Origin of the sequence: Kitasatospora sp. NBC_01250, assembly GCF_036226465.1 — a bacterium.
Lineage (GTDB): Bacteria > Actinomycetota > Actinomycetes > Streptomycetales > Streptomycetaceae > Kitasatospora.
In genome coordinates this window covers 3,946,593-4,059,175 of the sequence record NZ_CP108476.1, presented here as the reverse complement: position 1 = coordinate 4,059,175, position 112,583 = coordinate 3,946,593, and the positions used below count along the sequence as shown (strand labels likewise).

The 112,583-nt window shown below is 71.3% G+C and carries 109 protein-coding genes and 4 tRNA genes (2 of these 113 cut by a window edge); 91 read left to right on the top strand and 22 right to left on the bottom strand.

Annotation, left to right across the window (positions count from 1 at the left end):
- Nucleotides 1–47, top strand: the 3' end of a protein-coding gene (gene mqnP / locus OG500_RS16665; protein ID WP_327067468.1) for a menaquinone biosynthesis prenyltransferase MqnP. The gene continues 862 nt to the left of window position 1, outside the view; the window shows 47 of its 909 coding nt (coding positions 863–909); its start codon lies beyond the left edge, outside the window; the stop codon is at nt 45–47.
- A 101-nt stretch (nt 48–148) separates the two neighbouring features.
- On the top strand, nt 149–517 hold the full coding sequence (locus OG500_RS16660) for a VOC family protein (protein WP_327067467.1): 369 nt from the start codon (nt 149–151) through the stop codon (nt 515–517).
- Between the two features lie 16 nt (nt 518–533).
- On the opposite strand, the gene OG500_RS16655 is transcribed toward OG500_RS16660, so the two are convergent.
- Both OG500_RS16655 and OG500_RS16650 read right to left on the bottom strand, forming a co-directional pair.
- On the bottom strand, nt 534–1,244 hold the full coding sequence (locus OG500_RS16655; protein WP_327067466.1) for an MOSC domain-containing protein: 711 nt from the start codon (nt 1,242–1,244) through the stop codon (nt 534–536).
- A gap of 64 nt (nt 1,245–1,308) precedes the next feature.
- Entirely contained in the window at nt 1,309–2,067 is a 759-nt protein-coding gene (locus OG500_RS16650; RefSeq protein WP_327067465.1) for a cyclase family protein, read from the bottom strand.
- A gap of 39 nt (nt 2,068–2,106) precedes the next feature.
- On the opposite strand from OG500_RS16650, the gene OG500_RS16645 reads away from it, so the two are divergent.
- From OG500_RS16645 to OG500_RS16620, 6 genes are all read left to right on the top strand, one after another.
- The gene (locus tag OG500_RS16645) at nt 2,107–2,805 is read left to right on the top strand and encodes a UbiX family flavin prenyltransferase (protein WP_327067464.1); all 699 of its coding nucleotides are present in this window, start codon (nt 2,107–2,109) and stop codon (nt 2,803–2,805) included.
- A gap of 149 nt (nt 2,806–2,954) precedes the next feature.
- Complete coding sequence (locus tag OG500_RS16640) at nt 2,955–3,413, top strand: Lrp/AsnC family transcriptional regulator (protein ID WP_327067463.1); 459 nt, start codon at nt 2,955–2,957, stop codon at nt 3,411–3,413.
- Nucleotides 3,414–3,431: 18 nt separating this feature from the next.
- Nucleotides 3,432–4,394, top strand: coding sequence for a threonine ammonia-lyase (locus tag OG500_RS16635; protein WP_327067462.1), 963 nt, complete (start codon nt 3,432–3,434; stop codon nt 4,392–4,394).
- A 69-nt stretch (nt 4,395–4,463) separates the two neighbouring features.
- The gene (gene mqnE / locus OG500_RS16630; protein WP_327067461.1) at nt 4,464–5,627 is read left to right on the top strand and encodes an aminofutalosine synthase MqnE; all 1,164 of its coding nucleotides are present in this window, start codon (nt 4,464–4,466) and stop codon (nt 5,625–5,627) included.
- Nucleotides 5,628–5,743: 116 nt separating this feature from the next.
- On the top strand, nt 5,744–6,733 hold the full coding sequence (locus OG500_RS16625) for a L,D-transpeptidase family protein (protein WP_442907041.1): 990 nt from the start codon (nt 5,744–5,746) through the stop codon (nt 6,731–6,733).
- A 300-nt stretch (nt 6,734–7,033) separates the two neighbouring features.
- Complete coding sequence (locus tag OG500_RS16620; protein WP_327067459.1) at nt 7,034–7,978, top strand: beta-ketoacyl-ACP synthase III; 945 nt, start codon at nt 7,034–7,036, stop codon at nt 7,976–7,978.
- Nucleotides 7,979–8,169: 191 nt separating this feature from the next.
- Here the strand turns inward: OG500_RS16620 and OG500_RS16615 are convergent, their stop codons facing one another.
- A complete protein-coding gene (locus OG500_RS16615) occupies nt 8,170–8,817 on the bottom strand; it encodes a TetR family transcriptional regulator (RefSeq protein ID WP_184937043.1) in 648 nt (215 codons plus the stop codon).
- Between the two features lie 411 nt (nt 8,818–9,228).
- Between OG500_RS16615 and OG500_RS16610 the strand changes: the two genes are divergently transcribed.
- On the top strand, nt 9,229–11,856 hold the full coding sequence (locus OG500_RS16610) for a serine/threonine-protein kinase (RefSeq protein WP_327067458.1): 2,628 nt from the start codon (nt 9,229–9,231) through the stop codon (nt 11,854–11,856).
- Nucleotides 11,857–12,058: 202 nt separating this feature from the next.
- On the top strand, nt 12,059–13,117 hold the full coding sequence (locus OG500_RS16605) for a S1C family serine protease (protein ID WP_442789339.1): 1,059 nt from the start codon (nt 12,059–12,061) through the stop codon (nt 13,115–13,117).
- A gap of 101 nt (nt 13,118–13,218) precedes the next feature.
- On the opposite strand, the gene OG500_RS16600 is transcribed toward OG500_RS16605, so the two are convergent.
- The gene (locus OG500_RS16600; RefSeq protein ID WP_329581023.1) at nt 13,219–14,427 is read right to left on the bottom strand and encodes a sensor histidine kinase; all 1,209 of its coding nucleotides are present in this window, start codon (nt 14,425–14,427) and stop codon (nt 13,219–13,221) included.
- 306 nt (nt 14,428–14,733) lie between these two features.
- On the opposite strand from OG500_RS16600, the gene OG500_RS16595 reads away from it, so the two are divergent.
- The 13 genes from OG500_RS16595 to OG500_RS16535 all read left to right on the top strand — a co-directional run bounded on the left by OG500_RS16595 (nt 14,734) and on the right by OG500_RS16535 (nt 27,714).
- Nucleotides 14,734–15,150, top strand: coding sequence for an NADH-quinone oxidoreductase subunit A (locus OG500_RS16595; protein ID WP_327067456.1), 417 nt, complete (start codon nt 14,734–14,736; stop codon nt 15,148–15,150).
- Complete coding sequence (locus OG500_RS16590) at nt 15,141–15,767, top strand: NADH-quinone oxidoreductase subunit B (RefSeq protein ID WP_327067455.1); 627 nt, start codon at nt 15,141–15,143, stop codon at nt 15,765–15,767. The genes OG500_RS16595 and OG500_RS16590 overlap by 10 nt, the downstream gene beginning before the upstream one ends.
- Complete coding sequence (locus OG500_RS16585; protein ID WP_329581019.1) at nt 15,764–16,786, top strand: NADH-quinone oxidoreductase subunit C; 1,023 nt, start codon at nt 15,764–15,766, stop codon at nt 16,784–16,786. The genes OG500_RS16590 and OG500_RS16585 overlap by 4 nt, the downstream gene beginning before the upstream one ends.
- Before the next feature lie 2 nt (nt 16,787–16,788).
- The gene (locus OG500_RS16580) at nt 16,789–17,745 is read left to right on the top strand and encodes a complex I subunit 1/NuoH family protein (protein ID WP_442789338.1); all 957 of its coding nucleotides are present in this window, start codon (nt 16,789–16,791) and stop codon (nt 17,743–17,745) included.
- 50 nt (nt 17,746–17,795) lie between these two features.
- Nucleotides 17,796–18,281, top strand: a complete 486-nt coding sequence (locus OG500_RS16575; RefSeq protein ID WP_327071580.1) for a 4Fe-4S binding protein — start codon at nt 17,796–17,798, stop codon at nt 18,279–18,281.
- On the top strand, nt 18,278–18,937 hold the full coding sequence (locus OG500_RS16570; RefSeq protein WP_329581016.1) for an NADH-quinone oxidoreductase subunit J family protein: 660 nt from the start codon (nt 18,278–18,280) through the stop codon (nt 18,935–18,937). The genes OG500_RS16575 and OG500_RS16570 overlap by 4 nt, the downstream gene beginning before the upstream one ends.
- A gap of 6 nt (nt 18,938–18,943) precedes the next feature.
- A complete protein-coding gene (gene nuoK, locus OG500_RS16565; RefSeq protein WP_329581013.1) occupies nt 18,944–19,333 on the top strand; it encodes an NADH-quinone oxidoreductase subunit NuoK in 390 nt (129 codons plus the stop codon).
- A complete protein-coding gene (locus OG500_RS16560) occupies nt 19,330–21,369 on the top strand; it encodes an NADH-quinone oxidoreductase subunit 5 family protein (protein ID WP_329581010.1) in 2,040 nt (679 codons plus the stop codon). Before nuoK ends, OG500_RS16560 begins: the two co-directional genes overlap by 4 nt.
- A 73-nt stretch (nt 21,370–21,442) precedes the next feature.
- Nucleotides 21,443–23,002 carry a complex I subunit 4 family protein gene (locus tag OG500_RS16555; RefSeq protein WP_329581007.1) on the top strand — a complete coding sequence of 520 codons (1,560 nt, stop codon included), beginning with the start codon at nt 21,443–21,445 and terminating at the stop codon, nt 23,000–23,002.
- 3 nt (nt 23,003–23,005) lie between these two features.
- Nucleotides 23,006–24,589: an NADH-quinone oxidoreductase subunit N gene (locus tag OG500_RS16550; protein WP_329581004.1), complete on the top strand. Its 1,584-nt coding sequence runs from the start codon at nt 23,006–23,008 to the stop codon at nt 24,587–24,589.
- Between the two features lie 140 nt (nt 24,590–24,729).
- Nucleotides 24,730–25,587, top strand: coding sequence for a zinc metalloprotease HtpX (gene htpX, locus OG500_RS16545; protein WP_327067448.1), 858 nt, complete (start codon nt 24,730–24,732; stop codon nt 25,585–25,587).
- A 63-nt stretch (nt 25,588–25,650) separates the two neighbouring features.
- Entirely contained in the window at nt 25,651–25,947 is a 297-nt protein-coding gene (locus tag OG500_RS16540) for a YciI family protein (protein WP_327067447.1), read from the top strand.
- 276 nt (nt 25,948–26,223) lie between these two features.
- Nucleotides 26,224–27,714 (top strand): CehA/McbA family metallohydrolase, encoded by a 1,491-nt coding sequence (locus tag OG500_RS16535; RefSeq protein ID WP_329587600.1) that lies wholly within the window; start codon nt 26,224–26,226, stop codon nt 27,712–27,714.
- A 26-nt stretch (nt 27,715–27,740) separates the two neighbouring features.
- On the opposite strand, the gene OG500_RS16530 is transcribed toward OG500_RS16535, so the two are convergent.
- The 6 genes from OG500_RS16530 to OG500_RS16505 form a co-directional block, all read right to left on the bottom strand.
- The gene (locus OG500_RS16530) at nt 27,741–28,748 is read right to left on the bottom strand and encodes an MASE1 domain-containing protein (protein WP_327067446.1); all 1,008 of its coding nucleotides are present in this window, start codon (nt 28,746–28,748) and stop codon (nt 27,741–27,743) included.
- Nucleotides 28,749–28,856: 108 nt separating this feature from the next.
- Entirely contained in the window at nt 28,857–29,681 is an 825-nt protein-coding gene (locus OG500_RS16525) for a PP2C family protein-serine/threonine phosphatase (protein ID WP_327067445.1), read from the bottom strand.
- A 149-nt stretch (nt 29,682–29,830) separates the two neighbouring features.
- Nucleotides 29,831–31,402, bottom strand: a complete 1,572-nt coding sequence (locus tag OG500_RS16520) for an LCP family protein (RefSeq protein WP_329580998.1) — start codon at nt 31,400–31,402, stop codon at nt 29,831–29,833.
- Entirely contained in the window at nt 31,395–31,967 is a 573-nt protein-coding gene (locus OG500_RS16515) for a DUF6542 domain-containing protein (protein ID WP_329580995.1), read from the bottom strand. Before OG500_RS16515 ends, OG500_RS16520 begins: the two co-directional genes overlap by 8 nt.
- 85 nt (nt 31,968–32,052) lie before the next feature.
- The gene (locus tag OG500_RS16510) at nt 32,053–33,399 is read right to left on the bottom strand and encodes an ABC transporter ATP-binding protein (RefSeq protein ID WP_327067442.1); all 1,347 of its coding nucleotides are present in this window, start codon (nt 33,397–33,399) and stop codon (nt 32,053–32,055) included.
- Between the two features lie 16 nt (nt 33,400–33,415).
- Nucleotides 33,416–35,161 carry an ABC transporter permease gene (locus OG500_RS16505; RefSeq protein WP_329580992.1) on the bottom strand — a complete coding sequence of 582 codons (1,746 nt, stop codon included), beginning with the start codon at nt 35,159–35,161 and terminating at the stop codon, nt 33,416–33,418.
- 203 nt (nt 35,162–35,364) lie between these two features.
- On the opposite strand from OG500_RS16505, the gene OG500_RS16500 reads away from it, so the two are divergent.
- Nucleotides 35,365–35,766, top strand: a complete 402-nt coding sequence (locus OG500_RS16500; RefSeq protein WP_327067440.1) for a YccF domain-containing protein — start codon at nt 35,365–35,367, stop codon at nt 35,764–35,766.
- Between the two features lie 51 nt (nt 35,767–35,817).
- On the opposite strand, the gene OG500_RS16495 is transcribed toward OG500_RS16500, so the two are convergent.
- Nucleotides 35,818–36,501 carry a TetR/AcrR family transcriptional regulator gene (locus tag OG500_RS16495; protein WP_329580989.1) on the bottom strand — a complete coding sequence of 228 codons (684 nt, stop codon included), beginning with the start codon at nt 36,499–36,501 and terminating at the stop codon, nt 35,818–35,820.
- Nucleotides 36,502–36,661: 160 nt separating this feature from the next.
- Here OG500_RS16495 and OG500_RS16490 point away from each other — a divergent pair, with 160 nt between their 5' ends.
- Nucleotides 36,662–37,693, top strand: coding sequence for a medium chain dehydrogenase/reductase family protein (locus tag OG500_RS16490; protein WP_329580986.1), 1,032 nt, complete (start codon nt 36,662–36,664; stop codon nt 37,691–37,693).
- A gap of 124 nt (nt 37,694–37,817) precedes the next feature.
- On the opposite strand, the gene OG500_RS16485 is transcribed toward OG500_RS16490, so the two are convergent.
- On the bottom strand, nt 37,818–39,071 hold the full coding sequence (locus OG500_RS16485; protein ID WP_329580983.1) for a citrate synthase/methylcitrate synthase: 1,254 nt from the start codon (nt 39,069–39,071) through the stop codon (nt 37,818–37,820).
- A 134-nt stretch (nt 39,072–39,205) separates the two neighbouring features.
- Between OG500_RS16485 and OG500_RS16480 the strand changes: the two genes are divergently transcribed.
- The gene (locus OG500_RS16480; protein WP_329580981.1) at nt 39,206–40,678 is read left to right on the top strand and encodes a citrate synthase; all 1,473 of its coding nucleotides are present in this window, start codon (nt 39,206–39,208) and stop codon (nt 40,676–40,678) included.
- Between the two features lie 3 nt (nt 40,679–40,681).
- Here the strand turns inward: OG500_RS16480 and OG500_RS16475 are convergent, their stop codons facing one another.
- The 4 genes from OG500_RS16475 to OG500_RS16460 form a co-directional block, all read right to left on the bottom strand.
- A complete protein-coding gene (locus tag OG500_RS16475; protein WP_329580978.1) occupies nt 40,682–41,689 on the bottom strand; it encodes an NADP-dependent oxidoreductase in 1,008 nt (335 codons plus the stop codon).
- A gap of 270 nt (nt 41,690–41,959) precedes the next feature.
- Nucleotides 41,960–42,526 (bottom strand): G/U mismatch-specific DNA glycosylase, encoded by a 567-nt coding sequence (gene mug, locus OG500_RS16470; protein ID WP_329580975.1) that lies wholly within the window; start codon nt 42,524–42,526, stop codon nt 41,960–41,962.
- A gap of 129 nt (nt 42,527–42,655) precedes the next feature.
- Nucleotides 42,656–43,801, bottom strand: coding sequence for a phosphatase PAP2 family protein (locus tag OG500_RS16465; protein ID WP_329580972.1), 1,146 nt, complete (start codon nt 43,799–43,801; stop codon nt 42,656–42,658).
- A gap of 808 nt (nt 43,802–44,609) precedes the next feature.
- Nucleotides 44,610–45,098: a YajQ family cyclic di-GMP-binding protein gene (locus tag OG500_RS16460; protein WP_327067432.1), complete on the bottom strand. Its 489-nt coding sequence runs from the start codon at nt 45,096–45,098 to the stop codon at nt 44,610–44,612.
- 192 nt (nt 45,099–45,290) lie between these two features.
- On the opposite strand from OG500_RS16460, the gene OG500_RS16455 reads away from it, so the two are divergent.
- The 12 genes from OG500_RS16455 to OG500_RS16400 all read left to right on the top strand — a co-directional run bounded on the left by OG500_RS16455 (nt 45,291) and on the right by OG500_RS16400 (nt 61,255).
- A tRNA-Tyr gene (locus OG500_RS16455) sits at nt 45,291–45,371 on the top strand.
- Nucleotides 45,372–45,664: 293 nt separating this feature from the next.
- Nucleotides 45,665–46,192, top strand: coding sequence for a universal stress protein (locus OG500_RS16450; protein ID WP_329580969.1), 528 nt, complete (start codon nt 45,665–45,667; stop codon nt 46,190–46,192).
- An 8-nt stretch (nt 46,193–46,200) separates the two neighbouring features.
- On the top strand, nt 46,201–46,632 hold the full coding sequence (locus tag OG500_RS16445) for a hypothetical protein (protein WP_329580966.1): 432 nt from the start codon (nt 46,201–46,203) through the stop codon (nt 46,630–46,632).
- 156 nt (nt 46,633–46,788) lie between these two features.
- Nucleotides 46,789–48,702 carry an APC family permease gene (locus OG500_RS16440; RefSeq protein ID WP_329580962.1) on the top strand — a complete coding sequence of 638 codons (1,914 nt, stop codon included), beginning with the start codon at nt 46,789–46,791 and terminating at the stop codon, nt 48,700–48,702.
- Between the two features lie 422 nt (nt 48,703–49,124).
- The gene (locus tag OG500_RS16435; RefSeq protein WP_442907139.1) at nt 49,125–51,128 is read left to right on the top strand and encodes an APC family permease; all 2,004 of its coding nucleotides are present in this window, start codon (nt 49,125–49,127) and stop codon (nt 51,126–51,128) included.
- Between the two features lie 395 nt (nt 51,129–51,523).
- On the top strand, nt 51,524–51,613 hold the full coding sequence (kdpF, locus tag OG500_RS16430; protein ID WP_184937114.1) for a K(+)-transporting ATPase subunit F: 90 nt from the start codon (nt 51,524–51,526) through the stop codon (nt 51,611–51,613).
- Nucleotide 51,614: 1 nt separating this feature from the next.
- Nucleotides 51,615–53,276, top strand: a complete 1,662-nt coding sequence (gene kdpA / locus OG500_RS16425; RefSeq protein WP_329580956.1) for a potassium-transporting ATPase subunit KdpA — start codon at nt 51,615–51,617, stop codon at nt 53,274–53,276.
- On the top strand, nt 53,276–55,390 hold the full coding sequence (gene kdpB, locus OG500_RS16420; RefSeq protein WP_327067422.1) for a potassium-transporting ATPase subunit KdpB: 2,115 nt from the start codon (nt 53,276–53,278) through the stop codon (nt 55,388–55,390). The genes kdpA and kdpB overlap by 1 nt, the downstream gene beginning before the upstream one ends.
- Before the next feature lie 20 nt (nt 55,391–55,410).
- The gene (kdpC, locus tag OG500_RS16415; RefSeq protein ID WP_327067421.1) at nt 55,411–56,049 is read left to right on the top strand and encodes a potassium-transporting ATPase subunit KdpC; all 639 of its coding nucleotides are present in this window, start codon (nt 55,411–55,413) and stop codon (nt 56,047–56,049) included.
- Nucleotides 56,050–56,158: 109 nt separating this feature from the next.
- Entirely contained in the window at nt 56,159–58,714 is a 2,556-nt protein-coding gene (locus tag OG500_RS16410; RefSeq protein WP_327067420.1) for a sensor histidine kinase KdpD, read from the top strand.
- Nucleotides 58,711–59,397 carry a response regulator gene (locus OG500_RS16405; protein ID WP_327067419.1) on the top strand — a complete coding sequence of 229 codons (687 nt, stop codon included), beginning with the start codon at nt 58,711–58,713 and terminating at the stop codon, nt 59,395–59,397. The genes OG500_RS16410 and OG500_RS16405 overlap by 4 nt, the downstream gene beginning before the upstream one ends.
- Nucleotides 59,398–59,734: 337 nt before the next feature.
- Nucleotides 59,735–61,255 (top strand): hypothetical protein, encoded by a 1,521-nt coding sequence (locus OG500_RS16400; protein WP_327067418.1) that lies wholly within the window; start codon nt 59,735–59,737, stop codon nt 61,253–61,255.
- A gap of 26 nt (nt 61,256–61,281) precedes the next feature.
- Here OG500_RS16400 and OG500_RS16395 read toward each other — a convergent pair whose 3' ends face one another.
- On the bottom strand, nt 61,282–62,754 hold the full coding sequence (locus tag OG500_RS16395; RefSeq protein ID WP_329580948.1) for a hydrolase: 1,473 nt from the start codon (nt 62,752–62,754) through the stop codon (nt 61,282–61,284).
- Between the two features lie 318 nt (nt 62,755–63,072).
- On the opposite strand from OG500_RS16395, the gene OG500_RS16390 reads away from it, so the two are divergent.
- From OG500_RS16390 to OG500_RS16365, 6 genes are all read left to right on the top strand, one after another.
- Nucleotides 63,073–63,145: transfer RNA gene (locus OG500_RS16390), tRNA-Thr, on the top strand.
- Nucleotides 63,146–63,185: 40 nt separating this feature from the next.
- Nucleotides 63,186–63,258 (top strand) — tRNA-Met (locus tag OG500_RS16385).
- 83 nt (nt 63,259–63,341) lie between these two features.
- A complete protein-coding gene (gene rpmG, locus OG500_RS16380; protein WP_006604855.1) occupies nt 63,342–63,506 on the top strand; it encodes a 50S ribosomal protein L33 in 165 nt (54 codons plus the stop codon).
- A gap of 113 nt (nt 63,507–63,619) precedes the next feature.
- Nucleotides 63,620–64,081 carry a MaoC family dehydratase N-terminal domain-containing protein gene (locus OG500_RS16375; RefSeq protein ID WP_327067416.1) on the top strand — a complete coding sequence of 154 codons (462 nt, stop codon included), beginning with the start codon at nt 63,620–63,622 and terminating at the stop codon, nt 64,079–64,081.
- 4 nt (nt 64,082–64,085) lie between these two features.
- Entirely contained in the window at nt 64,086–64,508 is a 423-nt protein-coding gene (locus tag OG500_RS16370; protein WP_329580945.1) for a MaoC family dehydratase, read from the top strand.
- 101 nt (nt 64,509–64,609) lie between these two features.
- Entirely contained in the window at nt 64,610–65,665 is a 1,056-nt protein-coding gene (locus OG500_RS16365) for a UDP-N-acetylmuramate dehydrogenase (RefSeq protein ID WP_329580942.1), read from the top strand.
- Between the two features lie 22 nt (nt 65,666–65,687).
- On the opposite strand, the gene OG500_RS16360 is transcribed toward OG500_RS16365, so the two are convergent.
- The 3 genes from OG500_RS16360 to OG500_RS16350 form a co-directional block, all read right to left on the bottom strand.
- Nucleotides 65,688–65,924, bottom strand: a complete 237-nt coding sequence (locus tag OG500_RS16360) for a hypothetical protein (RefSeq protein WP_327067413.1) — start codon at nt 65,922–65,924, stop codon at nt 65,688–65,690.
- 35 nt (nt 65,925–65,959) lie between these two features.
- A complete protein-coding gene (locus OG500_RS16355; RefSeq protein ID WP_329580938.1) occupies nt 65,960–66,985 on the bottom strand; it encodes an adenosine deaminase in 1,026 nt (341 codons plus the stop codon).
- 105 nt (nt 66,986–67,090) lie between these two features.
- Nucleotides 67,091–68,329, bottom strand: coding sequence for a pyridoxal phosphate-dependent aminotransferase (locus tag OG500_RS16350; RefSeq protein WP_327067411.1), 1,239 nt, complete (start codon nt 68,327–68,329; stop codon nt 67,091–67,093).
- A 251-nt stretch (nt 68,330–68,580) separates the two neighbouring features.
- Between OG500_RS16350 and OG500_RS16345 the strand changes: the two genes are divergently transcribed.
- The 17 genes from OG500_RS16345 (at nt 68,581) to OG500_RS16265 (ending at nt 90,808) form a co-directional block, all read left to right on the top strand.
- Nucleotides 68,581–68,653: transfer RNA gene (locus OG500_RS16345), tRNA-Trp, on the top strand.
- A 163-nt stretch (nt 68,654–68,816) separates the two neighbouring features.
- On the top strand, nt 68,817–69,188 hold the full coding sequence (gene secE, locus OG500_RS16340) for a preprotein translocase subunit SecE (RefSeq protein ID WP_327067410.1): 372 nt from the start codon (nt 68,817–68,819) through the stop codon (nt 69,186–69,188).
- 221 nt (nt 69,189–69,409) lie between these two features.
- The gene (gene nusG / locus OG500_RS16335; protein ID WP_329580934.1) at nt 69,410–70,354 is read left to right on the top strand and encodes a transcription termination/antitermination protein NusG; all 945 of its coding nucleotides are present in this window, start codon (nt 69,410–69,412) and stop codon (nt 70,352–70,354) included.
- Between the two features lie 156 nt (nt 70,355–70,510).
- Nucleotides 70,511–70,945 carry a 50S ribosomal protein L11 gene (rplK, locus tag OG500_RS16330; RefSeq protein WP_266296769.1) on the top strand — a complete coding sequence of 145 codons (435 nt, stop codon included), beginning with the start codon at nt 70,511–70,513 and terminating at the stop codon, nt 70,943–70,945.
- A gap of 70 nt (nt 70,946–71,015) precedes the next feature.
- Nucleotides 71,016–71,738 (top strand): 50S ribosomal protein L1, encoded by a 723-nt coding sequence (rplA, locus tag OG500_RS16325; RefSeq protein ID WP_327067408.1) that lies wholly within the window; start codon nt 71,016–71,018, stop codon nt 71,736–71,738.
- 188 nt (nt 71,739–71,926) lie between these two features.
- Complete coding sequence (locus OG500_RS16320) at nt 71,927–72,808, top strand: hypothetical protein (protein ID WP_329580931.1); 882 nt, start codon at nt 71,927–71,929, stop codon at nt 72,806–72,808.
- A gap of 32 nt (nt 72,809–72,840) precedes the next feature.
- The gene (locus OG500_RS16315) at nt 72,841–73,800 is read left to right on the top strand and encodes a hypothetical protein (RefSeq protein ID WP_327067406.1); all 960 of its coding nucleotides are present in this window, start codon (nt 72,841–72,843) and stop codon (nt 73,798–73,800) included.
- A gap of 53 nt (nt 73,801–73,853) precedes the next feature.
- Entirely contained in the window at nt 73,854–74,708 is an 855-nt protein-coding gene (locus OG500_RS16310) for a hypothetical protein (RefSeq protein WP_329580928.1), read from the top strand.
- A 355-nt stretch (nt 74,709–75,063) separates the two neighbouring features.
- On the top strand, nt 75,064–75,627 hold the full coding sequence (gene rplJ, locus OG500_RS16305) for a 50S ribosomal protein L10 (protein WP_327067404.1): 564 nt from the start codon (nt 75,064–75,066) through the stop codon (nt 75,625–75,627).
- Nucleotides 75,628–75,718: 91 nt separating this feature from the next.
- Complete coding sequence (rplL, locus tag OG500_RS16300; protein ID WP_327067403.1) at nt 75,719–76,099, top strand: 50S ribosomal protein L7/L12; 381 nt, start codon at nt 75,719–75,721, stop codon at nt 76,097–76,099.
- Between the two features lie 597 nt (nt 76,100–76,696).
- Nucleotides 76,697–80,170: a DNA-directed RNA polymerase subunit beta gene (gene rpoB, locus OG500_RS16295; RefSeq protein WP_327067402.1), complete on the top strand. Its 3,474-nt coding sequence runs from the start codon at nt 76,697–76,699 to the stop codon at nt 80,168–80,170.
- Nucleotides 80,171–80,271: 101 nt separating this feature from the next.
- Nucleotides 80,272–84,177 (top strand): DNA-directed RNA polymerase subunit beta', encoded by a 3,906-nt coding sequence (locus OG500_RS16290; protein ID WP_327067401.1) that lies wholly within the window; start codon nt 80,272–80,274, stop codon nt 84,175–84,177.
- Between the two features lie 200 nt (nt 84,178–84,377).
- Nucleotides 84,378–85,058 (top strand): DUF4097 family beta strand repeat-containing protein, encoded by a 681-nt coding sequence (locus OG500_RS16285; protein WP_327067400.1) that lies wholly within the window; start codon nt 84,378–84,380, stop codon nt 85,056–85,058.
- Between the two features lie 76 nt (nt 85,059–85,134).
- Nucleotides 85,135–86,349, top strand: a complete 1,215-nt coding sequence (locus OG500_RS16280) for a sensor histidine kinase (RefSeq protein ID WP_329580922.1) — start codon at nt 85,135–85,137, stop codon at nt 86,347–86,349.
- Between the two features lie 17 nt (nt 86,350–86,366).
- On the top strand, nt 86,367–87,047 hold the full coding sequence (locus OG500_RS16275) for a response regulator transcription factor (protein WP_327067398.1): 681 nt from the start codon (nt 86,367–86,369) through the stop codon (nt 87,045–87,047).
- Nucleotides 87,048–87,155: 108 nt separating this feature from the next.
- The gene (locus tag OG500_RS16270; protein WP_327067397.1) at nt 87,156–89,312 is read left to right on the top strand and encodes an MMPL family transporter; all 2,157 of its coding nucleotides are present in this window, start codon (nt 87,156–87,158) and stop codon (nt 89,310–89,312) included.
- A 59-nt stretch (nt 89,313–89,371) separates the two neighbouring features.
- Complete coding sequence (locus OG500_RS16265; protein ID WP_327067396.1) at nt 89,372–90,808, top strand: WGR domain-containing protein; 1,437 nt, start codon at nt 89,372–89,374, stop codon at nt 90,806–90,808.
- Nucleotides 90,809–90,822: 14 nt separating this feature from the next.
- On the opposite strand, the gene OG500_RS16260 is transcribed toward OG500_RS16265, so the two are convergent.
- Nucleotides 90,823–91,914, bottom strand: coding sequence for a helix-turn-helix domain-containing protein (locus OG500_RS16260; RefSeq protein WP_327067395.1), 1,092 nt, complete (start codon nt 91,912–91,914; stop codon nt 90,823–90,825).
- 92 nt (nt 91,915–92,006) lie between these two features.
- Between OG500_RS16260 and OG500_RS16255 the strand changes: the two genes are divergently transcribed.
- From OG500_RS16255 to OG500_RS16245, 3 genes are all read left to right on the top strand, one after another.
- Nucleotides 92,007–92,210 carry a hypothetical protein gene (locus OG500_RS16255; RefSeq protein WP_327067394.1) on the top strand — a complete coding sequence of 68 codons (204 nt, stop codon included), beginning with the start codon at nt 92,007–92,009 and terminating at the stop codon, nt 92,208–92,210.
- Nucleotides 92,211–92,388: 178 nt separating this feature from the next.
- Nucleotides 92,389–93,597, top strand: a complete 1,209-nt coding sequence (locus OG500_RS16250) for a cytochrome P450 (protein ID WP_327067393.1) — start codon at nt 92,389–92,391, stop codon at nt 93,595–93,597.
- Nucleotides 93,594–94,583 (top strand): ADP-ribosylglycohydrolase family protein, encoded by a 990-nt coding sequence (locus tag OG500_RS16245; RefSeq protein WP_327067392.1) that lies wholly within the window; start codon nt 93,594–93,596, stop codon nt 94,581–94,583. The genes OG500_RS16250 and OG500_RS16245 overlap by 4 nt, the downstream gene beginning before the upstream one ends.
- A 25-nt stretch (nt 94,584–94,608) precedes the next feature.
- Here OG500_RS16245 and OG500_RS16240 read toward each other — a convergent pair whose 3' ends face one another.
- A complete protein-coding gene (locus OG500_RS16240) occupies nt 94,609–95,907 on the bottom strand; it encodes a DUF2786 domain-containing protein (protein WP_327067391.1) in 1,299 nt (432 codons plus the stop codon).
- 191 nt (nt 95,908–96,098) lie between these two features.
- On the opposite strand from OG500_RS16240, the gene OG500_RS16235 reads away from it, so the two are divergent.
- The 27 genes from OG500_RS16235 to secY all read left to right on the top strand — a co-directional run.
- Entirely contained in the window at nt 96,099–96,680 is a 582-nt protein-coding gene (locus OG500_RS16235; protein WP_329580916.1) for a DUF1707 and DUF4190 domain-containing protein, read from the top strand.
- Nucleotides 96,681–97,169: 489 nt separating this feature from the next.
- Entirely contained in the window at nt 97,170–97,541 is a 372-nt protein-coding gene (rpsL, locus tag OG500_RS16230) for a 30S ribosomal protein S12 (RefSeq protein WP_014144289.1), read from the top strand.
- Nucleotides 97,542–97,543: 2 nt separating this feature from the next.
- Nucleotides 97,544–98,014, top strand: a complete 471-nt coding sequence (rpsG, locus tag OG500_RS16225) for a 30S ribosomal protein S7 (protein WP_035848142.1) — start codon at nt 97,544–97,546, stop codon at nt 98,012–98,014.
- A 39-nt stretch (nt 98,015–98,053) separates the two neighbouring features.
- On the top strand, nt 98,054–100,159 hold the full coding sequence (gene fusA / locus OG500_RS16220; protein ID WP_327067389.1) for an elongation factor G: 2,106 nt from the start codon (nt 98,054–98,056) through the stop codon (nt 100,157–100,159).
- A 195-nt stretch (nt 100,160–100,354) separates the two neighbouring features.
- A complete protein-coding gene (gene tuf / locus OG500_RS16215) occupies nt 100,355–101,548 on the top strand; it encodes an elongation factor Tu (RefSeq protein ID WP_327067388.1) in 1,194 nt (397 codons plus the stop codon).
- 573 nt (nt 101,549–102,121) lie between these two features.
- Entirely contained in the window at nt 102,122–102,430 is a 309-nt protein-coding gene (rpsJ, locus tag OG500_RS16210; protein WP_012785157.1) for a 30S ribosomal protein S10, read from the top strand.
- A gap of 14 nt (nt 102,431–102,444) precedes the next feature.
- Nucleotides 102,445–103,092: a 50S ribosomal protein L3 gene (gene rplC / locus OG500_RS16205; protein WP_327067387.1), complete on the top strand. Its 648-nt coding sequence runs from the start codon at nt 102,445–102,447 to the stop codon at nt 103,090–103,092.
- Between the two features lie 4 nt (nt 103,093–103,096).
- Complete coding sequence (gene rplD / locus OG500_RS16200; protein ID WP_327067386.1) at nt 103,097–103,774, top strand: 50S ribosomal protein L4; 678 nt, start codon at nt 103,097–103,099, stop codon at nt 103,772–103,774.
- Nucleotides 103,774–104,094, top strand: coding sequence for a 50S ribosomal protein L23 (gene rplW, locus OG500_RS16195; protein WP_035848160.1), 321 nt, complete (start codon nt 103,774–103,776; stop codon nt 104,092–104,094). The genes rplD and rplW overlap by 1 nt, the downstream gene beginning before the upstream one ends.
- A gap of 43 nt (nt 104,095–104,137) precedes the next feature.
- On the top strand, nt 104,138–104,974 hold the full coding sequence (rplB, locus tag OG500_RS16190; RefSeq protein WP_327067385.1) for a 50S ribosomal protein L2: 837 nt from the start codon (nt 104,138–104,140) through the stop codon (nt 104,972–104,974).
- Nucleotides 104,975–104,985: 11 nt separating this feature from the next.
- Nucleotides 104,986–105,267, top strand: coding sequence for a 30S ribosomal protein S19 (gene rpsS / locus OG500_RS16185; RefSeq protein WP_035848164.1), 282 nt, complete (start codon nt 104,986–104,988; stop codon nt 105,265–105,267).
- Between the two features lie 55 nt (nt 105,268–105,322).
- Nucleotides 105,323–105,670 (top strand): 50S ribosomal protein L22, encoded by a 348-nt coding sequence (gene rplV, locus OG500_RS16180; protein ID WP_280692195.1) that lies wholly within the window; start codon nt 105,323–105,325, stop codon nt 105,668–105,670.
- Nucleotides 105,670–106,503 carry a 30S ribosomal protein S3 gene (rpsC, locus tag OG500_RS16175; RefSeq protein ID WP_327067383.1) on the top strand — a complete coding sequence of 278 codons (834 nt, stop codon included), beginning with the start codon at nt 105,670–105,672 and terminating at the stop codon, nt 106,501–106,503. Before rplV ends, rpsC begins: the two co-directional genes overlap by 1 nt.
- Before the next feature lie 4 nt (nt 106,504–106,507).
- Entirely contained in the window at nt 106,508–106,927 is a 420-nt protein-coding gene (rplP, locus tag OG500_RS16170; RefSeq protein WP_327067382.1) for a 50S ribosomal protein L16, read from the top strand.
- Nucleotides 106,927–107,151 (top strand): 50S ribosomal protein L29, encoded by a 225-nt coding sequence (rpmC, locus tag OG500_RS16165; protein ID WP_101381388.1) that lies wholly within the window; start codon nt 106,927–106,929, stop codon nt 107,149–107,151. The genes rplP and rpmC overlap by 1 nt, the downstream gene beginning before the upstream one ends.
- A complete protein-coding gene (rpsQ, locus tag OG500_RS16160) occupies nt 107,151–107,423 on the top strand; it encodes a 30S ribosomal protein S17 (RefSeq protein ID WP_110670527.1) in 273 nt (90 codons plus the stop codon). The genes rpmC and rpsQ overlap by 1 nt, the downstream gene beginning before the upstream one ends.
- A gap of 102 nt (nt 107,424–107,525) precedes the next feature.
- Entirely contained in the window at nt 107,526–107,897 is a 372-nt protein-coding gene (rplN, locus tag OG500_RS16155; protein WP_035848171.1) for a 50S ribosomal protein L14, read from the top strand.
- A gap of 14 nt (nt 107,898–107,911) precedes the next feature.
- Entirely contained in the window at nt 107,912–108,223 is a 312-nt protein-coding gene (rplX, locus tag OG500_RS16150) for a 50S ribosomal protein L24 (RefSeq protein ID WP_035853973.1), read from the top strand.
- Nucleotides 108,223–108,801: a 50S ribosomal protein L5 gene (gene rplE, locus OG500_RS16145; protein ID WP_327067381.1), complete on the top strand. Its 579-nt coding sequence runs from the start codon at nt 108,223–108,225 to the stop codon at nt 108,799–108,801. Before rplX ends, rplE begins: the two co-directional genes overlap by 1 nt.
- Nucleotides 108,802–108,805: 4 nt before the next feature.
- Nucleotides 108,806–108,991: a type Z 30S ribosomal protein S14 gene (locus tag OG500_RS16140; RefSeq protein WP_030251570.1), complete on the top strand. Its 186-nt coding sequence runs from the start codon at nt 108,806–108,808 to the stop codon at nt 108,989–108,991.
- 278 nt (nt 108,992–109,269) lie between these two features.
- Nucleotides 109,270–109,677: a 30S ribosomal protein S8 gene (gene rpsH, locus OG500_RS16135; protein WP_184937226.1), complete on the top strand. Its 408-nt coding sequence runs from the start codon at nt 109,270–109,272 to the stop codon at nt 109,675–109,677.
- 22 nt (nt 109,678–109,699) lie between these two features.
- Complete coding sequence (gene rplF / locus OG500_RS16130) at nt 109,700–110,239, top strand: 50S ribosomal protein L6 (RefSeq protein ID WP_184937229.1); 540 nt, start codon at nt 109,700–109,702, stop codon at nt 110,237–110,239.
- 3 nt (nt 110,240–110,242) lie between these two features.
- Complete coding sequence (rplR, locus tag OG500_RS16125) at nt 110,243–110,626, top strand: 50S ribosomal protein L18 (protein ID WP_327067380.1); 384 nt, start codon at nt 110,243–110,245, stop codon at nt 110,624–110,626.
- Nucleotides 110,627–110,674: 48 nt separating this feature from the next.
- Nucleotides 110,675–111,322: a 30S ribosomal protein S5 gene (rpsE, locus tag OG500_RS16120; protein WP_327067379.1), complete on the top strand. Its 648-nt coding sequence runs from the start codon at nt 110,675–110,677 to the stop codon at nt 111,320–111,322.
- On the top strand, nt 111,322–111,504 hold the full coding sequence (gene rpmD / locus OG500_RS16115) for a 50S ribosomal protein L30 (protein ID WP_030300409.1): 183 nt from the start codon (nt 111,322–111,324) through the stop codon (nt 111,502–111,504). The genes rpsE and rpmD overlap by 1 nt, the downstream gene beginning before the upstream one ends.
- A 2-nt stretch (nt 111,505–111,506) precedes the next feature.
- Nucleotides 111,507–111,959, top strand: a complete 453-nt coding sequence (gene rplO, locus OG500_RS16110) for a 50S ribosomal protein L15 (protein WP_391446271.1) — start codon at nt 111,507–111,509, stop codon at nt 111,957–111,959.
- Nucleotides 111,960–112,277: 318 nt separating this feature from the next.
- Nucleotides 112,278–112,583, top strand: the beginning of a protein-coding gene (gene secY / locus OG500_RS16105) for a preprotein translocase subunit SecY (RefSeq protein WP_327067378.1). 1,002 nt of this gene lie beyond the right edge of the window; 306 of the gene's 1,308 nt are visible here — the first part of the coding sequence; the start codon lies at nt 112,278–112,280; the stop codon falls past the right edge of the window.

Sequence of the window (112,583 nt, the reverse complement as noted above, 5' to 3'; positions counted from 1 at the left end):
GCTTCGCCCTGCTGGACCTGATCCTGCGCGGCCTGCACTTCGCCTGACGCGGCGTCGGCCACCCCGGGGCACGCCCCGGGGTGGCACCTTCTCAGGGCCCGGCGGGTACGCGATGATCGGAGCCCGAACGGGCCCTGGAGGAGCGTCGATGCTCGGTACCCTGCAGTGCGTGGTGCTGGACTGCCACTACCCGGCCGCGCTGGCCCGGTTCTACGCCGCGCTGCTCGGCGGCGAGGTGGACCGGCCCGACCCCCGCTGGCGACTGGACGAGGACTGGTCGACCCTGCACACGCCGGACGGGCTGGTGCTCGCCTTCCAGCGGGCCGAGGACTTCCACCCGCCGCAGTGGCCCGACCCGGGCCACCCGCAGCAGTTCCACCTCGACGTGCAGGTCGCCGACCTGCCGGCCGCCGAGCGCGAGGTGACCGCGCACGGCGCGGCCTTCCTGCGCCGCGAGGCGGGCTGGGTCATCTACGCCGATCCGGCCGGCCACCCGTTCTGCCTGCTCTCGCACTGACCTGCGGCCCTGGCTGCTAGAGCAGTCGCAGCCGGTCCCCGACCCGCAGCGGGCCGGGCGCGCTGACGGTCGCCAGCACGTCGAGGCGCCGCTGGTGGGCCCGGTCCAGCACCCGCAGGATCCCGGGGGCGTGCGGCAGCCCCGGCTGCGCGGCGGCGGCCATCGCGCAGCGCTCGCTGGAGCGGACGAAGGCCAGCCGGGCGCCGGACCTCAGCTCGCCCTCCCGCCCGAACCAGTGGTCCTCGACGAACGGCGGGGTGCCCGGCGGGGTGCGCAGCACGATGTTGGGGCGGAACCGGCGCTCGTCCACCAGCTCGGTGGGCACGGCCTCGCGCAGCCAGTCCAGGGTCGCGGTGGTCAGCAGGCTCACCGGCAGCTGGTCGAAGTGCGAGACGGCGTCCTCGCGGGCCAGTTCGACGCCGTCCCGCTGCAGGTAGGCACGGAGGAAGGCGGTGGGATCGGCGATCGGGCGGCCCAGCGGGTCGAGCAGCTCGGGGCCCTCCAGCCGGTGTCCGAGCCGCGAGCCCAGGCGCAGCAGCCCGTCCATCCGCCGGAACCGCCGGGTGGTCTTGCCCGAGCCGAGCCGGCCGTCGGCGTCGCGGACGGCGTAGAGCCGGTCGCCGGCCAGGCCGCGGTCGTCCAGGGCGACCTGGGTCAGGCGCTCCCCGGCGGTCGACTTCACGGGGTAGCGCCAGAGCCGCTCGACCACTCCGACGATCTCTGCCATGGACGGGCAGCCTATCGGGGGCGGCGAACCTTGGTCTAGACCTATGGAGCAGGCCGGGGAGCGCTCAGCCGACCCGTGCCACCGCCCGCACGGGTGCGCCGTCGGCCGCGGCCAGCCGCAGCGGGAAGAGGCTCAGGCTGATCGGCTTCTCCCGGGCCTGGGCCTCCAGCAGCGCCGTCAGGTCGGTGAGGTTCTCCGCGATCACGCCGCCGCCCTCGGCGCCGAGCAGGATCCGGTGGGCGGCCAGCAGCGGCGCCTCGGCCACCGGGGCGGTGTCGTGCTCGTCGGCCAGGCCCGCCAGCAGCACGGCCACCGCCGGGTCCGCCGGGCCGGGGTCGGGGGTGGCGTCGACGCTCAGCGCGTCCACCCCGAGGGTGCGCACGCCGGCCGCCACGATCGCCTCGGCCGCCTCGGGCGTCAGGTAGGGGTGGGCCAGATAGCGTTCGGTGCCCCAGAACCGCGGCCAGCCGGTGGCCAGCAGCAGGATCGCGCCGGGCGTCAGCCGCTCCAGGGCGGGCGCCAGCTGATCGGGTGTCACCGGGGTGCGGGCCGGCAGCGCGCGCAGGTCGGCCACCACCGCGGGGCCGGTGAACCGGCTCAGCGGCAGCCCGTCCAGCGTGGGCCAGGTGACGTCCACGTGGTACGGGGCGTCCACATGGGTGCCGGACTGCGAGCCGAGGTGCACCGAGAGCACGTTCACCCCGGCGGTGTCGGTGGTCAGCGCGGGGCGCAGAGCCACCTCGGGGTCACCGGGGTAGACGGGCATGCCGGTGGTGACCTGGTGGGTGAGGTCGATCAGGACCGGGTCCGGCGAAGAAGTCACCCCACCATGCTCTCGCGTCCCAGGCCCTAGGGTGCGGGTATGGGCAAGGAAGACGACGACACGGTACGGCGGCCCTGGGTGGTCGCGGTCTCGGGCGCCTCGGGCACGCCGTACGCGGCCTCGGTGATCCGGGCACTGCTGGCGGCCGGCGAGGCGGTGGACCTGGTGGTCAGCCGGGCCGCCCGGCTGACCATCCTGGACGAGACCGGCATCTCCTTCCGGGACGCGCACTGGCGCACCGACCTGGCCGCCTGGCTGTGCGGCGAGCCGGGCGGTGACAGCCCGGCGGCCGCCGGCCTGTCCGGCGCCGAGCTGGACGACGTCCGCTACTGGGCCGCCGGCGACTTCGCGGCGGGCCCCTCCAGCGGCTCCTACCCGGCCAAGGGGATGCTGGTGGTGCCGGCCACCACCGGCGCGGTGGCCGGCATCGCGCTCGGCCTGAGCAAGGACCTGCTCCAGCGGGCCGCCGCCGTGACTCTCAAGGAGCGCCGCCCGCTGGTGGTCTGCGTCCGCGAGACACCGCTCGACGGAGTGACGCTGCGTCACCTGGTGGAGCTGGACGCGGCCGGCGCGGTGGTGCTGCCCGCCTCGCCCGGGTTCTACGCGGGCGGCTCCACCGCCCGGGAGCTGGTGGACTTCGTGGCCGGGCGGGTGCTGGACGCGGTCGGGGTGCCGCACACGCTCTACCGCCGCTGGGGCGGCGAGCTCGGCGCGGCCCGCACCGCCGAGGGGACGTAGGAGTGCCCGCGCCGAGAGAGTATGTTCTCTGCGATATCTGGCATCCGACATCTGACGTCTGCGAAAACCGGGTTGCACCACGTGTGAACCCTTGGAATTGCGGATAATGCTCTCGGAGTCTGGCGAGTTCGGAAGGACGCGGACGGTACATGGACACGGTGGACAGACAGCTCATCCAGGCGCTCCGGGAGAACGGTCGCGCCTCCTACGCGGAACTGGGCCGCCTGGTGGGCCTGTCGGGTCCGAGCGTCACGGACCGGATCAACCGGCTGGAACAGGCCGGCGTGATCACCGGCTACCGGGCCACCGTCAACCCGGCCTCGCTCGGCTTCGGGGTGACGGCCCTGATCGGCCTCCAGCTCACCGACGCGGCCGACCACGAGGACGTGGCGCACCGGCTGAAGGACCTCGGCGAGGTCGAGGACTGCTGGTTCATCGCGGGCGACGACTCCTACATGCTCAAGGTGCGGGTCTCCGACGTGGAGGGCCTGGAGTCGGTGGTGAAGCGGCTGTCGGGCACCAAGGGGGTGGCCCGCACCCGGACCACCGTCGTACTGTCCACCAAATGGGAGAACCGGGTCAGCGAGCTCCCGGCCCTGAGCGACTGAGTCGGGAATGAGGATCGGATGCCACTGGTCGGGCTGGAAGAGCTGCGCGCCGCTCAGCGACGGATAGCCGGGGTCGCGGTCCGCACCCCGCTGATGCCGGCGCCCTGGGCCGATGACGGCAACCGCCGCCTCTGGCTCAAGCCGGAGAGTCTCCAGCCCACCGGGGCGTTCAAGATCCGCGGTGCCTACAACCGGCTGGCCCAGCTGAGCGCCGCCGACCGGGCACGCGGCGTGGTCGCCCAGTCCAGTGGCAACCACGCCCAGGCGATCGCCTACGCGGCAAGGCTGCTGGACATCAAGGCCGTCATCGTGATGCCCGACACCTCGCCCGCGGTCAAGGTCGAGAACACCCGCTCCTACGGTGCCGAGGTCGTGCTGGTCGCGCCCGACCGGCGCGACGACCTCCCCGCCGAGCTGCGCGAGCGCCACGGCTACGTCTGGGTGCCGCCCTTCGACGACCCGGACATCATCGCCGGCCAGGGCACGGTGGGCCTGGAGATCGGCGAGGACGCCCCGGACGAGCTGGACACCGTGCTGGTGCCGGTCAGCGGCGGCGGGCTGATCAGCGGGGTCGCCGCGGCGATCAAGCTGACCACCCCCGGCGTGCGGGTGATCGGCGTCGAGCCGGAGCTCGCCGCCGACGCCCGGGCCAGCCTGCGGGCCGGTGAGCGGATCAGCTGGCCGGTCGCCGACACCTACCGGACGATCGCCGACGGCCTGCGCACCCCGGCCGTGGGCATGCTGCCGTTCGAGCACCTGCAGGCCTACGTGGACGACATCGTCACGGTCAGCGAGGCCGAGATCCGCGACACCGTCGCCGTGCTGGCCCGGCGCGGACGCCTGGTCGCCGAACCGTCCGGGGCGGTGGCAACCGCCGGCTACCTGTACCGGGCCGGTGAGCTGCGCGGGAGGGTCTTCGCGGCGGTCGTCAGCGGCGGCAACGTGGAACCCGAGCTCCTGTCGGAGCTGCTCGCCGCATAGGCGTAGTCTCGATCTGGCCAATCAGGCCGATGGCTTTTGCACCGAATGACACAGGAGGCGGGTCGCCGCATGGACGCAGGGCTGAAGCGGGAGCTGGAGGCGAAGGTCTACGCGGGCGAACGGCTGACCCGTGAGGACGGCATCGCGCTCTACGAGAGCGACGACCTGGCCTGGCTGGGCGGCCTGGCGCACCACGTGCGGACGAAGAAGAACGGCGACGTCGTCCACTTCAACGTCAACCGCCACCTGAACATGACCAACGTCTGCTCCGCCTCCTGCGCCTACTGCTCGTTCCAGCGCAAGCCGGGCGAGAAGGACGCGTACACCATGCGGATCGAGGAGGCCGTGCGGCTGGCGAAGGCGATGGAGGTGGACTCGCTCACCGAGCTGCACATCGTCAACGGCCTGCACCCCACCCTCCCGTGGCGCTACTACCCGCGCAGCCTGCGCGAGCTGAAGGCCGCGCTGCCCAGCGTCTCGCTCAAGGCGTTCACCGCCACCGAGATCCACTGGTTCGAGAAGATCAGCGGCCTGACGGCGAGTGAGATCCTGGACGAGCTGATCGACGCCGGCCTGGAGTCGCTGACCGGCGGCGGCGCGGAGATCTTCGACTGGGAGGTCCGCCAGCACATCGTCGACCACGAGACCCACTGGGAGGACTGGTCGCGGATCCACCGCCTGGCGCACGAGAAGGGCCTGAAGACCCCGTGCACCATGCTCTACGGCCACATCGAGGAGCCCCGGCACCGGGTCGACCACGTGCTGCGGCTGCGTGAGCTGCAGGACGAGACCGGCGGCTTCCAGGTCTTCATCCCGCTGCGCTACCAGCACGACTTCCACGACTCCAAGGACGGCGTGGTCCGCAACCGGCTGATGGAGCGCACCGAGATGGCCACCGGCGCCGAGGCGCTGAAGACCTTCGCGGTCTCCCGGCTGCTCTTCGACAACGTCCCGCACGTCAAGGTCTTCTGGGTGATGCACGGCGTCACCACCGCCCAGCTGGCGCTCAGCCACGGCGCGGACGACATGGACGGCTCGGTGGTGGAGTACAAGATCACCCACGACGCGGACAACTTCGGCACCCCGAACAAGCTCGGCCGCCAGGACCTGCTGGAGCTGATCCGGGACGCCGGTTTCCGGCCGATGGAGCGCAACACCCGCTACGAGGTGATCCGCGAGTACGACGGCCCGGACCTGCAGCGTCGCGAGACCCCGCAGGCGATGCGCCTCTGACGGCGACCGGCCCGATCACGGACACAGGCCCTCCGCAGGAGCCCTGACGTCCCTTCATGAGGATTTATGGCGGCCCGGGTTTACCTTCCCGGGCCGCTTTTGGCAGGATCGATCGCATGTCCGGAACACGTCGTGCTGCCGAACGCCACCGCCCCGCGGGTGCTGCCGCCGCGGGATCCACCGGCGGGCGGGCGGCGCCAGGGCCCCGGGCACAGGCCCGCGGCCGGCGGCGCAAGGCGCGCCGGCGTCGCGGAGCCACCTCGGCGGGCACCGCGGCCCTGCTCGCGGTCGCGGCCGTCGGCTGGTTCGGTTTCGGCCCCGGCGGGCTGCTCGGCGCGCACGGCAGCGCGGCGCTCGCCCGGAGCACACCGCTGGCGCTGCCGCCCCAGGCGTCGGCCGCCCCGCAGGGCACGCCCGGGGCGAGCACCGCCGCGACCCCGGCCGGGCAGCCCACCGCCGGCGATCCGCACTCCCAGGCACCCGGCGCCGACCGGTCCGACCGGGCGGACGGCAGCTACACCGCGATACCCGGCCTGGGCGCGGGATTCAGCGCGAAGATACCGGCCCAGAGCACCCAGGTGGTGCTGGCCGCCGGTGCGGGCAAGGACTCCTCCGACTCCACCGTGACCCTGTGGAACCGCACCCCCGACGGCCGCTGGCGCCCGGGCACCGCGTGGAGCGCCCACAACGGCGACGCCGGCTGGAGCACCGACCACACCGACGGCGACCTGCGCAGCCCGATCGGCGTCTACACGCTCAGTGACGCCGGCGGCCTGAAGCCGGACCCGGGCAGCAAGCTGCCCTACCACCAGGACGACGACTTCGTGGCCGGCGGCACCGGTTTCAACGGCGAGTCCCTGGCCGGCGCCTTCGACTACGTGGTGGCGATCGACTACAACCGGGTGGTCGGCACCTCCCCGCTGGACCTGCAGAAGCCGCTCGGCGCGGCCAAGGGCGGCGGCATCTGGCTGCACGTCGACCACGGCGGCCCGACCCACGCCTGCGTCTCGCTGGCCGAGGACCACATGACCGAGTTGCTGCGCACCCTCGATCCGGCAGCCCATCCGGTGATCGTGATGGGCGACGCGGCCTCGCTCGCCACCTGAGGTGGTCCGCCGGTGGGGGCCGGCGTCGCGACGCCCGGGCTGTCGCCTGGACGGCTTCTCCTCAGTCGCCGATGCTCCGCATGGACTCCTTCGTCGGCGCCGCCCAGACTCGGCCCGAACGCCGCTCCTTCACCCGGCCCCCACCGGCGGACCACCTGAGAATCCTCTTTATGCCCCCGAATGTCCCCCCGGGGCCCGTTGCGGGACAAGGGCTGTTGTTCGTCTCCTACAGCTTCCGGGGTCGGATCCTGTCACCGGCCGTGAGCAGTTGACGCACCGGTAACCGGGTTGAGTGGCACTATGACCGGTTCCCGCATTGTGGCGCTCGGCCACTACCAGCCCGCCAAGGTCCTCACCAACGACGACCTGGCGGTTCTGGTCGACACGGACGACGAGTGGATCCGCAGTCGGGTGGGCATCCGCGCGCGGCACATCGCCGAGAGCGAGACGCTCGTCGACCTCGCCACCGAGGCGGCGCAGAAGGCGCTGGCCGCGAGCGGGTTCGCCCCGGCGGACATCGACCTCGTGGTGGTGGCCACCTGTACCGCCGTGGAGCGCAGCCCCAACACCGCCTGCGCGGTGGCTGCGCGCCTCGGCATCCCCAGCCCCGCCGCCTACGACATCAACACCGTCTGTTCGGGCTTCTCCTACGCGCTGGCCACCGCGGACCACGCGATCCGGGCCGGTGCGGCGACCCGGGCGCTGGTGATCGGCGCCGAGCGGATGTCCGACACCATCGACTGGACCGACCGCAGCACCTGCGTGATCTTCGCCGACGGCGCCGGAGCAGCGGTGGTCGAGGCCCAGCCGGCGGACTGCGAGCCCGGCATCGGCCCGGTGGTCTGGGGCTCGGAGCCGGAGAAGACCGACGCGGTGACCATCACCGGGTGGAAGCCGGTGATCAGCCAGCAGGGCCAGGCGGTCTTCCGCTGGGCCACCACCCAGATCGCGCCGCTGGCCCGGCAGACCTGCGAGCGGGCCGGGATCGAGCCGAGCAAGCTCAAGGGCTTCGTGGCCCACCAGGCGAACCTGCGGATCATCGACTCGATCGCCGCCAAGCTCGGCGCCACCGACGCCGTGATCGCCCGCGACGTGGTCGACTCCGGCAACACCTCGGCCGCCTCGATCCCGCTGGCGCTCAGCAAGCTGGTCGAGCGCGGTGAGCTGAGCAGCGGCGATCCGGTGCTGCTCTTCGGCTTCGGCGGCGGGCTGGCCTACGCGGGCCAGGTGATCCGCTGCCCCTGAGCGGGCGCGAACACAGCGGTGGGCGGGATCCCGGTCAGGGATCCCGCCCACCGCCACGTGTGGGGCCGGCGCGCTGCGGTACGTCGGCGAACCTCCCCCGAGGACACGGCCGCCGCCCGACGTTCCACCGGACAGGAGGCCGGGGCCACGCGCGAGCACACGCTATGAGGTTTTTAGGGTAGTCGGACGGTCTACCTGGGAGGCTTCTTGCCGGTGACGCCCAGGTAGACCAGGGGGGCGAGGGTGGGCTTGAGGTCCTTGACCTTGACGCCCCAGGAGGTGAAGGCCTTCTGATGCTCCGCCGCCGATGCGAGCAGCGAGATCAGCGAGCCGGCCACCGCCGCGGCGTCCTGCGCCTTGTCGGCCTGGCCCTTGGCCTGGAGGTCCTTGACGGCATCCGCGAGCGGCTTGGCGACCGAGTTGAGGACCGTCATACGGATCTTGAAGAACCGCTTGTCCCCTTCTGCGGCACCAAGGGTGACCACGCGCAGAATGGCGTCGTTCTTGCGCCAGAAGGCGAGGAATCCGTCCACCAGTTCTTCGGAGGTGGTGGCACCGGACTTTCCTGCCCAGGACTTTCCGTCGATCAGCTCTTTGAGCTCGACGGAGTCCTTGGCCATTTCCTCGGCGATCTCGAGGACGGCGCCCTCGACATCCGGGAAGTACTGGTAGAAGGTCGCGGGGGAGGTACCCGCCATACGGGCGACGTCGATGACCTTGACGTCCCGGTACGGCGACGTGCTGAGCATCTCGCGGAGGCAGTCGAGCAGCTTCTGCCGCGTCTCCTGTCCGCGTCGCCCGGCGACGCGACCGTCGACGGTGCGAACTTGTCCTGTCATGCCGTCAGCTTACCGCGCACCGATCATGGCGCGATTCGGTGATGCGACTATTAGTCCGCACGGGGGCGGTAATGGGGGCGCGATAGCGATATTCGAAGCCCCCCCGTGTGCTGATGGCGGCACAGAGTGACGGACAGTGGGCTGAGGGGGACTCGGGTTGCTCTGCGTAGTGCCGCGCATGAATGCGGTGACTTCCGAGGGCTCGTCAGATCGGCTGGCCGATCGTCGAGTCGACGGGCCGTCGGTCGCCGCCCAGGACGGCCCGGGGCGGCGACTGGCCGGAAGCCGACGGTATGGCGCGACACGGCCGCAGACCTGGGGCAGGGGGAGATTGGCTCAGGGGCCGGGCGCATTGGAGAATCAACTCCGGCCCCCGAACGGGTGTCGTGCGGACGGGGAGGTGGCAGCCGAGTGGACCAGCTGACGGCGCAGGATCCGAGACGGATCGGGCCGTTCGAGGTGCTCGGGCGCCTCGGCGCCGGTGGGATGGGGCTGGTGTACCTGGCGCGGTCCGCCTCGGGGCGGCGGGTGGCCATCAAGACCGTGCGCGCCGAGCTCGCCGAGGACGAGCTGTTCCGGGTCCGCTTCGCGCGCGAGATCGCCGCGGCCAAGACGGTCGGCGGTTTCTACACCGCGGCCGTGGTGGACGCCGACGCGGACGCCCGGGTGCCGTGGCTGGCCACCGCCTACGTCCCCGCGCCCTCGCTGGAGGACCTGGTCGGCGAGTGCGGGCCGCTGCCGGTGGACGCGGTGCGCTGGCTGATCGCCGGCATCGCCGAGGCGCTGCAGTCCATCCACGCCGCGGGCCTGGTGCACCGTGACCTCAAGCCGTCCAATGTGCTGGTGGTCGAGGACGGCCCGCGGGTGATCGACTTCGGGATCGCGGCCGGTGTCTCGAACAGCCGGCTGACCATGACCAACGTGGCGGTCGGCACGCCCGCCTACATGTCGCCGGAACAGGCCAAGGACAGCCGCAGCGTCACGGGGGCCAGCGACGTCTTCTCGCTCGGTTCGCTGCTGGTCTTCTGCGCCACCGGGCACGCGCCCTACCACGGCGGCAACCCGGTGGAGACGGTCTTCAAGCTGCTGCGCGAGCAGCCGGACCTGTCCGGGCTGCCGGTGGAGCTGGTGGACCTGGTCCGGGCCTGCATGCGGCCCGCGCAGGAGCACCGGCCCACGCCCGCGCAGATCCAGGCGGAGCTGGCCCCGCACCTGTTCTCCGGGGACGACGCGGGGGAGGAGGGCGGCACCTGGCTGCCGCCGGAGGCGCTGGACTTCATCGAGCGCAAGCGCCGTCCGCGCCCCGTGCCGGCCCCGCGGGTGTCGCCCGCCCCGGCCGCGCCGATGACCGCACCGCCCGGGATCCCGCCGCTGCCGGCCGGTCCGCCGCCGGTGCCCGCACCCTACCTGGCGGCGCACGCCGGGCCGGCCGTGCCGGAGAGCCACTGGGGGCCGCCGCCGGTCCCGCCGCTGCCGCCGCGGACGAGCGCGCCGGCCAGGCCCGAGGGGGTGGACCCGCGCACGGGCGCGCTGGGGCCGCTGGGGTCCACAGCGATGGCGCAGGCGGCCGGCTCCTCGGCGGTCGGCCGCCCGGCCATGGGGCAGGCCGGGACCGGCCAGGGCACGACCGGTCAGGCCGGGCCGGGACAGGGCGCGGACGGCGAGGTGGCCACCGCCAAGCTCGGCTCGGCCCACCGGCACCGGCGCGACCCGGCGCAGGAGATCCAGCTCTCCGGTGCCTCGGTGCGGATAGGGCCGGGGCCGCAGGCGCACGGCGTGGAGCCGGCCCCGCCGGCGGCGGCGCCCGGCTGGTCGTCGCCGACGCCCGCCGAGACCGACTGGGTGCGCCGGGCCGACGGCACGGCGGGCGCGCCCGCCGCCGGTCCGACCGCCGCCGCCACGGCCTCCGCCGCCACCGTCGAGCGGACGGCGCCGGGCCGCTGGCGGCCGTGGCGGTTCCGGATGTCCAACGACGTCTGGGGCACGCCGGTGGTCGCCGACGGCACCCTGTTCATCTCCAGCTTCGAGGTGCACGCCCTGGACATCGCCTCGGGCCGGCGCCGCTACAAGACCCGGGACGTGGCCTGGGCGGTGGCGGTGGACGCCGGGCGGCTGCACGCCGCCGACGGCCCGCACCTCTACACGGTGGACGTCGCTGACGGCACCGAGCGCTGGCGCACCTCGCTGGACGGCTGGGTCTACGCGCTGGACGCGGCCGACGGGGTGCTCTGCTGCGGGCTGCGCGGCGGCGGGGTGCAGGTGCGCTCCAGCGCCAACGGCGCCGAGCTGTGGCGGGTGGAGGACGCCCAGCAGGACTACGAGAACCCGCAGTCCGGCCCGGCGCTGCTGGCGGGTTCGGTCTACTACTACGGCGGCGGGCGGCTGCGCTGCGTGGACGCCCGCGGCGGGCTGCCGCGCTGGACCTTCCCGGTCGGCGAGGACGTGCCGTCCCGTCCCGCGGTCCGCGGCGGCCTGGTCTACGTCACGGCGGGGACGGCGGTGTACGCGCTGGACGCGGCGAGCGGGGCGCAGCGCTGGCGGTTCGAGGCGCCGGTGGTGCTCTTCACCCCGCCGGTGCTGGACGATTCGGCCACCCCGGCCGTCTACGTGGCCGACTACCTCGGCACCCTCTACGCGCTGGACGGCGCCACCGGGCGGGTGCGCTGGCAGGGCCGCACCGCGAGCCGGCAGGGCGCCGAGCCGGTGGTGCTGGCCGGGCGCAGCGCGCTGATCGCCAGCGGGGACACCCTCTACGCCTTCGACACGGTGAGCGGGCGGGAGCTGTGGCGCTACGCGGCGCGCGGCGAGATCGTCGGCGCCCCGGCGGCTGCGGACGGTCTGGTCCACCTGGGCAGCCGGGACCACTCGCTGCACACCCTGGACCTCGCCACCGGGCGGCTGCGCTGGGAGCTGGGGACCAAGGGCGAGCTGACGGGCTCTCCGGTGGCCGCGCTCGGCCGGGTCTTCGTGAGCAGCAAGGACCGCTGCGTCTACGCGCTGGACGCGGTCTACGGAACGGCGGTGCCCGAGCAGCGTTAGGGCCTGCCCGCGGGCCGGGGCCGCTGCGGCGCGCCATTGACGGCAATTCGGACATATCGGTGGAATGCTGACGAGGCCCGGCGAAAGCCGGGCAGCAGTCCCCGTATGGACGGAACCGGAGGCAGTCCAGGTGCACCCCTCGAAGGATCACACCCGCCCGATCCCGCCCGGCCCGCGTCCCACCGGACCCAAGGCCGTCGCCCTGCGGCCGGCCGGGCCGGCGGCGGCGGTGGTGCTCTGCGCCGCGCTGGCGCTGGCCGGCTGCACCAGCGGTTCCTCCTCCTCGTCCTCCGCCTCCTCCTCGACCGGGGCGAGCGCCTCGCCCTCGGTGACCAACCAGCTGCAGACCGAGTACCAGCAGGTGATCGCCAATGTGCTGCCCTCGGTGGTGCAGATCACCACGGCCTCCGGGCTCGGCTCGGGGATCGTCTACGACGACAAGGGCGACATCGTCACCAACGCCCACGTGGTGGGCACCGCGACCAGCTTCCAGGTGAGCCTGGCCAACAGCAGCAGCCAGCTGGACGCCACCCTGGTCGGCAGCTACCCGGACTCCGACCTCGCGGTGGTCAAGCTGACCAATCCGCCCAGCGGCCTGCGCCCGGTCACCTTCGGCAACAGCGCGCAGGTGGAGGTCGGGCAGATCTCGTTGGCGATGGGCAGCCCGCTGGGGCTCTCCAGCAGCGTGACCGAGGGCATCGTCTCCGCCACCGGGCGGACCGTCACCGAGCCGCAGGGCGGCGGCTCGCCCGGCGCCACCATCGGCAACATGGTGCAGACCTCGGCCGCGATCAACCCCGGCAACAGCGGCGGGGCGCTGGTGAACCTGTCCAGTCAGGTGATCGGCATCAACACGCTGGCCGCCGTCGACCCGGACCTGAACGGCAGCGCCGCCACCGGGATCGGCTTCGCGATCCCGAGCGCCACCATCACCAGCATCGCCGACCAGCTGATCTCCAGCGGCAAGGTGACCAACTCGGGCCGCGCCGCGCTCGGCATCACCGCCCGCACCTACTACAACGGCAACTACCAGCCGGCCGGCGTGGTGATCGTCAGCACCACCTCCGGTGGTGCGGCGGCCTCGGCCGGACTGCAGGCGGGCGATGTGATCACCCAGGTCGGCGCCACCCCGATCACCACGCTCAACTCGCTGACCACGGCGCTCGCCTCGCTCGCGCCCGGGAGCAGGACCACCGTCAGCTACACGCGCTCGGGTGCCGGCAAGACGGCGGACGTGACCCTGGGGACGCTCGGCTCCTGACCGGGAGGTCTGCCGGCAGGGGCCCGTCAGGGACCGGTCCGGCGGCGGCGTACCGCGCAAGGGTCGCCGCCGCCGGACCACTGGCTCGCGCGGGGCCCGGTTCAGGCGGTGCGGACCGCCCGGGTGTGCCAGGGGAGCTCGATGGTGACCGTGGTCGGGCCGCCCACCGGGCTCTCCACCAGGAAGACGCCGTCCACCGCGCCGACCCGCTCGGCCAGGCCGGCCAGGCCGCCGCCGGGGCGGAAACCGCCGCCCGGGGCCGTGGCGCCGCCCCGGCCGTCGTCGCCGACCTGGATCATCAGCCGGTCGGCGGAGCGCCAGGCGTCCACCGAAGCGCTGGTGGCCCCCGCATGCTTCGAGGTGTTGGTGAGCAACTCGCTGACGGTGAAGTAGGCGATGCCCTCCACCGCGGAGTCTGGGCGCTCGACGACCCCGTCGGGGCCGGTCAGGTCGACGTTGACCTGCACCCCGCCGGGCACGGTGCAGCGCGCGGCGACCGCGGAGAGCGCCGCGTCCAGGCCGCGGTCGGTCAGCACGGCGGGGTGGATGCCGCGGGCCAGGTCGCGCAGCTCCTGCAGGGCCAGCTTCACCTCGCCGTGCGCGGCGTCGACCATCTTGGCGGCCGAGGCCTGCTCGGTCGACAGCTCGGTCTCCAGCAGCTTCTCCTTGGCCAGGCCGAGGTCCATGGCGAGGGCGACCAGCCGCGCCTGGGCGCCGTCGTGCAGGTCGCGCTCGATCCGGCGCAGGTCGGCCGCGGCGGTGTCGACCACCGCGCCGCGGTCCTCCTCCAGCTCGCGCACCCGTGCCGAGAGCTGACCCGGACCGAGCAGCTGCTCCACCAGCATCCGGTGGACCACCGCCAGGTAGCGGACCACCCAGGGCAGCAACGGCCAGCCGGCCACCAGGAAGAAGAGCGTCACGGTGAAGGTGATCGCACCCCAGGGCAGCATCAGCAGGCAGTAGAGCACCGAGCGCCAGCTCAGCCCGTCGGTGAGCGAGGCGAGCACCCAGCCGGTGATCCCGGGCTTGGCCGCGACCAGCGGCTGCGGCTCCTCGACCTGCGCGCCCAGACCGGGCCGGGCCTTCCAGCGGGCCACCACGCCGATGCCGCGGGCCCCGCGCAGCCCCAGGGCCAGCACCGGCAGCCCGACCACCGTCACGCTCAGTCCCGCGCCGACCGCGAGCACCGTGGTGGTGAAGACGAAGGCCGCGATGCCGACGGGCAGGCCGAGCAGGTGGTGGATCACTTCGCGCCACATCTGGGCGCCGTACAGCGGCCTGGCGTCGCGGCGCTCGCCGGGGAGCTTCATGGTGGGCGTCCGTTCCAGTCGTGGGGGTGTGCGAAGGACAGCTTCGCCGAACCCGGGGGTTTCGCGCACGGGGGCTAGGGAGAGTCCGTACCGGGGGATATCCCCACCCCCGGCCGGTGGGTCCCGGGGGCGGTCCCGGCGGTGTCCTGCCAGTGGACCGAGTCGTCTTAAGTGGCGGGCAGGGTTCCGGAGGGACCGAGCCATGGCCATAGACTCACCGCGTAGCAAGGTTATGGATGTGTAAATAAATGCTGCGCTGCCCGGCCCGGCCGGCCGCGCGGCACCGCTGAGCTGGAGGCGAACGCAATGCAGGGGCCCTGGGCCAGCGCCCTCGCGGCCGACCCCGCGCAGGGCGGCGGCTACTTCCACGCGTACGGGGCGGTGGGGCTGCTCGCGGTGGTCGGCGCGCTCTTCATCGCGGTGGCGTTCACGGCCAACCGGCTGTTGCGTCCGGTGGTCTGGTCCCCCGAGAAGCTGCTCAGCTACGAGTGCGGGGTCGACCCGGTGGGTGAGGGCTGGGCGCACACCCAGGTCCGCTACTACATCTACGCGTTCCTCTACGTGATCTTCGCGGTCGACGCGATCTACCTCTTCCCGTGGGCGACGGTGTTCGCCGCCGCGGGATACGGCGTGGGGACGCTGGTGGAGATGTTCATCTTCCTCGGCTTCCTCGCGGTCGGTCTGCTCTACGCCTGGAAGAAGGGGGTCCTGGAATGGACCTGACCCACAGCCACGGCTCGGGTGGACCCGTCCCGCTCGGTCTGCCCGACCCCGCCCACCCCGGTCCGGGAGCGCTGGAGCAGCGCCGCCTGGGCCCGTTGGCCCGGCTCGCTCCGGACCCGGTCAAGGTGGTGCTCAACTGGGGGCGCCGCTACAGCCTCTGGTGCTTCAACTTCGGGCTGGCCTGCTGCGCGATCGAGTTCATCGCCGCGTCGATGGCCAAGCACGACTTCATCCGGATGGGTGTGATCCCGTTCGCGCCCGGCCCGCGGCAGGCCGACCTGATGATCGTCTCGGGCACCGTGACGGACAAGATGGCTCCCGCCGTCAAGCGCCTCTACGAGCAGATGCCGGAGCCGAAGTACGTCATCTCCTTCGGCGCCTGCTCCAACTCCGGCGGGCCCTACTGGGACTCCTACTCGGTCACCAAGGGCGTGGACCAGATCATCCCGGTCGACGTCTACGTGCCCGGCTGCCCGCCGCGGCCCGAGGCGCTGCTGCAGGGCATCCTCAAGCTGCAGGAGAAGATCGCCGCCGAGTCGCTGGCGGAGCGCTACGCCGGGCCGTCCACCGGTGCGCTGCGCCGGCCGCTGGTGCCGGGCCCCGGGGGTGCGCAGTGAGCCAGGACCTGACGCCCGAGCGGGCGGCCGCTGCCATCGGACCATGGGCGAGCGCCGCCCGGGCCTATGAGCTGCTGACCGTCGACGTGCCGGCCGAGCACTGGATCGAGGCGCTGACCGCCGCCCGGGACGGGCTGGGCCTGCGCTTCTTCGACTGGCTGAGCGCGGTGGACGAGCTCGCCGAGGGCTTCGCCGTCTGCGCGCACCTGGCCGCCGCCGGGGACGGCGCCGGGGTGCGCCACCTGCTGCTGCGCACCCGGGTGCCGCGCGCGGGCGCCGCGCTGCCGACCGCGGGCGGCGTCTACGCCGGGGCCGGCTGGGCCGAGCGCGAGACGCACGAGATGTTCGGGATCGAGTTCACCGGGCACCCGGACCTGACGCCGCTGCTGCTGCCGGAGGGCTTCGAGGGGCACCCGCTGCGCAAGGAGTTCGTCCTGGCGGCCCGGGTGGCCAAGGCCTGGCCGGGCGCCAAGGAGCCGGGCGAGAGCGAGCACGACGGTCCGGCGCGGCGCAAGATGCAGCCGCCCGGTGTGCCGGACCCCAACGAGTGGGGGCCGCTCAAGGGCACCCTGCCGCCGGTCGCCGAACGGCCGGCCCGTGCCGCCCGCGGACCGCGCGCGGCCGGGGCGGGAGCTGCGGCGGAGGGCGCGCCCGCGGTGCGGGCCGACCGGCCGCGGCGCAACCGCAGCATCACGGACGGCTCCGCCAGCCAGTCGGCGCCCGCCGCTGCCCCCACGCCGGCTGCCGCCGAGCCCGCTGCCGCCACGCCACCGGCCGCCGAGCCGGGGCCCGCCACCGAGGCCCCGGCGGCCCCGGCGGCGCCAGCCGCACCGGCCCGTCCGGCGCGCACCCGCAGCGCCGACGCGCCGTGGCACTCACCGGTGCCGGCACACGATCCCGCGCCCGCGAAGTCGGCCGAGCCGACTCCCGACGCGCCGTCGGCCGAGCCGACGAAGCAGGACACCCCCGGGAGTGCCCCCGAGGAAGCCGCCGAGAACCAGGACGGAGAGGGCGCGTGACTCTGCTCGACACACTGCTGCGCTGCCTCGCCGCGCTGGTGGTCATGCTCACCTTCCCGCTGATCATCGGTCAGACCGAGCACAAGGTGATGGCCCACATGCAGGGCCGGCTCGGCCCGATGTACGCCGGTGGCTTCCACGGCTGGGCCCAGCTGGTCGCCGACGGCGTGAAGTTCGCGCAGAAGGAGGACATCGTCCCGGCCGGTGCCGACCGGCGGGTCTTCCAGCTGGCGCCGGCCGTCGCCCTGCTGCCGTACCTGCTCGTGCTGCTGGCCGTGCCGGTGGGCCCGCACGGCTTCGTCGGGCAGGCGATCGACGCGGGCATCTTCTTCGTGCTCGCGGTCATGGGCATCGGCGTGCTCGGCTCGCTGATGGCCGGCTGGGCCTCGGCGAACAAGTTCTCGCTGCTCGGCGGCCTGCGCACGGCCGCCCAGCTGATGTCCTACGAGCTGCCGATGCTGCTGGCCGGCGCCTCGGTGGCGATGGCGGCCGGCACCCTGTCGCTGCCCGGGATCATGGACGCCTTCCACTGGTGGTGGATCCCGTGGCAGGCGATCGGCGCGTTCGTCTTCTTCACGGCCGGCCTCGCCGAGCTGCAGCGCCCGCCGTTCGACATGCCGGTGGCCGACTCCGAGATCATCTTCGGCGCGTACACCGAGTACACCGGGCTGCGCTTCGCGCTCTTCCTGCTCTCCGAGTACGCGGGCATCCTGGTGCTCTGCGCGCTGACCGCGGTGCTCTTCCTCGGCGGCTGGCACGGACCGCTGCCGGACAGCCTCGGCTGGCTGTGGACGCTGCTGAAGACCTTCGCGCTCGCCTTCGTGGTGATCTGGGCCCGGGTGACCTTCCCGCGGCTGCGCGAGGACCAGCTGATGCGCTTCGCCTGGACCGTGCTGATCCCGCTCGCGCTCCTCCAGCTCGCCCTGACCGGCATCATCAAGGTGGCGATCTCCCAGTGAACCTGCCCGGATCCGGCCTGGCCAAGGGCCTGGCCGTCACCCTGCGGACGATGACGCGCAAGACCGTCACCGCGCAGTACCCCGAGGTGCAGCCGCAGCTGCCCCCGCGCAGCCGCGGCGTGATCGGGCTGCTGGAGGAGAACTGCACGGTCTGCATGCTCTGCGCCCGGGAGTGCCCGGACTGGTGCATCTACATCGACTCGCACAAGGAGACCCTCCCGGCGGCCGACCCGAACGCGCGCGCCCGCACCCGCAACGTGCTGGACCGCTTCGCCATCGACTTCTCGCTCTGCATGTACTGCGGGATCTGCATCGAGGTCTGCCCCTTCGACGCGCTCTTCTGGTCGCCCGAGTTCGAGTACGCGGAGACCGACATCCTGGAGCTGACCCACGAGCGCGAGAAGCTGCGCGAGTGGATGTGGACGGTGCCGGCCCCGCCGGCGCTGGACCCGGCGGCCGAGGAGCCCAAGGAGATCGCCGCCGCCCGCAAGGCCGCCGACAAGATGGCCGCGGCCCTGGGCGGTGACGGCGCATGAGTTCGCTGCTCGCCGCCGCCGCCGGCTCGCTCGCGCCCGCGAGCCGGGGCTTCCTGTCGCCGACCGGCGTGGAGATCGTCTTCGTGCTGGTCGGTCTCGCGGTGCTCGGCTCGGCACTGATCTCGGTGACCACCAGGCAACTGGTGCACGCCGCGCTCTGGCTGGTCGTGGCGCTCGGCGGCCTGGCCGTGGAGTTCCTGCTGCTCACCGCCGAGTTCGTGGCCTGGGTGCAGGTGCTGATCTACCTCGGTTCGGTGGTCGTGCTGGTGCTCTTCGGCCTGATGCTCACCAAGGCGCCGATCGGCCGCTCGCCGGACGCCGACTCGGGCAACCGCTGGGTGGCCCTGGGCGTCGCGCTGGCCACGGCCGGCACCCTGGTGACCCTGGTGGTGGACGCCTTCCGGACCTCCTGGATCGACCTGGGCGCGGGCGGCGGCAGCACCGCCGTCACCGGCGCCAGCCTGTTCCGGTACTGGGTGCTGCCCTTCGAGGCCCTCTCGGTGCTGCTGCTGGCCGCGCTGGTGGGGGCGATCGTGATCTCCCGGACGGGCAAGGGCGGCGCCAAGCCGCGCGCGGGCCGGCTGCGCACCGCGCGTCCGCCCGCCGCCCAGCGCCCCGGCCGCGCCACCGCCGCCCCCGAGCAGCAGGAGCGCTGACCGCCGATGCACCTCGCCTACCCCGCCGTCCTGGCCGCGCTGCTCTTCAGCATCGGCGTCTACGGTCTGCTCGCCCGGCGCAACGCCATCCTGGTGCTGATGTCGGTGGAGCTGATGCTCAACGCCGTCAACCTCAACCTGGTCGCCTTCGACGCCTGGCTGCGCGACGCGCTGCACGCCGGACAGGCGCTCACCCTCTTCACCATCACCGTGGCCGCCGCGGAGATCGGCCTGGGGCTGGCCATCGTGCTGCTGGTCTTCCGGACCAGGGGCACGGCCGACGTCGACCGGCTGACGGCGCTGGGGGACCGGGCCGCCGAGGTCCCGGCGCCTGCTGTGCCCGTTGACCTTGACCCCGAAGTTGACGAAGCGTCGAAGGGCCAGGCCGTCTCGTGAACATCGCCCTCCCCGCGCTGGTGCCGGCGCTGCCCGCGCTCGGTGCTGCCGCCACCTTCGCCACCGGGCGCAAGGCCCCCGGCTACAGCCGCCCGCTGGCGATCCTGCCGGTGGCCGCCGCCGCGGTGCTCGCCCTGGTCGTCGCCGTGCAGCTGGGCACCGGCCACACCCTGGACGCGGCCACCCGGCTCACCCCGACCGGCGGACCGGACATCTCGCTCGCGATCCACCTGGACGGCTACACCTCGCTGATCTCCGTCCTGGTCGGCGTGGTCGCCACCTGCGTGCAGGTCTACTCGACGGCCTACCTGCGCACGGACCCGCGCTACCCGTCCTACGCGGCGCTGGTCTCGCTCTTCACCGCCGCGATGTTCCTGGTGGTCTACTCGGGCGACCTGCTCGTGCTGCTGGTCGGCTGGGAGGTCATGGGCATCTGCTCGTACTTCCTGATCGGCCACCACTGGGAGACCGCGGACGCCCGGGGGGCCTCGCTCAAGGCCTTCCTGGTCACCAAGCTCGGTGACGTGCCGTTCCTGTTCGGCATCTTCGCGCTGGCGGCCGACGCGCACACCTTCAGCATCGGCGGGGTGCTCGACGACGCCGCGCACGGCCGGCTGCACCACCCCACGCTGATCGCGCTGCTGCTGCTGGCCGGCGTGGCCGGCAAGAGCGCGCAGTTCCCGCTGCACACCTGGCTGCCGGACGCGATGGCCGGCCCGACCCCGGTCTCCGCGCTGATCCACGCCGCCACCATGGTGGCCGCCGGGATCTACCTGGTGGCCCGGCTGCTGCCGGTCTTCCTGCTCTCCGGCGCCGCGCTGGTGGTGCTGGCGGTGCTGGCGGCCGTCACGATGGTCGGCTCGGCGCTGTGCGCGCTGGCCCAGGACGACATCAAACGGGTGCTGGCCTACTCCACCGTGGGCCAGCTGGGCTACATGGCCGGGGCGCTGGCCAGCGGTGACCGCGAGGCGGCGGTCTTCCACCTGGTGGGCCACGGCGCGTTCAAGGCGCTTCTCTTCCTCTCCGCCGGGGTGCTGATCCACGCCGCGCACACGAACTCGCTCTCGGCGATGTCGCGGCTGCCCGGGCTGCGCGACCGGGTGCCGGACGCCCGCTGGACGCTGGGCATCGGCCTGGTCGCGCTGGCCGGCCTGCCGCCGTTCACCGGCTTCTTCACCAAGGAGGCGGTGCTCACCGCCGCCGAGCACGCGGCCACCGGCGAGGCGCTGACCAACGGCGTCGGCCCGGCCGGCGCGGTGCCGCACGCGGCGGGCTGGATCGTGCTGGTCGCCGGGATGCTGACCGCGCTGCTCACCGCGGCCTACGCGACCAGGCTGTGGCTGCTCGCCTTCCCCCGGCTGTCCGCCCAGGCCAAGGCCGCGGCCCCGGCCGCCGCCACCGCCGCCGAGCCCGGGGCGCCCTACTCGCCGGAGGCCGACGAGGTCGCCCCCGGCGAGGCCGAGCCGGCCGCGATGCGCTGGCCGCTGTGGGTGCTGGCGCTGCCGACGATGGCCTTCGGCATCACCGGACTGCGCAGCGACTGGCTGCCCAGCCTGCTGGACGGCGGCTCGCTGCGGCCGAGCCTGGTCACCGGCGTGCTCGGCACCGGGCTCGCGGTGGCCGGTGTGCTGATCAGCTACGCGACCTGGCGGGTCGTCGGTGCGCGGGTGGCCGAGCGGGTGCCGGAGCAGGGCGGTGCGCCCGAGGCCGAGCAGCTCACCCCGGCCGCGCCCGCGCCCGCGCCGGCCGACCCCGGCCGGGCGCTGCTCGGTCCGCTCTACGGCCCGGCGCAGCACGGTTTCCGGCTGGACCGGCTCTACACCCTGCTCTTCGTGCGCCCCACCGTGGCCGCCGCCGAGCTGGTCAAGTTCCTGGACCGCGAGGTGGTCGAGGGCTACGTGCAGGCCTCCGGCGGTACCGCCAAGCTGCTCGGCTGGGTGGTGCGGCGCAGCCAGACCGGCAACGCGCAGACCTACCTGAGCGCGCTGCTGGCCGGTGTGGTGCTGATCGCGGTCTTCGTGGCGGTCGGCACATGAGGCGCGCCCGGCTGATCCCCCTTCACCCGTCCACCGATCACCCCTTCGGCGCAGCCCGCGCAGGGAGTCCCCGATGAACGTGCTCCTCATCGCCCTGCTGGCGCTGCCCCTGCTCGGCGCCGTCGCCACGCTGGCCCCGGCCGGCGTGTTCGGCGCCGACCGCGAGGCCCAGGACCGGCTCGCGCTGCGCTTCAACGCGGTGGTGACCGGCTTGGTGCTCGCCCTGGCGGTGGCCCTGGCGGCCGGCTTCGACCGGTCCCGGCCGAGCCGGATGCAGGGCGTCACCGACGTCGCCTGGATCCCCGCGCTCAAGGTCCGCTTCCACCTCGGGGTGGACGGCATCTCGCTGCCGCTGGTGGTGCTGACCGCGCTGCTCACCTTCCTGTGCGCGCTCTACTCCACCAGAAAGCTGCCGAACGGCGAGGGCACCCCCTCGGCCCGGGCCTTCACCGGCCTGTTCCTGCTGCTCGAGGTGGGCATGCTGGCCACCTTCCTGGTGCTCGACCTGCTGCTCTTCTTCCTGGCCTTCGAGATCGTGCTGATCCCGATGTACTTCCTGATCGCGCGCTGGGGCAGCGGGGCCCGCACGGCCTCGGCCAACCGGTTCATCCTCTACACCCTGCTCGGCTCCGCGGTGATGCTGCTCGGCTTCCTGCTGATCGGCCTGAAGGCGGGCACCTTCGACATGACCGCGCTGGCCGCCGCGCACGGCCACGGCCTCTCGCACACCACCCAGGTGCTGGCCGCACTCGCGATCGGCCTGGGGCTGATGGTCAAGGCGCCCGCGTGGCCGCTGCACAGCTGGCTGCCGGACGCCCACACCTCGGCGCCCACCGTCGGCTCGGTGCTGCTGGCCGGCGTCCTGCTCAAGATGGGGACGTACGGCCTGGTCCGGGTGCTGCTGCCGGTGGTGCCGGACGGGGCCCACACGCTGGCCCCCTACCTCGGCGCGCTGGCGGCCGTCGGCATCGTCTACGGCTCGCTCGCCTGTCTCGCGCTCGCCCGCCCGGGGCGCCGGGGCGACCTCAAGCGCCTGATCGCCTTCTCCTCGGTGGGCCACATGGGCTTCGTGCTGCTGGGCATCGCCTCGCTCACCCCGGTGGGCGTCAACGGCGCGCTCTTCGCCAACATCGCCCACGGCCTGGTCACCGGCCTGCTCTTCTTCGTCGTCGGTGCCCTGAAGGACCGCTACGGGACGGCGGAGCTGGACACCCTCGCAGGGGAGACGGGCGCCGCGCTCTACGGGCGCGCGCCCCGGCTCGGGGCGCTGCTCGCCTTCGCCGCGGTGGCGAGCCTGGGCCTGCCGGGGCTGGCGGGCTTCTGGGGCGAGGTGCTGGCGATGTTCGGTGCCTTCGATCCGGCCGCCGGCCTGTCCCGCCCGGCCTTCGTCACCTACATGGCGCTGGCCGGCCTCGGGACCCTGCTGACCGCCGCCTACCTGCTGGTGGTGGTCCGGCGGGTCTGCATGGGCGACCCGGCCCAGCCGGCAGTGGCCGAGGTGGCCGAGCTGCGTCCGTACGAGGCCGTCAGCTGGACCCCGCTGGCCGCGCTGACCCTGCTGGCCGGGCTCTGGCCGGCGCTGCTGCTCGGGCTCTCCGACCCGGCCGTCAAGCACCTGCTGGCGGGGGGCTGACCGATGACCAGCTCCCTCGCCGCTCTTCACCCCCTGGGGCAGTCAGCCGTGAACCCGACCCTCCTCGCCGTCGCGAACCCCGGCGCGCTCATCCAGTCGGTGGACTGGGTGGCGATCGCGCCGCCGCTGATCGCCGCGCTGGCCGCGCTGGTGGTGCTGCTGGCCGACCTGCTGCTGCCCGCGGCCCGCAAGCGGCTGCTCGGCCCGCTGACCGCGGCCGGTCTGCTGCTGGCGCTGCTCGCCCTGCTGCCGCTGACCGGCGGGCGGCCGCGGGCCACCTTCTGCCTGCCCGGCGGGCAGGGCGCCACCGGTGGCTGCTCCTACGTCGCCGACCACTTCGCGCTGGTCTTCCAGCTGCTGGTGCTCGGCGGCGCGCTGATCGCCGCGCTGCTCTCGCTGCACACCGTGGACGAGCAGCGGCTGCCCGCCGGTGAGTACTGGTTCCTGCTGCTCAGCAGTGCCGCCGGGGCCGCGCTGCTGCCCGCCGCCCGCGACCTGGCGAGCCTGGTGATCGCGCTGGAGGTGGTCTCGCTGCCCTCCTTCGCGCTGGTCGCCCTCAAGCGGGACGGGCGCGGCGGCGAGGCGGCGCTGAAGTTCTTCCTCTCCTCGGTCACCGCGACGGCCGTGATGCTGCTCGGCGTCAGCTTCGTCTACGCCGCCACCGGCAGCCTGCACCTGTCCGCGATCTCCGAGGGCCTGGGGCACCTCCCCGGGCAGCTGCGGCCGCTGGCCGAGGCGGGGGCCATGCTGACCCTGGTCGGCTTCGCCTTCAAGGTGGCCGCCGTCCCGTTCCACTTCTGGGTGCCCGACACCTACACCGGCGCCCCGCTGCCGGTGGCCGGCTACCTGTCGGTGGTCGGCAAGGCGGCCGGTTTCGCCGGTCTCGCGCTCATCACCAACCTGGGCTTTCGCCCCTACGCCCACACCTGGGGCCTGCTGCTCGCGGTGCTGGCCGCCGTCACCATGACGGCCGGCAACGTGGCTGCGCTGCGCCAGCGCGCCGACTCCGCGCAGGGCGCGGTGCGCCTGCTGGCCTGGTCCTCGGTGGCCCAGGCCGGTTACCTGCTGGTCCCGCTGGCCGCCGCCGGCTACGCGGGCAGCACGCACCCGCTGGGCGCCACGGTGGCGTACGCGCTGATCTACGGCCTGGTCAACCTGGGCGCCTTCGGGGTGGCCGCGGTGGTGGCCCGGACCAGCCCGGCCAACCGGCTCGACGACTACCGGGGCCTGTTCGCCCGCAACCGCTGGGCGGCGCTCGCGCTGGGCTTCTTCCTGCTCTGCCTGGCCGGACTGCCGCCGGGCGTGATCGGCCTGTTCGGCAAGGTGGTGGTCTTCCAGGCGGCGGTGAACGCCGGTCTCGGCTGGCTGGCCGTCCTGATGGCGGTCAATGTGGTGATCGCTCTGTACTACTACCTGCTCTGGCTGGCGAAGCTGTTCGCGCCCGCTCCGGCCGAGGCCGCAGCACCGGCGGACACCCGGCTGCCGAGGCCGCTGGCCGCGACCCTGGGGCTGACCGCGGTGGGTGCCGTGGTGCTCTCGGTGGCCCCGCAGCTGGTCCTCCAGGTGGTGTCGGGGAGCCTGTTCTAGCGCCTGATCCGGGGGTGGTTCGCACCCGTCCCGAAGCACCGGCGGCGAGCGCGGGGAACCAGCACCCCGCGCTTGGCCGTTGACCAGGCACGAGGGATGTGAACAGAGGGCTTCCCACCGCACCACTTGGAGGGGCTGCCGTGCACCGCCAGCACAACGGACTGAGGACGGCCGTCCTCCTCGGTGGACTGTCGGCGATCATCCTGGTGATCGGCAGCTTCTTCGGACGGACCGGCCTGCTGGTCGCCCTGCTGGTCGCCCTGGCCACCAACGGCTACGCGTACTGGAACAGCGACAAGCTCGCCCTGCGCGCCATGCGGGCCCGCCCGGTCAGCGAGATCGAGGCCCCCGGCCTCTACCGGATCGTCCGCGAGCTCTCCACCTCGGCGCGCCAGCCGATGCCGCGCCTGTACATCTCGCCGACCGAGGCGCCCAACGCCTTCGCCACCGGGCGCAACCCGCGCAACGCGGCGGTCTGCTGCACCGACGGCATCCTGCGCCTGCTGGACGAGCGCGAGCTGCGCGGGGTGCTCGGCCACGAGCTGAGCCACGTCTACAACCGCGACATCCTGATCTCCTCGGTGGCCGGAGCGCTGGCCTCGGTGATCATGTTCCTGGTGAATTTCGCCTGGCTGATCCCGTTCGGCCGCAGCGAGGACGACGACGGACCCGGGCTCTTCGGCATCCTCGCCATCATGATCCTGGGCCCGCTCGCCGCGAGCCTGATCCAGCTGGCCGTCAGCCGCTCCCGCGAGTACCAGGCCGACGCGGACGGTGCCCGGATCACCGGGGACCCGCTGGCGCTGGCCAGCGCGCTGCGCAAGCTGGAGACGGGCACTCAGCGGCTGCCGCTGCCGCCCGAGCCGCAGCTGCAGACCGCCAGCCACATGATGATCGCCAGCCCGTTCCGCCGCGGCGACTCCGGCACCCGGCTCTTCGCCACCCACCCGCCGATGGCCGAGCGGATCGCCCGCTTGGAGCGGATGGCCGGGCGTTAATCTGATCATGGGGTCGAAGGGAGTGGCCCCGATCACCGCACCCCCGGCCGCAGGAGCCCGCCCGTGTTCATCGTGACCATGACCTACACCGTCCCGCTGGAGCAGGTCGACGCCCTGCTGCCGGACCACGTGGCGTGGCTGGAGCGGAACTACGCGGCCGGCCGTTTCCTGGCCTCCGGGCGGCAGGTGCCCCGGGTGGGCGGGGTGATCCTGGCGCAGGCCGGGAGCCGGGAGGAACTGCTCGCGGTGCTCGCCGAGGACCCGTTTCAGCAGGCGGGCCTGGCCGAGCTCCAGGTCACCGAGTTCCTGCCGACCATGACCGCGCCCGCGCTGGAGCCGCTGCGGGTCACCCTGGGCTGACCCCCGTTCGGTGGAGCGGCAACTGATTGCCCGTTGGTCCCGCCTCGTCCGCACGCCGATCGCCCGGGCGTAACCGGCGGGGGAAGGGGGCGGGGGAACGGGTCGGCACGGACGCGTCGAGACCGGCCCGACCTGACCCCGGGAGGATCCACCGTGTGTGAGCACGACGCATGCCGACACCCCGACCCCCTCGACCCGTCCGCCGCCGATGACGGGGCGGGCCCGGACCGCCGTGCGCTGCTGCGCACCGGTCTGCTCGCCGGGGCGGCCACCGCGCTGACCCTGGCCCCGGTCTCCTTCGCCGCCGCCGACAGCCCGGGCGGCCCCCGCAGCGGCACCGACAGCCGGACCATCACCGGCCATCTCGACACCGGCGCCGCCGACTTCGTCCAGCTGCCGGTCGAAGTCCCCGACGGGGTCCAGCAGATCGCCGTCTCGTACAGCTACGACAAGCCCGCCGTCCCGGCCGGCGTGCCGGGCAACTCCTGCGACATCGGCATCTTCGACGAGCGCGGCACCGAGCTGGGCGGCGCTGGCTTCCGCGGCTGGTCCGGCGGGTTCCGCACGTCGTTCGCGATCAGCAACGGCGAGGCCACCCCGGGCTATCTGCCCGGGCCGGTCCGGGCGGGCACCTGGCACGTGGTGCTGGGCCCCTACCAAGTGGCGCCGCAGGGGCTCGACTACCAGGTCCAGGTCACCCTGACCTACGGCGAGCCGGGACCGGGCTTCACCCCCGACTACCCGCCCGAGCGGGCGAGGGGCCGCGGCCGGGACTGGTACCGCGGCGACTGCCACCTGCACACCGTCTACTCGGACGGCCGCCGGCTGCCCGCCGAGGTGGCCGCCGGAGCCCGCGCCGCCGGGCTGGACTTCATGGTCACCACCGACCACAACACCTCCGCCTCGCACGGCGTCTGGGGCTCGCTGGCCGGCCCCGACCTGCTGATCATCACCGGCGAGGAGGTCACCACCCGCAACGGCCACTGGCTCGCGCTCGGGCTGCCGCCCGGCGAGTGGATCGACTGGCGCTACCGGGCCCGGGACAACGCCTACCCGCGGTTCGTCCGCCAGGTGCACGGCCTGGGCGGCCTGGTGGTGCCCGCGCACCCGTACTGCCCGTACATCGCCTGCCAGTGGAAGTTCGGCTACCAGGGCGCGGACGCGGTCGAGGTGTGGAACGGCCCGTGGACCTACGACGACGAGTCGGCGGTGGACAGCTGGGACGCCCAGCTCGCCGAGGCCGTGCGGGCCGGCCGGCCCTGGCTGCCGGCGATGGGCAACAGCGACGCGCACAGCGTGCCGCAGGTGATCGGCTCCCCGCACAACGTCGTGCTGGCCGACGGCCTGAGCCGGGACCAGATCCTCGCCGGGCTCCGGGCCGGGCACAGCTGGCTGGCCGAGTCCGCCGCCGTGCGGCTCGACTTCACGGCCACCGGCCACGGGCGGCAGGCGGGCATCGGGGAGCGGCTGACCGTCCCGGTGGACGCGCCGGTGGACGTGCGGGTCACCGTGGCCGGGGTGCCGAACGGCACCGTCCGCATCGTCACCGACGAGGGGCAGCTGCACCAGGAGTCGCTGCCCGCCGACGGTGCGGGCAGCGTGGTCTGGCGCACCACCGCCTCGCTGGCCGGCTACGTCCGGGCCGAGGTCCGCCACCCGCTGGCGGACGGCACCCCGGGCCAGGGCAACACCATGGGTGCCGCGCTGCCCTGGGGGCCGATGGCGGCGCTGACCAACCCGATCCTGCTCACGGCGGACGACGGCTGAGCCGGGCGGCAGCTGGGACGGGCAGCTCAGAGCGGCGGCTGGTCGCCGTCCCCGGGCGGGGGCCAGCCGGACCCGGCCTCGCCCGGGGCGAGCCTTGCCACCACCTCGGCCAGGCCCCGGCAGGCCGACTCGATCCGGCGGTACATCGACTGCTGCTCGGCGATGATGGCCGACAGCAGCAGGCCGGTCAGCGCCGCCGCGCCGTTGAGCGCCTGCAGGATCACCATGGTCTGCAGCACCCCGTGGTGGGCGAACGGCCCGCGGTGGTCGGTGGCCGCGGTGATGGCGAGCACCGAGACCACCAGCACGCACGGGGCCGCGCCGATCAGCTGGAACCGCAGCGCGGCCCAGATGAGCAGCGGGAAGACGAGGAAGAGCAGGCTCAGCTGGCTGTTGGTGACGGCCAGCGTGACCAGCACGGTGCCGGCCAGCAGGACCACCGGCTCGATCAGGTCGAGGGGCCTGCGGTCCTCGGGCAGGCGGAACAGGTACAGCGCCAGCAGCAGCGGCGCCACCACCAGCACGCCCATCGCGTCGCCCGTCCACCAGGCCGACCAGGCCGACCAGAAGTCGTGACCGGGCACCGAGCCGGTGAGCCAGAGCAGGCCCACGCCCACCGTGGCGCTGACCAGCATGCCGACCAGCGCGCCGAGGAAGACCAGCGCCAGGCCGTCGCGCAGCCGGTCCAGCTCGATGCGGAAGCCGGTGGCCCGCAGCAGCAGGTAGGCGACGATCGGGGCCGCGGTGTTGCCCGCGACGATCCCGAAGGAGGCCGGGTGCAGCGGCCCGATGCTGGCGATCACCGCGAAGGTGCCCAGCGCGATGCCCGGCCAGATCCGCAGGCCGAGCAGGAGCAGGCAGGTCAGGGCGATGCCGGTGGGCGGCCAGAGCGGGGTGACCTTGGCGCCGGCGACCACCACCTGCTGGATCAGCCCGAGCCGCCCGGCCACGAAGTAGGCGAGCGCGACGGCCAGCACCCGCAGGACCGCCGCGAGGGGGCGCCGGAAGTCCAGATGTCGGGTCACAGCAGTCATCAGACAACGCCGGGCGGTCACGGGCGGCCGTGACACGCGCGAGCCGTGGCGGTGGTTCGCCGGTCGGTGGGCGCCGCGCGGCGACCGCGCCGGTCACCGGCGGGGGCGTCAGGCCGGCGGCGCCTCGTGGCGCAGCACCAGGACGGCGGCGTCGTCGGTGTGCCCGGTCAGGTCCGCCACCTTGATCACCTCGGCGGCCAGCTCGGCCGGCTCGGCGTGCACCCCGGCCCGGGTCACCCGGGCCACCTCGGCCAGGCCGGCCGCGATCGGGAACGCGGGACCCTCGATCACCCCGTCGGTGACCAGCACGAACGCGCAGGAGGCCGGCAGCAGCCGGCGGGTGACGGGGTAGCTCTCGTCCGGCAGCACGCCCAGCGGCAGGCCGCCCTCGTCCTCGCCCAGGCCCCAGCGGCCGTCCGGTTCGGCCCAGACCCAGGGCACGTGGCCGGCCCGGGCGTGGGCCAGCTCCCGGGTGACCGGGTCGAAGCGCAGGAAGCTGCAGGTGGCGAAGAGCCGGGTGTCCATCGACAGCAGCAGGTCGTTGGCCCGGCTGAGCACCTGGCCCGGGTCGGCGGCGGTGGCCGCCACCGCGCGCAGGCCGATCCGCACCTGCCCCATGAAGGCGGCGGCCTCGACGTCGTGGCCCTGGACGTCGCCGATCGAGAAGGCGAGCGAGCCGTCCGGCAGCGGGAAGCCGTCGTACCAGTCGCCGCCGATGCTCAGGCCGTGCCGGGCGGGCGCGTACCGGGCGGCGGCCCGCAGGCCGGGCAGCTCGGGGAGCTCGGCGGGCAGCAGCTCGCGCTGCAGGGCCTCGGCCAGTTCGACCCGGGCCTGCTGCAGCTCCGCGCGTTCCAGCGCCTGCTCGGTGAGCCGGCCGAGCTCGGTCAGCAACTCGTCGGCGCTCGCGTGGCGAGGGGGGCGGCGTCGGGTCATCGACCCTCCGGGGACTGCGTCGGTGCGGTGCTGCGTTTCGTCCGGGCCGGTCGGCGATGGGCGGGCATGGTGCACGCTCATCCTATTTCCGTGCCGCAACCCGTGCGTGGTGGGCGCCGCTGGCCCCGGCGCCCACCACGGTCACGACCTCAGTTCACACAGGGAATCCCGCCCATCTTGACCGGCGGGCCCTGCATCGGCAGGTTGGCCGCCGGATCGGCCGTCGAACTCGCGGCGGCCGCCGGGGGCGCGGCGGCGGGGGCACCGGGCGGGGTGTAGCCGGTGCCCAGCACCACCTCGACGTGGCCGGCGGGCACCGAGGCGGCGGCGGTGGCCGTCACGCCGTACCGGGCCGCGGCGGCGTCCGCGCCGTCCTTGGCCCCGGCGCCGTAGGTCACCGTGACGTCCTTCGGGTGGCTGCTCGCCTCCGCGACCCGTCCGGCCTTGAAGCCCATGGCCACCAGCGCCTTGGACTCGCTGCCGGCCGCCCCGGTGACGGCGGAGGCGTTGAAGACGTCCACCGTGCCGCTCGGCCGGGCACTGGGCGCGGCCGGGGCGCTGCTCGGGGCGGCCGGTCCCGCCGCGGGCGCGGCGGGCGCCGAGGAGGAGGCGTCGGTGGGCGGCGTGGGCGCCGGGTCGTGGCCGAACAGGGTCTGGACGATCTGCTTGATCTGCACCGGGTCGACCTTGTTGACGTCCTCCCCGCCGATGGTCGCGAAGCCGGCGATCGGCAGCGTGTTGAACTCGACGTTGCCACCGGTCAGGTTGGGCGCCTGCTGGGCGAAGTCCAGGATGTTCCACTGGTCGTCGATCACCACGTCCTTCTTCACCACGTTGAACAGGCCCTGCATCTTGCCCAGGTCGCCGAAGACGCCCTCCTGCTTGAGCTTGTACTCGGCCGAGGAGATGAAGGCCTGCTGGCGGTGGGTGCGGTCCAGGTCGCCGCCGGGCAGGTTGTGGCGCTGGCGCACGAAGGCGAGCGCCTGGGAGGCGTTGAGGGTGTTGAGGCCGGCCTGGCCGGAGAAGCCGGAGCCCTGGCCGGTCTCGGCCGGGTCGCTGGTGGCGTGGTTCAGGCAGACCTGGACCGGGCCGATCGCCTGCGCGATGTCGTAGAAGCCGAGCAGGTTGACCTCGGCGAAGTGGTCGATCGGTATGCCGAGGAAGTTCTGCACGGTGGCCAGGGTGGCGGCGCGGCCGGCCTCGCGGCTCTGCTGCTCCTCCTGCGCCTTGGAGAGCCCCTTGTTCGCCAGCTTGGCGTCCGCGGCTGCCTTGGCGATGCCGTAGGCCTCCTTGATCTTGTGCATCTTCCCGTCCGCGCCCTCGGTCTGCACGTAGTCGTCCCGGGGGATGGACAGCGCGGTGACCTTGCCCCCGTTGGCCGGGATGTGCAGCACGATCAGGGTGTTGGTGTTGTAGCCGCCGATCTCGCTGGAGCCGGCGTTCAGCTCGTCCTGGACGAACTGCTTGGGCAGGTCGTTGCCGTTCATGTCCTTACGGCTGTCCAGGCCGATCAGCAGGATGTTGACCGAGCTGTCCAGGTGCGGGGGCGCCGACTTCCTGACGGCGCTCAGCGCGGTGGAGGTGGTCAGCCCGGTGGTCAGCGAGGTGTACGCGTACCAGGCGAAGCCGCTGCTGCCGAGCACCGCGAGGGAGAGCGTGCAGGCGATCGTGCGGCCGGCCACCACCAGGGGGGACCTGCGGCGCGGGGCGTGGTCAGCCACGGCGGTTCCTCTTCTGCAGAACGAGGCGGATCAGGATGACGGCCAGCGCCGCGCCGATGGACTCGGCCATCACCGGGAAGCCGTGCACCAGCCAGCGCACGGATCCGGTGGCCAGCGCCTTGGAGCCCTGGTACTTCGAGGAGTCGCCGAGCAGCTCGGCGCCGGCCCAGGCGGCCAGTACGACCGGTGGCGGCGCCGGCAGCACCCACCACCAGCCCGCCCGGCTCGCCAGCGCCGCCGCACCGGCCGTGCCGAGGACCGCGCAGCAGGCGAAGACCAGGCCCAGGCCCGGGCCGGTCAGCTCGTCGGCCAGGGCGCCGGCCAGCGGCAGGGCGACCGCGAGCAGGAGGGCCGGGCCGCGGTGACGGGCGGGTGGCGCGGCCCGCGCGTTGCGGCGGCGGCTCGCGGGGGCTCCTTCGGTGCGGCGCCGGGAGCCGGTGGGGGCCGGGGCCGGCGGCTGGGCGGCGGCGTGCGCGGCCGGCTGCCGGCGCGGCCCGGGCCGTTCGGGCCGGTCCGGCCACGGGGCTATGTCACCGTCGGGCCGCTCGGCCCACTCTTCTGCCACCTGTTCCGCTCCCTCGCTGTTTGCTCGGTTGCGCAATGTAGCAAGTGTTCCTGTCGGCTTCCTCAGGGGCCACCCGGCAGAGGTCCTACAGCGCCGCCTCCGCGCCGGGCTCCAGGGTGAACTCGCCGTCGTCGGCGTCGTAGTCGTAGAGCTCGCCGTAGCGCCCCCAGTCGATGGCGATCTCCAGTTGGCGCCGGGCGTCCTCGGCGTCGTAGCCGCGGCGCAGCAGGTCCAGGAAGAGGTCCTCGCGCAGCTTGTGCTCGTCGGTGGCGGCCAGGGTCTGCACGATGGCGCGCACCAGCGGGGCGCGGCGGGCGGCGTTGCGGGCGAAGAGCTGCTTGCTGGTGAGGATGTCGGCCGCGGTGAACTCGCGCCCGGCGTCGGTGATCGCCATCCGGGGTCCCTCGGTGCGGGCCAGGCCGAGCAGGACGCCGGCGTCGACCAGCGGGAGCAGGTCGTCGACCTCGAAGTTCAGCTCGTCGGCGATCTCCGCCAGGCCCTCCTCGCCGCCGAAGGAGAGCAGGATCTCCAGCAGTCCGGCCAGGCCGCCGACGCTGGCCACCGGCAGCGGCGTGGTGATCGGCGTGGCGTTGGTGGGCGCCGCCACGGCCTCGGGCGCGGCCGACGGCTCGTGCTCCTCGCGCCCGGTGAGGATGCCGTAGACGGTGTCGACCAGCGCCTCGAACTGCGGGGTGCGCCGGTCGCGCGGGCGGGCCAGGTCGACGGGCAGTTCGGCCCTGATCCGGCCGGGATTGGAGGAGAGCACCAGGATCCGGTCCGCCAGCAGCACCGCCTCCTCGATGTTGTGGGTGACGATCAGGATCGACTTCACCGGCGCCTCGTGGCCCTCCCACAGGCCCACCAGCTCGGTGCGCAGGTTCTCCGCCGTCAGCACGTCGAGTGCGGAGAACGGCTCGTCCATGAAGAGCGCGTCCGGCTCCACCACCAGCGCCCGGGCGACGCCGACCCGCTGGCGCATGCCGCCGGACAGCTCCTTCGGGTAGGCGCCCTCGAAGCCGTCCAGGCCGATCAGGTCGATCGCCTTGAGCGCCCGCTCGCGCCGCTGCTCGGCGTTCACACCGCGGGCCTGGAGGCTCAGCTCCACGTTCTGCTGGACGGTGAGCCAGGGCAGCAGGGCGAAGGACTGGAAGACCATCGCCACCCCGGGGTTGGCGGCGGTCAGCGGGGTGCCGCGGTAGGAGACGGTGCCGGAGGAGGGCGCGATCAGGCCGGCCAGGCAGCGCAGCAGGGTCGACTTGCCGGAGCCCGACTTGCCGAGCAGCGCGACGATCTCCCCCTCGGCCAGGTGCAGCACGATGTCGTCCAGCACCGGCAGTGCGCGGCCGTCGGGGGTGCTGAAGGTCTTGGTGACGCCGTCGGCCTCGACGATCGTGCGGCGGGCGGCAGGTGCGGGGCGGGCGGCAGCGGTCATGCTCGGGCAGCTCCAGTCACAGCGCGTAGCGGGTCTCGGCCAGCCGGTACAGGCGCCGCCACAGCAGGCGGTTGAGCGCGACCACGTACACGCTCATCACCGTCACCCCGACCAGGATCCTCGGGAAGTCCCCGGTGCCGGTGGCTTCCGCGATGTAGGCGCCCAGGCCGGTGGCCTTCAGGTGGTGCGGGCCGTAGACGACGATCTCCGCGACGATGGAGGCGTTCCAGGCCCCGCCGGCCGCGGTGATGCCGCCGGTCACGTAGTAGGGGAAGACGGCCGGCAGGACGAACGCGCGCCAGCGCAGCCAGCCGCGCACCTGGAAGCCCCGCATCGCCTCGCGCAGGTCGGAGGGGACGGCCGAGGCCCCGGCGATGACGTTGAAGAGGATGTACCACTGCGCGCCCAGGGCCATCAGCAGCACCGCGCCGAGGTTCAGCGACAGGCCGATCGCCAGGAAGACGACGGTGGCGAACGGGAAGAGGAAGTTCGCCGGGAAGCTGGCCAGCACTTGGACGACCGGCTGGGCGAACCGGGTGACCTTCGGGTTCATCCCGATCCACACCCCGACCGGCACCCAGACGACGGTGGCCGCGATCAGCAGCACCACCACCCGGGCGAAGGTGGCCGCCCCCAGGCCCAGCGCGTGCCCGAACTCGCCGAGCCCGACCGTGCCGTGCACGTAGTCGAGGGCCCGCCAGGCGCCGAAGACCACCACCGCGGCGACCGCGCCGGCGAAGAACACGTCGCCGGTCCGCTCGCGGGTCGCCGGCCGGGCGAGCGGGTGCTCGGCCAGCCCGAAGATCCGGGTGCCGCGGTCCAGCGCGACGCCGAGGGGGCGCAGCGGGCGGCCGAGCCTGGCCGGCACGCTGGAGCGGCGCAGCAGGTCGAGCACCACGCTGCGCGGTCGGTCGGCCGACTGCGAGTCCTCCACCCGGAACCGCTCCGACCAGGCCGTCAGGGGTCGCCAGAAGAACACGTTGACGCCGATCACCATCACCACCATGACGGCGATCGCGATGCCGACCTGGCGCAGGTTGCCGTCCGCGATCGCGGTGGCGGCGTAGGAGCCCATGCCGGGCAGCGCGTAGTGGTGGTTGAGCACGCTGATCGACTCCGAGGCGGCCAGGAAGAACCAGGCGCCGCCGAAGCTCATCATCCCGTTCCAGACCAGCGGGATCATCCCGCTGGGCACGTCCAGCCGCCAGAACCGCTGCCACTTGGTCAGCCGCATCACCCGGGCCGCCTCGTCCAGCTCCCGGGGCTGGCTGGTCAGCGAGGCGTAGAAGGCGAAGGTCATGTTCCAGGCCATCGCGGTGAAGATGGCGAAGATCGAGGCGCACTCCAGGCCCAGGGCGGAGCCGGGGAAGAGCGCGATGAACGCCGTCACGGTGACCGAGAGGAAGCCCAGCACCGGCACCGACTGCAGGATGTCGAGCACCGGCAGCAGCACCTTCTCGGTCCGCCGCATCCGCGCCGCCGCGATGGCGTAGACGAAGCTGAACAGCACCGAGGCGATCAGCGCCACGAACATGCGCAGCAGCGAACGCACCGCGTAGTACGGCAGGTCGGCCGGATCGGTGGAGACGGTGGGGGGCGCCTGGTCCGGCAGGAACGGCGCGTTCAGGCCCGGCGCCAGCTCCAGCAGGCCGTACAGCAGCGCCACCAGCGCGGCGCCGACCAGGACGTCCACCCAGCGCAGCGCGGGGCGCCGCCACACACCCCGGGACGGGAATCCGCCGTTGCCCGCCACCCGTGCCACCACCCGACTCCGCCTCGCGCCGCCGCCGCCTCGGGCGGCCTCACGCCGCCACTCAACCACCCGCCGCCCGCCACGCCCGGGCGCCCGGAGGGCGGGGCGCGACACTCACCGGCACGGCCCAACGGGCGGGGGTGCGGGGGGCGAGTGCTACGCGGAGGTGCCGCAGGTGCATGGACGGCCCCAGGAGTGGAAGGCTTGGTCACATGAAGGCGATCGAGTTCGTGCTCAACATCCTGTGGCTGATCTTCTGCGGCATCTGGATGGCCATCGGCTATGTGATCGCCGGTGTCATCTGCTGCGTGCTGGTGATCACCATTCCGTTCGGCATTGCCTCGTTCCGGATCGCCGGCTACGTGCTGTGGCCGTTCGGTCGCACCACGGTGGAGCGGCCGGACGCCGGGGCGGCGTCGTGCGTGGGTAACGTGATCTGGCTGGTGTTCGCCGGGTGGTGGCTGGCGCTGGCGCACATCGCGACCAGCATTCCGCTCTTCGTCTCGATCATCGGCATCCCGTTCGGCTGGGCCAACCTGAAGATGGTGCCGATCTCGCTGATGCCGCTGGGGCGCGAGGTCGTCCCCACCGACCAGCGGTTCGCCGGCTGGTGAGGTCCGGCAGGTGGCGAGGTCCGGCAGGTGGTGAGGTCCGCTGGTGAGGCGCTAGGGGGCCAGCAGGCTGGTCAGTTCCGACTCGAAGAGCAGGGCGGGGTCGAAGCCCATGCCCGTGTAGTGGCCGGCCAGTTCGAGGGAGAGGACGCCGTGCAGGCGGGACCAGAAGGCCAGCGCCCGGCGCAGCGTCGGAGTGGCGGCCGGGTTGCCGCCGTCCCACTGGCGGTGGTCGGCCAGGTGCTCGTCGAGCGCGGTGGTGGGGGCCGCGGCTGACAGCGGCTCGCAGGCCCGGAGCAGCACCGCCATGATCTCCGCGGCGATCGTGGTGACCTCCGCGGGCGCGTGGTAGCCGGGCACCGGCGTGCCGTAGATGAGGAAGTAGCGCTGCGGGTCGTCCAGCGCCCAGCGGCGCAGCGCATGGGCCAGGCCGCCGAGATCGGCTCCCGCGGCGGCGGCGCCCTGGACGGCGGCGGCCTCGCTGCGGTAGGCGTCCTTGATCAGCTCGGTGATCAGCTCGTCGCGGCTGGCGTAGTAGCGGTAGAGCGCCGGGCCGCTCATGCCCAGCTGCTTGGCGATCGCGTTGAGCGAGAGCGCGGTGGCGCCTGCGGTCGCGATCTGTTCCCAGGCGCGTTCCTTGATCTCCGCGCGCAGTTGGCTCCGGTAGCGCTCGCGGGGGGTGGCCGGGTCGCCGCCCGCGGTGGGAGTGGTGGCGGCCTTGCGGGTGCTGGGAGCCATGGATGCACTGCCTCTCTCGCGCTCTCGATGAGTTAGAGGCTATCACTCTCGACAGTACGGCTAACGAAAATTTCCGCCAACCTGTTGACAGGCATTCGCGTCAGTTAGAAGTTGTAACCAACACAAGGGTTTCTAAGGGCTTCTAGAGGAGTGGGTGGCGATGGGTGCCGCGACGTTCGTCGAGATCGTGCTGCCGGGCAAGGTCGAGCCGGAGGGCCTGAAGGTCCGGCGCGGGGTGGTCCCGGTGGCGGGGCCGGGGCAGGTGGTGGTCGAGGTCGAGGCGACCGGCGTCTCCTTCGCCGAGCAGCAGATGCGCCGCGGCCGGTACTACGACCAGCCGCCGTTCCCGTTCGTGCCCGGCTACGACCTGGTCGGCACCGTGCTGGAGACCGTCCCGGGCGTCCCGCCGGAGCTGGCCGGCCGCCGGGTGGCCGCGCTGGTCAAGGTCGGCGGCTGGGCCAGCCACGTGGTGCTGGACGCGCTCGACCTGGTGGAGGTGCCCGACGGACTGGGCGCCGCGGAGGCGGAGGCGCTGCTGCTCAACGGGGTCACCGCCTGGCAGATGCTGCACCGCAAGGCCCGGGTGCGCGCCGGGCAGACCGTCCTGGTGCACGGCGCCAACGGCGGGGTGGGCTCGGTCCTGGTGCAGCTGGCGCAGGCGGCCGGGGCCCGGGTGATCGGCACCGCGACCGCCCGTCACCACGAGGCGCTGCGCGCGGCCGGCGTGCTGCCGGTCGACTACCGCACGGAGGATGTGCCCGCCCGGGTACGGGAGTTGGCGCCCGATGGGGTGGACGCGGTGTTCGACCACGTCGGCGGCCGCGGCGTGATCGACTCCTGGCGGCTGCTCGCGCCCGGCGGTGCGCTCGTCTGCTACGGCAGTGCCGCGACCCGCGACGACACCGGGTCCAAGCAGTGGCCGGTGCTGAAGCTGCTCGGCCGGGTCTGGCTGTGGAACAGCCTGCCCAACGGCCGCAGCGCCTCCTTCTACAACGTCTGGGCCGGCCGGGCCGTCAGCAAGTCCCGCTTCCGGGCCCGGCTGCGGGCCGACCTGGCCCAGGTCTTCGCCACCGCGGGGCGCGGTGAACTCGTCGCCCGGATCGCGGCCGAGCTGCCGCTGGACAGTGCGGCGAAGGCGCTGCGACTGGCGGAGTCGGGGACGGTGGCCGGGAAGGTGGTGCTGAAGCCGTAGCGGGTGGTGGGGAGTCGGCCCGATCGCGGGCGACGGTTGCCGGCCTTGGGTCTCGGGCGTCGGGTCGCGGGCGTCGGGTGTCGGGTCGCAGGCCTCTCAGGTGTCGGGCGCCGGGTCTCCGGCCTCAGACCGACGGCGGAGCCGGCGCGGGCAGCGGCACCGGCTGCGGGGCGGCCGGGCCGGTGTAGCGGGCGGCGGGGCGGATGATCTTGCTGTCGGCGGCCTGCTCCAGGATGTTCGCGCTCCAGCCGATCACCCGGGCGGCGGCGAAGGTCGGGGTGAACATGGCACGCGGCAGGCCGCACAGGTGCATCACCACGCCGGCGTAGAACTCGACATTGGTGTGCAGGTCGCGGCCCGGCTTGAGCTCGTCGAGGATCGCCAGCACCTGGCGCTCCACCTCGACGGCGAAGTCCACCAGCTCGCCGCCGAAGCCCTCGGCCACCGTGCGCAGCATCCGCGAACGCGGGTCGTCGGTGCGGTAGACGGGGTGGCCGAAGCCCATGATCCGGTCGCCTGCCAGGACGCGCTCGCGGATCCAGCCGTCGATCCGGTCGGGGGTGCCGATCGCGTCCAGGGTGTCCAGCGCCCGGCTCGGTGCTCCGCCGTGCAGCGGTCCGGAGAGCGCGCCGAGCCCACCCACCAGGCAGGCCGCCAGGTCGGCGCCGGTGGAGGCGATCACCCGGGCGGTGAAGGTGGAGGCGTTGAAGCCGTGGTCCACGGTGGAGATCAGGTAGCGCTCGATCGCGCGGGCCTCGGCCGGGCCCGGCTCGTCGCCGGTCAGCATGTACAGGTAGTTGGCGGCGTACGACAGCTCCTCGCGCGGCTCGATCGGGGCCTGGCCCTGCTGCAGCCGGTGGAGCGCGGTGAGGACGGTGGGCACCAGCGCGGTCGCGAAGAGCGCGTCCTCGATCCGCTGCTCGGGTGTGGTGTCGTAGAGCGGCCGGCTGCCGCGGGCGGCCGACGCGATGGAGAGCGCGGCGCCGAGGCCGGCCAGCGGGCCGGCGTCCTTGGTGGAGGCGGCCAGCGCGGGCAGCAGCGGGCGCAGGGCCTCGGGCAGGTGGCGCAGCGGCGCGGTGCGGGCGTGGAAGGCGGCGCGGGCGGCGGCGTCCGGCAGCTCGCCCAGCAGCATCAGGTGCCAGACGTCCTCCAGGCTGCGCTGCTCGGCGAGCTCGATGGCCGAGTACTGGCGGTAGTGGTAGAAGCCCTCGATCCCGCGGACGTCGCTCAGCGCGGTCTCGGTGACGACGACGCCCTTGAGGCCGCGCGGCACCTCGATGCCCGGGGGTTCGGTGGTGGTGGGCTTGGTCGTGGTGGCGGTGGCGGTGGTGGCGGGCTCGTCGGTGGGGGCCTGGGCCGGATCTATCGCGGTCGGCATGACTACCTCCTTCAGGGGCTGACGGTTGGTACTCTCCAAGTGTTGATCCATGTTGTCAATGTTGATTGAAATCAATGTGACATACTGCAGATGAGCGTGCTGGGCAGGGCGGCAGGGCAGGGAGAGGGTCAGGGATGGAGCAGCGCAGCGCCACGGGCGGGGCGGCGGATGCGGGCGAACCGGCGGGCGCGACAGGCCGGTTGAGCACGCAGCAGGTCGCCGAGCTGCTCGGCGTCAAGGTGGCGACCGTCTACGCGTACGCCAGCCGAGGCCTGCTGAGCAGCGAACGGGTGCCGGGCGGCAAGGGCAGCACCTTCGATGCGCGCGAGGTGGACGCCCTGGCGGCCGGCCAGCGCCGCCGGCTGCCACGGTCGCCGGGCTCCGAGCCGGCGGTGTCGCCGGGTTCCGTGCCCGGGCTGCCGCCGATCGAGCCGGTCACGGTGCGGACCGCGCTGACGCTGATCGAGGACGGTCGGCTGTACTACCGGGGGGTGGACGCCGTGCGGCTCGCCGAGCGCTGCGGGTTCGAGGCGGTGGTCGGCTGGCTCTGGGGTGTGGGGGCGGATGCCGCCCCGGGGGCGCCGGCGGGTGCGGGGGCTGCGGGGGGCTGTGGCGAGGACGCCGTGGTGCTGCGGGCGCCCGGGGAGCTGGTGGCCACGCTGCGCCGGGCCGGGGAGGTGCTGCCGGCCGCCGCTCGGCTGCCCGACCGGTTGCGGGTCTCGGCGGCGGTGGCGGCGACCGTCGACCCGCTCCGCTTCGACCTCCGGGAGGAGAACGTCCGGGCCGTGGGGGCGGGCCTGATCGCCGCCCTGGTGGAGGCGCTGCCATCGGCTGCGGCTGCGGTTGCGGCTGCGGGTGCGGCTGCGGGTGCGGGCGTGGGCGCGGGCGTGGGCGCGGGTCTGGCCTCGCGGGCGGGCGCGGTGCCTGAAGCCGACGAGTTCCCGGCCGGCGCCTCGCTGGCCGCCCGGCTGTGGACACGGCTCTCGCCCACCGCGCCGACGCCTGGCGCGGTGGAGTGCCTGGACCGCGCGCTGGTGCTGCTGGCCGACCACGAGTTGGCGGTGTCCACGGTTGCGGCGCGGGTCGCGGCCTCGGCCCGCGCGCACCCGTACGCGGTCGTCTCGGCGGGCCTCGGCGCCAGTGACGGGCCGTTGCACGGTGCGGCCAGCGCGCTCGCGTACCGGATGCTCGGCGAGGTGCTGGCGGCCGGGGACGCGGTGCCGGTGGTCTCCGAGTACCTGCGCACCGGTGTGGCGATCCCGGGCGCGGGGCACCGGCTGTATCCGGCGGGCGATCCCCGGGCCCGCGCGCTGTTGGAGGCGATGCGTCAACTGCCGGACGCCGAAGGTGTGCTGGCGGCCATCGAGGCAGTGGTCCGGGCGGTCGGCGGGCCGCGGGCGCGGGCGGGCGACGCCGCCAACGTGGACCTGGCGCTGGCGGCGTTCGCGCACCTGGGCGGGATGGCGGCGGAGGCCGGCGAGGTGATCTTCTCGGTGGCCCGGACGGCGGGTTGGCTGGCCCATGCGATGGAGGAGTACCGCGAGGCGCCGCTGCGGATGCGGGCGCGCGGCGTCTACGTGGGGCCGGCGGTGGGCGGGAGCGGCTGAGCCTCAGGAGTCGGCGTCGCCGACCTGGACGATCATCTTGCCGATGTTCGCGCCGTCGAGCATGCCGAGGAACGCGGTCACGACGTTCTCGAAGCCCGTGACCACCGTCTCGTCCGCCCGGATCCGCCCGGAGCGGATGTGCGGAACCAGGAAGCCCGTCAACTCCTGCTGGAGGTGCCGGTATTCGCGGACCAGGAAGCCGTCCAGCCGCAGGCTCTTGCCGACGACGGCGTAGAGGTTGCGCGGCGCGGCGGGCGGCTCGACGCTGCTGTACTGGGCCACCGCGCCGCACCAGGCGATCCGCCCGTGGTCGCGCAGCACGTCGATGGCGCCTTCGAGGTGGTCGCCGCCGACGTTGTCGAGGAAGGTGTCGATGCCCTCGGGTGCTGCCGCGCGCAGCAGTTCGCCCACCGGGCCGTCGTGGTAGTTGAAGGCGGCGGAGAAGCCGGCCCGCTCGGTGAGGTGCTCGACCTTGGCGTCGGATCCGGCGCTCCCGATGATCCGGCTCGCGCCGAGCAACTGGGCGATCTGGCCGGCCGCGGTACCGACGCCGCCGGCCGCGCCCGAGATGAAGATCGACTCGCCGGGTTGCAGGCGCAGGACCTGGGTCAGCCCGACGTAGGCGCTCAGTCCGGTGCCGCCGAGCAGGCTGAGGTGGGTGCTCAGCGGCACACCCGCGAGCGGCGGCAGCACGCGCACCTCCGTGGCGGTGACCACGGCGTGGGTGCGCCAGGCATTCCGGTGGAAGACCAGGTCGCCGATGGAGAGTTCGGGTGTCCGGGACTCGATGACTCGGCCGATCGAGCGACCCTCCAGGGGAGTGTTCAGCTCCCACCCGCCCTCGTCCATCGCCTCGCGCATGTAGGGGTCGACGGAGAGGTAGATGTTCTCGACCAGCGCGCTGCCGGGGGTGAGCGGAGCGAGCTGATCCGCCACGAAGGTGAAGTTGTCGGCGCTGGGGCGGCCGACGGGGCGGGAAACCAGGTGGACGGCCATGGGTTGACGGGACATCGCGAGCTCCGGAGGGGATCGGCGGGTGGGAATGCGATCACCGTAGGAGCGCGGGAGAAGGGGTTGCAGAGGGGCGCGTTGATGGAGCGGGGGGCTTCCATGAGCGCGATTCATGGAATAGGCCTGCTGGGCGGGGGTGGCGGGGGTGGTTTATGAATGAGCGGTCATTCATTGTGCGCGGGAGTTCTTGCATGACCGTTCATGCATGACCGTTCTTGCATGACTGTTCATGCAAGAACGCCTACCCGCTCTGGGAGCAGCCGCCGCAGCTCACTCCACGGCCTCGCGCAGCTTGCGGAACTCTGCCGCCAGCGCGTCCAGCGAGTAGTGGGCGTTGAGGCCGCTGGGGTTGGGCAGCACCCAGACCTCGGTCTCGCCCACCCCTTCCGCCTGCGGTCCGATTGACGCGCGCGGGTGCCCGAAGGCCGTGCGGTACGCCCCGATGCCCAACACCGCCAGTACCCGGGGCCGCAACCGGGTCACCCGTTCGACCAGTGCCGCGCCGCCCTCCTTCAGCTCGGCCCGGGTCAGCTCATCGGCCTTCGCGCTGGCCCGGGCGACCACGTTGGTGATGCCCAGGCCCAGCTCCAGCAGTTCGCCCTGCTCGTCCGGCCGCAACTGCCGGGAGGTGAAACCGGAGCGGTACAGCGACGGCCAGAACCGGTTGCCGGGCCGCGCGAAGTGATGCCCGGTGGCCCCGGACCAGAGCCCGGGGTTGATCCCGCAGAACAGCACCCGCAGTCCTGGCGCCGAGACATCGGGGATGGTCACGTCCTGGGCCGCTGCCAGCTGGTCGGCATTGGGGCGGAACGGGGTCACGGGGGAGGGATTCTGCACCGGAACAGTCTGCCCCGCCCGCCGCTCCGCCCGGAAGGCGCACGGGGCAGCCGGGCCGACCCGGCTGCCCCGCTCCGTCCCTACCGACCCGGTCGCCCGTGCTGTGGGCCCGGGCTCGCTGTGTGCTTGCTAGCTCGTCGTGGTCGTCGCTGCTGCGGCCTTCGTTGCCTTCGCTGCCTTCGCCGCTGTGGGCGTCAGCGGTGAGGCCGCCGGTGCCGCAGTCGGTGGCGTCGTCGTCGATGCCGGCGCGGTCACCGCTGCCGTCCTCACCCGCGCGGTCGCCGTTGCCGTCGCGCCGGTCGGCTCGTCACTGGTGGCCGAGGCCCGGGTGGCGAGCAGCTCGCGGGCCTGACGCGCCTGCCGCTTCGCCGCACGGCGGTCCAGCAGCCGGCCCAGACCGAAGACCACCACCGCGGCGTAGAGCCAGCCCATCAGCACGTCGATCACGAAGTGCTCGGCGCCGTAGACCAGGGTGAACGCCATCGCCAGCGGATAGGCGGCCAGCAGCACCCGCAGCTTGCGCCCGGCCGTCGGCCAGAAGAAGAGCGCCAGCAGCATCGGGTACGCGGCGTGCAGCGAGGGCATCGCCGCCACGTCGTTGTCGAACTGGCTGCCGTTCTCGAAGATCGACCCGGCCCGGGGCAGCCCGCTCTGGGTCAGCACGTCCGAGACCACCCGGGTCAGCTGCGGCAGGTGCGCGTTCTGCGCGGCCAGCCACGGCGGGTCGGCGGGGTACAGGATGTACGTCGCGAAGCCGGCGAAGGTCAGCGCCAGGTAGAACGCGAGCAGCCGGGTGAACCGGTCGTGCCGCCGCCGCCAGAGCGCGGCCAGGACCACGAAGATCGCGAAGAAGTGCGACATGTAGACGGTGGTGCACAGGTAGTCGTACCAGTGCGGGTGGCCCGGCGTGTACAGCCAGTGCTGCAGCCGCACGGTCCACACCTGACCGAAGCCGAAGACCTTGTCGATGGCGATCTGCGGCGCGTAGTGCACCGCCCACGGGGTGTGGGCGCCGTAGCCGCGCAGCAGCGAGTAGACGTAGACGGCCCCCATCACGGGGATCCAGTCCCGCAGCACCCGCAGCCAGCCGCCCCGGTAGCCGCTGTGCACGGCGCCGGCGACCAGTGCGCCGATCAGCCAGCAGAAGACCACGTCGTTCTGGTACGGCAGCCCGTTGTCCGCGACGTACCGCCAGAGCAGGAAGCCGTAGAGCGGCCAGGCCAGGAACCGCAGATGCCGGGTCCGGTACCGGACGACGGCCAGCCGTTCGCTCACCGGCGCGAGCCTCTCCCGGACCACGGCCAGCCGGCCGTGCCACCCCGTCGGTGGTGGCCCCGAGCGCTTGCCGCTGACACCTGAGGAACCGTTGGCAACGCCTGAGGAACCGTTGGCCGCGCCCTGCGCTGGGGCCTCGGCGGTCGATGGGGAGCCGACCGGCGCCGGACGGGTCGCGTCGGCGGAGGAGCGGACGAGGTGGAGCGGGCTGGTCACCGGTGGCGTCCCCTTCGAGAGATCTGGTGGGGCAAGCCGGGTCAACGTAATGCTCGTTTTTTAAGAATTACTGAGCCCGGGCGTCGGCCCCGTGCCGTCGCGCCCCGATCCTGCCTCCGTGCCTGGCGTGCTGCCCACCCTTCGGGAGCCACCTGGCCTGGACTTGACCGGTTCGAACCCATTTGCGGGGCACCCCGGCGTCCAGCGGACTTACACCAAATTCTCAGGAAACTTCCGCAACCGCGACTTCAGGTCCGCGTGCGGTCCGGATGCAGTAGGCATCGCCGGTCCGTCACCGCCGGGGACCGACCGCTCTGCGGGGTCGCGCCCGGCCCTCTCGGCGAGGCGGATACGCCGGGCGGCGCATGCTCAGTGGGAGCATCAAACCATCCAGGACGACGGTCAGTTGGGCGGGCCCGTCGTGCATCCCCAGGTCCTCGCCCGCTTGCCGGGGCGCCCGCCCCATCGTGACCGTGCCTCAGTCGCCGGGCCGCGAGCCGATCCTGCCGGTGCGATGCCCGCCCCGGCCGCTACGGCCGATGGCCGCGCCCGGAAGCCCGGACACGGCCATCACGCGGTTGGGCCTGGCCCGTCAGCGGTAGTTCACGAACTGGATCGCGAAGTCCAGGTCCTTGCCCTTGAGCAGCGCCTGCACCTCCTGCAGGTCGTCGCGGCTCTTCGAGGAGATGCGCAGCTCCTCGCCCTGGATCTGGGCCTTCACGCCCTTCGGGCCCTCGTCGCGGATGATCTTGGAGACCTTCTTGGCATCCTCCTGAGTGATGCCCTCCTTGATCGTCGCGAAGATCTTGTACTCCTTGCCGGACAGCTGCGGCTCGCCCGCGTCCAGCGCCTTCAGCGAGATCTTGCGCGCGATCAGCTTGCTCTGGAACACGTCGAGGATGGCCTTGACCCGCTCCTCGCCGTCAGCCTTGAGCTCGATCCGCTCGCCCGTCCAGCCGATGGTCGCGCCGACGTTCTTGAAGTCGTAGCGGGTGGCGATCTCGCGGGAGGTCTGGTTGATCGCGTTGTCGACCTCCTGCTTCTCGACCTTCGAGACGATGTCGAAACTGGAGTCGGCCATCTGTGGTGGTCTCCTTGCGATGTCGGCAGCACATGCCCCACCGATGCGGGGCTCTCACGCCCCCAGCCTATCCAGCACCACCCCGCCCCGACCCTCTGATCACCCGTGCCCAATCGAGTGGCGGAGCACCCCCTGTCATCAGGTAAGGTTTACCCAGTCGAACGGGGCAAGGCCCCGAGAGACACCAATCCTGGCTGGTTGCCCGAGCGGCCAAAGGGAGCAGACTGTAAATCTGTCGCGCAAGCTACGCAGGTTCGAACCCTGCACCAGCCACAGGATAGAGAAACAGCCCCTGATCTGCGGAAACGCGGATCAGGGGCTGTTTTGTTGTGTCCAGGTGCGGAGGCTGGGGTGCGCCGGTGGCTTGGCACGGGGCGTGTTGCCGGAGGCCGGCGTTGAGCGGGGATCCGGGGGGTGTGCGGGGGTGCCCTGTGGGTGGGGGCAGGTGTCAGGGGGGCGTTGGGATGGGGGGTGGGGGCGTCAGGGTTGTGTCAAAGGGGTGATGGGGAGTGGGGGCGGCTCGGTTGGCTGGGGGGTGACGGGTCGGCGGAGGAGGGCGGGCAGTGATGGGTGAGCGGCGGCGGGTCGTCGTGGGTGTCAGTGGGTCGCTGGGGAGTCTGGCGGCGCTGCACCGGGCGGCCGAGGAGGCGCGGCGCGGTGGGGCCGAGCTGTTGACCGTGCTGGCGTGGACGCCGCCGGGGGGTGAGCACAGTGTGCGGCGAGCGCCGTGTCCGCCGCTGGCGTCGGTGTGCCGGGAGGCGGCGGTCGAGCGGCTCGGGACGGCGCTGGGGGAGGCGTTCCCGAGTGGGCTGGCGGGGGTGCCGCTGAAGTGTGTCGCGGTGCGCGGGGAGGCGGGGCCGGCGCTGGTGGCGGCGGCCAACGGGCCGGACGACGTGCTGATCGTGGGTGCGGGCGGTGGCCCGTGGTGGCGGCGGTTGCGGCCGTCGGTGACCAACTACTGCGTGCGGCACGCGGGTTGTCCGGTGCTGACGGTGCCCCAGCCGCAACTGCTGCGCGAGCTGGCGTCGTTCGAGCGGCGCAATGCGTGTCATTTGCCGATGGAGACGATGGAGATGACCGGTTCGAGTCACTGACCACGTCGATGTTCTTCTACACAGCGCGTCCGGGTGGGCGCCGCTACCGCCCGGTGGTGGGCCGGCTGCCGGTGCCGCTGTCCGGCGCGTTCGCGTTCCTCGGCAGTGCCGGGCTGGTGCTCGGGCTCGCCGGGGTGGGGGAGTTGCGGGCCGGCTGGGTCGCGCTGGGTGCCTTCGCGGTGCTCGGCGCGCTGCTCGGGCGGCGCTCGCGACCGGTGGCGGCGCCGCTGATCGGTGGTGTGCAGTGGCTGTTCTACAACGGGTACGTGGTGCACCGGTACGCGGTGCTGGGGTGGGCCGGGGGCGGCGTCGAGTGCGCGAGGGCGGGGCTGCTGACCGCTGTCGCGCTGCTGGCCGCGTGCTCGGCGACGTGGCCGCGGCGGCGGGTGCGTGCGGAGCGGTGGGTGCTGCACGGCCTGCCGAACGGCGAGCACCGGTGAGCAGCGGCCGAGCGCCGCGGGGGACGGGCGGCCCGGCGCCGTCAACGGCGCGTCAGGGACGCCGGGGCGAGCGCTAGGAACGCGTATGGGAGACGCGGGCGAGCACGTCCGCCCGGAGACGATGCGTAGCGCACCCGAGCACGGAGGATCCGTCCGATGTCCATCACCCCGGCGCCCGCGCAGGCGCCCGACGAAACGCCCGACGAAACGCCTGACGGCGCGCAGCAGAACGCACCTGCCAAGGCGCACGACCGCGACAAGCTGACGGCGCTCGGCGGACTGGCCGCGCTGTCGCTGGACGCGATGGCCTCGGTGGCCTACGGGCCGGAGTCGATCGTCCTGGTGCTCGCCGCCGCCGGCAGCTACGGGCTGGGCTTCACCCTCCCGGTGACGGCGGCCATCGCCCTGCTGCTCGCGGTGCTCACCGCCTCCTACCGCCAGGTGATCGCGGCCTTCCCGGACGGCGGGGGCTCGTACGCGGTGGCCAAGACCCACCTGGGCCGGCGCACCGCGCTCACCGCCGCGGCCTCGCTGGTGATCGACTACATCCTCAACGTCGCCGTCTCGGTGACGGCCGGCGTGGCCGCGCTGACCTCGGCCTTCCCCTCCCTCTACCCGGACCGGGTCTGGCTCTGCCTGGGCGTGCTGGTCCTGGTGACGGGGGTGAACCTGCGCGGGATCGCGGAGTCGGCCCGCTGGTTCATGGTCCCCACCGCGGTCTTCGTGCTCTCGATCATGGCGATCATCGTGGTCGGCCTGTTCCGCTCGGCGCCCGCCAGCACGGCCGCCGCCGCGGGGCACGCCTCGGCCCTGGCCGCCAACGCGGGTTCGGTCGGCGCGCTGCTGCTGCTCAAGGCGTTCGCGTCCGGCTGCTCGGCGCTGACCGGGGTGGAGGCGGTGGCCAACGCCGTCCCGTCGTTCCGCGCGCCGCGGGTCAGGCGGGCCCAGCACACCGAACTCGCCCTCGGCGCGGTGCTCGGCGTGATGCTGATCGGGCTCGCGGTGCTGATCGGCCGCTTCCACCTGCAGCCGGTCGAGGGCGTCACGGTGCTGGCCCAGCTGGCGGACGCCTCGCTCGGACACGGCTTCGGCTTCTACCTGGTCCAGTTCGCCACCGTGATCCTGCTGGCCCTGGCGGCCAACACCTCCTTCGGCGGCCTGCCGGTGCTGATGCGCCTGCTGGCCCGGGACAACCACCTGCCGCACGTCTTCGCGCTGCGCGCCGACCACCAGGTGCACCGACACGGCGTGCTCTTCCTGGCGCTGGTCTCGGCGGGGCTGCTGGTGGCCTCCGGCGGGGACGTGAACAGCCTGGTGCCGCTCTTCTCGATCGGCGTCTTCGTCGGCTTCACGATCTGTCAGGTCGGCATGGTCCGGCACTGGTCCCGGGAGCGCGGCGCGGGCTGGCGCGGCCGGGCGGCGCTGAACGGCTTCGGCGCGGTGCTCACCGGTGTCGCCACCGTGGTGGTGACCGGCACCAAGTTCACCGAGGGCGCCTGGGGCATCGTGGTGGCGCTGCCGCTGCTGGTGCTGCTCTTCGAGCTGGTGCACCGGGCGTACGGACGGATCGGTGCGCGCCTGGAGCTGGGCAAAGTGCCCGGCCCGGTGGTCCGGCAGCGCTCGCTGGTGGTGGTCCCGGTGACGATGATCTCGCGGCTGACCCGGGAGGCGCTGTCCACCGCGGTCTCGCTCGGCGACGAGGTGCTCGCGGTGACCGTGGTGCCGACCGAGCCCGACGCGGAGGACCGGCAGAGCCTGGAGGCGCTGCGCCGGGACTGGGAGCTGTGGCAGCCGGGCGTGCCGCTGGTCGAGGTCACGGACGCGCACCGGCGGCTGGGCCGGCCGCTGGTCGGGTTCGTCAACGGGCTGGCCGGCCAGGCGCACGGCCACGGCGGTGAGGACGGCTACCAGGGCTTCGACGGCTACGACCGGATCACCGTGCTGATCGCGGAGGTCGAGCCGGTGCACTTCTGGCAGCGGGCGCTGCAGAACCAGCGCGGCGTGCTGATCGACCGCGCGCTGCGCCGGGGCACCGACGCGGTGGTCTGCCGCCTGCGGCTGCGGATGTAGCGGCCGGCCCCCGGACACGACCGGGGCAGCCCCGGACACGATCGGGGCAGGAGGTGCAGGCGCCCGACGGGACCCCCGTCGGGCGCTTCGCGTCGGCCGGGAATACTCCGCCCCCGCCTTCGGTTGTAAGGCGCAACGGCGCCGTCGGCCCCATGAACAGAGTCGAAACATCACGATTAGCCTATAGAAGTGGTAACGGCTCGATATGTTGACGCGCCCTTGTCGCTCGTCCTAACGCCGCCCTTCCCCTCGTCCGCCTCCGGGCCCACCCCTCCTGGCCTGCGGAAACGCTGCCCGGCCCGCCCGTCGAAGGCCGTCCGCCTCCCCGCGAGTCGCCCGTTGTCCATACGCCCGGGGCGCATACGCTCGCGCTTGTGTTCAACGTGCCCTCGGCGCTCAAGCGCCTCGTGATCGGTAAGGCCATGCGCAGCGAGGAGCTGGGCGAGACCCTGCTCCCCAAGCGGCTGGCCCTGCCGATCTTCGCGTCCGACCCGCTGTCCTCGGTGGCCTACGCCACCGAGGAGATCCTGCTGGTGCTCACCGTCGGTGGCACCGCCTTCCTCTACCTGACGCCGTGGATCGCGGCCGGCGTGGTGGCGCTGATGGCGGTCGTGGTGCTCTCCTACCGGCAGGTCGTGCACGCCTACCCGGGCGGCGGCGGCTCGTACGAGGTGGTGACGCAGAACCTGGGCGCCAAGTCCGGTCTGGTGGTGGCCGCCTCGCTGATGGTCGACTACGTGATGACCGTCGCGGTCTCGGTCGCCTCCGGCGTGGACAACATCATCTCGGCGTTCCCCGGCATCGGCGCCGCCCGGGTGCCGATGGCCTGCGCCTTCGTCGCGCTGCTGGCCGCGATGAACCTGCGCGGTGTACGGGAGTCGGGCAAGGCCTTCGCGGCGCCGACCTACATGTTCATCTTCGGCATCCTGCTGATGGTGGTCACCGGGTTCATCAAGATGGCCTTCGGGCACACGCCGGTGGCCTCCAGCGCGCACTACGCGATCATGCCCACCGACCACAACGGGACGCTGGCCGGGATCGCGCTGCTGATGCTGGGCCTGAAGGCCTTCGCCTCCGGCTGTACCGCGCTGACCGGTGTCGAGGCGATCTCCAACGGCGTGCCGGCCTTCCGGGCGCCCAAGTCGAAGAACGCCGCCACCACGATGGCCGTCATGGGCATCACGGCCGTGGTGATGTTCATCGGCATCACCGCGCTGGCGCTGGTCGCCAAGGTGCACAAGACCAGCGACACCTGCCAGCTGGTGGGCTACCCGGGCGACTGTCACACCGCCTCGCAGCCGACCGTGATCGCGCAGCTGGCGTCCTCGATCTTCGGCGGGGACCACAGCTTCCTCTTCTACTTCATCCAGGCCGCCACCGCCCTGGTCCTGATCCTGGCCGCCAACACCGCCTTCAACGGGTTCCCGCTGCTCGGCTCGATCCTGGCCCAGCACCGCTACCTGCCCCGGCAGTTCCACACCCGTGGCGACCGCCTCGCCTTCTCCAACGGCATCATCGCGCTGGCCGTGGTGAACATCCTGCTGCTGTGGGGCTACAAGGCGAACGTCTCCAACCTGATCCACCTGTACATCCTGGGTGTGTTCACCTCCTTCACGCTCTCCCAGATCGGCATGGTCCGGCACTGGAACGAGGTGCTCGCCAACGAGAGCGACTCCTCGGTGCGGGCCCAGGCCCAGCGCTCGCGGGTGATCAACGCCTTCGGCGCCTGCACCACCGGCCTGGTCCTGGTGATCGTGATGGCCACCAAGTTCCTGGAGGGCGCCTGGCTCGCGGTGCTCGCCGCGATCGTGCTCTTCACGATGATGCGCGGCATCCGCCGGCACTACGACGCGGTGGCCGAGGAGCTGACGGTGGACGACCCGCACGCCGAGGCGGTGCGCCCCTCCAAGGTGCACGGCATCGTGCTGGTCTCCAAGGTGCACAAGCCCACCCTGCGGGCGCTGGGCTACGCCGAGGCGTTCCGGCCCGACACGCTGGAGGCGGTCAGCGTCGCGGTGGAGAAGGAGGGCATCGACGAGCTCAAGGAGCAGTGGAACGAGTTCGACATCCGGGTGCCGCTCAAGGTGCTGGACTCGCCCTACCGGGAGATCACCAAGCCGGTGGTGGCCTACGTCCGTTCGGTGCGCCGCACCAGCCCGAGGGACGCCGTCGCGGTCTTCATCCCGGAGTACGTGGTGGGCCACTGGTGGGAGCACTTCCTGCACAACCAGTCCGCGCTCTGGCTCAAGAGCCGGCTGCTCTTCACGCCCGGCGTGATGGTGATCAGCGTGCCCTGGCAGCTCTCCTCGGCGCCGCGCGCCGACCACCCCGCGCGCCGGGGCCCCGGCGCGGTGCGCCGCGGTGAGCCGGAGGCCAAGAACCGAGGCAAGGAGCGCGAGCAGATCGAGGCGCCGGAGAACGTCTGAGCGACGGGCTCGGCCCAGCGGCCCCGGGTGGACCTGATGGTCCCCCGGGGCCGCGCGTTTTCCGAACGCCTGGTCGGCGCGGCTGGAACCGCCCGGCGCCCGGCTGCCCGTTGCCGCCGTGTTATCGCCTCGTGACCGCCCCTCGACGCGCCGTATGGAGGCCGTCAACAACACCTCCGCACCCGTAAGGAGGACGTCAAGGAACGCGGGGGCGGCTCGAACGCACGGTTTGCTACTGGGGCCGGTCTGCCACCGGTGTCGTGTGGAGCCGCCCGGCCGCCCACGGCCAGGTTCCTGAAGCAACTGGTGGAGCTCATGCTCGATCTCGTCTTCGTCGGCCTCACGATCGTCGTGTTCGCCGTGCTCGCCCTGATCGCGAAGGGGGTGGAGAAGCTGTGAGCGTCGAGAATCTCGCAGGTCTCATCGTCGCTGTCGTCCTCGTCGGCTACCTCGTCGTGGCGTTGATCTACCCGGAGAAGTTCTGACATGAGCTCCACTCTCGCGGGCTGGCTGCAGGCCCTCGCCCTGGTGGGCGCGCTGGCCCTGTGCTACCGGCCGTTGGGCGACTACATCGCCAAGCTCCTCACCACCGCCAAGCACCTTCGGGTCGAGCGCGGCATCTACAAGGTCATCGGGGTCGACGGCGATGCCGACCAGCGCTGGCCGTCCTACCTCCGCTCGGTGCTGGCCTTCTCCGCCTGCAGCGTGCTCTTCCTGTACCTGCTCCAGCGGATCCAGAACCACCTGATGCTCAGCCTCGGGTTCAAGGCGGTGAACCCGCACGGCGCCTGGAACACGGCGATCTCCTTCGTGACCAACACGAACTGGCAGGACTACGGCGGCGAGGCCACCCTGGGCCACGTCGTCCAGATGAGCGGCCTGGCGGTGCAGAACTTCGTCTCCGCCGCCGTCGGCATCGCCGTGGTGGCCACCCTGATCCGCGGCTTCAGCCGCAGCAAGACCGACCGGGTCGGCAACTTCTGGGTGGACCTCACCCGGATCAACCTGCGCCTGCTGCTGCCGCTGTCGATCGTCTTCGCGCTGGTCCTGGTCAGCCAGGGTGTGATCCAGAACTTCCACGGCTTCCACGACATCACCACGATCACCGGCGACACCCAGTCGATCCCGGGCGGCCCGGTGGCCTCGCAGGAGGTCATCAAGGAGCTGGGCACCAACGGTGGCGGTTTCTTCAACGCCAACTCGGCCCACCCGTTCGAGAACGCGACGGGCTTCACCAACTGGCTGGAGATCTTCCTGCTGCTGGTGATCTCCTTCTCGCTGCCGCGCACCTTCGGCAAGATGGTCGGCGACAACCGGCAGGGCTACGCGATCGTCTCCGTGATGGCCATCTTCTGGACGGCCTCGGCCGCGCTGATGACCTTCTTCGAGACGCACGCCGCAGGCGTGGCGCTGAAGGCGGCCGGCGCCGCGATGGAGGGCAAGGAGGTCCGCTTCGGGCTCTGGGGCACCAGCCTCTTCGCCTCCTCCACCACGCTGACCTCCACCGGTGCGGTGGACGGCATGCACGACTCGCTCACCCCGGGCGGTGGCGGTGTCGCGCTCTTCGACATGATGCTCGGTGAGATCGCGCCCGGCGGTACCGGTTCCGGCCTCTACGGCATGCTGGTGCTGGCCATCGTGGCGGTCTTCGTCGCCGGTCTGATGGTCGGCCGCACGCCCGAGTACCTGGGCAAGAAGCTCGGCGGCCGCGAGATGAAGTTCGCCTCGCTCTACATCCTCACCACCCCGGCGATCGTGCTGGTGGGCACCGGTGTCGCGATGGCCCTGGGCGGCGAGCGGGCCAACATGCTCAACAGCGGGGCACACGGCTTCTCCGAGGTGCTCTACGCCTTCACCTCCGCGGCGAACAACAACGGCTCCGCCTTCGGCGGTCTGACGGTGACCTCGCCCTGGTGGGACACCGCGCTCGGCCTCGCGATGGTGTTCGGCCGCTTCCTGCCGATCATCTTCGTGCTGGCGCTGTCGGGTTCGCTCGCACAGCAGCAGCCGGTCCCCGCCACCAAGGGCACCCTGCCCACTCACAAGCCTCTCTTCGTGGGCCTGCTGTCGGGCGTCGTCCTGATCGTGGTTGGCCTCACCTACTTCCCGGCCCTGGCTCTCGGGCCGATCGCGGAAGGTCTGCACTGATGTCGTCCACCCTTACTCCCGCTCCCGCCGACCAGGCGCCGGCTGTCGAGCAGCCGCACCGCGTCTCGTCCGGCCTGCTCGACCCCAAGCTGATCGTCGCCTCGCTGCCCGACGCGGTGAAGAAGCTCGACCCGCGCGTCATGATCAAGAACCCGGTCATGTTCGTGGTCGAGGTCGGCTCGGTGGTCACCACCGTCTCCGCGATCGCGCACCCCTCGGTGTTCGCCTGGGCGATCACCATCTGGCTCTGGCTCACGACGATCTTCGCCAACCTCGCGGAGGCCGTGGCCGAGGGTCGTGGCAAGGCGCAGGCCGACACACTGCGCAAGACCAAGACCGACACCATGGCCCGCCGGCTGGTCGACTGGCCCGCCTCGCAGGCCGAGGAGGAGGTCTCGGGCACCGAGCTGCGGCTCGGCGACCACGTGGTGGTCGAGGCCGGCCAGATCATCCCCGGCGACGGTGACGTCGTCGAGGGGGTCGCCTCGATCGACGAGTCGGCGATCACCGGTGAGTCCGCGCCGGTGATCCGCGAGTCCGGTGGCGACCGCTCGGCGGTCACCGGCGGCACCAAGGTGCTCTCCGACCGGATCGTGGTGAAGATCGCCACCGAGCCGGGCAAGTCCTTCATCGACCGGATGATCGCCCTGGTCGAGGGCGCCGCTCGGCAGAAGACGCCGAACGAGATCGCGCTCAACATCCTGCTGGCCTCGTTGACCATCGTCTTCCTGGTCACCGTCGCCGCCCTGCAGCCGATGGCGAGCTTCGCCGGCGCTCCGCAGACCCTGATCGTCCTGGTCGCCCTGGTCGTCGCGCTGATCCCGACCACGATCGGCGCGCTGCTGTCCGCGATCGGTATCGCCGGTATGGACCGCCTGGTGCAGCGCAACGTGCTGGCCATGTCGGGCCGCGCGGTCGAGGCCGCCGGTGACGTCAACACGCTGCTGCTGGACAAGACCGGCACCATCACCCTGGGCAACCGCCAGGCGGCCGACTTCCAGCCCGCCGCCGGGGTCACCGTCGACGAACTGGCCGACGCCGCACAGCTCTCCAGCCTCGCGGACGAGACCCCCGAGGGCCGTTCGATCGTCGTGCTGGCCAAGACCGAGTACGGTCTGCGGGCCCGCGCCCAGGGCGAGCTGACGCACGCCACCTGGGTTCCGTTCACCGCCCAGACCCGGATGTCCGGCGTCGACCTCGACGAGGCCGACGGCCTGCACCAGGTGCGCAAGGGCGCGGCCGGCTCGGTCACCCGCTGGGTCGGTGAGAACGGCGGCGAGGTCGGTGCCGATGTCGCGCAGCTGGTCGACGGCATCTCCGCTGCCGGTGGCACCCCACTGGTGGTGGCCACCAAGACCGGTGCCAGGCCCGCCCGCGTCCTCGGGGTGATCTACCTCAAGGACGTCGTCAAGGAGGGCATGAAGGAGCGCTTCGACGAGCTGCGCCGGATGGGCATCAAGACCGTCATGATCACGGGCGACAACCCGCTGACCGCCAAGGCGATCGCGGAGGAGGCCGGCGTGGACGACTTCCTCGCCGAGGCCACGCCCGAGGACAAGATGGCGCTGATCAAGAAGGAGCAGGAAGGCGGCAAGCTGGTCGCGATGACCGGCGACGGCACCAACGACGCTCCGGCCCTGGCCCAGGCCGACGTGGGTGTGGCGATGAACACCGGCACCATGGCGGCCAAGGAGGCCGGCAACATGGTGGACCTGGACTCCAACCCCACCAAGCTGATCGAGATCGTCGAGATCGGCAAGCAGCTGCTCATCACCCGCGGCGCGCTCACCACCTTCTCGATCGCCAACGACGTCGCGAAGTACTTCGCGATCATCCCGGCGATGTTCGCCTCGGTCTACCCGGGTCTGAAGCACCTCAACATCATGGGGCTGCACAGCCCGACCTCGGCGATCACCTCGGCGATCGTCTTCAACGCCCTGGTCATCATCGGCCTCATCCCGCTCGCCCTGCGCGGCGTGAAGTACCGTCCTGCCGACGCTAGTTCACTGCTGGCCCGGAACATCGGGGTATACGGCATCGGCGGTCTGATCGTGCCGTTCATCGGCATCAAGCTGATCGACATGATCGTCCAGTTCATCCCCGGCCTGCGCTGAGAAACGGAGGAAAAGCTCTCATGTCCAAGCCACTGCCCACCTCCGTCCGCACCCACTTCACCGCCCTGCGGATGCTGCTGGTCCTGACGGTGATCCTCGGGATCGCCTACCCGCTCCTGGTCACCGGGATCAGCCAGGTCGCCTTCTCCCAGAAGGCCAACGGCTCGATCGTCAAGGACGCCGGCGGCAAGGAGATCGGCTCCAGCCTGATCGGCCAGAACTTCAACCTGCCCAAGAAGGACCCGAACGACCCGAAGGAGGTGGCGCAGCCGGACCCGAAGTTCTTCCAGCCGCGGCCCTCCGCGGCGGGCACGGGCTACGACCCGACCTCCTCCTCCGGTACCAACCTCGGCCCGAACAGCGACGTCCTGCTGAAGTCCGTCAACGACGCCCGCGCCTCGATCGCCGCCTTCGACGGCGTCGACCCGGCCAGCGTGCCGGCCGACGCGGTCACCTCCTCCGGCTCCGGCCTGGACCCGCACATCTCGGTGGCCTACGCCGATGAGCAGGTCGCCCGGGTGGCCAAGGCCCGCGGCGTCTCGGCGGACGCGGTCAAGGCACTGGTCGGCAAGTACACCGAGGGCCGCTCGCTGGGCTTCCTCGGTGACCCCGGTGTCAATGTGGTACTGCTCAACAACGCGGTCAACGAGCTGAAGTGACACACCATCTGACCGAGTGACCGGACCGGCCCGTGCGGGGATTCTGCCCCGCACGGGCCGGTCCGGCCTGTCTCTGCCCATCTTTTCGTGAAGAGAGAAGAAGCCCCCCATGGCTCGCGATCTCGCCTCCGCCGCCCCGCCCCGGCGCGGCCGGCTGCGGGTGTACCTCGGCTCGGCCCCCGGTGTCGGCAAGACCTACCGGATGCTGGACGAGGCCCGACGCAGACAGGAGCGGGGCGCGGACGTCGTGGTGGGCTACATCGAGTGCCACGGCCGCAGGCACACCGAGGGCATGCTGCAGGGCCTGGACGTGATGCCCCGGCTGCACCGCAGCTACCGGGGCACCGAGTTCACCGAGATGAACGTCGAGGCGGTGCTGGAGCGGCGCCCCGCCGTCGTCCTGGTGGACGAGCTCGCGCACACCAACATCCCCGGCGGCAAGAACGCCAAGCGCTGGCAGGACGTCGAGGACCTGCTGGTCGCCGGCATCGACGTGATCACCACGGTCAACATCCAGCACCTGGAGAGCCTCAACGACGTCGTCCAGAAGATCACCGGCACCCCGCAGCGGGAGACGGTGCCGGACGAGGTCGTGCGGCGGGCCGACCAGATCGAACTCGTCGACATGGCCCCACAGGCGCTGCGCCGCCGGATGGCCCATGGCAACGTCTACAAGGCCGAGAAGGTGGACGCCGCGCTCTCCAACTACTTCCGGGTCGGGAACCTGACGGCGCTCCGTGAACTCGCCCTGCTCTGGGTGGCCGGACGGGTCGACGAGGGGCTGCGCGACTACCGGGCCGAGCACAACATCGACCGGGTCTGGGAGACGCGCGAGCGGGTGGTGGTCGCGCTCACCGGCGGCCCCGAGGGCGAGACGCTGATCCGTCGCGCCGCCCGGATCGCCGATCGCACCGACGCGGGCCAGATGCTGGCCGTGCACGTCACCCGCAGCGACGGCCTGGCCGGCGCCTCGCCCGGCGCGCTGGCCAACCAGCGCCGCCTGGTGGAGACCCTCGGCGGCACCTACCACGTGGTGGTCGGCGACGACATCCCGAGCGCGCTGCTCGGCTTCGCCCGCGCCAACGACGCCACCCAGCTGGTGCTCGGCACCAGCCGGCGCGGCCGGATCACCCGCTTCCTGACCGGCCCCGGCATCGGCGAGACCACGGTCGACGAGTCCGAGGACATCGACGTCCACATGGTCACCCACGAGTTCACCGGGCGCGGCCGGCTGCCCAAGCTGGGGCGGCGGCACTCCAAGCGGCGCACGGTGGCCGGCTTCACCTCGGGCCTGCTGCTGCCCTTCATGCTGACCGGCCTGCTCTCCCCGCTGCACCACACGCTCAACCTGACCACCGACGCGCTGCTCTTCCAGCTCGGCGTGGTGGCGGTGGCGCTGCTCGGCGGTGCGGCCTCGGCGCTGGTGGCCTCGCTGATCGCCTCGCTGCTGCTCAACTACTACTTCATCCCGCCGGTGCACACCTTCACCATCGGCGAGCCCAACAACGTGATCGCGCTGCTGGTCTTCGCCATGGTGGCGCTCACCGTCTCCACCGTGGTGGACCGGGCGGCCAGGCTCACCGGGCGGGCGGCCAGGGCGACCGCCGAGGCCGAGACGCTCTCCGCGCTGGCCGGCACCGTGCTGCGCAGCCAGGACTCGGGCCAAGGCGGTGGCTCGGCGATACCGACACTGCTGGAGCACTCCCGCAACACCTTCGGCCTGGACTCGGTGGCCCTGCTCTCCCGGGAGACCGGCGAGGTGATCGCCCGCAGCGACTCCTCGGGGGACGGCGCGGACGAGACCGAGAGCACCGAGGTGCCGGTGGGCGCGGACGCGCTGCTGATCCTGACCGGGCGCCGGCTGACCGCCGACCAGCACCGGCTGCTGACCGCCTTCTCGGCCCACGTGGCCGCCGCCCTGGAGCGCGACCGGCTGGCGGCGGTGGCTGCCGAGGTGGAGCCGATCAAGGCGGCCGACAAGATGCGCACCGCGTTGCTGGCCGCCGTCAGCCACGACCTGCGCACCCCGCTGGCCGCCGCGCTGGCCTCGGTCGGCTCGCTGCGCAGCCCGGACGTGGAGTTCTCGCCGGAGGACCAGGCCGAGCTGCTGGCCACCGCCGACGAGTCGCTGGTCCGGCTCAACCGCCTGGTCGACAACCTGCTCGACATGAGCCGGCTGCAGGCGGGCGCGCTCACCCTGCACCTGGGCCCGGTCCACGTGGACGAGGTGCTGCCGCGCGCGCTCGACTCGCTGGCGGACCCCGACGCCCCCGTGCAGCCGCTCGACCTGGAGCTGGTGCCCGCCGTGCTGGCGGACGCCCCGCTGCTGGAGCGGGTGCTGGCCAACGTGATCACCAACGCGCTGCGCTACAACGCCCCGGGCGCCCCGGTGCTGGTCAGTGCGAGCACGCACCTGGACCAGGTGCAGATCCGGATCGCCGACCGCGGCCCGGGCATCCCGGCCGCCGACCGGGACCGGGTCTTCCTGCCCTTCCAGCGGCTCGGCGACACCGACAACACCACCGGGGTGGGCCTGGGCCTGGCGCTCTCCCGGGGCCTGGCCGAGGCGATGGGCGGAACCCTGGAGGTCGAGGACACCCCCGGCGGCGGTACCACCATGCTGCTCACCCTGCCCACCGCGACGGAGGAGGACGAGGCACCGTGACCAACATCCTGATCGTCGACGACGAGCCCCAGCTGCTGCGCGCGCTGCGGATCAACCTGCGGGCCCGCGAGTACAAGGTGGCCACCGCCGCCACCGCCGCCGCCGCACTGGAGGCCGCCGAGCAGAGCCGGCCGGACGCCGTGCTGCTCGACCTCGGGCTGCCCGACCTGGACGGGGTGGAGGTGATCCACCGGCTGCGCGGACGCGGCCAGGTGCCGATCATCGTGCTCTCCGGGCGCAGCGGCGCGGACGACAAGATCCAGGCGCTGGACGCCGGCGCCGACGACTACGTCACCAAGCCCTTCCTGATGGACGAGCTGTTCGCCCGGCTGCGCGCGGTGCTGCGCCGCCCGGGAGCCACCCCGGCGGTGACCAAGGCGCTGCTGGGGGAGTGGGTGATCGACCTGACGGCCGGCACGGTGCTGCGTGCCGCCGACGGGCCGCCGGCCCAGCTGCGGCTGACCCCGACCGAGTGGAAGATCCTCACCATGCTGCTGGCCAATCCGGGCCGGCTGCTGCCCGGCCGTCAGATACTGCGCGCGGTCTGGGGGCCGGGCCACGAGGACCGCGGCAACTACCTGCGGGTCTACTTCGCAGGCCTGCGCCGCAAGCTGGAGCGCGACCCGTCCAGGCCCCGCCACCTGATCACCGAGCCGGGCATCGGCTACCGCTACGAGCCTTAGAGGGTCCGCAGAGTGACCGGCAAAACCCCAGGTGAACCCGGGGCGCTAATGATCCGTCAAGACCGGGTCGCGCGGTGCCAAGGGAGCGTCAGGACGGAGCACAATCGTCACGCCCAGGAGCTAGCGTCACTCGTGAGGAAACGGTTCCGCTCCGCTCCGTGGGGGAGCCCGGCCACTCGCCGGGTCAGGGGCTGGACCGTGCCGGACACCGGTGGATCCCGATCGGGATCCACCAGGAGCCGGCGGCCAGGTGATGGGGAGGGGACGCGCGGCCATGGCCACGGGAGTCACGCCACAGGTTGCACCGGGGGAGATCCGCTCCGAAAGGACGGGTTCGGTGACAGCCGGCGGTGCTTCCGCGCCGCGCGCCCCCCGCACCGGCCGATCCTCGAACGCCGGGGCGCCCGCCCCGCGGACCGCGGCCGCGGGACCGGCGCCGGCCGGGTTGGCCCGGCTGTTCCACCGGGCCTTCTGGACCACTCCGCGCCGGGTCCGCGCGCTCACCGCGGCCGCGCTCGCCGCCCTGCTGCTCTTCGCGGGGGTCGGCTACACGGTGCTCAGCGGTGCCCGGGACAGCGTGGACGCCATCGGCCACCACGCCGCCCCGCAGGCCGAACGGGCCTCCGACCTCTACTTCGCACTCGGGGACCTGGACGCGCAGGCGGCCAACCTGCTGCTGGTCGGCGCCGACGAGGCCGACTTCGCCAAGCGCAAGGCCGTCGAGGACACCTACGACCAGCGCCGGTCCCAGGCGGACACGGACCTGGAGCAGGCCACCGAGGCGCTGTCCGGCGACGCTGCGGGCCGCAAGGCCGTTCAGGACGAGCTGGACGCGCTCGGCCAGTACGAGGCCCTGGTGGCCCGTTCCGACCTGCAGGAGACCACCGCCAAGGCGCTGCCCGGCAAGCCGTCCGCCGACGCACTGAGCTCCTACCAGCAGGCCACCGACCTGCTGCGCAGTCAGCTGCTGCCCGACGCCGACCAGGTGGCGAACGCCAACGCGGCGGTGGTCACGTCGAGTTACACCTCCCAGCGGAGCGCTCTGGGCTCCGGGTGGTGGTGGCTGCTGGGCACCGGGCTGCTCGCGCTCGGCCTGCTGGGCGCCCTGCAGCGCACCCTGGCCGTCCGCTACCGGCGGCTGATCAGCCCGCCCCTGGTCGCCGCCCTGCTGCTGGGGGCGGTCGGCCTCGGCTACGTCCTGTCGCTCGTCTCCGACACCGGCGACCGGCTGCACACCGCCAAGGCGGACGCCTACGACTCGGTGATCGCGCTCAGCCGGGCCAAGGCGGTGGCCTACGACAGCAACGCCGACGAGAGCCGCTGGCTGAGCGACCCGAGCCGGGCGGGCAGCTACGCGCAGGCGTTCTTCGACAAGAGCCAGCAGGTCGTGCAGCTGGACCACACCGACCCGGCCGGCTACCTGACCGCGCTGACCCGGGCGGTCGGTGCGCACCAGGCCTCGGCGGCAACCGTCGGCTTCGGCGGCTTCCTGGGGGACGAGGAGCGCAACATCACCTTCCCCGGCGAGCAGCAGGCCGCCGACCAGGTGCTGAGCGAGTTCCGGACCTACCAGCAGGACGACCACCAGATCCGCGTGCTGCAGGGCCAGGGCCGGCTGGCGGACGCCATCGCCTTCGACACCGGCACCGCGGTGGGGCAGTCGGACGGGGACTTCAGCAAGCTGAGCGACGCCTTCGACCAGGTGATCGCGATCAACCAGAACGCCTTCGACCGGGCCGTCCGGCAGAGTGACGACGCGCTGGGCGCCGGGGCGGCGACCGTCTGCGCGCTGCTGCTGGCGGGCGCGCTGGCGCTCACCGTGCTGGCGGTGCGGCCCCGGCTGCGCGAGTACCGCTGAGGCCGCCCGGCTGCGCGAGACACGGCCTAGTGGTGGCCGCTCTGCCGCGGCAGCGCCAGTGCCACGGTGTCCGCGAACTCCCGTACCGCGCTGGTGCGGGAGACCACCCGGCCGCTGTGCACCACCAGGCGGCTGTGCCCGCCGGAGAGCGCGCCGGCCAGGCTGTCCCCGCGCACCGCGAGCAGCTCGGCCGGGAACCCGGCGTCCACCCGCACCGCCGGCAGTCCCATCAGCTGCCTGGCCCCGGTGCTGATCGCCTCGTAGGCGGCGCCGACACTCAGCGCGCCGGAGGCGGCCAGCAGGTAGGCGGCCTCCAGCGGATCGGCCCGGCCGACCGGGTTGGCCATGTCCCGCAGGGCTCCGCTGCCCGCCGCCAGCAGGATCTGATGCTGCGTCAACTCCATGGTCACCGAAGGGTTCAGGCCGCCCGGTGGGCCGTCGGTGGCGCAGCAGGCGCCGTTCTGCGGCAGGCAGACCACCCGAAGTCCGGCCGCCCGCAGGCATGTTCCGGCACCCGCGGTGATCAGATCGCAGGGGCCCACCGCCACCCGCGGCCGTAGTGGCGCCAACAGGGCGGCGATCCGAGCCAGTTGGGCCGGATCCCGGCCGCGCAGATGCAGGTCGACGGGGCAGTCGAAGTCGGTGGCCGCGGCCACCACGGTCTGCACGTAGCCGGCCGGGTCGGGGTCCAGCTCCGGGCAGCCGCCCACCACGTCCGCGCCCAGGCGCAGCGCCTCGCGCAGCTGGGCCCGGCCCTCGGCGCCGGCCAGGCCGGTGAGCAGCCGGGGCACCGCGACCACCTGCAGCTGGGCCAGCCCGCGCAGCGCCCCGCGTGCGGTGAGCACCGCCTCCAGCCGGCGCAGCCCGTGCACATCGCCGATCCGCACATGGGTGCGCTGGGCGGTGGCGCCGTAGCCGAGCGAGGTGAGCGCGGCCTCGGTGATCCGGCGCACCATCCCCCGGCCCTCGTCCTGGGATGCCGCCGGGTCCGGGTTCTCGGTGGCCGCGGCGGCCGGTGGCTCGGCGCTGCCGGGGGTCGCGCCGGTGAAGGCGGTGTCGTGGTGGGCGTGCGGCTCGGCGGGGGCGGGCAGCAGCAGGTAGCCGGTCAGGTCGATCCGGGCGCCGGCCGCGACCGCCGGCTCACTGCTGCAGGCCGCACCGGCCGGCAGTGCGGACTGCGGCAGCGGTCCGAGGCTCCCGGCGGTGCCGACGGCCTGGATCCGGTCGCCGCTGATCCGCACGTCGACCACCCGCCCGTCGGCCAGCCGGGCGCCGCTGAGCAGCAGGACCGGGCCGTGGCCGAGCGGGTTGCCCGCACCCGTGCCCGAGCCGCCCGCACCCGACCCCGGCGTGCCGGGGCCCGGCCCGCCCTCGTCCCGGCCGCCCGAGCCGGAGGGACCCGGGTGGCAGGGCCCTGCGTCGGACGACCCCGGGTCGGACGGTCCTGAGCCGGGCGGGCCGGGGTGCGGTCCGTCGGGGGAAGCGCTGTCCGGGCTCATCGGCCGGCTCCTTCCAGTCGTAGGCGCGGCCGGCCGAGGCCGCCCGCGCCGCGCGGAAGATCACTGGCGGTCGAGCCTATGGTCAGCGCGGGCGTGCGGGGCGGAGGCTCGCGGCGGACGGCCGGCTCCGGGCGGCGGCGCTCCGCAGCCGCCGCGGACCCCGGGCCCACCGGGCGGCCCACGGCCGTCCGGGCGGCCTCGAACACCCGCCCTGGAGTCGTCGGCCCGTGCGAGCCGCCGACCTGCGATCTTGTGCCCGGGATACGGATTTCACCTCCGGCCCCGAAACGTGTAATCTCTTCCTCGTTCGGCCGGTTCGCCCCTATAGCTCAGTCGGTAGAGCGTCTCCATGGTAAGGAGAAGGTCTGCGGTTCGATTCCGCATGGGGGCTCTGGTAGTCGGGATTCCGATCATCGGATCCTGAGTACCAAAGCGGTGTAGCTCAGTTGGTAGAGCAAGCGGCTCATAATCGCTGTGTCACCGGTTCAAGTCCGGTCACCGCTACCCCGCGTAGTCGGTCGGGAGATCGAACTCCCGATCGGCTACTCTTGTTGTGTCATCACCCATTGTCCAAGGAAGGCACTCCCGTGGCTGCCACCGATGTCCGCCCGAAGATCACGCTGGCCTGCGTGGAGTGCAAGGAGCGGAACTACATCACCAAGAAGAACCGGCGTAACGACCCGGACCGTCTTGAGATGAAGAAGCACTGCCCCCGCTGCAACTCGCACACCGCGCACCGCGAGACCCGCTGACACCGTAAGGCGTTTGCGGGCCTGGCAAGCGAACAGGTCCTAGGCTTCAGGCCGCACCCCGTCCGGGGTGCGGCCTGAAGTCGTTTTGGCACAACCCATTTGAGGAGTAGTCCATGGCGCTCGACGCTTCCTTCATCGGGCGGACCTACCCGCCCACCGAGGTGTACGAGGTGGGCCGGGAGAAGATCCGCGAGTTCGCCCTCGCGATCGGTGACGCGAATCCGGTCTACACCGATCAGGAGGCGGCCAAGGCCCTGGGGCACCCGGACGTGCTCGCCCCGCCGACCTTCTCCTTCTCCCTGAGCTACGCGGCCACCGCCCAGGTCGTGCAGGACCCGGAGCTGGGGCTGGACTTCGACCGGGTGGTGCACGGCGACCAGAAGTTCATCTACAGCCGCCCGCTGCGCGCCGGTGACCGGGTGCGGGTGCTGACCAGCATCGACAACATCAAGTCGCTGGCCGGCAATGACATCCTCACCGTGCGTGGTGAGATCGTGGACGAGAGCGGCGAGCACGTGGTGACGTCCGTCATGACCCTGGTCGCCCGGGCGGCCGCCGAAGCAGCGGGGGAGTAGCGCGATGGCTGTCAGCTTCGACGACGTCGAGGTCGGGACCGAACTTCCCGCCCAGTCCTTCCCCGTGACCCGCGCCACACTGGTGCGCTACGCCGGCGCCTCGCTGGACTTCAACCCGATCCACTGGAACGAGAAGTTCGCCCGCGAGGTCGGCCTGCCCGACGTGATCGCGCACGGCATGTTCACCATGGCCGAGGCCGTGCGGGTGGTCACCGACTGGACCGGCGACCCGGCGTCGCTGGTGGAGTACGGCGTGCGGTTCACCCGGCCCGTGGTGGTGCCGAACGAAGCGACCGGCGCCGTGGTCGAGGTCACCGGCAAGGTGGCCCAGCTGCTGGAGGACCGCCGGGTGCGGGTGGACCTGGTGGTCACCAGCGGCGGCCAGAAGGTGCTCGGGATGTCCCGCGCCGTGGTCCAGCTGGGCTGAGACCGGCCCCGGACCCCGACGCGCCGCCCACGGACCCGTTCCGTGGGCGGCGCGTTCGCGTCCTGCGGCGGCGCGGAGCAGCGCCCGGCCCATCCATTACCGTGGAGCGCGTGCACGTGACCGAGAACGCCCCACTCGCCCCGTTGACCACCCTGCGGCTCGGCGGCCCCGCCCGCCGGCTGGTGACCGCCCGCACCGACGCCGAGGTGATCGCCGCCGTCCAGGCCGCCGACGCGGCCGGCGAGCCGCTGCTGCTGATCGGCGGCGGCAGCAACCTGGTGATCGGCGACGGGGGCTTCGACGGCACCGTGCTGCGGATCGCCACCACCGGTTTCCAACTGACGGGCACCGCGCTGGAGCTGGCGGCCGGCAAGGTCTGGTCCGAGGCGGTGGCCCGCACGGTCGAGGCGGGCCTGGCGGGCATCGAGTTCCTGGCGGGCATCCCCGGCTCGGCCGGCGCCACTCCGGTGCAGAACGTCGGCGCCTACGGCCAGGAGGTCTCGCAGTCCATCACCGAGGTGGTCGCCTACGACCGCCACGAGCGGGCGACGGTCACCCTGCCCGCCGCCGACTGCGCCTTCGGCTACCGCCACAGCCGCTTCAAGGCCGACCCCGAGCGGTACGTGGTGCTGCGGGTGCGGTTCGCCCTGGAGGCGGCCGACGGGGCCTCCAGCCCGATCCGGTACCCCGAGGTGGCCAAGACCCTCGGTGTGGCGGCGGGCGAGCGGGTGCCGCTGCGCACCGCCTTCGAGACGGTGCTCGCGCTGCGCGCGGGCAAGGGCATGGTGCTCGACCCGGCCGACCACGACACCTGGTCCGCCGGCTCCTTCTTCACCAACCCGCTGCTGACGCCGGATCAGTACCAGGACTTCCAGCGCCGCCTGGCCGAGCGCGAGCTCACCGCCCCCGCCTGGCCCGCGGCGGACGGCCGGACCAAGACCTCGGCGGCCTGGCTGATCGACAGGGCCGGCTTCGGCAAGGGCTACGGCAGCGGCCCCGCGACCCTGTCCACCAAGCACACCCTGGCCCTGACCAACCGTGGCCGCGCCAGCACCGAGGACCTGCTCACGCTGGCCCGGGAGATCCGCGACGGTGTGCACGCCGCCTTCGGCGTGCAGCTGGTCAACGAGCCGGTGATGGTCGGCGTCGAGCTCTGAGGGCCCACCGGGGGCGGGCGGCTCAGGCGCGCGCCCTGCGCAGCAGCGCCCACACCACCAGGGCTATCAGGGCCAGCAGCACCACGAGCGTCAGGCCGAGTCCGCTGCCGTGCGTGCTCCGGTAGTAGTAGCTGTGGTGCACGACGGTGACGTGGTGCACCACGTGGTGGGTCGTGGTGGTGTGGACGCTGTGGCTCGTGGTGCTGGTGTGCGTGGTGGTGTGCGTCGTGCCATGACCACTGCCGTGATGCGAACTCATGGGGCGTCAGCCTTCCATGGTCGCCACCGGGCCGGTCAAGCAGGTTCTGATGTCAGCCAGGTGTCGATTTCGCCGAGCAGTTCCTTGCGGACGCCCTCCGGTGCCCGGGAGCCGCGGATCGACTGCCGGGCCAGTTCGGCCAGCTCCTGGTCGGAGAAGCCGTGCACGTTGCGCGCCAGCTCGTACTGGGCCGCCAGCCGGGAGCCGAAGAGCAGCGGGTCGTCGGCGCCCAGCGCGAGCGGGACCCCCGCCTCGAACAGCGCCCGCAGCGGCACCGCCGCCGCCTTCTCGTAGACGCCGAGCGCCACGTTGGAGGCCGGGCAGACCTCGCAGGTGATCTGCCGGTCGGCCAGCCGCTGGAGCAGCCGCCGGTCCTCGGCCGCCCGCACCCCGTGGCCGATCCGGCCCGCGCCCAGGTCGTCCAGGCAGTCGCGCACCGAGTCGGGCCCGGCCAGTTCGCCGCCGTGCGGGGCGGCCAGCAGGCCGCCCTTGTGGGCGATCTCGAAGGCCCGGTCGAAGTCCCTGGCCATCCCGCGCCGCTCGTCGTTCGAGAGCCCGAAGCCCACCACGCCCTGGTCGGTGTAGCGCACCGCGAGCCTGGCCAGCGTCCGGGCGTCCATCTCCGACTTCATCCGGTTCGCCGCGACCAGGACCCGGATCCCCACGCCGGTGGCGGCCGAGGCCTCACGCACCGCGTCCAGGATCAGCTCCAGGGCCGGGATCAGTCCGCCCAGGCGCGGGGCGTAGGAGGTCGGGTCGACCTGGATCTCCAGCCAGCGCGAGCCGTCCGTCACCTCGTCCTCGGCGGTCTCCCGGACGAGCCGGCGGATGTCCGACTCGTCGCGCAGCACCGAGCGGGCGGTGTCGTAGAGGCGCTGGAAGCGGAACCAGCCGCGCTCGTCGGTGGCCCGCAACTTCGGAGGTGCGGCGGAACTGAGTGCCTCGGGCAGTCGGACCCGGTGCTTGTCGGCGAGCTCCAGCAGGGTTGCCGGACGCATCGAACCGGTGAAGTGCAGGTGGAGATGGGCCTTCGGCAGCGCCCTGATGTCTCGCTCTTCCATTCACGAATCCTGCCGCATCCACCCCTTCCACGGGAACCGCCCCCGTCGGATCCCTCGCAAGGGTGACGGGGGCGGTGCTCGCCGCGGTGACGGACGCGTCTGCGGTCAGGCCCGCGCCTCGCCCAGCAGCTTCTGCATCCGGCTGACGCCCTCGGCGAGGTCCGCGTCGCCCAGCGCGTAGGACAGCCGCAGGTAGCCGGGGGTGCCGAAGGCCTCGCCCGGGACCACGGCGACCTCGGCCTCGTCCAGGATCAGCGCGGCCAGCTCGGCGGAGGTCTGCGGGCGCTTGCCGCGGATCTCCTTGCCCAGCAGGCCCTTGACCGACGGGTAGACGTAGAAGGCGCCCAGCGGCTCGGGGCACAGGACGCCCTCGATCTCGTTGAGCATCCGCACGATGGTCTGCCGGCGCCGGTCGAAGGCGACCTTCATCTCGTCGACGGCCGACAGGTCGCCGCTCACCGCGGCCAGCGCGGCCCGCTGGGCCACGTTGCTCACGTTGGAGGTGGCGTGCGACTGCAGGTTGGCCGCGGCGGCCACCACGTCCTTGGGGCCGATCATCCAGCCCACCCGCCAGCCGGTCATGGCGTAGGTCTTGGCCACCCCGTTGACCACGATGCACTTGTCGGCCAGCGCGGGCAGCAGCGCGGGCAGCGAGGTGAAGGTCGCGTCGCCGTAGACCAGGTGCTGGTAGATCTCGTCGGTGAGCACCCACAGGCCGTGCTCGAGCGCCCAGCGGCCGATCGCCTCCGCCTCGGCCTCGGTGTAGACCGAGCCGGTCGGGTTGGACGGCGAGACGAAGAGCACCACCTTGGTGTTCTCGGTCCTGGCCGCCTCCAACTGGGCCACCGAGACCTTGTAGTCGGTGGTCTCGTCGGCCACCACCTCGACCGGGACGCCGCCGGCCAGCTGGATCGACTCGGGGTAGGTGGTCCAGTACGGGGCCGGGACGATGACCTCGTCGCCCGGGTCCAGGATGGCCGCGAAGGCCTCGTAGATGGCCTGCTTGCCGCCGTTGGTCACCAGCACCTGGGAGGCGTCGACCTGGTAGCCGCTGTCGCGCAGCGTCTTCGCCGCGATGGCCGCCTTGAGCTCGGGCAGGCCGCCGGCGGGGGTGTACCGGTGGTTCTTCGGGTCCCGGCACGCCTCGACGGCGGCGGCGACGATGTAGTCCGGGGTCGGGAAGTCGGGCTCACCGGCCCCGAAGCCGATCACCGGGCGGCCGGCCGCCTTGAGGGCCTTGGCCTTGGCATCGACGGCGAGGGTGGCGGACTCGGCGATGGCGCCGACCCGGGCGGAGACCCGGCGGTCGGCGGGGCGGACGTTGGCGGGGGAGGAAGCGCTCATATCTGCATCGTCGCAGAAGCCGGCGGGCCGCCGGGGGGCGGTTTCAGCATCCGTACGCGTCCCGTCCACCTGGTGACCCTGCCCGGTGGCCGGGTCGGCTGCCGTCCGACGCAAGAGGTTCGACCAAACGCCGTTGAACCCGTACACTCACTGATCGACGGCACCACCGCACCGCGAAGATCAGAAGCGTTCAGCACGCCGACGGTCGGATGCGGTAGGTTGGGCGTCGACTCGGAGCCGCGAGGCACCGAAGGGTACTAGCTCAATTGGTAGAGCACCGGTCTCCAAAACCGGCGGTTGGGGGTTCAAGTCCCTCGTGCCCTGCTGCTTGATCCTCGTCCAGCCCGTTCGCTCCACAAGAGCGAGCGGGCTTGACGCGGAAAGGGCGAAAGTTGTTCAGCACTTCCATTCAGCACTGCGCCGGATCGCCCGTGCTTCCATGGCACGTCGGTGACCTTCGGCTGGACCCGGATTCAGGTGAGGACGAGTGACGGAGACCACGGGCTCCACCGCAACGCCTGAGAGCGGCAACCCCGAGGGTGCCGAGGACGCGGTCGACACCGCCGAGGGCACTGCGAGCGAGGGTGGCAAGGCTCTCTCCCGCCGTGAGCGCAAGCGCGCCAACCGGGATGCCGACGGCGGCAAGACGCCCGGCAAGCGCGCCAAGGCGGGGCTGTTCGCCCGGATGGGGCTGTACTACCGCCAGATCATCGCCGAGCTCCGCAAGGTCGTCTGGCCGACCAAGAGCGAGCTGATGAACTACACCAGCGTCGTGGTGGTCTTCGTGGCCGTCATGATCGGCCTGGTCGCGACCCTGGACTGGGGCTTCGCCAAGGCCAGCTTCTGGATCTTCGGCTGATCCAGCCCCCACAGCATCACCACTCGACCCGGTCGGACCTCCGAGCACCAACGGGGGACCGCCCGGGTCGAGCTGTCGCCGCCGTGCGGACGAGCCCGCTACCGTTGACTGGGTACTGTTGAGACTTCGAGTCGTGCCACCCGCGCCCGCGCCCACGGGCCCGGGGCGGGCGCGCCCCGGAGCCGTACCATCTCCACACCTCCAGGAAAGAAGCAGCCACCGTGTCTGAGTCCCCTCTGTACGACGCCGACGAGACCGTCAGCGAGGCGGATGTCGCCGCCGAGCTGGACGCGGCTGAGGCTGCCGACGCCGAGGCCGACTTCGCCGAGCAGCCCACCGACGGGGAGCAGATCGTCGACGCGGTGGACGAGGACGAGGTCGAGGCGGCGGACGAGGCCGAGGCCGGCGAGCCCGCCGAGGAGGCCGCGCTGCACGAGGTGAGCGACGTCGAGGACGCTGAGGCCGCCGAGGACGCCGAGACCGCTGAGGACGAGGCTGCCGAGGACGGGACCGTCGAGGACGAGGCCGCTGCCGAGGACGTCGAGCTGGTCGAGGAGCAGGTCGACCCGGTCGCCAAGTTCCGCGAGGAGCTGCGCACCCTGCCCGGCGAGTGGTACGTGATCCACACCTACGCGGGCTACGAGAACCGGGTCAAGCAGAACCTGGAGCAGCGCGCCGTCTCGCTCAACGTCGAGGACTACATCTTCCAGGCCGAGGTGCCGCAGGAGGAGGTCGTCCAGATCAAGAACGGCGACCGCAAGACGATCCGGCAGAACAAGCTCCCCGGCTACGTGCTGGTCCGCATCGACCTGACCGCCGAGTCCTGGGGCGTCGTGCGCAACACCCCCGGTGTCACCGGCTTCGTGGGCAACGCCTACGACCCGTACCCGCTGACCCTGGACGAGGTCGTCAAGATGCTCGCCCCCGACGTCGAGCGCGCCGCCGCGAAGGAGGCCGGCAAGCCCTCGCCGGTCCGCCCGGCCGAGATCCAGGTGCTCGACTTCGAGGTCGGCGACTCGGTCACCGTCACCGACGGCCCGTTCGCCACCCTGCAGGCGACCATCAACGAGATCAACCCGGACTCGAAGAAGGTCAAGGGCCTGGTCGAGATCTTCGGCCGGGAGACCCCGGTCGAGCTGTCGTTCGACCAGATCCAGAAGAACTGACACAGGTCTTCGGATTCGGGGTGGGGCGCGTCCCCACCCCGAATCCGTTTTGGCCAGGCGGCGCATCCGCGTTAGCCTGGTCCGCTGTGTGTACGCATACCCGGGTGTCGCCCCGGAGCCGTGCACACGTCCATCGAAGGAAGGACCCGGAGAGACATGCCTCCCAAGAAGAAGAAGGTCACGGGGCTTATCAAGCTCCAGATCAACGCCGGTGCGGCCAACCCGGCCCCGCCGGTCGGCCCCGCGCTGGGTCAGCACGGCGTCAACATCATGGAGTTCTGCAAGGCCTACAACGCCGCGACCGAGTCGCAGCGTGGCATGGTCGTGCCGGTGGAGATCACGGTCTACGACGACCGCAGCTTCACCTTCATCACCAAGACCCCGCCGGCCGCGCGCCTCATCCTGAAGGCCGCGGGCGTCGAGAAGGGCTCCGGCGAGCCGCACAAGACCAAGGTCGCCAAGCTGACCTCGGCCCAGGTGCGCGAGATCGCCACCACCAAGCTCCCCGACCTGAACGCCAACGACCTGGACGCCGCGGAGAAGATCATCGCGGGTACCGCCCGGTCCATGGGCATCACCGTCGAGGGCTGAAAACCCCCTTCCGTTCAGTGGTAGGGCCAGCGCGGCCCGTACACCACAACTCCACCCTTCAGGAGCAGCAGTGAAGCGCAGCAAGGCCCTCAAGGCCGCGGACCTCAAGGTCGACCGCGACCGCCTGTACGCCCCGCTCGAGGCCATCCGCCTCGCCCGGGAGACCTCCACCTCCAAGTTCGACGCGACCGTCGAGGTTGCCATGCGCCTGGGTGTCGACCCGCGCAAGGCCGACCAGATGGTCCGCAGCACCGTCAACCTGCCGCACGGCACCGGTAAGACCGCCCGGGTCCTGGTCTTCGCGACCGGCGAGCGTGCAGCGGCTGCGGAGGCTGCGGGCGCCGACATCGTCGGCTCCGACGAGCTCATCGACGAGGTTGCCAAGGGTCGCCTGGACTTCGACGCCGTCGTCGCCACCCCGGACCTCATGGGCAAGGTCGGCCGCCTGGGCCGCGTGCTCGGTCCCCGTGGTCTGATGCCGAACCCGAAGACCGGCACCGTCACCCCGGACGTGGCGAAGGCTGTCACGGACATCAAGGGCGGCAAGATCGAGTTCCGCGTGGACAAGCACTCGAACCTGCACTTCATCATCGGTAAGGCCTCCTTCACCGACGAGCAGCTGGTCGAGAACTACGCCGCCGCGCTCGACGAGGTCCTGCGGGCCAAGCCGTCCGCTGCCAAGGGCCGCTACATCAAGAAGACCGCGGTCTCCACCACCATGGGCCCCGGCATCCAGGTGGACCCGAACCGCACCCGCAACCTCCTCGTCGAGGAGGACCCGGCGTCGATCTGACCTTCATCGGTCCGATCCGTGCCGGGCTGACCTGACTCAGGTCTGACGCACTTTCAGGGCCCGCATCCCGCAAGGGGTGCGGGCCCTGACGCGTTCCCCCGAGGAACCGAAACCCCTTTCCCCGGTGTCTTCACGGTCGGCTAGAGTCCGCAGGTCATCGGTTGGACGTACAAAAGGGGGAAACCGTCGTGCGCAGTGCGCGCATCGCAGTGGCGCTGGCCGTGCCGGCGCTGCTGGTCGGTTCACTGACCGCTTGCAGCAGCAGTAGCAAGAGCTCCAGCGGCTCAGGCAGTGCGGGCGCCGTCGCCTCGGCCGGTGCCGCGGCCGGTGCGGCCGGCGCGCCGGATCTCGGCTCGAAGGCGGCGCTGCTGGAGTCGGCCGCCGTGATGCAGAAGGCCGGCAGCGCCAACGTGACCGTCAGTTCGAGTGACAGCTCCTCGGGCAACGGCACCGGCGTGTACGCCTGGGGCACCAAGCCGGCCCTCGACCTGGCCGAGCAGGAGTCCGGGAAGACCGTCAAGTTCCGTCTGGTGGACGGTGGTTCGTACCTCGGCGTGGCCGACGACCAGGCCGCGCTGCTCGGCGGCAAGCACTGGGTCAACCTGGCCGCCGGCGGCGGCAGCGGCCTCGGCGATCCGTTCACCGCGCTCGCCGTGCTGATGGACCCGACCGCCGAGCTCACCGTCGCGGCGCAGAACGGCACCCTCAGCAAGGTGGGCTCCGAGCAGGTGGCCGGCGCCGCCACCACGCACTACCGCAGCACGATGCAGGCCGCCGACCTGGTCGGCAAGATGCCGAGCCTCAGCGACGCGCAGCGCAAGGCCGCCCTGCAGGTGGTCACCGACGGCGGTTCGACCGTCATCACCGACTTCTGGGTGGACGCCAAGCACCAGCTGCTCCAGATGGGCGAGCAGAACGTCGACGGCTCCTCTCCGAGCACCGGCGCCAACCCGACCGCCAGCACCGTCAAGTACGCGGACCTGGGCGTGAAGGTCAGCGTCAGCGCGCCCGCCGCGAGCGACCAGGCCGACCCGACCGTCGCAGCGAAGCTGCTCAGCAGCCTCGGCTGACCAACCGCAGGGACCCCAGGGAGGGGATTCGCATGACCAGGACCCGTACTCGCACCCTCGCCGCCGCGGCCGTGGTGGCCGCCCTGACCGCAGGCCTGGCGGCCTGTGGCCCGGACTCGTCCACCGGCAAGAAGACCCAGGCCGCCGGCAGCGCCGCACCCTCGGCGGCGAGCAGCAGCCCCGGTGCCGCCCAGTCGCCGGCCGCCGTCACCCCGGCCGCCTTCCTCCAGCAGGTCAGCGCCAAGAGCAGCGCCCAGAAGTCGGCCAAGATCAACGAGGCCATCACGACCCCGTCCGGCTCCATCACCTACCAGGGTGCGGTGTCCTGGGCGAACGGCCTGGTCGGCTCGATGACGATGCAGCTGCCGTCCGCCGTGACGAGCAAGCTCGGCACCAACGGGGCGGCGGATGCCGTCTTCCAGACCGACGCGCTCTACGTCAACATGCACATGCCGCAGGCGACGGTCGACCAGATGGGCGGCAAGCACTGGTTCAAGTACTCCTACGACGACCTCGCCAAGATCATGGGCCCGGCCGGTGCCACCATCAAGAACGGCCTGAAGAGCGCCGACCCGGTGGCGGCGGTCCAGGCGGCGATCGCCTCCGGCAAGGTGACCGAGGTCGGCAAGGAGACCCTCAACGGGGCTCAGGTGACCCACTACACGGCCGACCTGACGCTCGCCCAGATGGCCGGGCAGGGCGCGCTCACCCAGGACCAGGTCGACGCGCTGCGCCAGCAGCTGCAGAGCCAGGGCGTCACCAGCGCGCACTACGACGTCTGGGTCGACGGCCAGGGCCTGCTGGTCAAGCAGGAGACCAAGTCCCAGACCGGCAACGGTCCGATCGACGCCTCGGTCAGCTACTCCGACTACGGCACCCAGGTCACGGCCACCCCGCCGGCGGCCGACGACACCCTGGACGCGGCCCAGCTGCTCGCCCAGGCGGGCAAGCAGCTGGGGCAGCCGGGGCAGACCCAGCCCGCCGCAGACTGATCAGGGGACGCGTGGCACCCTGAGGAAGACGGACCGGACGGGAGGTGATGAGCGTGGCGCGACGGCGCACGGCGGCAGGTGCCACGGCGGTGGCCGCCGCGCTCATCGCCACCCTGGCCGCCTGCGGCGGCTCGGCCGGCGGCGCGGTGACGCTGCCCACCTCGGCCGTCCCGTCCACCGGATCCGCCTCGCCCACGGACAAGCCGACCGACCGCTCCCCGCAGGGCGTGCTGCTCTCGGCCGAGCAGGTGCTGCAGACCGCCCGCCGGGCCAAGCTCAGCTACCGCTTCGTCACCCCGGACGGCAAGAGCGACAGCGCCGACGGCTCGCTCTACTGGGCGCCGCGCACGATCATGCAGCTGACGAAGACCAACCCGGGCGCCACCGACCAGCTGATCATCATGGACACCGTCAGCTACCAGGGCGGCGACGCGGCCACCGCGGCCCGGCTCGGCGGCAAGCACTGGCAGAAGTCGCCGGAGGTGATGGGTCCCGACGGCCGCCCGGTGACCCCGTTCGCCGCCCTGGTCGACCAGCTCAACCCGCTGGAGGCGGTCACCGCCGCGGCCAACGCCCCCGACCTGCGCAAGCTGGGGGAGGAGAAGCTGGGCGACAGCACGGTGGAGCACTACACGGCCAGCCTCTCGGTGGCCGACTACGCCGCGGCCCAGCAGAACCTGCTCACCGCCGACCGCCGGGACTCGCTGGCCGCCACGCTGGGCCAGGGCGGGGTGACCACGCTCAACCTGGACCTGTGGCTCAACGACAAGGACCAGCTGGTCCAGCTCCAGCGCGGCGGCACCGGCACCAAGGGCGACCTGGACCAGGTGATCCAGTACAGCGAGTTCGGCGGCAACCTCGCCGTCCAGGCCCCGGCCGAGAGCGACACCCAGGGCGGCGGCTCCTGAGGACCGCACGGCCTTGCGCATGCTCGATTTGGTGCACAAGTTCTCGTCTTGTACGCTGAAACCTGCCAAAGACCGCTGGTTGTCGTGGTGTGTCCGCAAGGGGACGCCCGACCGAAGGATCTGCGCTTCGTCGCAGGCAGCCCGCGCAGGAGTGTTTGGAGCTTGGACTTCCGGTTCGTACGGTTTCGTGCGTCCGTCGAGGTCCGTACTGAGCCCCGTGCGCCTGCGCACCGGGGCTTTTCCCGTTCTCCGCAGAGGCTTTCTCCGCGTAGGCGCCCTTCTGGTGGTCCGAGGCAGTGTAGGTCGACTTGTCCAGGTCGGCCGACCTCGACATCACGGAAGGAGGCGTAAGCCTATGGCAAGGCCCGACAAGGCTGCTGCCGTCGCGGAGATCGCGGACAAGTTCCGTTCCTCCAACGCGGCCGTGCTGACCGAGTACCGCGGTCTGACGGTGAAGCAGGTCAAGACCCTGCGTCGCTCGCTGGGTGACAACGCCCAGTACGCCGTGGTGAAGAACACGCTGACCAAGATTGCGGCCAACGAGGCCGGGATCACTGAGCTCGACGACCAGTTCACCGGTCCGACGGCTGTCGCCTTCGTCACCGGTGACCCGGTGGAGTCGGCGAAGGCTCTGCGTGACTTCGCCAAGGAGAACCCCGCTCTCGTCATCAAGGGCGGTGTCCTTGATGGCAAGGCGCTGTCCGCCGATGAGATCAAGAAGCTCGCGGACCTCGAGTCCCGCGAGGTTCTGCTCGCCAAGCTGGCGGGTGCCATGAAGGCCAAGCCCTCCCAGGCTGCTGCGCTCTTCCAGGCCCTGCCCTCGAAGCTCGTCCGTACCGTGGACGCGCTGCGCGAGAAGAAGGCCGAGCAGGGCGGTGCCGGTACGCCGGCTCCCGCCGAGGACGCCGCCGCCGAGTGATCGGCGACGGGCTGACGCCCTCGCTGCGGGCCCGCGCCCGCCAATCCCGTACATCCGGCACCACCTGCCGATTTAGTGGAAGGACGCCATCATGGCGAAGCTGTCCCAGGACGACCTGCTCGAGCAGTTCGAGGGCATGACCCTGATCGAGCTCTCCGAGTTCGTGAAGGCCTTCGAGGAGAAGTTCGACGTCACCGCCGCCGCTCCGGTTGCCGTTGCCGCCGCTGCCGCCCCGGGTGCCGTTGAGGCCGTCGAGGAGCAGGACGAGTTCGACGTCATCCTCGACGGTGCCGGCGACAAGAAGATCCAGGTCATCAAGGAGGTGCGCACCCTGACCTCCCTCGGCCTGAAGGAGGCCAAGGACCTCGTTGACACCGCCGGCGCCAAGGTGCTGGAGAAGGTCGCGAAGGACGTTGCCGAGAAGGCCAAGGCTGCCCTCGAGGCCGCTGGCGCCAAGGTCACCGTCAAGTGACTTCTCGCTCCTGAGTGAGCACTCCGGCCGGGCCGGCCACCCCTCGCGGGGTGGCCGGCCCGGCCTTTTGTGTCGGTGCGGGCCGGTAAGGTGATCACGTTCGATGCCGTTGATCATCGACCGGGCAGCCACGGCCGCCGACAGGTCCGGTGTAACGCGGTGGGGGCGCAGAGCGATGAAGAGTGCGAGGTCCGCGCTTCGGCCGGGCCTTGACGAACGGCACGCGGCGCGCGATTCTCAAGTCGCGCGCCGACACCGTGAGGGCGGTTGGCCGTTAGTTTGAGTGTCCCCGGATGCATAACCCGGGGTCGCGGCGGGAAATGACTCACGTGAGTCGCGGTGCCGGCCTCAGGCGAGGTTGGGCACCGCTGCAGTGCGCAGTGGCAGGACGAGCAGTAGGGAGTGTCCGATTCGGTCTCCGAATCAGGGCTGGACAGCAGTGTGCCGTTTGGCTACACTGTCCCTTTGCGCTGCCTGTTAGCTGCTCCGTGACTCGTCGCCCGGAGTGTGCGCTGCCCTGACCTGGGGTTTCCCCCCTCGGCAAGGCCCGGCCGGTACGCGCGCAGTGAGCTCCGAGCCCTCGGAAGGACCCCCCTCTTGGCCGCGCCGCGCAACGCCTCGAACAACGCCAATTCCACCGCCCCGCTCCGCGTCTCCTTCGCGAAGATCAAGGAGCCCCTCGAGGTCCCGAACCTCCTGGCCCTGCAGACCGAGAGCTTTGACTGGCTGCTCGGCAATGCGGCCTGGAAGTCCCGGGTCGAGGCGGCCCTGGAGAGTGGTCAGGACGTCCCCACCAAGTCCGGTCTGGAGGAGATCTTCGAAGAGATCTCCCCGATCGAGGACTTCAGCGGGTCGATGTCCCTGACCTTCCGCGACCACCGTTTCGAGCCGCCGAAGAACTCGATTGACGAGTGCAAGGACCGCGACTTCACGTTCGCCGCCCCGCTCTTCGTCACGGCCGAGTTCACCAACAACGAGACCGGTGAGATCAAGTCTCAGACGGTCTTCATGGGCGACTTCCCGCTCATGACCCACAAGGGCACGTTCGTGATCAACGGCACCGAGCGTGTCGTCGTCTCGCAGCTGGTCCGCTCCCCGGGCGTCTACTTCGACTCCACCCTGGACAAGGTGTCCGACAAGGACATCTTCTCCTGCAAGGTCATCCCCTCGCGTGGTGCCTGGCTCGAGATGGAGATCGACAAGCGCGACATGGTCGGTGTCCGCATCGACCGCAAGCGCAAGCAGTCGGTCACCGTCCTGCTCAAGGCCCTCGGCTGGACCAACGAGATGATTCTCGAGGAGTTCGGCGAGTACGAGTCGATGCGCGCCACCCTGGAGAAGGACCACACCCAGGGCCAGGACGACGCGCTGCTCGACATCTACCGCAAGCTGCGCCCGGGCGAGCCGCCCACGCGTGAGGCCGCGCAGACGCTGCTCGAGAACCTCTACTTCAACCCGAAGCGCTACGACCTCGCGAAGGTCGGCCGCTACAAGGTCAACCGCAAGCTGGGCAACGCCGAGTCGCTGGACTCCGGCGTGCTCACCGAGCCCGACATCATCGGTGCGATCAAGTACCTGGTGAAGCTGCACGCGGGCGAGACCGAGTGGCGTGACGACGAGGGCCGCGACATCGTGGTCGAGGTCGACGACATCGACCACTTCGGCAACCGCCGCCTGCGCAACGTCGGCGAGCTCATCCAGAACCAGGTCCGCACCGGCCTGGCCCGGATGGAGCGCGTCGTGCGCGAGCGCATGACCACCCAGGACGTCGAGGCGATCACGCCGCAGACCCTGATCAACATCCGGCCGGTCGTCGCCTCCATCAAGGAGTTCTTCGGCACCAGCCAGCTGTCCCAGTTCATGGACCAGACGAACCCGCTGTCGGGCCTGACCCACAAGCGTCGTCTGTCCGCGCTGGGTCCCGGTGGTCTGTCCCGTGAGCGGGCCGGCTTCGAGGTCCGTGACGTGCACCCCTCGCACTACGGCCGCATGTGTCCGATCGAGACCCCGGAAGGCCCGAACATCGGTCTGATCGGGTCGCTGGCCTCGTACGGACGGGTGAACGCCTTCGGCTTCATCGAGACCCCGTACCGCAAGGTCGTCGACGGTGTCGTCACCGAGCAGGTGGACTACCTGACCGCTGACGAGGAGGACCGCTACGTCATCGCGCAGGCCAACGCGCCGCTGACCGAGGACCTCCACTTCGCCGAGCCCCGCGTGCTGGTGCGCCGCCGTGGCGGCGAGATCGACTACATCCCCGGCACCGAGATCGACTACATGGACGTCTCGCCGCGCCAGATGGTGTCGGTCGCGACCGCCATGATCCCCTTCCTCGAGCACGACGACGCCAACCGCGCGCTCATGGGCTCGAACATGATGCGCCAGGCCGTCCCGCTGCTGCGCAGCGAGGCGCCCGTGGTCGGTACCGGCATGGAGTACCGCTGCGCCGTCGACGCCGCGGACGTCATCACCGCCGAGAAGGCCGGTGTCGTCCAGGAGGTCTCCGCCGACTACGTCACCGTGGCCAACGACGACGGCACGTACAACACGTACCGCGCCGCCAAGTTCACCCGCTCCAACCAGGGCACCGCCTTCAACCAGAAGGTGCTCGTGGACGAGGGCGTGCGGGTCGAGGCCGGCCAGGTGCTGGCCGACGGCCCGTGCACCGACGAGGGCGAGATGGCGCTGGGCAAGAACCTGCTCGTCGCCTTCATGTCCTGGGAGGGTCACAACTACGAGGACGCGATCATCCTGTCGCAGCGCCTCGTGCAGGACGACGTCCTCTCCTCGATCCACATCGAGGAGCACGAGGTCGACGCCCGTGACACCAAGCTGGGCCCCGAGGAGATCACCCGGGACATCCCGAACGTCTCCGAGGAGGTCCTCGCCGACCTCGACGAGCGCGGCATCATCCGGATCGGCGCGGACGTCGTCACCGGCGACATCCTGGTCGGCAAGGTCACCCCGAAGGGTGAGACCGAGCTGACCCCGGAGGAGCGCCTGCTGCGCGCGATCTTCGGCGAGAAGGCCCGTGAGGTCCGCGACACCTCGCTGAAGGTGCCGCACGGTGAGTCCGGCAAGGTCATCGGCGTGCGCGTCTTCGACCGTGAAGAGGGCGACGAGCTGCCCCCGGGCGTCAACCAGCTGGTGCGGGTCTACGTGGCCCAGAAGCGCAAGATCACCAACGGTGACAAGCTGGCCGGCCGGCACGGCAACAAGGGTGTCATCTCCAAGATCCTCCCGGTCGAGGACATGCCGTTCCTCGAGGACGGCACCCCGGTCGACATCATCCTCAACCCGCTGGGTGTCCCGTCCCGAATGAACCCGGGACAGGTCCTGGAGATCCACCTCGGCTGGCTCGCCAAGCAGGGCTGGGACGTCTCCGGCCTCAGCGAGGAGTGGGCCCGCCGCCTGCAGGCGATCGGCGCGGACAAGGTCGAGGGCGGCACCAACCTCGCCACCCCGGTCTTCGACGGCGCCCGCGAGGACGAGATCACCGGTCTGCTGGACAACACCACCCTCACCCGTGACGGTGAGCGCCTGGTGAACTCCACCGGTAAGGCCCGGCTGTTCGACGGCCGCTCCGGCGAGCCGTTCCCGATGCCGGTCTCGGTCGGCTACATGTACATCCTCAAGCTGCACCACCTGGTCGACGACAAGCTGCACGCCCGTTCGACCGGTCCGTACTCGATGATCACCCAGCAGCCGCTCGGTGGTAAGGCGCAGTTCGGTGGTCAGCGCTTCGGTGAGATGGAGGTGTGGGCCCTTGAGGCGTACGGCGCGGCCTACGCGCTGCAGGAGCTCCTCACCATCAAGTCCGACGACGTGCTCGGCCGTGTGAAGGTCTACGAGGCCATCGTCAAGGGCGAGAACATCCCCGAGCCCGGCATTCCCGAGTCCTTCAAGGTCCTCATCAAGGAAATGCAGTCGCTCTGCCTCAACGTGGAGGTGCTGTCCTCGGACGGCTCCAACATCGAGCTGCGGGACTCCGACGAGGATGTCTTCCGCGCAGCCGAGGAGCTCGGTATTGACCTGTCCCGGCGCGAGCCGAGCAGCGTCGAAGAGGTCTGACGGAGGCCGGGCCGGCCGCTGATCCAGCGGCCGGCCCGCCCCCAGGCCCCCCTCAGACCAGATGAACGACTTTCGACTTACGAAAGAGGGCTTGACGACCAGTGCTTGACGTCAACTTCTTCGACGAGCTCCGCATCGGCCTCGCGACCGCCGACGACATCCGCCAGTGGTCGCACGGCGAGGTCAAGAAGCCGGAGACCATCAACTACCGCACGTTGAAGCCGGAAAAGGACGGCCTTTTCTGCGAGAAGATCTTCGGTCCCACCCGGGACTGGGAGTGCTACTGCGGTAAGTACAAGCGTGTCCGCTTCAAGGGCATCATCTGCGAGCGCTGCGGCGTCGAGGTGACCCGCGCCAAGGTGCGCCGTGAGCGGATGGGCCACATCGAGCTGGCCGCGCCGGTCACGCACATCTGGTACTTCAAGGGTGTGCCGTCCCGCCTGGGCTACCTGCTCGACCTGGCGCCGAAGGACCTCGAGAAGGTCATCTACTTCGCCGCCTACATGATCACCTGGGTCGACGACGAGCGTCGTCAGCGCGACCTGCCGTCGCTGGAGGCGCACGTCTCCGTCGAGCGCCAGCAGATCGAGAACCGCCGTGACGCGGACCTCGAGGCGCGTGCCAAGAAGGCCGAGACCGACCTGGCCGAGCTGGAGGCCGAGGGCGCCAAGGCCGACGTGCGCCGCAAGGTGCGCGAGGGTGCCGAGCGCGAGATGAAGCAGCTGCGTGACCGCGCGCAGCGCGAGATCGACCGCCTCGACGAGGTGTGGGCCCGCTTCAAGAACCTCAAGGTCCAGGACCTCGAGGGCGACGAGCTGCTCTACCGCGAGCTGCGCGACCGCTTCGGCACCTACTTCTCCGGCTCGATGGGTGCCGCGGCCCTCAAGGACCGCCTGGAGACCTTCGACCTGGCGGAGGAGTCCGAGCGCCTGCGCGAGATCATCCGCACCGGCAAGGGCCAGAAGAAGACCCGTGCGCTCAAGCGCCTCAAGGTCGTCTCCGCGTTCCTGCAGACCACCAACAAGCCCAACGGCATGGTGCTGGACTGCGTCCCGGTCATCCCGCCGGACCTGCGTCCGATGGTGCAGCTGGACGGTGGCCGCTTCGCGACCTCCGACCTGAACGACCTGTACCGCCGCGTGATCAACCGCAACAACCGCCTGAAGCGGCTTCTCGACCTCGGCGCGCCCGAGATCATCGTCAACAACGAGAAGCGCATGCTGCAGGAGGCGGTCGACGCCCTCTTCGACAACGGCCGTCGCGGCCGCCCGGTCACGGGCCCCGGCAACCGTCCGCTGAAGTCCCTCAGCGACATGCTGAAGGGCAAGCAGGGTCGTTTCCGTCAGAACCTGCTCGGCAAGCGCGTCGACTACTCGGCCCGCTCCGTCATCGTCGTCGGCCCGCAGCTCAAGCTGCACCAGTGCGGTCTGCCCAAGGCCATGGCGCTGGAGCTCTTCAAGCCGTTCGTGATGAAGCGCCTGGTGGACCTGAACCACGCGCAGAACATCAAGTCGGCCAAGCGCATGGTCGAGCGCGCGCGCCCGGTGGTGTGGGACGTCCTCGAAGAGGTCATCGCCGAGCACCCGGTGCTGCTGAACCGTGCGCCCACCCTGCACCGCCTGGGCATCCAGGCCTTCGAGCCGCAGCTGGTCGAGGGCAAGGCCATCCAGATCCACCCGCTCGTCTGCACCGCGTTCAACGCGGACTTCGACGGTGACCAGATGGCCGTCCACCTGCCGCTCTCCGCGGAGGCGCAGGCCGAGGCCCGCATCCTGATGCTGTCCTCGAACAACATCCTGAAGCCGGCCGACGGTCGCCCCGTCACCATGCCGACCCAGGACATGGTGCTCGGTCTGTTCTTCCTCACCTCGGACCGCGAGGAGGTGAAGGGCGGTGGCCGTTCCTTCTCCTCGACCGCCGAGGCGATCATGGCCTTCGACGCCCGCGAGCTGGACGTCCAGGCCCCGATCGACCTGCGCCTGCCGATCGGCACCGTCCCGCCCCGTGGCTGGACCCCGCCGGTCGACCCCGAGTGGACCGAGGGCCAGCCGGCCGCGTGGATGGAGGGCGAGTCCTTCCGCCTGCGCACCACCCTGGGCCGCGCGCTCTTCAACGAGCTGCTGCCCGAGGACTACCCGTTCGTCGACTACGAGGTGGGCAAGAAGCAGCTCTCCGCGATCGTCAACGACCTGGCGGAGCGCTACCCCAAGGTGATCGTCGCGGCGACCCTGGACAACCTGAAGGCGGCCGGCTTCCACTGGTCGACCCGCTCGGGTGTCACGGTGTCGATCTCGGACGTCGTCGTGCCGCCGAGCAAGCCGCAGATTCTCGAGGGCTACGAGGCTCAGGCCGAGAAGGTCCAGAAGAACTACGAGCGCGGTCTGATGACCAACGACGAGCGCAAGCAGGAAATGGTCAACATCTGGACCAAGGCGACCAACGAGGTTGCCGAGGCCATGAACGCGAACTTCCCGAAGACCAACCCCATCTTCATGATGGTCGACTCGGGTGCTCGCGGAAACATGATGCAGATGCGTCAGATCGCCGGTATGCGTGGTCTGGTGTCGAACGCCAAGAACGAGACCATCCCGCGTCCCATCAAGGCCTCGTTCCGTGAGGGCCTGTCCGTGCTGGAGTACTTCATCTCCACCCACGGTGCCCGTAAGGGTCTGGCCGACACCGCGCTGCGTACCGCCGACTCGGGTTACCTGACCCGTCGTCTGGTGGACGTCTCGCAGGACGTGATCATCCGCGAGGAGGACTGCGGCACCGAGCGCGGCCTCAAGCTGGCGATCGGCACGGTCGGCGAGGACGGCGTCCTGCGCAAGACGGACGACGTCGAGACCAGCGTCTACGCCCGCATGCTGGCCGAGGACATCACCGTCGACGGCAAGCTCGTCGCGACCGCCAACACCGACCTCGGTGACGTGCTGATCGACGAGCTGATCCGCCACGGCATCGCCGAGGTCAAGACCCGCTCGATCCTCACCTGCGAGTCGGCCGTCGGCACCTGTGCCTTCTGCTACGGCCGTTCGCTGGCCACCGGCAAGCTGGTCGACATCGGTGAGGCGGTCGGCATCATCGCCGCCCAGTCCATCGGTGAGCCCGGCACCCAGCTGACGATGCGTACCTTCCACACCGGTGGTGTGGCCGGTGACGACATCACCCAGGGTCTGCCGCGTGTCGTCGAGCTCTTCGAGGCCCGTACCCCCAAGGGTGTGGCCCCGATCTCGGAGGCGCAGGGCCGGGCCCGCATCGAGGACACCGAGAAGACCCGCAAGATCGTCGTCACCCCGGACGACGGCACGGACGAGATCGCCTACCCGGTCTCCAAGCGTGTGAAGCTGCTGGTCAGCGAGGGTCAGGCGGTCGAGGTCGGCCAGAAGCTGACCGTCGGTGCCACCAACCCGCACGACGTGCTGCGGATCATGGGCCAGCGTGCGGTCCAGATCCACCTGGTCGCCGAGGTCCAGAAGGTCTACAACAACCAGGGCGTGTCGATCCACGACAAGCACATCGAGATCATCATCCGGCAGATGCTCCGCCGCGTGACGATCATCGAGTCGGGCGACGCCGAGCTGCTCCCGGGCGAGCTCGTCGAGCGCGGCCGGTTCGAGACCGAGAACCGTCGCGTGGTCTCCGAGGGCGGTCACCCCGCCTCCGGCCGTCCGCAGCTGATGGGTATCACCAAGGCCTCGCTTGCCACCGAGTCCTGGCTGTCGGCCGCCTCCTTCCAGGAGACGACCCGGGTGCTCACCGACGCGGCGATCCACGCCAAGTCGGACCCGCTGCTGGGCCTCAAGGAGAACGTCATCCTCGGTAAGCTCATCCCGGCCGGTACGGGTCTGCCCCGCTACCGCAACATCCGGGTCGAGCCGACCGAGGAGGCCAAGGCCGCGATGTACTCGGCCGTCGGCTACGACGACTACGACCTGTCGCCGTTCGGCGCCGGCTCCGGCCAGGCGGTCCCGCTGGACGACTACGACTACGGCCCGTACACGGGCTGAGTGGTCCGAACACCGCTGGGCGGTCACCCCTTTCCGGGGTGGCCGCCCAGCGGCGTTCCCGGGCGCTCGCGGGCGGCCTCCCCCGCGCGGGGGAGGCGGGCAAACCGCTCGGGGGAGCGATCCCGCGGCGGGGGTCGGGCGGGCAGGCTGAGGGGGTCGGTCCGGATGGTCCGGGCCCACGGCACAGGGGGACACCTCAGATGAACCAGCGCCTGACCCGGCTGCTCGGCTGCACCGCGATCACCGGCTTCGTCGTCTTCGGGATGTCCGGCTGCTTCTTCGACGGGCAGCAGCACAGCGTCGTCGGCTACGGGATCGACCAGCCGGTGCACGCCCTGGTGGTCAACGGGAAGACCGGCAACATCCGGGTGGTCGGGGCCGGCACCGGGGTGCACGTGGTGGAGCACCAGAACTACGACAGCAAGGCGCCCACCAGCACGCACACGGTGGCCGACGGCACCCTCACGCTCACCTACACCTGCCACGACGACTGCGGGATCGACTACGAGGTCGACGTCCCGGCGGGCACGGACGTCAAGGTCAGCGCGGGCACCGGCGACGTGCACCTGTCCGGGCTGAGCGCGGGGGTGCGGGCCGACACCGGTACCGGCTCGGTCGAGGGCGTGAACCTCAGCAGCGCCAGCGCCAGCCTCGGCTCGTCCACCGGGGACGTCTCCGCGACCTTCACCGGTGTGCCGGGCTCGGTGACCGCGAAGACCTCGACCGGCAACGTCAAGGTGGTCGTGCCGGCCGGCGGTTACGCCGTCAAGGCCACGGCCGACACGGGCAGCGTCAAGGTGACGGTCGCACAGGACGCCGCCTCGGGCCATGCGATCGACGCCGAGTCCGACACCGGCAACGTCACCGTCGCGCATGCCTGAGGTGGACCGGCTGCAGCCCGTCCACGACCTGTTGACCTGTGCCGATAGGCTCCCCCCGAACGGGGGAGGGGCGCGGATGGAAGCGATGACGCGCAGCCAGGAGTGGCTGGCCGAACGGGAGCGGTGGCTGCGCGGGCGGCTGGCCGGGATCAACCCGTACGTGGTGGACGGCCTGATCGCGCTGGTCTCGGTGGCGGTCTCGCTCTGGGCGGTCCACAACGACGGGACGCACTGGCCGCTGTGGACCTACCTGCTGGCCGCCGGCTGCTCGCTGCCGCTGCCCTGGCGGCGCAAGGCGCCGGCCGCGGCCTTCCTGGCCACCGTGCTGCTCTCGGGGGCGCTCGGGGTGTTCGCGCACTCCGCCCAGCCGCAGCTCCCGGTCTACGGAGTCGTCGCCATCTACACCCTGGCCGACCTGGGGGAGAACTGGCAGCGCTGGCTGATGCTGGCGGTCCTGGTGCCGGCCAACGTGCTGGGCACCCGCTCGCTGGACGGGATGATCTTCAGCGAACTCACCGTGCTCGGCTCCTTCGCGCTCGGCACCGCGGTGCGCGAGCTGCGCCGGCTGGCCCGGGTGGAGGCCGACCGGGCGCGCGAGACCGGGCTGCGCGCGGCCAGCGACGCGGCGCGCGCGGTCGCGGAGGAGCGCGGGCGGATCGCCCGGGAGATGCACGACATCCTGGCGCACGCCGTCGCGCTGATGGTGATCCAGGCCGAGGCGGGCCCGCTGGTGGTGCGCGCCGACCCGGAGAAGGCGATCAAGGCCTTCGACACCATCGCCGACTCGGGGCGCGACGCCATGGTGCAACTGCGCCGAGTGCTGGGCGTGCTCAAGGAGGACGGCGCGGGCCCGCAGCTCGCCCCGCAGCCCAGGCTGCCCGAGCTCGCCGCCGTGGCCGAGCGGATGACGCTGGCGGGCGTGGCGGTGCGGCTGGTGCTGCCCGAGCGGGCCTCGGTACTGCCGGCCGACGTGGAGACGGCGGCCTACCGGATCGTCCAGGAGGCGCTGACCAACATCGTCAAGCACTCCGGCGCGGACGCGGCCGAGGTGCGGATCGCCGAGGTGGGCCAGGCGCTCGAACTGGCGGTCAGCGACAACGGGCACGGGCTCGACGAGCGCGGCCGGCAGCCGCGCCGGCCGGACGGCGGGGCGGGCTGGTCCGGCGGCCGGGGGCTGGTCGGGATCCGGGAGCGCGCGGCGGCCTGCGGTGGCCGGGCCGCGGCCGGCCCGGCGCCGGACGGGCGGGGTTTCGTGGTGACGGCGCGGCTGCCGCTCGGGGCGGCGAGCTGAGTGACGAGGGAGCGGGGATGTCCGTGATACGCGTGGTGGTGGCCGACGACCAGGAGCTGGTGCGGGCCGGGTTCGGGATGATCCTGGACGCCCAGCCCGACATCGAGGTGGTGGCGGAGGCGGCCAACGGTCAGGAGGCGGTCGAGGTGGTGGCCGAGCACCGCCCGGACGTGCTGCTGTTGGACGTCCGGATGCCCGTGATGGACGGCCTGGAGGCGGCCCGCCGGGTCTGCGCCGAGTACCCGGCGACCAAGGTGATCATGCTGACCACCTTCGACATCGACGACTACGTCTACGACGCGCTGTACGCCGGGGCCAGCGGCTTCCTGCTCAAGGACGTGCGGCGCGACGACCTCGCGCACGGCGTGCGGCTGGTCGCCTCGGGGGAGGCGCTGCTGGCGCCCTCCGTCACCAAGCGCCTGATCAGCGAGTTCTCGGCGCGCCGCCCGACGGGCCCGGGCGCGGCGGTGCGCGCGCCGTCCAGGCTGCTGGAGCAGCTGACCATCCGGGAGCAGGAGACGCTGCGGCTGATCGCCCGCGGCTGCTCCAACGCGGAGATCGCCGCCGAGCTGGTGGTCAGCGAACACACCGTCAAGACCCATGTCAGCAACGTGCTGAGCAAGCTCCAGCTGCGCGACCGGGTGCACGCGGTGGTCTTCGCCTACGAGGCGGGCGCGGTGGTGGCGGGCGAGGGCTGAGCCCCGTCCGCCGAAGGACCGCCGCCCGTCTCCCCCCTGCGGGGGAGGCTGGCGGACCGCTCGGCCGGGTGATCCGCGATGACCGCCCCCACCGGCAGGGTTACGGCCATGACCTCGCTCCTCGCCAGGGTGACCACGCGTCACCCGATCGCCGTCCTGCTCGCCTGGCTCGCCGTGATCCTGCTCGGCTTCGGCCTCAGCGGCATCAGCGCCACCCGGATGACCGGGTCGGTCGGCTCCGTCCCCGGCAGTGAGTCGCACCGGGTGGCCGACCGGCTCGACCGGCTCCAGGGGGCCACCGACGGCGGCACGATCAGCGCCGTGCTCTCCGGGCAGGACGTCACCGACCCGGCCTTCCGGGCCCAGATCGCCGCCGCGGTGCGCGACCTCGGCGCGATGCCCGGCGTCGCGGCGGTCGCCGATCCGTACCGCCAGGGCAGCGGGGTGTCGGCCGACCACCAGGCCCTGATCCTCCCGGTCACCCTCGCCGGTGGCCTCTCGGACGACGACCAGCAGGCCGCCCAGGACGGGGCCGAGGCGCGGCTGCGCCAGCTGCACGCCACGCACCTGCAGGTCAGCGGCGGACCGCTGCTGAGCCAGCAGATGAACGAGGCCGGCAAGGAGGGCGTCGGCCGCGCCGAGCTGGTCTCGCTGCCGCTGGTGCTGCTGCTCTGCCTGCTGGTCTTCGGCGGTCTGCTGGCAGCGGGGCTGCCAGTCCTGGTCGCCTTCTGCGGGATCGGCGGGACCTTCCTGAGCCTGCTGGCGGTCTCCGAGTTCACCGAGATCAGCGCCTCCTCGTTGCAGGTCACCACGATGCTGGGGCTGGGCCTGGCGATCGACTACGCGCTGCTGGTGATCAACCGCTTCCGCGAGGAGCGCCGCCACACCCCGGACCCGGCGCTCGCCGTCACCCGGACCGTGCACGCCGCCGGCCGCACCGTCTTCTTCTCCGGCCTGACCGTCGCGGTCTGCCTCGGCGGCCTGCTCGCCTTCGACAGCCCGTTCCTGCGCAGCATGGGCCTGGCCGCCGCCTCCGTGGTGCTGATCGACATGGCCGCCGCCGTCACCCTGGTCCCGGCCGTGCTGGCGCGGTTCGGCCACCGGCTGCGGCTGCGCGAGCCGAAGCCCACCGCGGGCCGCGGCTTCGCCCGGATCGCCCGCCTGGCCACCTCGCGCCCGCTGCTGGTCGCCGTCACCATCACCGCCGCGCTGGCCGCGCTCGCCCTGCCGCTGGCGGGCCTGCGCACCACCTCCGGCGACGCCCGCTACCTGCCGGCCGGCTCGGACGGCCGGCTCGCCCACCAGGCACTCCAGGCGCACTTCCCGCAGCTCTCGGGCGCCGACCCGGTCGTCGTCCTGCTGGACGGTCACGGACCGGCCTACGACGCCTTCGCCGACCGGGCCCGCGCGCTGCCCCAGGTCTCGGCCGCCCACCTCGCCACCCTGCCCGACGGGACCACCGAGCTCCAGCTCGTCCCCACCGGCGGCAGCGACGACGCCACCGCGCTCGCCCTGGTGCACACCCTGCGCACCACGCACCCCGGCCTGGCCGTGGCGGTCGGCGGCACCGCCGCCCGGGTGGCCGACTTCCAGCAGATGCTCGTCGACGGGCTGCCCGGCGCGCTGGCCGTGGTGGTCGGCGGGATCCTGCTGCTGCTCTTCGCCTTCACCGGCTCGCTCCTGATCCCGGTCAAGACGGTGCTCTCCACCGCACTGTCGCTGGGCGCCGCGGCGGGCATCACCACGCTGGTCTTCCAGGACGGCCACGGCGCCGGCCTGCTCGGCGGCGAGGGCATGGGCGCGCTCGACCTGGTGGCGCTGCCGCTGATCGCCGCGATCGCCTTCGGGCTCGCGATGGACTACGAGGTCTTCATCCTGGCCCGGGTCCGCGAGGAGTGGCTGCGCACCGGTGACCCGAAGACCGCGGTGGTCACCGGTCTGGCGCGGACCGGACGGATCGTCACCAGCGCCGCCGCGCTGATCCTGATCGTCTTCGCCGCCTTCATGACCAGCGGCTTCGGCCAGATCCTGCAGATCGGCCTGGGGCTGAGCCTTGCCGTGCTGATCGACGCGACCGTGGTGCGGATGCTGCTGGTGCCCGCCACCATGGCGCTGCTCGGCCGCGCGGCCTGGTGGGCGCCGGCGCCGCTGCGGCGCCTGCACGCCCGCTACGGGCTGCGCGAGGAGCGGCGCGCGGAGCAGGGCGGGGAGCAGGGCGCGGAGCAGAGCGGGGAGCCGGTGGCGCTGGTGCCCGCCGCGGCCTGAGGAGTTGTCAGTCCCGTTCGCTACTTTGTTCCCAACACCGAACGCCCCGGGAGGGCTTGATGTCCACTGCCGTCGCCGAGCAGGTCACCTACCTCGAACTCTCCGAGGAGCAGGGCAGCGCGCACAAGTTCTACGAGGTCCGCCAGGCCGGGACCGAGCTGACCGTCAGCTACGGGCGGATCGGCGAGGCGGGGCAGGTGCGCAGCACCTCGTACCCGACGGTGGAGAAGGCCGCCGCCGCGGCCGCCAAGAAGGTGGGGGAGAAGGTCCGCAAGGGCTACGCCCCGGCCCGGCGCGGGGAGCGCCAGCGCCGCGCGGTGACCCGCCGGGAGATGGTCAGCACCCGCTCCACGGCCCGCCAGGCCCCGGTGCTGTGGCGGTTCCGCTCGGGCGCCCCGGCCTTCGGGATCTTCGTCGACGAGGAGCAGGCATGGGTCGGCAACGAGTCCGGTGACGTCTACACCCTGACCCACGACGGCGTGGTGACCGGCCGCTTCGGGCTGCCGGACGGCGTCAAGTGCATCGTCGGGGACGACTCCTGGATCTACGCCGGCTGCGACGACGGCCGGGTCTACGACCTGGGCGGCAAGGTCCCGCGGGTGGCCTACGAGATCGCCTCCGACGTGGACATCTACTGGCTGGACATCCACGACGGCGTGCTCGGCGTCTCCGACGCCCAGGGCGGCATCACCACCGTCGACCACGAGGACGAGTTCCAGTGGCGACGGGCCACCCGCGGCAGCTCGGCCTGGATGGTGCGCTGCGACCCGGACGGCGTCTACCAGGGCTACTCGACCGGCGTCACCCGCTACGAGTCGCGCAGCGGCGACCAGCGCTGGCACACCCGGACCGAGGGCGAGGTGCTGTTCGGCTGGCAGGAGCGCGAGGAGGTCTTCGCCGGCACCAGCCGCGGCTGGGTGCACCGCCTGGCCAAGACCGACGGCGCGGAGCTCGCCCGCTACCGCTGCGACGCGGCCGTCTACTCCTGCGCCGCCTCGCCGGACGGCCGCCTCGTTTTCGCCGGGGACAGCTCCTCGTCGGTCTACTGCTTCGCCGCCGACGGCCGCCGGCTGTGGAAGCTGGCCACCGGCTGCGGCTCGGCGTACAGCATGCAGTACCGCGCCGGGCGGCTCTACCTGGTCACCACCGACGGCTCGCTGGCCTGCCTGGACGTGAGCGACACCGCCGTCCAGGACGCCGAGGGCGGCCGGCTGCCGCAGACCGCCGACGTCAAGGCGGGCAGCCTGACGCGGGTCGCCCCCAGCACCGAGATCGAGTGGGTGACCGGCGCGCAGGGCGGCGTCGAGGTGGAGTGCGTCCAGGACGGCGCGCGCACCCGGATCCGGGTGGTCACGGCCGGGTACGACCCGAGCTGGCGGGTCCAGTTCCCCAAGGACATCCGGGTGCCCGGCGCCCGCTACCTGGTCACCGAGGTGCGCGCCTCCGAGCGCGGCGGCTTCTACCGGGCGCGCGGCGAGATCAAGCGGCTGAGCTGACCGGATCAGCCGGGTCAGGTGGCCCGGGCGGCGGCTTTGACCTCCGCGACGAAGCCACCGAGCACCTTGCTCCGCTGCTCGGCCGGCAGCTCGGCCACGGTTCTCCGGGCCAGCTCAAGGCCGACACCGACGTCTCCGGACTTCACGAACGACAGTGCTCGGTGAACGCTCGTGTGAGCCGCGAACCGGCCGAGGCCGCCGGGCCTCAGCCGGTCGGCGGTGTCCTGCTCCCGCTGCGACTGCTCGACATCGCCGAGTCGGGCGTGAACGAGCGTCTTGGTGAGGCTGTATCCCCACTGCGGCATGGAGAAGACCGTGGCGAACGGCGGTGAGGCCACTGACGGGAACATCTCGTCGGCAGCACAGAGGTCACGTCGGGCCGGTCCAGGCTCGCCGAGCCTTGCGTAGCAGTGCGCTTGAGCCAGTAGGGCACAGAGCCGTCCCATGGAAGGGCGTTGGGACAGGGCAAGGGCCTTGGTCGTCACGGCGATCAGCGAGGACGGCTCGGCGCCCTCGTAGACGAGAGCGAGTGCGCCCTGCCCGCGTGTCCACTCGCGGAGCGCCAAGCCGCCGGAGCGGTCGGCGGCCTTGACCGCGGTTCGATACCAGCGGGCGGAGGCCGCAGGGCCGTTGAGCGAAGCCACAGCCATCCCCATGACGACCGAGAGCCTGGCCACGGACTCCCAAAGGCATTGGGAGTCCGCCAGGGCCCGGCGCAGCAGGAGCAGGTCGCCAGCGAGCTGTGGCTCGATCTCACGCGCTGGGAGCGTCATGAAGGCGCGTCCGTAGTCGTCCGTCACCTCCTGCCAGTCATCGACGCTGGCACGCCCGTCCAACGCGGCTACGAGCCCTTGCCGGGCGACCTCGCCGATCGGCGATGGCCGGCCGACTCCCGCGGCCTCGAAGACCTCGACCGGCAGAGCGAAGGTCCTCGCCAGGTGGGCCAGCCAGAAGGGCCCGACGGACCGTTTTCCGTTCTCCCACCGGCTGATCTCCTCCCGGGTCAGCGTTGGGCGAGTGGATGCCTCGCACAATGCGGAGGCAAGGCGGCCCTGTGACCAGCCGCGGGCCTCGCGGAGGGCTCTGATGAGTGCACCGACGCTCATACCGCACAGTCTGGCCACTACGGTGGCCACTGGCAGGGTGTTCACGGAGAACTACACCTGATGTGGCAACAGGTCACGATCAGGGAGCAGCCATGCCAACAGCCGAAGAGCCCGGGGCCGGGACGTACCGTCGCGTCGTCACCGACGACAACGGAGCGCGTCATGCCATCCGCGCGATGGCCCCCAGCTACGACCCGCACTTCGCTATCGGCCGGTTCCGGAGCAGCGACTGGCCGCTCTGCCGCTGCGGTGGCGAGCGATGCCCGGACCGGGCGTTCGCTGAGGCGGAGTCGTGAGCGCGGGGGCGGAGTGTGCGGAGTGCGTTCGACTGGATGACCAGGAACGCGCAGCATTCCTGGTCCGCGACCACAGTCGGCGGACCGATGTCCGCGTCCTGCGGAAGCGCCACCTCGATGCCTGGCACCTGGCGATGACCGAGGCGACTCCACTTGAGCAGGTCGATACGCTGCTCGAATGACGCAGCACTTCGATCCGTGGTCGGCGGAGTTCATCGCGCACCCGTACGACGCCTATGCCGAACTGCGGGAGCAGGCGCCGGTCTCGTGCTACGAACCGACCGGGCAGTGGCTGATCTCCCGCTACCAGGACGTGAGTTCGCTGCTGCGGGACCGGCGGCTCGGGCGCACCTACACGCACCGGTTCAGCCACGAGGAGTTCGGGCGCACGCCGCCGGACCCGGCGCACGAGCCGTTCCACACGCTCAACGACAACGGGCTGCTCGACCTGGAGGCGCCGGACCACACCCGGATCCGGCGCCTGGTGTCGAAGGCCTTCACGCCGCGGATGGTCGAGGCGCTGCGGCCCACGGTGGCGCGGCTGGCAGAGGAGCTGGTCGTCGGCCTGGTCAGGGAGGGCGGCGGCGACCTGATCAGCGCGGTGGCCGAGCCGCTGCCGGTGGCGGTCATCGCCGAGATGCTCGGGGTGCCCGCGGCCGACCGTGGGCTGCTGCGGCCCTGGTCGGCGGCGATCACCGGGATGTACGAGCTCAACCCGACCCCGGCGGCGGCCGAGCGCGCGGTGGCAGCCAGCATCGAGTTCTCCGACTACCTGCGCGAACTGATCCGCGAGCGGCGCGCCGCCCCCGGCGTGGACCTGGTCTCCGCGCTGATCGCCGCGCAGGAGGACGGCGACCGGCTGAGCGAGCAGGAGATGATCTCCACCTGCGTCCTGCTGCTCAACGCCGGGCACGAGGCGACGGTGAACACCACCGGCAACGGATGGTGGGCGCTGCTGCGCAACCCCGACCAGCTGTCCCTGCTGCGCTCCGGTGTCGAGCATCATCTCCCCACCGCCATCGAGGAGTTGATGCGCTACGACACCCCGCTGCAGCTGTTCGAGCGCTGGGTGCTGGAGGACATCGAGGTGGCCGGGGTGCGCATCCCGCGCGGCGCCGAGGTCGCACTGCTCTTCGGCTCCGCCAACCGCGACCCGGAGCGCTTCGCCGACCCCGACCGGCTGGACGTCACCCGGTCCGACAACCCGCACATCTCCTTCGGCGCCGGCCTGCACTTCTGCCTCGGCGCCCCGCTGGCCCGGCTCGAACTCGCCGAGTCCTTCGGCGCCCTGCTGCGCCACGCGCCCGAACTGGCGCTGGTGAGCGAACCCTCCTGGCAGCCCGGATTCGTGATCCGCGGCCTGAACGAACTGTTGGTGACCACATGATGCGCGCGACCGGAACCCTGCTCGGCCTCGCGATCGGGGACGCGATGGGGTACCCGACGGAGTTCAAGTGGATGGAGTACCTGGAGAACACCTGGCCGAACTGGCGTGAGCTCCCGCTGCCCACCCCGGCGCTGATCACCGACGACACCCAGATGACGCTCGCGCTGGCCCGCGCGGTCCGTCGTGCCGGTGCACTCACGCCGCAGAGCTTCACGGAGCCGCTGCGCGACGAGTTCGTCTCCTGGTCGGTCTCTCCCGAGAACAACCGCGCCCCGGGCATGACCTGCCTGCGCGCCTGCGGGTTGCTGGCCAGCCCCGACCGCCCCTGGCAGGAGGCCAGTCAGCTCGGCTCCAAGGGCTGCGGCGCCAACATGCGGGTCGCCCCGCTCGGACTCGTCCCCGGCCTCACCGAGCGCCAGCTCTCGGGCGCCGCGCAGCTGCAGTCCGCGCTGACCCACGGTCACCCGACCGCCCTCGCGGCCAGCGACCTGACCGCGCTCACCGTCCGGCTGCTGGTGGAGGGCACCGCGCCGGCCGAGCTGCCGGGGCTGCTCCGTGCGCACGCGGTCGCCAACCGCACCCGGTACGACGACCACTGGCTCGGCGACCTGGTCGCGCACAGCCAGGACCACTCGGCCGAGCAGTTCATCGCGCGCGGCTGGGACGAGTGCCTGGGCGTGCTGGACCGCCTGGACGCCGCGCTCGCCGACCCGGAGCCGCAGGCTGACCCGTGCCTGGCCACCGGGGAGGGCTGGATCGCCGAGGAGGCGCTGGCGACCGGGCTGCTCTGCTTCCTGCTCTTCCCCGACGACCCGGTCACCGCCGTGCGCCGGGCCGCCTACTCCTCCGGCGACTCCGACTCCATCGCCTGCCTGACCGGCGCGTTCGCGGGTGCGCACGCCGGTCCGGACGTCTGGCCGGCCGACTGGGTGCGGCGGATCGAGCACCGCGACGAGCTGCTCGCCCTGGGTGCGCTCTGGGACTGAGCCGCCCCGGGGCCGCCGCGACGCCTCAGCCCCGGCCGCGCTCCACCCGGCCGCGCCCGTGCAGCGCGGCCCGGTCCGCCGCCGCGCGCCCGGCCGCCCAGCCCTCGCCGTCGCTCACCCGCACCCGCTGCGAGGTGAGCTTGGGGAACATCCGCTCGGTGGCCGAGTCCACCGCCTCCTCGCGCGCGGCCAGGGCCGGCAGCAGCCGCTCGTCCGGCACCAACTGCTCGGCGGTGCCGTCCTCGCGCAGATGGCGGCCGGCCGCGGCCTCCCGGGTGGTGCGCTCGGTGGCCTCGGTCAGCCGCTCGCGGATCCGGGTCGCGTAGGAGACCAGGAAGGACTGCCGGAACGCCCGGGTGCGCGAGGCCCCGTCCAGGTGCTGCTTGCTGCCCGAGTGCTGCATCGCGGCGGTGGCCTGCACCAGCAGGGAGGTGTAGAGCAGCTCGACGGCGTCGAGGTCGGAGTCGAAGCCGATCACCGTGCAGAAGCCGAACTCCTTCGCCCAGACCACCCGGCACCGGTTGGCCGCCGACACCGCGTCCAGCAGCATCGCCTTGGGGCCCTCGTACGGGTTCTCCACCCCGATCCGCAGCGCGCCCGGCAGCCCGCCGTCGGGCTGTCCGGCGGCCAGCAGGGCCTCGTCGATGCTGTGCTGCGCCATCAGCTGCTGGGCCTTCTCGGTCAGCGCCTCGGCCTCCTGCGGGTACTCGGTGGACTCCGCCTTGGCCAGCAGCGCCCGGATCCGGGCGAGCATCCGCGGCTCACCGGGCACCCGCACCGCGGCCCGGTGCTCGACCGGGCGCCGGGCGGCGCCGGGCGCGGGCCCCACCGGCGCGATGGCCGGCAGCCGGCCGAGCAGCCGCAACAGCTCCAGGGCGGCGGTGGCCAGCGCGAACCGGTCCAGCCGGTGGCGGGTCGCGAAGCCGGGCAGGAAGCCCTCGTCCCGCGGCCACCAGACTTCGCAGGCCAGCTCGCGCAACTGCTCCTGCCAGCGCCGGTCCAGCGCGGCGGGGGCGTAACGGCGGGCCTCGGCGGCGACCAGGTCCACCAGCAGCGCCTGGTGGGTGGCCGCCAGATCGCGCCGGACCAGCCGGGCGAGGTCGGCGGGGCGCCAGCCGCGGGCCCAGAGCGCGCCGAGCGAGGTGTCCGTCAGGGTGAGCAGCCCCCGGCTCACCGCGGGCCAGCGCTCCTGGGACGCGGCCAGCAGCGAGGCCCCGCTGTCCACCGCGTCCTCGACCCGGCGGTCGGGCGCCTCCAGCACCGCCGACAGCGCTCGTCCCAGCAGCTCACCGATGCTCTTCTGGTCTACGTCCACCGAGCCCATGATGCCGCAGTGGGCCTGCCGACCGGCGGGGCCGGGCGCGGCCGTTGCCCAAGGGTGCGCCAACCCCGGCGGCAAGCGGCGCGGTTCGGGGCATGATGGTGCCCAGGCAGTGGAACCCAGCGGCGGGTGCGGTTCGTCCACTGGGGGACAGGCGCGGCGCGCGGGGCGGGCCGCTTTCGGGAGGAGACCGGATGGGCGACGTGCAGCCCTGGCCGCCGGCGGGCCGGCCCGGCCCAGCGCAGGGCGGCGGCTGGCCCAGCCCCCAGCCGAACGCGCAGGGCGCGGGCTACGCCGCGATGCGCGCCGCGCACACCGATCGGGACCGCACGGTGGACGTGCTGAAGGCGGCCTACGCGGAGGGCCGGCTGTCGGCCGCCGAGTACTCCGAGCGCTTCGACGCCGCCAACCAGGCCCAGACCTACGGTCAGCTGGCGCAGATCGTGGCCGACCTGCCCGCCGGCCCGCTCTCGGGCCCTGCCGCCGCCCCGCTCGGTGCCGCGGTCCCGCCGACCTTCCTGGCGCCGGCCCGCCCGGCGCCCAACAACGGCATGGCCATCGCCTCCCTGGTGCTCGGCCTGCTCTGCGTGCCCTCGGCCGGGGTGCTCGGCGTGCCGGCCGTGATCACCGGGCACGTCGCCCGCCGGCAGATCCGCGAGACCCGGGAGGGCGGCGACGGCATGGCCACCGCGGGTCTGGTGCTGGGCTACCTCTCGGTGGCCGGCTGGGCGGCGATGCTGCTGCTCGCCGTGCTGCTGGTGGGAACGCACGGCTGACGCCCCGGCACCGGGCGTGCCGGTCGTCACACACGGCTGACGCCCGGCACCGGCCGGGGCCCGGCGCTCTCCGGTCGCCGGGCCGCCGCCGGTGTGGTAGGACGGTCGAGGCGGCGGGCGACACCCACCAGCTGGTCGCGTCGGGCCACGTGTCCGGCCGCGGGCCCGACCCCCGGCGGCACCGCAATCCCGCCACGACCAGCCAGGTCGCATTTGTTTTGACCGCGCCCGATGCGCTAGGTACGCTCTGACCTTGTGCCTGGGGTGTCCCCGGGTCCTTGTGCGTGCAAGCACACCGGCCGCCGCGCCACTCGCGCGTGAGCGCCGCCGCTGCGCATCAGCACATCAGGATTCCGCGATTTCCTCCGCTGTCCCCGCCTCTGGCAGGACCGGAAGGAGCCCAACACACCCGACCTCGTGGGTCGGCGTGAGCTGGGAACACCGCAGGTTAGTTTCACCCAGCCTTGGCACACAGAAAACGGAGAAACGGTGCCTACGATCCAGCAGCTGGTCCGAAAGGGCCGGCAGGACAAGGTCGAGAAGAACAAGACGCCCGCGCTGAAGGGCTCGCCCCAGCGCCGCGGCGTCTGCACGCGTGTGTACACGACCACCCCGAAGAAGCCGAACTCGGCGCTTCGTAAGGTCGCCCGTGTGCGCCTCACCAGCGGGATCGAGGTCACCGCTTACATCCCCGGCGAGGGCCACAACCTGCAGGAGCACTCCATCGTGCTCGTGCGCGGCGGTCGTGTGAAGGACCTTCCTGGTGTCCGCTACAAGATCATCCGCGGTTCGCTCGACACCCAGGGTGTCAAGAACCGCAAGCAGGCTCGCAGCCGCTACGGCGCCAAGAAGGAGAAGTAAGAATGCCTCGTAAGGGCCCCGCCCCGAAGCGCCCGGTCATCATCGACCCGGTTTACGGCTCCCCGCTGGTGACCTCGCTGGTCAACAAGATCCTGCTGCACGGCAAGCGCTCCACCGCCGAGCGGATCGTGTACGGCGCCCTCGAGGGCGTTCGCGAGAAGACCGGCTCGGACCCCGTCGTGACGCTGAAGCGCGCGCTGGAGAACGTCAAGCCGGCCCTCGAGGTCAAGTCCCGCCGTGTCGGTGGCGCCACCTACCAGGTGCCGGTCGAGGTCCGTCCGGGCCGCGCCAGCACCCTGGCGCTGCGCTGGATGGTCGGCTACTCCCGCGCCCGTCGCGAGAAGACCATGACCGAGCGCCTGATGAACGAGATCCTCGACGCCAGCAACGGCCTGGGCGCTTCCGTGAAGCGTCGCGAGGACACCCACAAGATGGCCGAGTCCAACAAGGCCTTCGCGCACTACCGCTGGTAGTCCGAACCCCGTCACTAGACAGAGAGAGAACGAGCCACCATGGCTGCAACCTCCCTTGACCTCGCCAAGGTCCGCAACATCGGGATCATGGCGCACATCGACGCGGGCAAGACCACCACCACCGAGCGGATCCTGTTCTACACCGGTGTCTCGTACAAGATCGGTGAGGTCCACGATGGCGCTGCCACCATGGACTGGATGGAGCAGGAGCAGGAGCGCGGCATCACCATCACGTCGGCCGCGACGACCTGTCACTGGACGCTCGACGACTCCGACCACACCATCAACATCATCGACACCCCGGGCCACGTCGACTTCACCGTCGAGGTGGAGCGTTCGCTGCGCGTGCTCGACGGTGGCGTGACGGTGTTCGACGGTGTCGCCGGTGTCGAGCCCCAGTCCGAGACCGTGTGGCGGCAGGCTGACCGCTACGGCGTCCCGCGCATCTGCTTCATCAACAAGCTGGACCGCACGGGCGCCGACTTCTACTTCTGCGTGCAGACCATCGTGGACCGCCTCGGCGCCACCCCGCTGGTCATGCAGCTGCCGATCGGCGCCGAGGGCGACTTCGCCGGTGTCGTCGACCTGGTGAAGATGAAGGCCCTGGTCTGGTCCGCGGACGCCCCCAAGGGCGAGATGTACGACACCGTCGAGATCCCGGCCGACCTGGCCGAGAAGGCTGCGGAGTACCGCGAGCAGCTGATCGACACCGTGTCGAACACCAGCGACGAGGTGATGGAGCTCGCCCTCGAGGGCGAGGACATCCCCGAGGAGCTGCTGGTCGCCGCGATCCGCAAGGGCACGCTGAACTCGGACTTCACGCCGATCTTCTGCGGCTCCGCGTTCAAGAACAAGGGCGTCCAGCCCCTGCTCGACGCGGTCGTCAAGTACCTGCCGTCGCCGCTCGACATCACGGGCATCGAGGGCACGAAGCCGAACGACCCCGAGACCAAGATCATCCGCAAGGCCTCGGACGACGAGCCGCTCGCCGCGCTCGCGTTCAAGATCATGTCGGACCCGCACCTCGGCAAGCTCACCTTCGTCCGGGTCTACTCGGGCCGCCTGGAGTCCGGCACCTCGGTGCTGAACTCCGTCAAGGGCAAGAAGGAGCGCATCGGCAAGATCTACCGCATGCACGCGAACAAGCGTGAGGAGATCGAGTCGGTGGGCGCCGGCGACATCATCGCCGTGATGGGTCTCAAGCAGACCACCACCGGTGAGACGCTGAGCGACGAGAAGAACCCGGTCATCCTGGAGTCCATGGACTTCCCGGCCCCGGTCATCCGCGTCGCGATCGAGCCCAAGTCCAAGGGCGACCAGGAGAAGCTGGGTGTCGCCATCCAGCGTCTCGCGGAGGAGGACCCCTCCTTCCAGGTCAACACGGACGAGGAGACCGGCCAGACCATCATCGCGGGTATGGGCGAGCTGCACCTCGAGGTGCTCGTCGACCGTATGCGCCGTGAGTTCAAGGTCGAGGCCAACGTCGGCAAGCCGCAGGTGGCGTACCGCGAGACGATCCGCAAGGCCGTCGAGCGCATCGACTACACGCACAAGAAGCAGACCGGTGGCTCCGGCCAGTTCGCCAAGATCCAGATCGCCATTGAGCCTCTGGAGTCGGGCGAGGGCTACGAGTTCGTCAACAAGGTCACCGGTGGCCGCGTGCCGCGGGAGTACATCCCGTCGGTCGACGCCGGTTGCCAGGAGGCCATGGAGTTCGGTGTCCTCGCCGGCTACCCGCTCCAGGGTGTCCGCGTGACGCTGCTCGACGGTGCGGCGCACGACGTCGACTCCTCCGAGCTCGCGTTCAAGATCGCCGGCTCGATGGCCTTCAAGGAAGGCGCCCGCAAGGCCGGTCCGGCCCTGCTGGAGCCGATGATGGCCGTCGAGGTCACCACGCCCGAGGACTACATGGGCGAGGTCATCGGCGACATCAACTCTCGTCGTGGCCAGATCCGGTCCATGGACGAGCGTCACGGTGCCCGCGTGGTCAACGCGCTGGTGCCGCTCTCCGAGATGTTCGGCTACGTCGGTGACCTGCGCAGCAAGACCTCTGGTCGCGCGAGCTACTCGATGCAGTTCGACTCGTACGCCGAGGTTCCGCGGAACGTGGCGGACGACATCATCGCCAAGGCCAAGGGCGAGTAAGGTCCCGCAATCGGGACTTTTCACACCCCTTAGGCTTTAAGGAGACATACCCGGCGGGGTCGTACCCCGACCCCGCCGGCGTCTCCGCCCCACCCGCGGGACGGCATGGGGTGCCACCAGCACCCCGTTCCAAAAACCCGATCAAAGACCAACTGACGTCGTACGGCGTACAGAACTGTCCTCAGGAGGACTGCAGTGGCGAAGGCGAAGTTCGAGCGGACGAAGCCCCACGTCAACATCGGCACCATCGGTCACATCGACCACGGTAAGACGACCCTTACCGCGGCGATCACCAAGGTGCTGCACGACGCGTACCCGGAGATCAACCCCTTCACGCCGTTCGACCAGATCGACAAGGCGCCGGAGGAGCGGCAGCGCGGTATCACCATCTCCATCGCGCACGTCGAGTACCAGACCGAGGCGCGTCACTACGCCCACGTCGACTGCCCGGGTCACGCGGACTACATCAAGAACATGATCACCGGTGCGGCCCAGATGGACGGTGCGATCCTCGTCGTCGCCGCCACCGACGGCCCGATGCCGCAGACCAAGGAGCACGTCCTCCTGGCCCGCCAGGTCGGCGTCCCCTACATCGTTGTCGCCCTGAACAAGGCCGACATGGTGGACGACGAGGAGATCCTGGAGCTCGTCGAGCTCGAGGTCCGCGAGCTGCTCTCCGAGTACGAGTTCCCGGGCGACGACCTGCCGGTCGTGCGCGTCTCGGCGCTCAAGGCGCTCGAGGGCGACAAGGAGTGGGGCGAGAAGCTCCTCGGCCTGATGCACGCGGTCGACGAGGCCATCCCGACCCCGGCCCGCGCCGTCGAGCAGCCCTTCCTGATGCCGATCGAGGACGTCTTCACGATCACCGGTCGTGGCACCGTCGTCACCGGTCGTATCGAGCGTGGCATCCTCAAGGTCAACGAGACTGTCGACATCATCGGCATCAAGGAGACCAAGACCACCACCACGGTCACCGGCATCGAGATGTTCCGCAAGCTGCTCGACGAGGGCCAGGCCGGTGAGAACGTCGGTCTGCTGCTCCGTGGCATCAAGCGCGAGGACGTCGAGCGCGGCCAGGTCATCATCAAGCCGGGTTCGGTCACGCCGCACACCGACTTCGAGGCCCAGGCCTACATCCTGTCGAAGGACGAGGGTGGCCGTCACACCCCGTTCTTCAACAACTACCGCCCGCAGTTCTACTTCCGTACCACGGACGTGACCGGCGTCGTGACCCTCCCCGAGGGCACCGAGATGGTCATGCCGGGCGACAACACCGGCATGACGGTCGCGCTGATCCAGCCGATCGCCATGGAGGAGGGCCTGAAGTTCGCCATCCGTGAGGGTGGCCGCACCGTCGGCGCCGGCCAGGTCACCAAGATCATCAAGTAATTGATGCTCTGACCTGCCTGCTCCAACAGGCTTTCGAGGGGCCCCGCCCGCCGTCCGCAAGGACGGTGGTCGGGGCCCCTCGTGCTGTTCCGGCTGTTCCGGCGGGCGGTTTGACGACGGATCAGAAAGTGCTCGCGCTGACTACCCTCGCCCAATTGGCGTCAAACCCTGCTGGTATGGCAAGATAGTCAAGTTGCTCGGTTGAGTGCCGATGCTGCGCGCCTCCCGCCGGGAGGACCGGAAGCGAGTCCCATGTACTCGTCGTTCCCGTGATGGCCGTTCATGTGTTCACGTGCTTTGTGTGAATGCAGTGGTGTGTAAGCGACACCGCGGCAGCTGCGGGGCGGACGTACGGGAATCTTCTGGGAAGCGTGGGCGGGGCCTCGACCCGGTGCCTGTGGGTGCAAGACCGACCCGGATCCCGAAGAGGGTTTTTCCCTTTTCTTGAGCGCGAGTGCGACACGCCCGAGCGCGGGGACCGGCGGGAAACCATCCAGGGCACCACCGGAGCAGTCCACCCGGACGAAACCGGCCGTAGAAGCAGCATGACGACTCAAAGGACTACGAGTAGCCATGGCGGGACAGAAGATCCGCATCCGGCTCAAGGCCTACGACCACGAGGTGATTGACTCCTCGGCGAAGAAGATCGTCGAGACCGTCATTCGCACTGGTGCGCAGGTCGCGGGCCCGGTGCCGCTGCCCACTGAGAAGAACGTTTACTGCGTCATCCGCTCGCCGCACAAGTACAAGGACTCGCGCGAGCACTTCGAGATGCGCACTCACAAGCGTCTGATCGACATCCTCGACCCGACCCCGAAGACCGTGGACTCGCTGATGCGCCTCGACCTTCCGGCCGGCGTCGACATCGAGATCAAGCTCTGAGAGGCGCGACGAAGATGGCAAAGCAGATTAAGGGCATCCTGGGCGAGAAGCTCGGCATGACCCAGGTCTGGGACGAGAACAACCGGATCGTTCCGGTGACCGTCGTCAAGGCCGGGCCCAATGTCGTGACCCAGGTCCACACCGCTGATTCCTCGGCCGGCTACGACGCCGTCCAGATCGGCTTCGGCGAGATCGACCCCCGCAAGGTGAACAAGCCCCTCGCGGGTCACTTCGCCAAGGCCGGTGTCACCCCGCGCCGCCACCTGGTCGAGCTGCGTACCTCGGACGCGTCCGAGTACACGCTGGGCCAGGAGATCACCGCCGAGCTGTTCGAGGCGGGTGTCAAGGTCGACGTGACCGGCACCTCCAAGGGCAAGGGCTTCGCCGGTGTCATGAAGCGTCACAACTTCCGCGGCCTCGGCGCCGGTCACGGCGTGCAGCGCAAGCACCGTTCGCCCGGCTCGATCGGTGGCTGCGCCACCCCGGGTCGCGTGTTCAAGGGCATGAGGATGGCCGGCCGGATGGGCCACGAGCGCGTGACCACCCAGAACCTGACCATCCACGCCGTTGACGCGGAGAAGGGGCTGCTCCTGATCAAGGGCGCAATCCCGGGCCCGAACGGCGGCCTCGTCCTCGTCCGCACCGCGGCGAAGGGGCTGTGAGGATATGAGCACCATTGACATCCTGTCGCCCTCGGGCGACAAGAGCGGCAGCCTCGAGCTGCCCGCCGAGATCTTCGACGCCAAGGTCAGCGTTCCGCTGATGCACCAGGTCGTCGTGGCGCAGCTCGCTGCGGCCCGTCAGGGTACCCACAAGGTCAAGTCTCGTGGCGAGGTCCGAGGCGGCGGCCGCAAGCCGTACCGCCAGAAGGGCACCGGCCGCGCCCGTCAGGGCTCGACCCGCGCTCCGCAGTTCGTCGGCGGTGGCGTCGTGCACGGTCCCGTGCCGCGTGACTACTCGCAGCGGACCCCGAAGAAGATGATCGCCGCCGCTCTGCGTGGCGCGCTCACCGACCGGGCCCGCCACAACCGCATCCACGTCGTCACCGACGTGGTCGCGGCCGAGGCGCCGTCGACCAAGGCCGCCAAGGGCCTGTTCGGCAAGATCACCGAGCGCAAGAACATCCTCCTCGTCGTCGAGCGTGCCGACGAGCTGGGTCTGAAGAGCGCCCGCAACCTGCCGAACGTCCACATCCTGGACGCCGGTCAGCTGAACACCTACGACGTGCTCGTCTCCGACGATGTGGTCTTCACCCAGGCCGCCTTCGAGCGTTTCGTGGCCGGTCCGGTCGCGTCCGCCAAGGCTGTTGCCGCTGAGGGCGAGCTCGAAGGGAGCGCCGCCTGATGGCTGCGGACATTACGAGCAAGACGTTCACGGACCCCCGTGACGTCCTGGTGAAGCCGGTTATCTCCGAGAAGAGCTACGCGCTCCTCGACGAGAACAAGTACACGTTCGTCGTGTCGCCGGGCGCCAACAAGACCCAGATCAAGCAGGCCGTCGAGGCGGTCTTCTCGGTCAAGGTCGAGTCGGTCAACACGCTCAACCGTCAGGGCAAGCGCAAGCGCTCCAAGACGGGCTTTGGCAAGCGCAAGGACACCAAGCGCGCCATCGTGACGCTGGCCGAGGGCAACCGCATCGACATCTTCGGTGGTCCGGTCTCCTAACGGGGATCGGATGCGTCGATAAGGACGAGGACGAGAGAGCCAAATGGGCATCCGCAAGTACAAGCCGACTACGCCGGGCCGTCGTGGCTCCAGCGTGGCCGACTTCGTAGAGATCACGCGGTCCACGCCGGAGAAGTCGCTGGTTCGCCCCCTGCACAGCAAGGGCGGCCGTAACAACGCCGGTCGTATCACCGCTCGCCACCAGGGTGGCGGACACAAGCGCGCCTACCGCGTGATCGACTTCCGTCGTCACGACAAGGACGGCGTGCCGGCCAAGGTCGCGCACATCGAGTACGACCCCAACCGCACCGCGCGCATCGCGCTGCTGCACTACGCGGACGGCGAGAAGCGCTACATCATCGCCCCGCGTGGCATCACCCAGGGTGACCGGATTGAGAACGGCCCGTCGGCCGACATCAAGCCGGGCAACAACCTGCCGCTGCGCAACATCCCGGTCGGTACCACCATCCACGCGGTGGAGCTGCGTCCCGGCGGCGGTGCCAAGATGGCCCGCTCCGCGGGTTCCGGCATCCAGCTGCTCGCCCGTGAGGGTCGCATGGCGCACCTGCGCATGCCCTCCGGCGAGATCCGCCTGGTGGACGTGCGCTGCCGCGCGACCGTCGGCGAGGTCGGCAACGCCGAGCAGTCGAACATCAACTGGGGCAAGGCCGGCCGTATGCGCTGGAAGGGCGTTCGCCCGACCGTGCGTGGTGTGGCCATGAACCCGATCGACCACCCGCACGGTGGTGGTGAGGGTAAGACCTCCGGTGGTCGCCACCCGGTTTCGCCGTGGGGCCAGAAGGAGGGTCGTACCCGTAAGCCCGGCAAGGCTTCGGACGCCCTCATCGTGCGCCGCCGCAAGACCAACAAGAAGCGCTAGGAGCAGGTCAGATGCCGCGCAGTCTCAAGAAGGGCCCCTTCATCGACGGCCACCTCATCAAGAAGGTGGACGCTCAGAACGAGGCGGGTACCCAGAACGTCATCAAGACCTGGTCCCGTCGCTCCGTGATCAGCCCGAGCATGCTCGGTCACACGATCGCGGTTCACGATGGTCGCAAGCACGTCCCGGTGTTCGTCACCGAGTCGATGGTCGGCCACAAGCTCGGCGAGTTCGCTCCGACCCGCACCTTCCGCGGCCACGTCAAGGACGACCGCAAGTCGAAGCGTCGCTAGTCGCCGGCAGAACTGCCAAACGACTCAAATGACTTACACCAGCAAGGGGACAACCATGGAAGCCAGGGCCCAGGCGCGGTACATCCGCGTCACGCCCATGAAGGCCCGCCGCGTGGTGGACCTCATCCGTGGCCTGAACGCCACGGAGGCCCAGGCGATCCTGCGGTTCGCTCCGCAGGCCGCCACCGTGCCGGTCGGCAAGGTGCTCAACAGCGCCATTGCCAACGCCGCGCACAACTACAACCACAACAACGTGGACGACCTCGTCATCAGCGAGGCGTACGTTGACGAGGGCCCGACCCTGAAGCGGTTCCGTCCGCGCGCCCAGGGCCGTGCCTACCGGATCCGCAAGCGGACCAGCCACATCACCGTGGTCGTCAGCAGCAAGGAAGGGACCCGGTAATGGGCCAGAAGGTTAACCCGCACGGGTTCCGTCTCGGCATCAGCACGGACTTCAAGTCCCGCTGGTACGCCGACAAGCTGTACTCGGACTACGTCAAGGAAGACGTTGCCATTCGTCGCATGATGACGAAGGGCATGGAGCGCGCCGGTATCTCGAAGGTTGAGATCGAGCGCACCCGCGACCGCGTCCGGGTCGACATCCACACCGCTCGCCCCGGCATCGTGATCGGTCGCCGTGGCACCGAGGCCGACCGCATCCGCGGCGACCTCGAGAAGCTGACCGGCAAGCAGGTCCAGCTGAACATCCTCGAGGTCAAGAACCCCGAGCTGGACGCCCAGCTCGTGGCTCAGGGCGTCGCGGAGCAGCTGTCCTCCCGCGTGTCGTTCCGCCGTGCCATGCGCAAGTCGATGCAGGGCACCATGAAGTCCGGCGCCAAGGGCATCAAGGTCCAGTGCTCCGGTCGTCTCGGCGGCGCCGAGATGAGCCGTTCGGAGTTCTACCGCGAGGGTCGTGTGCCGCTGCACACCCTTCGCGCGAACGTCGACTACGGCTTCTTCGAGGCCAAGACGACCTTCGGCCGCATCGGCGTGAAGGTCTGGATCTACAAGGGCGACGTCAAGAACATCGCCGAGGTCCGCGCTGAGAACGCTGCTGCCCGCTCGGGCAACCGTCCGGCCCGCAACGACGCCCGCCCCGCGCGTGGCGGCGAGCGCGGTGGCCGTGGCGGCGAGCGCGGTGGCGCCCGTGGCGGTCGTCGTCCCGCGAACACCGAGGCCCCCGCGGCCCCGGTGAGCGAGGCGCCGGCTGCTGAGAGCACCGGAACGGAGGCCTGACCTCATGCTGATCCCCCGTCGGGTCAAGCACCGCAAGCAGCACCACCCGAAGCGCCGCGGCGCTTCGAAGGGTGGCACCGAACTCGCGTTCGGCGAGTACGGCATCCAGGCCGTCACCCCGGCCTACGTGACGAACCGGCAGATCGAGTCCGCTCGTATCGCCATCACCCGTCACATCAAGCGTGGCGGCAAGGTCTGGATCAACATCTACCCGGACCGCCCCCTCACCAAGAAGCCTGCCGAGACCCGCATGGGTTCCGGTAAGGGTTCGCCGGAGTGGTGGATCGCCAACGTTCACCCGGGACGGGTCATGTTCGAGCTGTCCTACCCCAACGAGAAGGTGGCTCGTGAGGCGCTCACTCGCGCTGCTCACAAGCTCCCGATGAAGTGCCGGATTGTCCGGCGCGAGGCAGGTGAGAGCTGATGTCGGCCGGCACCAAGGCTGCTGAGCTGCGCGAGCTGGACAACGAGGCCCTCGTTGCCAAGCTCCGCGAGGCCAAGGAGGAGCTGTTCAACCTCCGCTTCCAGGCGGCGACCGGACAGCTCGACAACCACGGACGGCTCCGGCTGGTCCGTAAGGACATCGCGCGGATCTACACCCTGATGCGCGAGCGCGAGCTGGGCATCGAGACGGTGGAGAACGCCTGATGACTGAGAACACCAACGAGACGCGCGGTTTCCGCAAGACCCGTGAGGGTCTCGTCGTCAGCGACAAGATGGACAAGACCGTCGTCGTCGCCGTCGAGGACCGCGTCAAGCACGCTCTGTACGGCAAGGTCATCCGCCGTACGAACAAGCTGAAGGCGCACGACGAGCAGAACGCGTGCGGCATCGGTGACCGGGTCCTGCTTGCGGAGACCCGCCCGCTGTCCGCGACGAAGCGCTGGCGCGTCGTCGAGATCCTCGAGAAGGCCAAGTAACGAAGTTGTCCGGGTACGGCCGTATGTGCACCAGGTCCCTCGCGGGCGCTGGTGTGAGCAGCGGCCGGCCCGCCAGCTCTCGTTGACGATCAGGAGAAAGTTGTGATCCAGCAGGAGTCGCGACTGCGTGTCGCCGACAACACGGGCGCGAAGGAAATCCTTTGCATCCGCGTTCTCGGTGGCTCCGGTCGCCGCTACGCCGGCATCGGGGACGTCATCGTCGCCACCGTCAAGGACGCGATCCCCGGTGGCACCGTCAAGAAGGGCGACGTCGTCAAGTGCGTCATCGTCCGTACCGTGAAGTCGCGCCGTCGTCCCGACGGCTCGTACATCCGGTTCGACGAGAACGCCGCTGTCGTGCTCAAGAACACCGACGGTGATCCTCGTGGCACCCGCATCTTCGGCCCGGTGGGCCGCGAGCTGCGTGACAAGAAGTTCATGAAGATCATCTCGCTGGCGCCGGAGGTGCTCTAACCATGGCGAACAGCATGAAGATCAAGAAGGGTGACCTGGTTCAGGTCATCACCGGCAAGGACCGCGGCAAGCAGGGCAAGGTCATCCAGGCCATGCCCGCTGAGAACAAGGTCCTCGTCGAGGGTGTGAACCGGGTCAAGAAGCACACCAAGCCCGGCCAGGGCACCGCCGGTGGCATCATCACCGTCGAGGCCCCGGTGCACGTTTCCAACGTGCAGCTGGTCGTGGAGAAGGACGGCAAGAAGGTCGTCACTCGCGTTGGTTACCGCTTCGATGACGAGGGCAACAAGATCCGCGTTGCCAAGCGAACCGGTGAGGACATCTGATGTCTGAGACGACCATCGAGAACGTTGAGAAGGTGGCCCCCCGCCTCAAGGCGCGTTACAACGCCGAGATCAAGGGCCAGCTGCAGGAGGAGTTCTCCTACGAGAACGTCATGCTGATCCCCGGCCTGGTCAAGGTCGTGGTCAACATGGGTGTGGGCGAGGCCGCCCGCGACTCCAAGCTGATCGAGGGCGCCATCCGCGACCTCACCGCCATCACCGGCCAGAAGCCGGCGGTGACGAAGGCTCGCAAGTCCATCGCGCAGTTCAAGCTGCGTGAGGGCCAGCCGATCGGCACCCACGTCACCCTCCGTGGTGACCGCATGTGGGAGTTCCTGGACCGTCTGGTGACGCTGGCGCTGCCGCGTATCCGTGACTTCCGTGGCCTCTCCCCGAAGCAGTTCGACGGCCGTGGCAACTACACCTTCGGTCTGACCGAGCAGGTCATGTTCCACGAGATCGACCAGGACAAGGTCGACCGTCAGCGCGGTATGGACATCACCGTCGTGACCACCGCTCAGACCGACGACGAGGGCCGGGCGCTGCTGCGCGCTCTGGGCTTCCCGTTCAAGGAGGCGTAGTCCCATGGCGAAGAAGTCCCTCATCGCGAAGGCCGAGCGTAAGCCGAAGTTCGGCGTCCGGGGTTACACCCGCTGCCAGCGCTGCGGCCGTCCGCACTCGGTGTACCGCAAGTTCGGCCTGTGCCGTGTGTGCCTCCGTGAGATGGCCCACCGTGGCGAGCTGCCGGGCGTGACCAAGAGCTCCTGGTAGTCCAGGACCTCTCGGTAGCGGTAACAACACTGCGAAGCAGCGGTGCCCGATCCCACATCGCCCAGATTTGGGCAGCCTTACGGTTTCCCGTAAGGTAGTGGGGTCGGGCCCCCTGCCGCGGCATTCCCTATGGATGTCTGCGGCCCTTCTTCGGAGGGCTCGCACCCAGTCTTACTAACGCCGCAGGTCCCCTGCGTCTGTGCCCCTGCCGCACTCCTCGGAGTGCGGCGGGGGGACCTGGCGCGGAGAAACCACGGCGAGAGAGGCCTGAGGCCATCATGACCATGACCGACCCCATCGCAGACATGCTCACGCGTCTGCGTAACGCGAACTCGGCGTACCACGACACCGTGGCGATGCCGGCTAGCAAGATCAAGTCGCACGTCGCGCAGATCCTGCAGCAGGAGGGTTACATCTCCAGCTGGAAGGTCGAGGAGCCGCAGGAGGGCGAGGTCGGCAAGAAGCTGACCATCGAGCTCAAGTTCGGCCCCAACCGTGAGCGCTCGATCGCTGGTATCAAGCGCATCAGCAAGCCGGGCCTGCGGGTCTACGCAAAGTCCACCAACCTGCCGAAGGTCCTCGGCGGCCTGGGCGTGGCGATCATCTCCACGTCCTCGGGTCTCCTCACGGACAAGCAGGCCGCCAAGAAGGGCGTAGGCGGAGAAGTTCTCGCCTACGTCTGGTAATTCGGGAAACGGAGGTACAGCAATGTCGCGCATTGGACGGCTGCCCATCCCGGTTCCCGCCGGCGTGGACGTCACCATCGATGGCCAGGCGGTCTCGGTGAAGGGCCCCAAGGGCTCCCTCACCCACGTTGTCGCCGAGCCGATCGAGATCGGCAAGGACGAGAACGGCACTCTGGTTGTCACTCGCCCGAACGACGAGCGTCAGTCGAAGGCCCTGCACGGCCTTTCCCGCACGCTGGTGGCGAACATGATCACCGGCGTGACCGCGGGCTACCGCAAGTCGCTGGAGATCAGCGGTGTTGGTTACCGAGTCGCAGCGAAGGGCTCCAGCATGGAGTTCCAGCTCGGCTACAGCCACCCGATCCTGATCGAGGCCCCGGAGGGCATCTCCTTCGTGGTCGAGTCGCCCACCAAGTTCCACGTGGACGGGATCGACAAGCAGCTGGTCGGCGAGGTTTCGGCCAAGATCCGCAAGCTGCGCAAGCCCGACCCGTACAAGGCCAAGGGCGTCAAGTACGCGGGCGAGGTCATCCGCCGCAAGGTCGGAAAGAGCGGTAAGTAAGCCATGAGTCTTTCTGTCAAGATCGGCAAGGGCAACGGCTACAAGAACGCCGCCCGCAAGCGCCGCGCGATCCGCGTTCGCAAGCGCGTCACCGGTACCGAGGCGCGTCCGCGTCTCGTGGTGACCCGCTCGAACCGCCACATCTTCGCCCAGGTCATCGACGACGCCAAGGGTCACACCCTCGCGTCGGCGTCCACCCTCGACGTGTCCGTCAAGGGCAACGAGGGCGACAAGACCGAGCTGGCCAAGAAGGTCGGAGCCCTGGTCGCCGAGCGCACCAAGGCCGCCGGCATCGAGACGGTCGTCTTCGACCGCGCGGGCAACCGTTACGCGGGGCGCATCGCCGCCCTGGCGGACGCCGCCCGTGAGGCCGGGCTCGACTTCTAAGCCGCTCGTCGGCTCAGTCGACGGACGTAATCGAGAGAGGTAATTCCAATGGCTGGACCCCAGCGCCGCGGTAGCGGCGCCGGCGGCGGCACCGGCGGTGGCGAGCGGCGTGACCGTAAGCGTGACGACCGGGGCAACGCCCCCGCCGTCGAGAAGACCGCTTACGTTGAGCGCGTCGTAGCGATCAACCGTGTCGCCAAGGTTGTCAAGGGTGGTCGTCGTTTCAGCTTCACCGCGCTGGTCGTGGTGGGCGACGCCGACGGCACCGTGGGTGTTGGTTACGGGAAGGCGAAGGAGGTTCCGGCCGCCATCGCCAAGGGTGTTGAGGAGGCCAAGAAGAACTTCTTCAAGGTCCCCCGTATCCAGGGCACCATCCCGCACCCGATCCAGGGCGAGAAGGCCGCTGGCGTCGTGCTCCTGAAGCCGGCTTCCCCCGGTACCGGTGTTATCGCCGGTGGCCCGGTGCGTGCCGTCCTGGAGTGCGCCGGCGTTCACGACATCCTGTCGAAGTCGCTCGGCTCGGACAACGCGATCAACATCGTGCACGCCACCGTGGCTGCTCTGAAGGGCCTCGTGCGCCCCGAGGAGATCGCCGCGCGTCGTGGTCTGCCGCTCGAGGACGTGGCCCCGGCCGCCCTGCTGCGCGCTCGCGCCGCCGGCACCGCCGCCGCTGCGACCGCTGGGGCGGGTGTCTGATGGCTCGCCTGAAGATCACGCAGACCAAGAGCTACATCGGCAGCAAGCAGAACCACCGCGAGACGCTGCGCTCGCTGGGTCTGAAGCGCATGCACGATGTGGTCGTCAAGGAGGACCGTCCCGAGATCCGCGGGATGGCCCAGACCGTGCGTCACCTCGTCACGGTCGAGGAGGTGGACTGATCATGTCTGACAACCCGATCAAGATCCACAACCTGCGTCCCGCCCCGGGTGCCAAGACCGCCAAGACCCGTGTCGGTCGTGGTGAGGCGTCCAAGGGTAAGACCGCCGGTCGTGGTACCAAGGGTACGAAGGCCCGCTACCAGGTTCCGCAGCGCTTCGAGGGTGGCCAGATGCCCCTCCACATGCGCCTGCCGAAGCTGAAGGGCTTCAAGAACCCCTTCAAGATCACCTTCCAGGTGGTCAACCTCGACAAGCTGGCCGAGCTCTACCCGCAGGGTGGCGAGGTCACGGTCGAGGGTCTCGTCGAGAAGGGCGCGGTTCGCAAGAACTCGCTCGTCAAGGTGCTCGGCACCGGCGAGATCTCCGTCGCGCTGCAGGTCTCGGTGGACGCCGTCTCCGGCTCCGCCGCCGAGAAGATCCAGGCCGCCGGCGGGACCGTCACCGAGCTGATCTGACCGCCTGAGGCAGTCGATCGCTCGCGCTGACACCGCGTCAGAACCAAAGCCCCGTCCCTCATTCGAGGGGCGGGGCTTTGGTCGTTCCAACTGATCCACGACACGAATTTGCCGATCAAGCCGGGCCAAATCCGGGCATCTGGGCGCGGCTTCGGCAACCCCGCGGCGCACGAGCTTCTTCTTCGTTGCCACACACTGTTAGAGTCCGTGGAGTTCCCTTGTAGCCTGCCCCAGGCTGCCGCGGAGCTGGACAACCTCAACTCCCATCATCAGGACCGACCCTCCCGCCGACGACGCGCGGGAGGCGCAGGAGGCACCGTGCTCAGTGCGTTCGCGCGGGCGTTCAAGACGCCCGACCTGCGCAAGAAGCTGCTGTTCACGCTGGGCATCATGGTGCTGTTCCGGATGGGTGCGCACATTCCCGTCCCCGGCGTCAATTTCAAAGCCGTGAACGAGTGCGTCAAGCAGAGCAACAGCGGCCTCTTCGGCCTCGTCAACCTGTTCAGCGGCGGCGCGCTGCTGCAGCTGACGATTTTTGCGCTCGGCATCATGCCGTACATCACCGCCAGCATCATCCTGCAGCTGCTGACCGTCGTGATCCCGCGACTCGAGGCGCTGAAGAAG

Excerpts from the sequence above, each read along its gene's own strand:
- OG500_RS16275 (WP_327067398.1), top strand. The coding sequence starts at position 86,367 with ATGTCCGTGATACGCGTGGTGGTGGCCGACGACCAGGAGCTGGTGCGG.
- OG500_RS16435 (WP_442907139.1), top strand. The coding sequence starts at position 49,125 with ATGCGCAGCGAGGAGCTGGGCGAGACCCTGCTCCCCAAGCGGCTGGCC.
- OG500_RS16280 (WP_329580922.1), top strand. The coding sequence starts at position 85,135 with ATGGAAGCGATGACGCGCAGCCAGGAGTGGCTGGCCGAACGGGAGCGG.
- rplD (WP_327067386.1), top strand. The coding sequence starts at position 103,097 with ATGAGCACCATTGACATCCTGTCGCCCTCGGGCGACAAGAGCGGCAGC.
- rplV (WP_280692195.1), top strand. The coding sequence starts at position 105,323 with ATGGAAGCCAGGGCCCAGGCGCGGTACATCCGCGTCACGCCCATGAAG.
- rpmC (WP_101381388.1), top strand. The coding sequence starts at position 106,927 with ATGTCGGCCGGCACCAAGGCTGCTGAGCTGCGCGAGCTGGACAACGAG.
- rplP (WP_327067382.1), top strand. The coding sequence starts at position 106,508 with ATGCTGATCCCCCGTCGGGTCAAGCACCGCAAGCAGCACCACCCGAAG.
- OG500_RS16370 (WP_329580945.1), top strand. The coding sequence starts at position 64,086 with ATGGCTGTCAGCTTCGACGACGTCGAGGTCGGGACCGAACTTCCCGCC.
- OG500_RS16645 (WP_327067464.1), top strand. The coding sequence starts at position 2,107 with ATGGGCAAGGAAGACGACGACACGGTACGGCGGCCCTGGGTGGTCGCG.
- OG500_RS16525 (WP_327067445.1), bottom strand. The coding sequence starts at position 29,681 with ATGACCCGACGCCGCCCCCCTCGCCACGCGAGCGCCGACGAGTTGCTG.
- OG500_RS16620 (WP_327067459.1), top strand. The coding sequence starts at position 7,034 with ATGACCGGTTCCCGCATTGTGGCGCTCGGCCACTACCAGCCCGCCAAG.
- OG500_RS16255 (WP_327067394.1), top strand. The coding sequence starts at position 92,007 with ATGCCAACAGCCGAAGAGCCCGGGGCCGGGACGTACCGTCGCGTCGTC.
- kdpB (WP_327067422.1), top strand. The coding sequence starts at position 53,276 with ATGTCGTCCACCCTTACTCCCGCTCCCGCCGACCAGGCGCCGGCTGTC.
- rplJ (WP_327067404.1), top strand. The coding sequence starts at position 75,064 with ATGGCAAGGCCCGACAAGGCTGCTGCCGTCGCGGAGATCGCGGACAAG.
- OG500_RS16555 (WP_329581007.1), top strand. The coding sequence starts at position 21,443 with ATGAACGTGCTCCTCATCGCCCTGCTGGCGCTGCCCCTGCTCGGCGCC.
- rplL (WP_327067403.1), top strand. The coding sequence starts at position 75,719 with ATGGCGAAGCTGTCCCAGGACGACCTGCTCGAGCAGTTCGAGGGCATG.
- OG500_RS16355 (WP_329580938.1), bottom strand. The coding sequence starts at position 66,985 with ATGGAAGAGCGAGACATCAGGGCGCTGCCGAAGGCCCATCTCCACCTG.
- OG500_RS16530 (WP_327067446.1), bottom strand. The coding sequence starts at position 28,748 with ATGACTGCTGTGACCCGACATCTGGACTTCCGGCGCCCCCTCGCGGCG.
- kdpA (WP_329580956.1), top strand. The coding sequence starts at position 51,615 with ATGAGCTCCACTCTCGCGGGCTGGCTGCAGGCCCTCGCCCTGGTGGGC.
- rplC (WP_327067387.1), top strand. The coding sequence starts at position 102,445 with ATGGCAAAGCAGATTAAGGGCATCCTGGGCGAGAAGCTCGGCATGACC.
- OG500_RS16375 (WP_327067416.1), top strand. The coding sequence starts at position 63,620 with ATGGCGCTCGACGCTTCCTTCATCGGGCGGACCTACCCGCCCACCGAG.
- rpsG (WP_035848142.1), top strand. The coding sequence starts at position 97,544 with ATGCCTCGTAAGGGCCCCGCCCCGAAGCGCCCGGTCATCATCGACCCG.
- rplR (WP_327067380.1), top strand. The coding sequence starts at position 110,243 with ATGAGTCTTTCTGTCAAGATCGGCAAGGGCAACGGCTACAAGAACGCC.
- rpsE (WP_327067379.1), top strand. The coding sequence starts at position 110,675 with ATGGCTGGACCCCAGCGCCGCGGTAGCGGCGCCGGCGGCGGCACCGGC.
- OG500_RS16570 (WP_329581016.1), top strand. The coding sequence starts at position 18,278 with ATGAGTTCGCTGCTCGCCGCCGCCGCCGGCTCGCTCGCGCCCGCGAGC.
- OG500_RS16315 (WP_327067406.1), top strand. The coding sequence starts at position 72,841 with ATGACCAGGACCCGTACTCGCACCCTCGCCGCCGCGGCCGTGGTGGCC.
- rplW (WP_035848160.1), top strand. The coding sequence starts at position 103,774 with ATGGCTGCGGACATTACGAGCAAGACGTTCACGGACCCCCGTGACGTC.
- rpsS (WP_035848164.1), top strand. The coding sequence starts at position 104,986 with ATGCCGCGCAGTCTCAAGAAGGGCCCCTTCATCGACGGCCACCTCATC.
- OG500_RS16550 (WP_329581004.1), top strand. The coding sequence starts at position 23,006 with ATGACCAGCTCCCTCGCCGCTCTTCACCCCCTGGGGCAGTCAGCCGTG.
- OG500_RS16360 (WP_327067413.1), bottom strand. The coding sequence starts at position 65,924 with ATGAGTTCGCATCACGGCAGTGGTCATGGCACGACGCACACCACCACG.
- OG500_RS16410 (WP_327067420.1), top strand. The coding sequence starts at position 56,159 with ATGGCTCGCGATCTCGCCTCCGCCGCCCCGCCCCGGCGCGGCCGGCTG.
- fusA (WP_327067389.1), top strand. The coding sequence starts at position 98,054 with ATGGCTGCAACCTCCCTTGACCTCGCCAAGGTCCGCAACATCGGGATC.
- OG500_RS16625 (WP_442907041.1), top strand. The coding sequence starts at position 5,744 with ATGTCCGGAACACGTCGTGCTGCCGAACGCCACCGCCCCGCGGGTGCT.
- rpsH (WP_184937226.1), top strand. The coding sequence starts at position 109,270 with ATGACCATGACCGACCCCATCGCAGACATGCTCACGCGTCTGCGTAAC.
- OG500_RS16250 (WP_327067393.1), top strand. The coding sequence starts at position 92,389 with ATGACGCAGCACTTCGATCCGTGGTCGGCGGAGTTCATCGCGCACCCG.
- OG500_RS16395 (WP_329580948.1), bottom strand. The coding sequence starts at position 62,754 with ATGAGCCCGGACAGCGCTTCCCCCGACGGACCGCACCCCGGCCCGCCC.
- rpsQ (WP_110670527.1), top strand. The coding sequence starts at position 107,151 with ATGACTGAGAACACCAACGAGACGCGCGGTTTCCGCAAGACCCGTGAG.
- OG500_RS16500 (WP_327067440.1), top strand. The coding sequence starts at position 35,365 with ATGAAGGCGATCGAGTTCGTGCTCAACATCCTGTGGCTGATCTTCTGC.
- OG500_RS16655 (WP_327067466.1), bottom strand. The coding sequence starts at position 1,244 with ATGGCAGAGATCGTCGGAGTGGTCGAGCGGCTCTGGCGCTACCCCGTG.
- OG500_RS16475 (WP_329580978.1), bottom strand. The coding sequence starts at position 41,689 with ATGTCCCGTCAACCCATGGCCGTCCACCTGGTTTCCCGCCCCGTCGGC.
- OG500_RS16235 (WP_329580916.1), top strand. The coding sequence starts at position 96,099 with ATGGGCGACGTGCAGCCCTGGCCGCCGGCGGGCCGGCCCGGCCCAGCG.
- OG500_RS16595 (WP_327067456.1), top strand. The coding sequence starts at position 14,734 with ATGCAGGGGCCCTGGGCCAGCGCCCTCGCGGCCGACCCCGCGCAGGGC.
- nuoK (WP_329581013.1), top strand. The coding sequence starts at position 18,944 with ATGCACCTCGCCTACCCCGCCGTCCTGGCCGCGCTGCTCTTCAGCATC.
- OG500_RS16440 (WP_329580962.1), top strand. The coding sequence starts at position 46,789 with ATGTCCATCACCCCGGCGCCCGCGCAGGCGCCCGACGAAACGCCCGAC.
- OG500_RS16615 (WP_184937043.1), bottom strand. The coding sequence starts at position 8,817 with ATGACAGGACAAGTTCGCACCGTCGACGGTCGCGTCGCCGGGCGACGC.
- OG500_RS16285 (WP_327067400.1), top strand. The coding sequence starts at position 84,378 with ATGAACCAGCGCCTGACCCGGCTGCTCGGCTGCACCGCGATCACCGGC.
- OG500_RS16260 (WP_327067395.1), bottom strand. The coding sequence starts at position 91,914 with ATGAGCGTCGGTGCACTCATCAGAGCCCTCCGCGAGGCCCGCGGCTGG.
- rplB (WP_327067385.1), top strand. The coding sequence starts at position 104,138 with ATGGGCATCCGCAAGTACAAGCCGACTACGCCGGGCCGTCGTGGCTCC.
- rplE (WP_327067381.1), top strand. The coding sequence starts at position 108,223 with ATGTCTGAGACGACCATCGAGAACGTTGAGAAGGTGGCCCCCCGCCTC.
- mqnE (WP_327067461.1), top strand. The coding sequence starts at position 4,464 with ATGGACGCAGGGCTGAAGCGGGAGCTGGAGGCGAAGGTCTACGCGGGC.
- OG500_RS16350 (WP_327067411.1), bottom strand. The coding sequence starts at position 68,329 with ATGAGCGCTTCCTCCCCCGCCAACGTCCGCCCCGCCGACCGCCGGGTC.
- OG500_RS16510 (WP_327067442.1), bottom strand. The coding sequence starts at position 33,399 with ATGACCGCTGCCGCCCGCCCCGCACCTGCCGCCCGCCGCACGATCGTC.
- OG500_RS16450 (WP_329580969.1), top strand. The coding sequence starts at position 45,665 with ATGGGTGAGCGGCGGCGGGTCGTCGTGGGTGTCAGTGGGTCGCTGGGG.
- rplX (WP_035853973.1), top strand. The coding sequence starts at position 107,912 with ATGAAGATCAAGAAGGGTGACCTGGTTCAGGTCATCACCGGCAAGGAC.
- rpsC (WP_327067383.1), top strand. The coding sequence starts at position 105,670 with ATGGGCCAGAAGGTTAACCCGCACGGGTTCCGTCTCGGCATCAGCACG.
- rpsJ (WP_012785157.1), top strand. The coding sequence starts at position 102,122 with ATGGCGGGACAGAAGATCCGCATCCGGCTCAAGGCCTACGACCACGAG.
- OG500_RS16660 (WP_327067467.1), top strand. The coding sequence starts at position 149 with ATGCTCGGTACCCTGCAGTGCGTGGTGCTGGACTGCCACTACCCGGCC.
- rplO (WP_391446271.1), top strand. The coding sequence starts at position 111,507 with ATGTCTGACAACCCGATCAAGATCCACAACCTGCGTCCCGCCCCGGGT.
- rpmD (WP_030300409.1), top strand. The coding sequence starts at position 111,322 with ATGGCTCGCCTGAAGATCACGCAGACCAAGAGCTACATCGGCAGCAAG.
- kdpC (WP_327067421.1), top strand. The coding sequence starts at position 55,411 with ATGTCCAAGCCACTGCCCACCTCCGTCCGCACCCACTTCACCGCCCTG.
- OG500_RS16485 (WP_329580983.1), bottom strand. The coding sequence starts at position 39,071 with ATGCCGACCGCGATAGATCCGGCCCAGGCCCCCACCGACGAGCCCGCC.
- OG500_RS16495 (WP_329580989.1), bottom strand. The coding sequence starts at position 36,501 with ATGGCTCCCAGCACCCGCAAGGCCGCCACCACTCCCACCGCGGGCGGC.
- OG500_RS16445 (WP_329580966.1), top strand. The coding sequence starts at position 46,201 with ATGTTCTTCTACACAGCGCGTCCGGGTGGGCGCCGCTACCGCCCGGTG.
- rplK (WP_266296769.1), top strand. The coding sequence starts at position 70,511 with ATGCCTCCCAAGAAGAAGAAGGTCACGGGGCTTATCAAGCTCCAGATC.
- OG500_RS16635 (WP_327067462.1), top strand. The coding sequence starts at position 3,432 with ATGCCACTGGTCGGGCTGGAAGAGCTGCGCGCCGCTCAGCGACGGATA.
- OG500_RS16575 (WP_327071580.1), top strand. The coding sequence starts at position 17,796 with ATGACGCGCAAGACCGTCACCGCGCAGTACCCCGAGGTGCAGCCGCAG.
- OG500_RS16490 (WP_329580986.1), top strand. The coding sequence starts at position 36,662 with ATGGGTGCCGCGACGTTCGTCGAGATCGTGCTGCCGGGCAAGGTCGAG.
- OG500_RS16270 (WP_327067397.1), top strand. The coding sequence starts at position 87,156 with ATGACCTCGCTCCTCGCCAGGGTGACCACGCGTCACCCGATCGCCGTC.
- OG500_RS16600 (WP_329581023.1), bottom strand. The coding sequence starts at position 14,427 with ATGAAGCTCCCCGGCGAGCGCCGCGACGCCAGGCCGCTGTACGGCGCC.
- OG500_RS16140 (WP_030251570.1), top strand. The coding sequence starts at position 108,806 with ATGGCGAAGAAGTCCCTCATCGCGAAGGCCGAGCGTAAGCCGAAGTTC.
- rplF (WP_184937229.1), top strand. The coding sequence starts at position 109,700 with ATGTCGCGCATTGGACGGCTGCCCATCCCGGTTCCCGCCGGCGTGGAC.
- OG500_RS16460 (WP_327067432.1), bottom strand. The coding sequence starts at position 45,098 with ATGGCCGACTCCAGTTTCGACATCGTCTCGAAGGTCGAGAAGCAGGAG.
- OG500_RS16640 (WP_327067463.1), top strand. The coding sequence starts at position 2,955 with ATGGACACGGTGGACAGACAGCTCATCCAGGCGCTCCGGGAGAACGGT.
- OG500_RS16590 (WP_327067455.1), top strand. The coding sequence starts at position 15,141 with ATGGACCTGACCCACAGCCACGGCTCGGGTGGACCCGTCCCGCTCGGT.
- OG500_RS16240 (WP_327067391.1), bottom strand. The coding sequence starts at position 95,907 with ATGGGCTCGGTGGACGTAGACCAGAAGAGCATCGGTGAGCTGCTGGGA.
- OG500_RS16245 (WP_327067392.1), top strand. The coding sequence starts at position 93,594 with ATGATGCGCGCGACCGGAACCCTGCTCGGCCTCGCGATCGGGGACGCG.
- OG500_RS16265 (WP_327067396.1), top strand. The coding sequence starts at position 89,372 with ATGTCCACTGCCGTCGCCGAGCAGGTCACCTACCTCGAACTCTCCGAG.
- OG500_RS16480 (WP_329580981.1), top strand. The coding sequence starts at position 39,206 with ATGGAGCAGCGCAGCGCCACGGGCGGGGCGGCGGATGCGGGCGAACCG.